Genomic DNA, 111,625 nt, shown 5'->3' on the forward strand with positions numbered 1-111,625 from the left:
CAGGCGGCTTTCCGGCGTCCAGCCGCGGATTTCACGCACGGCCAGGATGTTGACGCCATATTCCTCGCTGCCGACCGTGAAGGTGACGTACTGCTCCTCCGTCCCGTTGGCGCTGGCGCCGGCGGGCTGGAGGTCGGTGCGGGAGTTGACGGTGGCGATTGCGGAGGAACTGCTCATCGCTGGGCCTCAAACCGTTTGGCGTTGACGCTGGTCGAACCTGTCCGCAGGGGCGGGCAGGGATGGGGAAGGCGGGGTGGCGCCGTCAGGGCCGCTGTTTCCATAGCCGCCACCGTGGCGGCTCATTTCGCGCAGGCCGGCGACGTCCAGGATCAGGGCGACCCGGCCGTCGCCCAGGATGGTCGCGGCGGCGACGCCGTCCAGCCGGCGGAAGTTGGCCTCCAGGCTCTTGATGACGACCTGCTGCTGGCCCAGCACCTCGTCGACCACGAGGCCGAGGCGGGAGCCGTCCTCCGTCTCCACCAGCACGACCAGCCCCTTGGTGGCGTCGTCGATGGCTTGGGGGATGCCGAACAGCCGGTGCAGATGGACGAGCCGCACATACTCGCCGCGCGCCATCATCACGTCGCACTTGTTGACCAGCCCATGCAGGTCGGCGGGCTTGGGCCGCAGGCTTTCCACGATGTTGGTCAGCGGCAGGACGAAGCGCTCCTCCCCCACCGAGATCACCATGCCGTCCAGCACCGCCAGCGTCAGCGGCAGCGACAGGACGAAGCGCGAGCCCTCGCCCGGCGTCGAATAGACGCCGATGCGCCCGCCCAGGCTGGAGATGTTCCGCCGCACCACGTCCATGCCGACGCCGCGGCCGGACAGGTTCGATACCTGGTCGGCGGTGGAGAAGCCGGGCAGGAAGATCAGGTGGTCGATCTCCTCGTCGGACATGGTGGCTCCGGGCTGGACCAGCCCCTTCTCGATCGCCTTCGACAGCACCTTGGCGCGGTTGATGCCGCGGCCGTCGTCCGTCACCTCGATCACGATGCGGCCGGACCGGTGAGCGGCGGACAGATGCACGGTGCCGGCGCGCGGCTTGCCGAGGCGTTCGCGCTCCTCCGGCCCTTCCAATCCATGGTCGATGGAGTTGCGGATCATGTGGGTCAGCGGATCGACGAGGTTCTCCACCACCGTCTTGTCGACCTCCGTCGTCTCGCCCGACGTAACCAGCATCACTTCCTTGCCAGTGGCTGCGGCGCATTCGCGCACCAGCCGCGGCATGCGGGAGAAGACGCTGGAGACCGGCTGGGCACGGATCGACATCACGCTCTCGCGCAGCTCGCGGGTATGCTGGGCGAGGCTCTCCAGCCCCTCCAGCAGTTCCTGGAACTGGCCGGGCGGCAGGTCGCGCAGATGCTCCGCGATCATCGCCTGGGTGATGACCATCTCGCCGACCATGTTGACGAGCCGGTCGATCTTGTCGAGGTCGACGCGGATGGTGTGGGTGGTCGGCCCGGAATGGTCGCCGCCGGCACCGCCGCCGTTTCCGCGCTTGGCGCCGTCGGCGGCCTTCGCGGCGCCGGGGGAGCCGGAGGTGGTGGCCGGGGCCGTTGTGGCCGGCGCGGAGGAGGGTACCGCCGGTTCCGGCAGGTTGGCGGCCGTCGCGGTGGCGGCCGGCAGAGGCTCGGCCGCCCGGATGATGGCGGGGGGCGGCGCCTCGGCACCGATGCGGATGTCGCAGTCGTCGGCGACGAACTCGAACACGTCGTCGATCTGGGCGCGGTCGACCAGCGGATCGGCCAGCAGCGTCACCGTCCAGGACAGGTGCAGCAGTTCGGCGTCGAGGTCGCGTAGCGAGGGCAGCTTGTCCAGGTGGCAGACCACCTCCGCGTCGCCAAGACGGCGCAGGGCGCGCAGCATGTAGGTCGGCTCGTTGCCGGACAGCAGCAGTTCGGCCTTCGGGCGGAAGACGATGGTCCAGCGGACCTTACCCTCCGGCACCGGGCCTTCCGAGACCGGACCTGCAAAGGCGGGGGCGGGCTGGTCGTCGCGCGCGGCCTGGATGGCGGCCAGCGCGTCGCCGAAGATGCCGGCCTCGTCATCCTCGTCGTCGGGATAGAGCCTGTCCGCGGGCGATGGGGGCTGCTCCTCCGCCGGTGCCTCGGCTTTGCCCAGGAAATGGCGGAGCGCCGCGACCGTGTCGTCGGTGGTGCCGGCAGGCGCGTCGGTTTCGTCGGCGGCATGGGCCAGCAGGCGGGCCAGCACGTCGTTGGCGCGGATCAGGGTATCGACCAGCCCGGTGGTGACGGGGATTTCGGCGTTGCGCACGCCGTCCATCACCGTTTCGAATTCGTGCGCGAAGGCGACGAGGTCGTTGAAGCCGAAGGCGCCGCCGCCGCCCTTGATCGAATGGACGGCGCGGAAGATCGCGTTCACCTCGTCCATGTCGATCTCGCCGGGGGCGAGGCGCAGCAGCCCGGCCTCGGCGACGGCCAGGAGTTCGGCGCTCTCGTCGAAGTAGGTCTGTTTGAAGCGGCTGAGATCGTCCACGGCTGTACCCCTTCCTTCGCTGACGGCTTGCGGTCAGCCGCAGACCTTCTGCACCACCGACACCAGCTTGTCGGGGTTGAAGGGCTTCACGATCCAGCCGGTCGCTCCGGCGGCCCGGCCCTCCGCCTTCTTGCTCTCGTCCGCTTCGGTGGTCAGCATCAGGATCGGCAGGGTGCGGTGGGCGGGAATGGCGCGCAGCTTGCGGATCAGGGTCAGCCCGTCCATCACCGGCATGTTCAGGTCGGTGATGACCAGATCGACCTTGGTGGTGGCGATGGCGCTCATCGCCTGCTGGCCGTCGGCGGCCTCCACCACGTCGTAGCCGGCGCCCCGCAGGGTGAAGGAGACCATGTCGCGCATGGTCCGCGAATCATCCACCGTCATCACTTTCTTCTTCACGCTCGGCTCCATTGCTTCAGCCAGGCGGCGAGACCCAGATCCTCGCACGCTTCGGACAGGACCTCGGACGGGGCGGCGAGGACGAAGGCGGCCCCGCGGTCGGTTGCGTCGCGGGCGGCGACGACCAGCGCCTGGATGCAGGCGGCGCTGATCCGCTCCACCGCGTCCGCCTGCACCGCGACGTCCGCCGACGCCTTGAAGGCGGCACGCAGGCTGTCGAGCAGAGGTTGCGCCATGGGCAAATCCAGGTCGCTGGGCAGGCCCAGGCGAATCCGCCCGCCATCCTCCTCCGTCCACTTGATCAGCGACACGCCACCCCTCCGTCCACAGCAGACGCACTCTTGCGCATTCCGGTTGCAGCAGCGACGTTGCCAGAAGGCGTCTCAAGGATTCGTTAAGCGGAAGTGGCGGATGGACCGGGCGTCGTCGAGAAGTTGGGGATAACCGCAGTCAAAATTGGGACATGCCGCCGGGATCGGTGCAAGGGTATGTGGGTCAGCCCTTCAGCCCGGCGATCAACGGACGGAATTCCGCCAGGACCGATTCGTAGACCGGACGCTTGAAGGCGACGATCAGGCCCGGCAACTCCTCCGCGTCGATCCATTTCCAGGCATCGAATTCCGGATGGCCGGTGTCGAGCCGGATGTCGGACTCGTCGCCGGTGAAGCGGGCCAGCATCCACGTCTGCTCCTGCCCGCGCCAGCGGCCCTTCCAGACCTTTCCCAGCAGATCGTCGGGCAGATCGTAGCGGTGGGCGGCGGCGGTCATGGCGATGAACTCCGCCTTCGCGGTGCCGATCTCCTCCTCCAGCTCGCGGAAGGCGGCGGTGCGGACGTCCTCGCCCTCGTCGACCCCGCCCTGGGGCATCTGCCAGTCGGCATCCGACCCGCAGCGCTTGGCGACGAACACCTCGCCGCGGTCGTTCAGCAGCATGATCCCGACGCAGGGACGGTAGGGCAGAGTGTTGCGGTCGATGGGGGCGGTCATGCCGGGGAACTCCGTTGGAATCAGGCTTTCGTGACGAAGAAATAGACGGTCATCGCCGCACCCACCAGGATCACCACCTTGCGCAGCACGGGCGGCGGAATGCGGCGGGCGACCGAGGCGCCGGCATAGCCGCCGGCCATGGCGGCCACCAGCATGATCAGCGCCTCCGTCCAATAGACGGCGCCCCCGGCGACGAAGGCCGCCACCGCGACGGCATTCAGGCAACCGGACACCAGCGACTTTAACCCGTTCATCGCATGCAGATCGGTCAGGCCGAAGACGCCCAGCGTCGCCAGGATCAGGATGCCGATGCCGCCGCCGAAATACCCGCCATAGACGGCGATCAGGAACTGCACGGCCAGCACCGTGCCATGGCCGATGGTGCAGTTGCGGCGAATCCAGGCAGACGCCTTCGGCCCGACGGCGAACAGCAGCGTGGCGAACAGCAGAAGCCAGGGGACGATGGCCTCGAAGGTCCGCTGCGGCGTCCATAGCAGCAAAAGCGCGCCCAGCAGCCCGCCGATCAGACTGATGCCGAGGAAGGAGGGCAGGTGGATGTCGCGGATGCGACCCAGTTCCCGCCGATAGCCGTAGGCGCTGGCCAGCGCGCCGGGCGACACGGCGACGGTGCTGGTGGCGTTGGCGTTCAGCGGCGGCACGCCGGCTAGGATCAGCGCCGGGAAGGTCAGGAAGCTGCCGCCTCCGGCCACGGCGTTCAGCACGCCCGCGAAAAAGGCGGAGACGATCAGCAGCAGCGTCAGCATGTCACCTTACCCGAAAACCTTGTCCCGGCGGGGCCGGCGCGTTGCGTTTTGCACACGCCCGCCCATACCGCAACGCCGAAGTCCCACAACCGCGCGGCTTTCGCAACCCCGAACAATTCGTTAAGGTCGTCGTCCCTTCAACGGATAGAGTGTCCGGAGACCTCCATGTCCGCCCTGCTCGATACCACCGACGCCCTGCACGACCAGATGATCGCCCTCGGCCGCGCCGCCCGCGCCGCCGCGGCCGCGCTGGCGACCGTGCCAGGGCCGTCGAAGGACCGGGCGCTGAGGGCGGCGGCGGCGGCCATCCGCGCCCGCGTGTCCGAGATCAAGGCGGCCAACGCCGAGGACATGGCGAACGCCCGCGACCTGTCCGGCCCCATGCGCGAACGGCTGATGCTGGACGACACGCGCATCGAGGGCATGGCCAAGGGTCTGGAGGACATCGCCGACTTCCCCGATCCCATCGGCGGCGTGCTGGCGGACTGGACCCGGCCCAACGGCCTGCGCATCCAGCGCGTCCGCGTGCCGCTGGGCGTCGTCGGCATCATCTATGAAAGCCGGCCCAACGTGACGGCGGATGCCGGCGGCATCTGCCTGAAGTCGGGCAACGCCGCCATCCTGCGCGGCGGGTCGGAGAGCATCCGCTCGTCCCGCGCCATCGCCGACTGCCTGGTCCAGGGCCTGCGCGAGGCCGGACTGCCGGAGGCGGCGATCCAACTGGTGCCGACCACCGACCGCGCCGCCGTCGGCCACATGCTGACCATGCGCGACTATATCGACGTCATCATCCCGCGCGGCGGCAAGTCGCTGATCCAGCGCATCGCCGACGAGAGCCGGGTTCCGGTCATCAAGCATCTGGACGGCAACTGCCACGTCTATGTCGATGCCGGCGCCGACCTGGAAAAGGCGCGCAAGGTGGTACTGAACGCCAAGATGCGCCGCACCTCCATCTGCGGTGCCGCCGAAACGCTGTTGGTCGACCGCGCCATCGCCGACAAGGCCCTGCCGCTGCTGGTGACGGACCTGCTGGACGCCGGCTGCGCCGTGCGCGGCGACGCGGCGGCCCAGGCCGTCGACCCGCGCGTGACCCCGGTGACGCCGGAGGATTGGGACACCGAGTATCTCGACGCCATCATCGCCTGCGGCGTGGTGGACGGGGTGGACGCCGCCATCGACCACATCAACGCCCACAGCTCCCACCATACCGAATCGATCCTGACCGAGGACCCGGCGGCGGCGGAGCGGTTCCTGTCGCGGGTGGACAGCGGAATCGTGCTGTGGAACGCCTCCACCCAGTTCGCCGACGGCGGCGAGTTCGGCATGGGCGCGGAGATCGGCATCTCCACCGACAAGTTCCACGCGCGCGGCCCGGTGGGTGCGGAGCAGCTGACCAGCTACAAGTATGTCGTGCGCGGCGATGGCCAGACGCGGCCTTAAGACCGACGCTCCCCCCACTATTGGAACCCTCTCCCCCCCGGGGAGAGGGCAGGGTGAGGGGGATGCATCGCGAGGATCGTCCGGCAAGCGGATCCCCCTCACCCAACCCTCTCCCCGCTATCAGCGGACCGAAGGTCCGCCTGTCGCGTCAGCGCAAACGAAGTTTGCGCGAGAGCGGGGGGGAAAGGGTAACCGCTCCGGGTTGAAGTCCAAATTTGAGCACGCCCCCCACCTCTATTCCGGGCCGCTCTATGCCGGCCTCACGGTCGGCATCCTCGGCGGGTCGTTCAATCCGGCCCATGCCGGGCACCGGCACATCAGCCTGTTCGCGCTGAAGGCGCTCGGTCTCGACCGGGTCTGGTGGATGGTCAGCCCGCAGAACCCGCTGAAGTCCGCCGCCGGCATGGCCTCTCTGGCCGAAAGGCTGGCGGAGGCGCGGGCGGTGGCCGCCCATCCGCGGATCGAGGTGACGGCGATCGAGACGGCGCTCGGCACCCGCTTCACCGCCGATACGCTGACGAAGCTTCAGCGCCGCTTCCCGAAAACGCGCTTCGTTTGGTTGATGGGAGCGGACAATCTGCGACAAATTCCGCGCTGGAAGCTTTGGACACGAATCTTCGACTCGGTGGCCGTTGCGGTTTTCGCCCGCCCCACCTATTCTCTTAGTGCGCTGAGCGGCAAGGCCGCCCAGCGTTTCACCCGTCGACGGGTGTCCGTGTCGGGGGTAAAAGGGCTCGCGCGCCGCAGGCGGCCGGCCTGGGCGTTCTTACGCAACCCCCTGCATCCGGCCTCGGCGACGGCGATCCGGCAGGCACGGGCCGCCGGGTCGTGAAACCGTTGCAAGAGGTTGGAGCCATCACCACGCACACCGAAACGGCCGCGACCGCTCCGCGGCCAGCCGCCGTTCCCCAGATCCTGGAACCGCAGGACCTGAAGGCGCTCATTCAGGCGTCGCTGGACGCCGATCAGGCGGATGACGTGACCGTCATCGATCTCGCCGGGAAAACCACCTTCGCCGATTACATGATCGTGGCGTCGGGCCGCAACACGCGGCACATCGCCGCCATGGCGATGAAGCTGGCCGAAAAGCTGAAGCAGGCCGGCGTCCGCGGCGTCGAGATGGAAGGCATGACCCAGTGCGACTGGGTTCTGGTCGATGCCGGCGACGTGATCGTCCACCTGTTCAAGCCGGAAGTCCGGACCTTCTACAACATCGAGAAGATGTGGGGTCTGGATCTGCCGACGCCGTCGGGCACGGCACGGCTGAGCGCCTGACGGACCGGAGGCGGAGGGCCGCATCATGCGTTTGTGGCTCGCCGCCGTCGGGCGGTCGCGGGGCGGACCGACCCGCGACCTGTTCGACGAGTATGTCGGCCGGCTCAGCTGGCCCTTCACCCTGAAGGAGGTCGAGGTGAAGAAGCGCCTCTCCTCCGACGAACTCAAACGGCAGGAGGCCGAGCTGCTGCTCGCCGCCGTGCCGGCCGGCGCCATCGTCGTGGCGCTGGACGAACGCGGCAAGGCGCTGCCCAGCGAGAGCTTCGCCGCCAAGATCGGCGACTGGCGCGACCGCGGCGCCGGCGACCTCGCCTTCCTGATCGGCGGTGCCGACGGCCATGGCGACGCGGTGCGCGCGCGGGCCGACTTCCTGCTTGCTTTCGGGCCGATGACCTGGCCCCACATGCTGGTGCGCGGCATGCTTGCGGAGCAACTCTATCGCGCCCAACAAATTCTTGCCGGTCACCCCTATCACAGATCCTGATACCGAACGTCGGGAACCGGCGTTCGCACACGCCGGAGCCTAAAAAGACCGAACCGAAAATTCCGAGACCACAACCTTTCGAGAAAGGTAAGCGCGATGACCGAGACCAACCGACCCCGCCCTGTCGTCCTGTGCATTCTGGACGGCTGGGGCTATCGCGAGGAGCGGTCCGACAACGCTATTGCGCTGGGCGACACCCCGAACTGGGACCGCCTGTGGTCGGCCGAGCCGAAGGCCTTCCTGAACGCCAGCGAGGAAGAGGTCGGCCTGCCCAAGGGGCAGATGGGCAACTCCGAGGTCGGGCACATGAATCTCGGCGCCGGCCGGGTCGTCATGCAGGATCTCGTGATGATCGACCACGCCATCGTCCAGGGCGATCTCGAGCGCAATCAGGCGCTGAACGATCTCGTGAAGACGATGCACAAGACCGGTGGGCGCGTCCACCTGATGGGTCTGCTGTCGCCGGGCGGCGTCCACTCCCACCAGGACCACATCGCGGCGCTGGCCGGCGTCCTGTCGCGCGAAGGCGTGCCGGTGGCCGTCCACGCCTTCACCGACGGCCGCGACGTGCCGCCGCAGAGCGCCAAGGATCAGGTCGCCGAGTTCATGGCCGACGTCTTCGAGCTGCCGGGCGTCGAGGTGGCGACCGTCATCGGCCGCTATTACGCCATGGACCGCGACAAGCGCTGGGACCGGGTCGCCAAGGCCTATGCCGCGATGACCAAGGCGGAGGGCGAGCGCGCCGCCGATCCGATCCAGGCGATCGAACAGAGCTATGCCGCCGACAAGCATGACGAGTTCATCCTGCCGACGGTGATCGGCGACTATGCCGGCATGAAGGACGGCGACGCCATCCTGATGGCGAATTTCCGCGCCGACCGTGCCCGCGAGATCCTGGCCGCCTATGTCGAGAAGGATTTCGACGGATTCCCGGTGGATGGCGCGCCGAAGCTGGCCGCCGTTGTCGGCATGGTCGAATATTCGTCGTCGCTGGCGAAGCTGATGACCACCATCTTTCCGCCGAAATCCCTGACCAAGGTGCTGGGTGAAGTGGTCAGCGAGGCGGGAATGACGCAGCTGCGCATCGCCGAGACGGAGAAGTATCCCCACGTCACCTTCTTCTTCAACGGTGGCGAGGAGCGGGTGTATGAGGGCGAGGATCGCATCCTGGTGCCGTCGCCGAAGGTCGCCACCTACGACCTGCAGCCGGAGATGTCCGCCGCCGAAGTGACCGGCAAGCTGGTCGGCGCCATCGATTCCGGCAAGTACGACCTGATCGTCGTCAATTTCGCCAACCCCGACATGGTCGGCCACAGCGGCATGCTCGACGCCGCCATCAAGGCGGTGCAGGCGGTCGACGGCAGCCTAGGTCAGGTGGAGGCCGCTGTGCGCCGCGCCGGCGGCACCATGCTGGTCACCGCCGATCACGGCAACTGCGAGCTGATGAAGGACCCGGAGACCGGCGGACCGCACACCGCCCACACGCTGGACAAGGTGCCGCTGGTGCTGGTCAACGGCCCGGCCGGCGCCCGCATCGAGAGCGGCCGTCTGGCCGACATCGCCCCGACGCTGCTCGACCTGCTGGGCCTGCCGAAGCCGTCCGAGATGACCGGCCGCAACCTGCTGGTCCGCACCGCCGCCCGCGCGGCGGCGGAGTAACGGATGGCCCCCGTCCCCTTTGCTCTGAATTCCCCCTCTCCCCCCCGGGGAGAGGGTCGGGGTGAGGGGGGTGCGTGGCGTGGAGGTGCGAGAAGTCCGGCGCTTGGCCCTGCAGCTCGATTTACATCCCGTACTGCATCCCCCTCACCCAGCCCTCTCCCCGGGGGGGAGAGGGTATCCGCTGGGGAGAGGGAATCCGGGGTGGGAGAGGGGGTTCTCGCCGGCTTCGTCGTCATTGCCGGGCTGATCCTTGCCCAGCCCGCGAATGCCCAGCCCGCGAATGCCCAGAACGATGCCCCCAAGGACACGCTGAAGCGCGTCGAACAGCAGCTTCAGACCGGCAAGCAGCGCCAGCAGCAGCTGGAGCGCCAATCGCAAGCCCTGCAGTCCGAACTCGACGACCTGCGCGGCCAACTGATCGCGCTGGCCGACCAGGCGCGCGGGCAGGAGCAGGCACTCGACCAGCTGGAAGAAACGCTCACCGCCCTTGAGGCGGAGGAACGCGAGCGGTCCGCCGGGCTCGACAATGAACGTCAGCAGATCGCCACCCTGCTGGCCGCCCTGCAGCGGTTGGCCCGCATTCCGCCGGAAGCGGCGCTGGCCCGGCCCGAAAGTCCGGTCGACACCCTGCGCTCCGCCCTGCTGCTGCGCGACGCGGTTCCGGCCTTGAAGGCGCGGGCCGATGCGCTGGGCCAGGCGCTGACCGCCCTGGCCGACACCCGCGGCAAGCTGGTCGACCAGCGTTCAAAGGCGCTGGCGGCGCGGGTGGCGCTTGCCGAGAAGCAGGGCGAGATGAACCGCCTGATCGCCCGGCGCGAGGAATTGTCGCGCCAGACCGAGGAGGAGCGCCTCCAGGTCGGCCAGCGCATGGCGGAACTGTCCGGTCAGGCCACCGACCTGCGCCAGCTGATGGAGCGGATCGAGGCCGAACGCCGCGCCGCCATCGAGGCCGCTGCCCGCCGCGAAGCCGAACGGCGCGAGGCGGAGCGCCGGGAGGCGGTCAAGCGCGAAGCGGAGAAGCGCGAGGCCGAACGGCGCCTCGCCGCCCAGAAGGAAGCCGAGCGCAAGGAGGCCGAACGCAAGCTGGCCGAGCTGCGTGCCGCCGAGCAGAAGATCGCCGAACAGAAGGCCGCCGAGGAAAAGCGCGCCAAGGATGAGGCTGCGAGGGAAGCGGCGCGCGAGCGCGAATTGGCCGCGAAGGCGCCGGATGGGCCGCCGGCGGTCGCCGGCATGGTTCTGCCCGCCGCCGGCAAGCTGACCACCCGCTTCGGCGAGGCCGACCGCTTTGGTGCCACCAGCCGTGGCGTGACGGTCCAGACCCGCGCCGGGGCCGCCGTGGTGGCGCCCCGCGGCGGCACGATCGTGTTCGCCGGCCCGTTCAAGGGCTATGGCCTTATCTTGATCGTGGAACATGGCAACGGATATCATAGTTTGATTGCGGGTCTGGGCCGGATCGACACGGCTGTCGGGCGTAAGGTGGCCGGCGGGGAACCGCTGGCGGTCATGCCGCCGGACGGCAATCCGGATCTCTATTTCGAGCTGCGACGAAACGGCCAGCCGATCAACCCGCAACGCGGGTTCGGCGCCCCGGAGGGGAAAGGACAAGGGTAGATGAGGATGATCAAGCGCGCCGCCACGGCGGCTGCTCTGGTGTTTCTGGGCGCCGGCGTCGCCACCGTCACCGCTCAGTCCAGCAATTCGTCGGACACCTACCGGCAGCTGAACCTGTTCGGCGACGTCTTCGAGCGCGTCCGCGCCGAATATGTCGAGCAGGTCACCGACGAACAGCTGATCGAATCGGCAATCAACGGGATGCTGACCTCGCTCGACCCGCATTCGAGCTATCTGAACAAGAAAAGCTTCCAAGATATGCAGGTTCAGACCCGCGGCGAGTTCGGCGGGCTGGGCATCGAGGTGACGATGGAGAACGGCCTGGTGAAAGTCGTCTCTCCCATCGACGACACCCCGGCCTTCCGCGCCGGCCTGCAGCCGGGCGACCTGATCGTCCAGCTGAACGGCGAGGCGGTGATGGGCCTCAGCCTGAACGAGGCGGTGGAGAAGATGCGCGGACCTATCGGCAGCGAGCTGAAGGTCACCGTCCGCCGCGGCGAGGCGGGGGAACCCTTCACCGTGTCGCTGACCCGCGCCGTCATCAAGGTGCAGTCGGTCCGCTTCCGCACCGAAGGCGACATCGGCTACATCCGCGTCACCAGCTTCAACGAGCAGACGCAGAGCGGGCTGGAGAAGGCGATCTCCTCCATCCAGCAGCAGTTGGGCGACAAGCTGAAGGGCTTCGTGCTCGACATGCGCAACAATCCCGGCGGTCTGCTCGATCAGGCGGTGTCGGTGTCCGACACCTTCCTGGACAAGGGTGAGATCGTGTCGACCCGCGGCCGGCGCGCGGAGGAGGGCACCCGCTTCAACGCCAAGCCGGGCGACCTGATCAAGAACCTGCCGATGGTGGTGCTGATCAACGGCGGTTCGGCCTCGGCCTCGGAAATCGTCGCCGGCGCGCTGCAGGACCACAAGCGCGCGATCATCATGGGCACCCAGAGCTTCGGCAAGGGATCGGTGCAGACCATCATCCCGCTGCCCGGCCATGGAGCCATGCGGCTGACCACGGCGCGCTACTACACGCCGGCCGGCCGGTCGATCCAGCAGCTGGGCATCACCCCGGACATCGAGGTGCATGTCGCCAAGGTGGAGGATCTGGACAAGAACATCGTCCGCCGCCGCGAAGCCGACCTGAAGGGTGCGTTGGTCAACCCCGACGCCAACAAGGCGCCGCGGCCGGCCACCACCAACCCGGCCGCGCCCGGAACTCCCGCCGCCCCGAATCCGGGCGCGCCGGGCGCCGGTGCGCCCCCGGCCGCTCCGGGGGCTGCTCCAGCTCCCGGTGCCGCTCCGGTACCGGGCGCCGCGCCGACGGACGGCGCGGCGGCGGAGGGGGCCGAGCCGCCCTTCGACTTCCAGCTCGCCCGCGCGCTGGATCTGCTGCGCGGCGTCGCCCTGTTCCAGCAGCGCGCCGCGGCGCGCTGACCGGGGCTGACGACGGTGAAGGCTCCCGCTCTGCTCGGTCGTCTGCGGTTCGATGTCCGGGGCCTGCGCCCCGGGCTCGGCTGGCTGCGCCGCATCCGTGGCGGGGCGGGACCTCGCAAGCCGCTGTCCAAGCCGCTTCTGGGTGCCGTCGCCCTGGTGGCCGTCGCCTATGCCGGACTGGGCGGATGGCTCGCGTTGAACGCCGACGCGACGCGGGAGGCGTGGCAGGCGTCCATACCCTCGACCACGGTGGCGGTCGCTCCACTGCCGCCGCCGCCGAAGCCGGAGCCGAAGGTCGCTGCGCCGGCCGCGCCTTTGCCGACCGACGCCGCGCCGCTGCCCCTGCCGGGCGCCCCGGCGGCGGCGGTGACGCTGGTTCCGGCGCCGGTGCCGGGACTGGTGGAGGACAGCCGCAGCGGTCCGCTGCCGCGCATCGCCCAGGACGGGCGCAAGCCCTGGCAGGTCTATGCGCGGCCTTTCCCGGCGACCGACAAGCGTCCGCGTGTCGCCATCGTCATGTCGGACCTGGGCCTCAGCGGCGTCACCACCGGCAATGCATTGGCGAAGCTGTCGCCCGGCATCACGCTGGCCTTCCTGCCCTATGCCGAGCGGCTGGACGACTGGGTCGAGCGGGCCCGCACCAAGGGGCACGAGGTGATGCTGTCGGTGCCGATGGAGCCGCTGAACTATCCGCGGGACGATCCCGGCCCCAACGCGCTGCTGACCATGCTCGGCCCCGACCGCAATGTGGAGCGGCTGGAATGGTCGCTGGGCAAGGCGGTGGGCTATGTCGGCATCACCAGCACCACCGGCAGCAAGTTCACCGCCAACCCGGCGGCGATGCAGCCGGTGATCGACGCGCTGAAGGCCCGCGGCCTGCTTCTGGTCGATGCCCGTGCAAACCCGAAGAGCGTCGCCGGACCGCTCGCCAATCTGGCCGGCGTGCCGCGGGCGCTGGGCGACCGCATCATCGACCGCGACCTGTCGCGCGGCGCCATCGACGACCAGCTGCGCGAGCTGGAGGAGCTTGCCAAGACCAACGGTGCCGCCGTCGGCTTCGCATCCCCCTATCCGACGACGATCGAGCGCCTCAATCTGTGGCTGACCGCATTGGCCGACCGCGGCATCGCACTGGCCCCGGTTTCGGCGGTCGTCAACATCCAGAAGTAGCGTCTGCGCGCATTTCGGCCGATGCGACAACGCGCATCGGGTGATCGCCCGTGTGCGGCTTGCTTCACTGCGTCCGTTGCGAGAATATCTCCGCCAGATTTCGAATAGACGGAGAGGGCGGATGTATCACCCCGAAGCGCTGGAACCCATCGTCGCCTTCCTGCGCGGCATCGGCATGCAGGTGGAGTACGGCGAGGGCGGGCTTGGCGGCTTCCTGCCCGGCGTGAACATCCATGCCGGGGCGATCCATGTCGATCCCGAGACCCTTAAGGGACCGGGCGACCTGCTGCACGAGGCCGGCCACATCATCGTCATGCCGCGCCATTTCTGGCCGCTGCTGAACCGCAACGTGCAGACGGACATCGACAACATCCTCGCCGACCAGACCGCGCGCGACGGCGTTGCCGACCCGGTCCTGACCCGGGCCGCCCGCCAGGGCGAGTTCATGTCGCAGGCCTGGTCCTATGCGGCGATCCAGCATATGGGCCTGCCGCAGGAATGCCTGTTCTTCCCCGGCTCCTATCAGTACCACGAGTATGAGGGGAAGCACCCGATGCAGGCCTGGATCGAGCAGGGGACCCATTTCGGCCTGATCAATCTGGCGCAGGCCGGCTTCACCGGCTATGCGGGGATGTTCGCCTATATGGGCGACAACGGACTGGCACCGTTCCCGCAAATGGCGAAGTGGACGTTGGACTGAGGGGTCGCTGAAGGGAGCCCCCTCCCCATCCCTCCCCCGCATTCTGCGGGAGAGGGGGCCTGATACTTGCAGAGTTTATGCAAAGGGCAGCGGCAGTCCCCTCACCCGCAAAGCTCTCGCACATAGCTTCGCTTTGTGCTGACGCGGCAGGCGGACCATAGGTCCGCTGAGAGCGGGGGAGGGTTAGGGTGGGGGAAAACCGCAGCCCCTCACCCGCAAAGCGCATCCCAATCCAACGCCGCCGGATCCTCCACCAGATGGTCGACGGTGTCGAACACCACGGCAGGGTGCTGGGGCCAGGCGATGGTCAGCATGCCGGCGGCCTTGGCGCTGCGGGCGCCGGTGGGGCTGTCCTCGATCACCGCGCAGGCCTCCGGGGGCAGGCCCAGCATCTTCGCGGCCAGCAGGTAGGGCTCCGGATGGGGCTTGCCGTTGGCGACGTCCTCGCGGGCGATGCTGAAGCGGAAATGCGGGATCGACATGGCGCGCATGTTGGCGTCGACGATCATGCGCCCGCCGTTCGACACGCAGGCCTGCGCCAGCCCGCGGGCGGCGAAGGCCTCCACCAGGGCGAAGGCGCCCTCGCGCGGGCGGACCTGATGGACGCTGGCGACATACTGGGCGTTGATCTCGTCCGCCCAGGCGTGCAGGTCGATCGGGAAGGGGCGGCGGGCGTGCAGGGCGGCGTAGATCTCGCGAAAGGCGACGCCGTGCATCGACCGGCAATCCTCGTCGCTCAGCTCATGGCCGTAGCCGCGGCAGACCTCGACGGTGATCTGCTGGTGCCACGGCTCGCTGTCCATCAGCGTGCCGTCGATGTCCCACAGGATGGCGCGGATCGGGCTGCGGACCGGGTTGCGGATCATGCCGGTCACCGCACCACCAGATCGTCGCGGTGGATCATCTCGTCGCGCCCCTGATAGCCCAGGATCTCCGGGATCTCGGTGCTCTTGTGACGAAGGATCTTGCGGGCATCGTCGGCGCTGTAGGCGACCAGGCCGCGGGCGACCTCGCGCCCGTCCTGTGTGCGGACGATCACCACGTCGCCGCGGTCGAACTCGCCCTGCACGGCGGCGACGCCGGCCGGCAGCAGGCTGGCGCCGTGGGACAGGGCGCGCATGGCGCCGTCATCGACCACCAGCACGCCGGTGGCGTTGACATGGCCGGCGATCCAGGCCTTGCGCGCGCTGGTGGGTTCGGCCGAGGGCAGGAACCAGGTGCAGAGCGCGCCGCCATCCTCCGGCCGCCGTTCCAGCGCCGCCAGCGGGTTCATGCGCTTGCCCTTGGCGATGACCATGCGGCAGCCGGCCGACAGGGCGACGCGCGCCGCGGCGATCTTGGTCACCATGCCGCCGCTGCTGTAGCCGGGGGGCGGCTCGCCGGCCATGCCCTCGATCTCCGGCGTCAGTTCGCGCACGGTCGGGATGTGGCGGGCGTCCGGGACCTTGCGCGGGTCGGCGGTGTAGAGGCCGTCGATGTCCGACAGCAGCACCAGCGTGTCGGCGCTGACCATCTGCGCCACGCGGGCGGCCAACCGGTCGTTGTCGCCGAAGCGGATTTCGGCGGTGGCCACCGTGTCGTTCTCGTTGATGACGGGAACGGCGCCCAGCTTCAGCAGCGTGTCGATGGTGTTGCGGGCGTTCAGGTGACGCCGGCGCTCTTCCGTGTCCTCCAGCGTCACCAGGACCTGGGCGACGGTGACGTCATGGCGGGCCAGCGTTTCCTGATAGGCGTGGGCAAGGCGGATCTGGCCGGTGGCGGCGGCGGCCTGCTTCTCTTCCAGCTTCAGCGCCCGGCCGACGAGGCCCAGATGCTCCCGCCCGCAGGCCACGGCGCCGGAGGTGACGATCACCACCTCCTGCCCGCGCTTGCGGCAGGCGGCAACGTCGTCGGCCAGCGCGTCGAGCCAGTCCCGGCGGATTTGCCGGGTCTCCCCATCGACCAGAAGGGCCGAACCGATCTTTACAACCAGCCGGCGGGATTCGAGAAGGGTAGGGGCGTCAAGCGCCATGGCGGGAGGTTCCGTCCGTATCGTCGTCCGAGCCGTCCTCTTCGCCCTCCGGCTCCTCTCCGTCAAGGGCTTCGTCCGAGTCGGCATTGAGCTCTTCGCCGTCCAGTTCCTCGCCCTCTTCAAGGCCGCCTTCTTGGAGGTCGTCCTCCTCGAAGTCCTCATCCTCAAGATCGTCGTCCTCGCCGCCGACCCATTCGCCGGTTTCATCGTCCCACTGCATCTCGCCGTCGTCGGGCAGCTTCTGGCCGACCGGCGGGCGCGGGATGGACCGGGTCGCGGGGGCGTGGATGACCTCGGGCTCTTCCGCCTTCGATTCCTTGATGACCGTCAGCAGCCGGTACAGCACCTGCTTCACGCCGTCGCCGGTGGCGCCGGACAGCACCATCACCTCGGCGCCAGAGGCTTCCTCCAGCGCCTTCTTCTTCTCCTCGATCTCCTCGTCCAGCAAGGCGTCGGACTTGTTCAGCCCGATCACCTCCGGCTTGACGGCGAGGTTCCCGCCATAGGCCTCCAACTCGTTCCGGATCGTGCGGTAGGAGGCGACGACGTCGTCTGCCGTGCCGTCGATCAGGTGCAGCAGGATGCGCGAGCGTTCGACATGGCCGAGGAAACGGTCGCCCAGCCCATGGCCCTCATGCGCGCCCTCGATCAGGCCGGGGATGTCGGCGATGACGAACTCTTCGTCACCGGCGCGGACGACGCCCAGGTTGGGAGCCAGGGTGGTGAAAGGGTAATCGGCGATCTTCGGCTTGGCCGCGGTGGTGGCGGCCAGGAAGGTCGACTTGCCGGCATTGGGCAGGCCAAGCAGGCCGGCATCGGCGATCAGCTTCAGCCGCAGCCAGACCCACTGCTCCTGCCCCGGCCAGCCGGGGTGGAACTTGCGCGGCGCCCGGTTGGTCGGCGTCTTGAAGTGCGCGTTGCCGTGCCCGCCGTCGCCGCCGCGCAGGAAGACGCGGCGCTGGCCGGCCTCTGTCAGGTCGCACAGCACGGTTTCCTGGTTCTCGTCCAGGATCTGGGTTCCGACCGGAACGCGCAGGACGACATCCTCGCCGCGCGCGCCGTTGCGGTTGCTGCCCATGCCGTGATGGCCGCGCTGCGCCTTGAAGTGCTGCTTGTAGCGGTAGTCGATCAGCGTGTTCAGGCCGTCCGCCGCCTCGATGATCACGTCCCCGCCCCGTCCGCCGTCGCCGCCGTCGGGACCGCCGAACTCGATGAACTTCTCGCGCCGGAACGCCACGGCGCCGGGACCGCCGTCACCGCTCTTCAGGAAGACCTTGGCTTGATCGAGAAACTTCATCGGAGAACCTTGCCCGTAAACGGAAGGGAAACCGGCAGCGGGACGGTACCGGACTCAAAACGAAAATCGGGGAGCCGGTCGCCCGGTCCCCCGATCTTATCCCACAAGCGTGCAGGCCTGCGACACAGGCCGCGCAACGACCTCAATGGTTACTCGGCCCGATCACTCGGCGGCGACGGCCGGAACCTGGTCGTTGGCCGGAACGACGTTCACGAAAGTGCGGCCGTTCGAGCTGTGCTTGAAGTAAACTTGGCCGTCGGCCATCGCGAACAGGGTGTGGTCGCGGCCGAGACCGACGTTCTCGCCCGGGTGGAACTTCGTGCCACGCTGACGGACGATGATGTTGCCGGAGACGACGTTCTCGCCACCGAAACGCTTCACGCCGAGACGGCGACCGGCGGAGTCACGGCCGTTGCGGGACGAGCCGCCTGCCTTTTTGTGTGCCATGGGGTGTTGCTCCTAAACTGAAGATGCGCCTGAACGCCGGACCGGGAGACCCGGATCAGGCGGCGCCGTTGATGCCGGTGATGCGCAGGACGGTCAGGTCCTGGCGGTGGCCGTTCTTGCGGCGGTAGTTCTGGCGGCGCTTCTTCTTGAAGACGATGATCTTCGGGCCGCGATCCTGGGCGACGACCTCGGCGACGACCGAGGCGCCGGCCACGGTCGGGGTGCCGATGGTGGTGTTGCCTGCGTCGCCGACCATCAGCACGTCATCGAGCGTGATGGAGGCGCCAGCATCGGCCTCGAGCTTCTCAACACGGATCACGTCGCCATTGGCGACCTTGTACTGCTTGCCGCCGGTGCGGATCACTGCAAACATTGTCGTCACTGCCTATGTCAAAACAAACGGCGGGCTTCTCGCCCACCGTTCGATGCGCAAGCCCGTTCATGGGAGCGACGATCTATACTCAGGAGGGGCTCGGAGTCAACAGGGATGCGGCCCAAAAGCTTCGCATTTTTCTGCAAAAAAGGCTTGCACGGCCGCAGGCGTTTATATAGGTTCCGCCCACCCCGCCAAACGGGGCAGCGGATGGGTGGCAGAGCGGTTGAATGCACCGCACTCGAAATGCGGCATACCCTCACGGGTATCGGGAGTTCGAATCTCCCCCCATCCGCCATTCTCTCTCTTCTGAGAGAGGGAAGATAGCGGAAAGCGCCAGCCGGACCGGCTAGGCGCTTTTTTCATGTCCGCGTTCCGGCTTCGTCCGGTCGAGCTTCCCCTTTTTCGCCGCGCGATCGCGATGGCCTTTCCCCCGGCTGGATTGTTGGTCATGTCAACGCCAGCGACCGGAAGGGTGCCGCCGCCATGAACACGCTCAGCCGCCATGATGGGTGCCTGCGGTTTTCCTATGCGGCCGAGGGCGGTCTGCGGGTGGAGGGCATGCATGATCCGGTGGAGCAGGTGCTGATTCTGACGGTGAAGGCCCCGCAGGGGCGGGTGATCCATATGGATGCGATCCCCTGCGACGACCCCCGCGTCATCCTGGCGGCGCTACGCGAGTGGGGCGAGCCGCCGGAGGAGGTGCGCGACGCGCTGCCCGCGTTGGGCGGCAACACGATCCTGCTGGAGACGCGACTCGGCGACTCGGTACGTGCCTCGGTTCGGCGCCATGGCATGAGGGTGGAGGTCGTCTTCATCGATGCCGACGGCCGGCGGGTGGCGGAACTGAGGGCCGGCAGCCTCGAAGCGCTCGACGCCAAGGCAGGGGGGCTGCTGCGCCTGTCGCAGCGGACGCGTGCGGTGCTCAGCGCCTGGCTGTCGGCGGAACCGCTGTGGCTGGCGGCATTCCTGTTGGGCGGTCCGTTCCTGGGGGCTCTGCTGATCGTCTTCGGGGCACAGGTGTCGCCGGAGCAGGTGCTGGTCACCGCCTATGCCGGGGCCGCCGGATTGGTCGCGGCCTTCGAACTGCTGCGCGCCGGCTATGCCGAGTGGGTCCTCGCGCCGCCGGACAGCTTTCCGCGGCAATGACGCCCTGCCGGGTCTTACCCGTAGCCGAGCCGATATGCGGCATTTGATCTGTATCACGGATCTTCCGTTTGACGGAAAAACAAGGCCCGGTGCTGTGGCACCGGCACCGGGAGTCCGACCATCGCCACGCCCATGATCGGGCCAAACGACTGGGAGGACATCACATGACGCAGACTCGATACTGGATTGCCGGCTGCGCGATTTCCCTGCTGTGCGCAGGCACGCTCTCCATGGCATCCGCCGCGGACCCTGCCCTGGAAGGAACTGTGCGCAAGGCAGTCAGCCAGCAGGCCCAGCCCTGGCTGAGCGACCCGGCGGTGGTGGGAGCGGTCAAATCGCAGAACACCAAGAATGCCGGTATCGCCCAGGCGAAGATCGACGAGATGGACACCCAGTGGAAGGCGGCGGCCAAGGCTGGCGGTGCCAATCCAGCCTTCGATGAGGTCTCGTCGAATGCGGTGTCCAAGCAGCTGAAACAGGTCGTCGCCGGCAGCGGCGGCAAGATCGTCGAAATCCTTCTGATGGACGATCACGGACTGAATGTCGCCCAGACCGCGGGAACCTCCGACCTCTGGCAGGGCGACGAGCCGAAATGGCAGAAGGTCTTCACCGGCAATGCCGATCTTTACATGACCGACCCGGAAAAGGACGCCAAGACCGGCGCCATGCTGACCGAAGCCAGCGTTCCGGTGATGGACCCTGCCGGAAAGCAGAAGATCGGCGTGGCGATGATCGTGCTGGACACCGCTAAGCTGGGCCAATAGACGCCGCGAAGACCCGCGGTTCGACAAAGGAAACGGCGCCCCGGACGGTCCGGGGCGCCGTTCTCATGTCCGCGTCATGCACGGACGGACCGCGTCGGTGCGTCAGGCCGCCTGCTGGGTCAGGGCGGGAGCCGGAGCGGGCGCTTCGACCTGCACCGTTTCGCTGCCGGCGGCGGTGACGATCGGAATGCTCCGCGGCTTCATCGCTTCGGGTACCTCGCGTGCCAACTCGATGTGCAGAAGGCCATTCTGAAGAGACGCGCTGGTCACCTTGATGAAGTCGGCGAGCTGAAAGCGGCGCTCGAACGCGCGGCCGGCGATACCCCGGTAGAGGAATTGGCCGGTCGGCTCGTCCTTCTTAGCTTTACCCGTGACGGTCAACGAGTTCTGGTGAGCGGTGATGTTGAGGTCGTCCAGGCCAAAGCCGGCAACGGCCATGGTGATCCGGTACGAATCCTCGCTCAGCTTTTCGATGTTGTAGGGCGGGTAGGATGCCGCCTCGTCACCGGTGGTCGCGGTCTCCAGCAGACGCGACAGGCGGTCGAAACCGACGGTGGAACGGAACAGCGGCGAAAGGTCGTAGCTGCGCATGACATATCCTCCGATAGAGCGATACGGCCGTCGAGGACCACGGCTTCGGTCGGTCCTCATAGGGCTGGGCCAAGGGCCCGGTTGATGGCGGACCCCTGATGGGCATCCGCCGGACGAGCGAGAGATAATCGACGCTCTGTCCTGTTCAAGAGGGCGGCCGCACAAACTCGGGTGAAACCCCGCTTGGGGTTACCGGATACCGCCCAGTCACCAATTGTTAATCAGTTGCGGCAAGGCTCAAGCTAGGGCCGTAAGTCCGCCGGAGGGGGCCGACGACCATGACGCACACCTTCTTCTTCAACGGTCCCTATGACGAGACCATGGCCCTCTTGATCGAGGCGCGGAATTACATTGCCTACCACGACGCGGCCGAACACCGGAAGTTGCCGCCGCAGGTTCGTTTGCAGATCTCCTACGAATCGATGCGGGTGACCAGCCGCCTGACCCAGGTGATGGCCTGGCTGTTGGCGCAGAAGGCCGTGCATGCCGGCGAGATGTCGAAGGAGCAGGCGGCGAGCGAGGATTTCGCGCTGTCCGGCGGCGAAATCTGTTCCGATCCCAGCGGTCCCGACAACGAGGATTTGCCGTCCGGCCTGCGCAGCCTGCTGGAGCGCAGCCACAGCCTGTACATGCGCGTCCATCGGCTCGACGCCATGGTCCGCGCCGACGTGGAGCGCGAGGCCGCGGCGGCGGTGGGGTGACGGTTTCCGCCAGATCATGCACAAACGAAAAGGGCGTCCGAACCGGTCGGACGCCCTTTTCGCATCGGCAGGATAGAAGCGCGAGAACCGCTTACTTCTTGAGGCCGAAGTTCGCGAAGCGCTTGTTGAACTTGGCGATCTGCCCGCCGGTGTCCAGCAGCTTCTGCACGCCGGTCCAGGCCGGGTGCGACTTCGGGTCGATGTCGAGGCGCAGCGTGTCGCCCGGCTTGCCCATGGTGGAGCGGGTCGTGAACGAGCTGCCGTCGGTCATGACCACGGTGATCTCGTGATAGTCGGGATGGATGTCAGTCTTCATGGCCGGGGTTCCTGCAAAGCGAGCGGCGTCTATACCAAAACACCTCCGCCGGCGCAACCCTGGAATCGCCGCTCATTCGAGGCATCCATGCCAGTATCCACGGGCGGTTTCCGGGCGGCTTCGCCCGTCGGTCGCCTTGTTGGGGCCTTTCAACCACGCTATATGGCAGCGATCCGCAGCAATACTCCCAACAGACAAGCGGGAACAGCGTGGCTCGCCAACCCTCCCCCGACCTGATCGCCGCCTCCACCCGCGGCGAGGCGGATGCCCGCCGCCGCGACCTTGGGCCGCTGCGGCGGCTGGTGCCGTTCCTGCTTCCATACAAATTGCGCATCCTGGGCGCGATGGTGGCGCTGACCGTGGCGGCCGGCACCGTGCTGGGGCTGGGGCAGGGGATGCGGGTGCTGATCGACCAGGGCTTCGCCGGCGGCGACACCTCGCTGCTCGACCGGGCGCTGCTGGTGCTGCTCGGGGTGATCGCGCTGATGGCGGCCTCCACCTATGGGCGCTTCTACCTGGTCAGCTGGATCGGCGAGCGGGTGGTCGCCGACATTCGGCGCGCCGTCTACGACCACGTGCTGACCCTGTCGCCGGGCTTCTTCGAGACGACCAAGACCGGCGAGATCCTGTCGCGCCTGACCACCGACACCACGCTTTTGCAGGTGGTGGTCGGATCGTCCGCCTCCATCGCACTCCGCAACGCGCTGCTGTTCCTGGGCGGTACCGGCATGCTGCTGATCACCTCGCCCAAGCTGACCGGGCTGGTGGCCCTGGTGGTTCCGCTGGTGGTGGCGCCCATCGTGTTCTTCGGCCGCCGGGTGCGCAAGCTGTCGCGCGACAGCCAGGACCGCATCGCCGACGTCGGCTCCTTCGTGGAGGAGACGCTGGCCGCCATCCGCACGGTCCAGGCCTACACTCACGAGGCCATCGACCGCGCCCTGTTCGGCAAGCGGGTGGAGGAGGCATTCGACGTCGCCATCCGCCGCGTGCGGGTGCGGGCGCTGATGACGGTGATCGTCATCGTGCTGGTGTTCGGCGCCGTCGGCATCATCCTGTGGATCGGCGGCCATGACGTGGTGGCCGGGCGGCTGACGCCGGGCGAGTTGTCGGCCTTCGTCATCTATTCCGTGGTCGTCGCCGGGTCGGTCGGCGCCATCAGCGAGGTGATCGGCGACCTGCAGCGCGCCGCCGGCGCGACCGAGCGTCTGTTCGGCCTGCTGGCCATCGAGTCGGAAATCCGCGCGCCGGCCGCGCCCAAGCCGCTGCCCACCCCGGCGGCGGGGGCGCTGTCCTTCGACGCCGTCCGCTTCCATTACCCCTCGCGCCCCGACTGGGCGGCGTTGGAGGGCTTCTCGCTGAACGTGAAGCCCGGCGAGCGGGTGGCGCTGGTCGGCCCGTCGGGAGCCGGCAAGTCGACGGTGTTCCAGCTTCTGCTGCGCTATTACGACCCGCAGGCCGGTTCGGTGCGGCTCGACGGCGTCGAACTCCGCGACGCCGATCCGGTGGCTGTGCGCCGCCGGCTGGGCCTCGTCTCGCAGGACCCGGTGGTCTTCTCAGCCAATGCCTGGGAGAACATCCGCTACGGCCGCCCCGACGCCTCGGATGCCGAGGTGCGCGCCGCCGCCGAGGCCGCCCATGCGCTGGACTTCCTCGACGCGCTGCCGGAGGGGCTCGGCACCTTCCTGGGCGAGAAGGGCGTGCGGCTGTCGGGGGGCCAGCGCCAGCGCCTTGCCATCGCCCGCGCCATCCTGCGCGACCCGCCGGTGCTGCTGCTGGACGAGGCGACCAGCGCGCTCGACGCCGAGAGCGAACGGATGGTGCAGGACGCGCTCGACCGGCTGATGCACGGCCGCACGACTCTGATCGTCGCCCACCGGCTGGCGACGGTGCTGAACGCCGACCGCATCGTGGTGATGGACAAGGGCCGCGTGGTGGAGACCGGCACCCATGGCGAACTGGTGGCGCAGGGCGGTCTCTACGCAAGGCTGGCGGCGCTGCAGTTCGACCGGGCGGACGGGGTGGCGTAGGGGCGTCGACGCCTCCATCCAACCGCGCTACCCTCCCTTCACTCCCAACCGGCGAGGCAGTGCGATGGCGCGGATATCGGCGGGCCGGCTGATGGCGGTGATGGTGAAGGAATTCATCCAGATGCGGCGCGACCGGCTGACCTTCGCCATGATGGTGGGGGTGCCGATCCTGCAGCTGATCCTGTTCGGCTTCGCCATCAACTCCGACCCCAAGGCGTTGCCGACGGCAGTCCTGGTCGCCGATTCCAGCCCCTTCGCCCGGACGCTGGTGGCGGCGATGGAGAACTCCCGCTATTTCGCCATCACCCGTGTCGCGACGTCGGAGGCCGAGGTCGACCGGCTGCTGGCGGAGGGGGAGGTGCAGTTCGCCGTCACCATTCCCACCGGCTTCGCCCGCGACCTCCATCGCGGCACCCGCCCGGTGCTGCTGGTGGAGGCCGACGCGACCGACCCGGCGGCAACCAGCAACGCGCTGTCGGCCCTGTCCACCATCGCGCGGCAGGCATTCAACCCGGACCTGACCGGACCGCTGGCGGACTTGCGCGCCGACCCCGATCCGGTGGAACTGCGCATCCATCGCCGCTACAACCCGGAAGGCATCACCCAATACAATGTCGTGCCCGGCCTGATGGGCGTGGTGCTGACCATGACCATGGTGATGATGACGGCATTGGCCGTCACCCGCGAGCGCGAACGCGGGACCATGGAGAACCTGCTGGCCATGCCGGTCCGCCCGTTCGAGGTCATGCTGGGCAAGATCGTTCCCTTCGTCGCCGTCGGCTACGTCCAGGTGCTGCTGATCGTGGTGGCGGCGCGGCTGCTGTTCGACGTGCCCATCGTCGGCAGCCTCGGCCTGCTGTCCGCCGTGCTGATCCTGTTCATCGCCGCCAACCTCGCTGTCGGATTCACCTTTTCCACGCTGGCGCGCAACCAGCTGCAGGCGATGCAGATGTCCTTCTTCTTCTTTCTGCCGTCGATGCTGCTGTCGGGCTTCATGTTTCCGTTCCGCGGCATGCCCGGATGGGCGCAGGCGGTGGGGGAGCTGCTGCCGCTGACCCATTTCCTGCGCATCGTCCGCGGTATCCTGCTGAAAGGAAACGGGCTGGCCGAGATCGCGGCGGAGGTGCTGGCGCTCCTCCTGTTCCTGACGGTGGTGACGGTGGTGGCGCTGAGACGCTACCGCCAGACCCTGGACTGAACACCGTCAGGCAGCCGACAAGTATTTGAACACCGTGCGCCGGCTGTCATAAGCCGTGCCCTTGTCCACGACGAGATCGAGGCCGCCGCCCTGGAACCGCCTGTCCGCGCCGATGAAGGCGGAAACCAGGAATTTCTTGGGCACCGTCAGGTTGAATTGCGCGATGCCGTGCTTGGACGCCGGGTACTGGTCGGCTGGCCCCATCGCCTGGTCATGGCCGATCACCGGGACGATCTTGGCCAAGCGACGTTCTCCCGTCGCGGGGATGTCGCCCGCGATCTTCTGCGCAAGGCCGTTCACCCCGGCAGCCCCGAACTTCTGTTCCAGCGAGCCTTGTACCGTCGGCCGAGCCGCCTCGACCGCGGGATCGTTGCTGGGCAAGCCGTATTTGCCGCCGGACAGGTGGGTGTAGCCAAGAAACTGGAACTCACCGGCAGACAGGGGCTCCTTCAGCAGCAACAAGTAATAGCCACGGCTGAGTCGTCCCCGATGGAAGCCGATCAGATCCTCCAAATGAATAGGATCGCGGTTGATAATATCGATCAATCTGGTCAAGCAGCCGCGAACGCTGACGGTCTCGCCAATACGAAAGCTCATTGTTGGTGGCATTTTATCAAATTCCTTGTTTGCGACAATCTGACGTTTCCATTGCTAATAACGGACTGTCAATATTCGCTGCGGCTAGGCCGCTCGGCCAGGGGGAGTGCTCCGGCAAGACAAGGGACGCCAAGGTCGGAATCATCGGACGCACTCCGGATGGACCGGCACTGCGCCTGACCGTTCGGTTGTGCGGCCCCGATGTGTCCTCCATCATTCCTTAACCACGACTCCGCTATAGCCGTAACAGTGGCGGTGCCGGCGGCGGTGCTGGCGGCGATGCGGGGAACGGATATGGGATTTCGCGCTTTCGGGGGGCGTGCCTTCAGGGTTGTCGCGTGCGTCGGGCTGGCCTTCGCCTTGCTGGTGTCGGCCCTGCTGGCGTCGGGTGGGGCCGATGCCAAGCAGCGGAAGAAGAAGCCGGCGCCGGTCCCGGCCTATGCCACCAGCGTCGCCTGGGGGGCGGTGTCCGGCCCGTCGCTGGGGGCTGCGCAGTCCATCGGCGGCTATGCCGCGGGATGTGTCGCCGGCGCCCGCGCCCTGCCGCCGGAAGGGGTCGGCTATCAGGTCATCCGCCTGTCGCGCCAGCGCAACTTCGGCCACCCGGTTTTGGTCGACATGCTCCGTGATTTCGGCCAGCGGGTGGCGCTCGCCGGGTTGGGCACCGCGCTGATCGGCGACATGGGGCAGGCGCGCGGCGGTCCGATGCCGTCGGGCCATGCCAGCCACCAGATCGGGCTGGACGCCGATGTCTGGCTGCGGCTTGACCTGCCGCCGATGGGGCGCGCCGGTCGCGAGCGTCTGGAGGAGATCAAGTATGTCGATTACGACCGGATGCGCGTGACCGAGGACTGGTCGGATCGGCAGGCGAAGATGGTGCAGATCGCCGCCAGTGACGCGCGGGTGTCCCGCATCTTCGTCAGCCCGGCGATCAAGCTGGCGATGTGCCAGCGCAGCTGGTCCGACCGTGGTTTCCTGAACAAGCTGCGGCCCTGGCACGGCCATGACGGCCACATGCACATCCGCCTGAGCTGTCCGGCCGGCAGCCCGCTGTGCGAGCAGCAGACGGCCCAGCCCGACGGCGACGGCTGCGACGACGAGCTGATGTCCTGGCTGAACAGCGCCTCCCCCGCCATCGAGCGTCCGCCGGGCTACAAGCCGGAACCGCGGGTGGTCCGCAAGATGCCCGCCGCCTGTGCCCCGGTCCTGAACGCAGCGGGTACGCGCATGGCCTCCCTGCCGGAATCGACCCCGGCACCGGCCAAGGCGGCGCGCTGACGCCACGCCCCAAGGGCGGCGTTACAGCAGGGAAATTTTTCCACTTGCATGCAATTAGCGTCAGTCTAACCTGAGGCTGGAAGAATTCTTGCGAGTGGTGTGTTTCAATGTCACGGAACAACCGCAAGGATGATGCGCCGCGCGGCGCCGAACGGGGGATGCCGGCGGCGCCGGAGGCGTCGATCGGCCGATGGGGTGGACGACGGCGATGACGGACAAGGACGAAGCGTCCGGGCACGGACCGAGCCTTAAGACGCGGCTTTACGCCTGGTGGGAAGGCTACGACCTGTCCGGCCTGAAGACCAGGAAGGGCGACGAATCGCAGCAGGCTTCGGCGGAGCCGCAGCCGTCGAATCCCGGTCCCGGTCCCGGCATGAACCGCTGGGGCAAGCCGCTGTGGTCCGCCACCCGCATCGAAGTGGCGGAGAAGATGTGGGGCGAGGGCTTCAACACGCCCGGCGGCGCCGATCACATCCCCTATCTGGTCAAGCCGCTTGGCCTGAACCCGGCGATGAGCGTGCTCGACCTCGCCGCGGGGCTGGGCGGCACCAGCCGTACCATGGCCGGCAAATACGGCTGCTGGGTCACCGGGCTGGAGGCGTCGGACCTTCTGGCGAAGGAAGGGATGGTCCGTTCCTTCAAGCTGGGGCTGGAGAAGAAGGCGCCGATCGAGACCTTCAATCCCGAGCATTTCGGCTATCCCAAGCGCGTCGACGCCATCGTCTACAAGGAAGGCCTGTTCTTCGTCCGCGACAAGGAGCAGATGTTCGACGGGATGGAACTGGCGTTGAAGCCGCGCGGCCATCTGCTGATCACCGACTATATCGCCGAGGAAGAGGTGATGGGTGCCAAGGCGGTGCAGACCTGGTGCGACAAGGAACCGCTGACGCCGAACCTGTGGCCCAAGGACCGCATGGCCAACGCCTTCGCCCAGCGCAACCTCGACCTCCGCATCGCCGAGGACATCACCGATACCCACCGCGGCCTGATCCTGTCCGCCATCCAGGGGCTGGTCGACCATCTGGAGAGATTCCAACTCGACACCCCCACCAAGCTGGCGGTAATGGAGGAGGTCGAGCTCTGGGCCCGCCGCGTCGCCGCCATCGAGGCCGGCGTGCGGGTTTATCGCTTCTACGCGATCAAGCCGGCGGAGTAGGGGTTCCGGGGGAGTTAGACCCCCACCTAACCTCCCCCGCTCTCAGCGGACCTACGGTCCGCCTGCCGCGTCAGCACAAAGCACAGCTTTGTGCGAGAGCTGGGCGGGGAAGGGTTAGGGTGGGGCGTCGTCAGCCTATACCCTAGCTTTACGCACCCCACCCCCAGCCCCCCGAAAAAACTTTTGCGCGATTGCATTTTTCCTCTTGAGCGCGGCGGTCGGTCTGGGTACATAGAGCGCCCCGCGTGACCCCAAGAAACGCGGACGCGCTTGTGGCGGAACTGGTAGACGCGCTAGGTTCAGGTCCTAGTGGCTGAAAGGCCGTGGGGGTTCGACTCCCTCCAAGCGCACCAACACCCAAAGTGTTGGTCAAGTGGAAGAAAAGTATAGTGGGGCCATAGCTCAGCTGGGAGAGCGCTACAATGGCATTGTAGAGGTCAGGAGTTCGATCCTCCTTGGCTCCACCATTTCTTCCCGCCATCGGGGCGGACTGTTCCCGACACCTCCAGATATTTATCGGTACACCGAGTGTGGCTTTCCAGCATCACGGAACCGCAGTCAGGGTGTTACCACCTTGGGGCGCATGGCCGAACGGGTGCCGCGCACGGATAATCTCGCCTGCCGATCCACCGGCATCCGATCCGCACGCCATTCCGTTTTTTCCGGAGCGCCCGCCATGTCCACACGGATGGAACACGGGTTGAGGACGCTTGTCCTCGCCCTTTACGATGAAGCTGCATTGACGGCGGCTGCCAAGGGCCTGACTGGGCTTTTGGCCGAACGGGCGGCCCTGTGCGAGGCGGCGAGCCTCGCCACCGGCCCGGCCCGCCGTGCCGTGTCCGAAGAAGAGGTGCTGCGCGTCGTTCTGGCCGCCCGCCGGCTCCGGCGCCTCGGCAGCAGCGCGCAAGACGACATGCCGGCCCTGGTGCCCGCGCTTGCGGTGGCGGCACCGATCCGGCCGGCGGCGGTGATGAAGCCGCGGCGCGGCCGTCTGGCGCTGTGGGCGATGCGCTCGCTCGCCCACCGTCCCTCGGTGGGTCTGATCTGAGCGCGCTTTTCCGGTCGCCGTTTTGAAGATTCGGCCGTTTTGAAGACCGGGCCGTTTTGAAGACCTGCTTGTGAAGACTGCGGGAATGGACTGCTGCGGCCCTGCGTCGCGGCGGCCCATTCCGTTTCCGCTGCCCGCCCGATCGGGGGGCGCTATCGCGGATGCGCGCTGGCGCGCCGCGGCGGGGCAGGTTACATACGCAAGGCCGTGCTTGCGCCGCAGCGATTGCGTCGCGAGCATCCGCATCTTCCTCGGATTGGCCTCCCCCGGAGTAGAGCGTTGCCCAGTGGACAGTTGACCAGCTTGCCGCCCGTCATCTCATCCATGCGCCGGACCTTCGCCGCCGCGTGCCGTCCGGCTCCCCGGTTCTGATACGCAGGGGATCGGAACAGGCATGCGCAGGACGACGATGAAGCCGCGGGCCGACTGGCGCCCGGGTCTCCGCAAATATCCCTATGGTGTCCGCGCCATGTCGGCCGGGGCCGGCTGGCGGGAGGACACCGTCTATGAGTTCAGCGCCTCGCAGATCGACCTGATCGAAAGCGTCGCGGACGAACTGCACAGCATGATCGCCGTCGCCGTGCGCCATGTGGTGGAGCACAAGCTGTTCGCCGCACTCGGGATCCGCGGCGATCTGGCGCGGATGCTGGAAGCGTCCTGGGCCGATTACTGGGCCGGTGGACGGCGCAACGAGCGGGCCGGCGGGCTCGCCGGGCGGCTGACGCTGGCCTATGACGGGCGCGACAGCATCAAGCTGCTGGGCTGCAATTACGACACCGGCGAGGGGCTGTTCGCCGCCTCCATCATCCAGCGCAACTGGCGCGAGGCGATGGCCCCCGACGCCAACCAGTTCAACGGCCTGCACGAGGCGCTGGTCGAGCGCTGGGAGGAGATGGCGGCGGGGGTGCCCGGCCGTGGGCGCATGCATGCGACCTGCGCCACCCCCGATCCGGTGCGCGAGGGCGAACTGGTCTATCTGGCCGCCACCGCGGCGGAGGCCGGCATCGACAGCCGGCTGCTGCCGCTGCATTCCATCGCCTGGGACGGCCGGCGCTTCCTCGATGACGAGGGGCAGGCGATCTCCTGGCTGGCGAAGCTCTATCCCTGGGACGGACTGGCCGACGACGGGTTCCTGCAGCGGCTGCGCAGCAGCGGCATGAGCGTGCTGTCGCCGCTGTGGTGCTGGCTGTGGTCGAACCACGGCCTGCTGGCGGTGCTGTCGTCCTTGTACCCGCGCCATCCCAATCTGTGCCGCGCGGCACTGGACCCCAGCGGCATCGCCGGGGCGGACATGGTGACGGTGCGGGCCTTCCGCGGGCTGGACGGCGCGCCGACCCGCGTCGTGGATCACGGCGCGGTGGTCGCGGACGATGGGCCGGAGATCGGCGGGGATGTCGCCGCCCATGGGGCCGTATGGCTGGAAACTCCGCCCTGCTTCCGCGAGGAGGATACCCGCGCCGTCCTGCATGCCTGGATCGTCGGCGACAAGTGCCTGGGCATGGGGGTGCGGGAATCGACCGATCCGCGGCTTGGCCTTGGCGGCGGCCCGGATTGGGCGATGGTCCCGCACCTGTTCAGGGGCTGATCGCTCCCTGGGTTCGGCCTGTCAGGGCGCGAAGGGGTTCTTCAGCGCCGGGCCGAAGGTGGCCTTGCGGGCGGCGCGCCAGATGCTCTCGGCCGCCAGATCGTTGCCGCGGTCGGCCATGGCGAGCCCGGCCACGCCCGGCTGGTGGTCGAGCCACTCGCGCAGCATGTCCTCGAAACGGGAAACCTCCCGCGGATCGTCGCTGGCCAAGGTGATCGAGACGGTCAGTTCGGTGGTCATGGTCGGTTCCCTCCTGACGGTTGAACGGGCCGGACCGCGCGGCAGAGCCGCCGGACCGGCACCGTGGACGAGAAGGTGCCTTCTGGAGTTCGGCGATCGGATTCACGCTTCAAATCGAGTTCGATCTTACGCGATCCGATCTATGCACGGCCCCAAGCCTGCGCGCCCGATTCGGCCGGCGCAATGAAAAAGGCGGGGTATGCCCCCGCCTTCCGTGCTGCCAGCCCTCCGGAACCTTGCCGGCCGGTTACTTGACGTCCGTCTTGCCGGGCGGCTTGGCGATGCTGGCGATCTGCTTCTGCAGTTCGTCGATCTGCTTCTGCAACTCGTCGAAGGTGGCGCCGGCCGCCGGAGTGGGAGAAGTCGTGGCGCCCGGCTGTCCGGCCGGACGCTGACCGGCGACGTCGTCCGGGGCGCCGGCGACGCCGAAGGGCGTGAACATCCGCATGGCCCGTTCGAACATCGCCATGTTCTGCTTGCTGACCTCGTCCAGTCGGCCGAACGGGAACATGCCGCCCAGCGTGTTCTGGAAATAGTCGCGCATCTGCTCCTGATTGCGGGAGAACGCCTGCATCGAATATTCCAGATAGCGCGGCACGACCGACTGCATGTTGTCGCCGTAGAAGCCGATCAGCTGGCGCAGGAAGCTGATGGGCAGCAGGTTCTGGCCCTTGCTCTCCTCCTCCACGATGATCTGGGTCAGGACGGAGCGGGTGATGTCCTCCCCCGTCTTGGCGTCATAGACCACGAAGTCCAGCCCGTCCTTCACCATCTGACAGAGATGGTCCAGCGTGACATAGCTGCTGGTGGCGGTGTTGTAGAGCCGCCGGTTGGCGTACTTCTTGATCGTGATCGGAGCGGACTTCTGGTCTTCCTTGTCGGCCATCGCGGACTCTTTCAAGAAGGGACATATTCCAGAACCATCATGTTCCAGAACACGGGGACATTGCGGCGGAAATTGTTCCGTCCTTAGGACTACTCGAAGGGATAGCAATTTGTCCAGCGTTGCGCCGCGGCATACCGCCGCGGTTGCGGTTCGGATTGCCGCACTGACGGAGAAGCGAGACGCACCCGGACAGCCTCCGACGATACCCGAATGGATAGGTGGGGAGCCATGCCGCGCTGGTCAATCCGGCCCCGCCGCCCTTATAATCCGGCCATGGCCGACCCGTCGCAACCAAATCCTCCGCCTGATCCGCCATCCTATGAATCGCTGGCGCGCCGCTACCTGGACCTGTGGCAGGACCAGTGGACGGCGGGTGCCGCCGATCCGGAGACGGCCGACATGATGGCCCGGATGTTTCAGATGATGGGGCAGGGGATGGCGGGCGCGGCACCCTTCGCCTTCGGGCCCGCCGGGTTCGGATTAGGCGGGGGCGGCATGCCCGGCAGCGGTTGGGATCCTCGTCCGGCACCGTTCTCCCACAACGTCTCTCCCCAAAGCGAACGGCCTTTCGATGAGCGAGCGCCCACAGGACAGGAAAGGGGAAAAGGGGAAGCGGGCGGACGGGACGCCGCTTCGCATGGGGCCGCGTCCGCTGGGTCTGCATCTGACGGCGGCGCTCGGCAGCTTGCTCAGCTCCTCGGCCGCATTGCCGCTCTTGAGGAACGGCTCGCTGCCCTGGAATCCGGCCCTGAGGGAACGGGCGGCGGCGCTGAGGGACGAAATGTCGCAGGCCGACCGGCTGCGGGGCAACGCGGGGCCAAGCGCCGACGACCCTCTGAGCCGGGAGGTTGACCGCGAGGTCCGGCGCCGCATCGACGCGGTCCTGACCGGGATCGAGCGTTACCGCCGGCACCCCTACGTCCGCGACCTGCCCGACCCGCCGGTGGTCTGGGCCGAAGGCGGATCGCGCCTGCTTGATTATGGCGAGGAGGCCGGCGGGCGGCCGGTGCTGTTCGTGCCGTCGCTGGTCAACCGGGCCTACATTCTCGATCTATCACGGGACAAGAGCCTGATGCGCTGGCTGGCGGCGCGCGGCTTCCGGCCGCTTCTGCTGGACTGGGGCCGGCCGGGGCCGCTGGAACGTCGCTTCACCCTGACCGACTATATCGCCGGCCGGCTTGAACGTGCGCTGGATGTGGTGGTGGAGGCGGTTGGGCGGCCGGTCCCGGTGGTGGGATACTGCATGGGCGGGCTGCTGGCCGCGGCGCTGGCGCAGCGCCGTCCGCGGTCGCTCGCCGGGCTGGGGCTGATGGCGACGCCCTGGGATTTCCATGCGGAGGATGCGGCCACGGCGCGCCGGGTGGCGGCCTTCATCCAGCCCTGGGGGCCGGCGCTGGAGCGCTGGGGCGAGTTGCCGACGGACGCGCTGCAGGCGCTGTTCGCCCAACTCGACCCGCTGCTGGCGTTGAAGAAATTCGGCAGCTTCGCCCGCATGGCGCCGGAGTCCCGCGCCGCCGCGGCCTTCGTCGCGCTTGAGGACTGGCTGAACGACGGGGTGCCGCTGGTGGCCGGTGTGGCGCGCGATGCGCTGGCCGGCTGGTACGGGCGCAACGACACCGTGGCCGGCGCCTGGATGGTCGCGGGCCTTCCGGTCGACCCGGCCGCCATCCGCGTGCCCACCCTGGCCCTGATCCCGGAGCGCGACCGCATCGTCCCGCCCGCGTCCGCCCTGGCGCTGCCCGCCGCGATCCCCGATGCGCGCATCCTGCGCCCGCCGCTGGGCCATATCGGAATGGTCGTGAGTGCCGGTGCCGAGACCGGAGTGTGGAATCCGCTGGCCGAATGGCTTGCTGCGACAGGTTAGCGCCGCGACCTTCGGCCAGCTTGCACCCGTCACATTGCCCGACTTAAGGTAACAATCACTCCGAGCGTCCCACCAGCGCTATAATAAAACTGTCCTATTTCGAGGAGCGTTCAATGACCGAAGTCGTCATCGCCGGTGCCGCCCGTACGCCCATCGGCAGCTTCAACGGTGCCCTCAGCACCGTTCCCGCCCACGTTCTGGGCGAGGTCGCGATCCGCGAAGCGCTGGCCCGCGCCAAGACCGACGCAGCGGAAGTGGACGAAGTCATCCTGGGCCAGATCCTGACCGCCGGTCAGGGCCAGAACCCGGCCCGCCAGGCCGCCGTCAACGCCGGCATTCCGGTGGAGGCGACCGCCATCGGCATCAATCAGCTCTGCGGTTCCGGCCTGCGCGCAGTCGCGCTGGGCTATCAGGCGATCAGGAACGGCGACGCCGACGTCCTGGTCGTCGGCGGCCAGGAGAGCATGAGCATGGCGCCGCACGTCATGCACCTGCGCAACGGCACCAAGATGGGCTCCGCCGAGCTGCTCGACACCATGCTGCGCGATGGCCTGACCGACGCCTTCCATGGCTATCACATGGGCACCACCGCGGAGAACGTCGCCCAGAAGTGGCAGCTGACCCGCGACGAGCAGGACGCCTTCGCCGCCGCCAGCCAGCAGAAGGCCGAGGCCGCCCAGAAGGCCGGCCGCTTCAAGGACGAGATCGTCCCGGTCACCATCAAGGGCCGCAAGGGCGACGTCGTCGTGTCGGACGACGAGTATCCGAAGCACGGCACCACGCCGGAATCGCTGGCCAAGCTGCGCCCGGCCTTCTCGAAGGACGGCACGGTGACCGCCGGCAACGCCTCGGGCATCAATGACGGCGCTGCCGCCCTGGTTCTGATGTCGGCGGAGAACGCGGCCAAGCGCGGCGTCACCCCGCTGGCCCGCATCGTCTCCTGGGCGACCGCCGGCGTCGATCCGGCGATCATGGGCACCGGTCCGATCCCGGCCTCCCGCAAGGCGCTGGAGAAGGCCGGCTGGACGGTCGACGACCTCGACCTGATCGAGGCGAACGAGGCCTTCGCCGCCCAGGCGCTGTCGGTCAACAAGGACCTCGGCTGGGATACCAGCAAGGTCAACGTCAACGGCGGCGCCATCGCGCTCGGCCACCCGGTCGGCGCTTCCGGCGCCCGCGTACTGACCACGCTGCTGTTTGAAATGCAGAAGCGCGACGCCAAGAAGGGTCTCGCCACCCTGTGCATCGGTGGCGGCATGGGCATCGCCCTCTGCGTCCAGCGCGACTGAGGACCGGACGGGCCGCTTTCCAAAATGGAAGCGGCCCGCTTCGCTTGAAGGCTTGGGGCATCCGCCGGACCTGCGGAGGGAGTCTCATGCCCAAAAACAAAAAATCAAAGAAACCAACCAACCATCACTAAATCTGGGGAGAAGAACTATGGCTCGTGTTGCAGTCGTCACTGGTGGCACCCGCGGCATCGGCGAGGCGGTTGCCGTCGCCCTGAAGAATGCCGGTTACAAGGTCGCCGCCAACTATGCCGGCAACGATCAGGCGGCCGAGGAGTTCACCGCCCGCACCGGTATCCCGACCTACAAGTTCGACGTCGCGGATTTCGACGCCTGCAAGAAGGGGATCGCCGCGATCGAGTCCGATCTCGGCCCGGTCGACGTGCTCATCAACAATGCCGGCATCACCCGTGACGGCGTGATGCACCGCATGACCTACGATCAGTGGGAGAAGGTGATCCACACCAACCTGTCCTCCTGCTTCAACATGTGCCGCAATGTGATCGACGGCATGCGCGAGCGTGGTTTCGGCCGTATCGTCAACATCGGCTCGGTCAACGGCCAGGCCGGCCAGTACGGCCAGGTCAACTATGCCGCGGCGAAGTCCGGCATCCACGGCTTCACCAAGGCGCTGGCGCAGGAGAGCGCGGCCAAGGGCATCACCGTCAACGCCATCGCCCCTGGCTACATCGACACCGACATGGTGCGCGCGGTGCCGGCCAACGTGCTGGAGAAGATCGTCGCGCGCATCCCGGTCGGCCGTCTGGGCCGCGCGTCGGAGATCGCCAAGGCCGTGCTGTACCTCGTCGACGACGACAACGGCTTCATGACCGGCTCGACCCTGTCGGTCAACGGCGGCCAGCACATGTACTGATCCTAGGCCGGGTCTCGCACCCCGGTTCATGAGCTGTGACGAAGCCCCTTTCCCGCTTCCGGCCGGACCTTTGGTCCGCCGGGGGTGGGGGAGGGGTTTTGTTTTTGGAGCGGGGGGAAGCGTCCTGTACGTTTGAGATGGAGGTGGTCATGACGGCTGACACATCGAAGTTACCGGCCGAGGACATGGACGAGCATTCGGAAAGCACGATCGACCTGCTTCGGCGGCTGATTGATCAGCGATTATCCGCGCCGTTCATTGACGCCGAAGAGTTCAGTGCACTGTTGGACGCCAGGCAAAGCCGACATCGTAAGAATGGCTCGGCGAGCTAGGCGCCGACACCGGTCTTTCTCAGCATATCTGACCCCGCCGCACTTGACGGACCGGCCGCCGAGTTGAAGGTTATCGTCCGTTTCGGACGCACCACCCACACACTGGACACCCTGCGATGCCCTACACCTCGTTGCGTGACTTCATCGACCGGCTGGAGAAGGCGGGGCGGCTGGTGGTGGTGAAGGAACCGGTGTCCACCGTGCTGGAGATGACCGAGATCCAGACCCGCCTGCTGGCCGAGAATGGTCCGGCGGTGCTGTTCGAGAATGTCGTCAAGGCCGACGGCACACGGTCGGAGATGCCGGTGCTGGTCAACCTGTTCGGCACGGTCGAGCGGGTCGCCTGGGGCATGGACCGCGAACCGCACCAGCTGCGCGCCGTCGGCGAGACGCTGGCCTTCCTCAAGCAGCCGGAACCGCCGGGCGGCTTCCGCGAGGCGCTGGAGTTGATTCCGCTCGCCAAGACCGTGCTGTCGATGAAGCCGAAGACCGTCGGTTCGGCGCCCTGCCAGGAGGTGGTGCTGACCGGCGACGACATCGACCTCGGCCGCCTGCCGGTGCAGGGCTGCTGGCCGGGCGAGCCGGCGCCGCTGATCACCTGGCCGCTGGTGGTGACCAAGGGGCCGACGGGGAAGCGCGAGGACGACTTCAACCTCGGCATCTACCGCATGCAGGTGCTGGGCAAGAACAAGACCATCATGCGCTGGCTGAAGCACCGCGGCGGCGCCCAGCACCATCACCGCTGGGCCGCGAGTGGGAAGCGCGAGCCGCTGCCCTGCGCCGTCGTGCTGGGGGCCGATCCCGGCACCATCCTGGCCGCGGTGACCCCGGTGCCCGACACCCTGTCGGAATACCAGTTCGCCGGCCTGCTGCGCGGCAAGAAGGTGGAGCTGGTGGAGTGCAAGACGGTGCCGCTGAAGGTGCCGGCCCAGGCGGAGATCGTGCTGGAAGGCCATGTCAGCCTGGACGAATACGCCGACGAGGGGCCCTACGGCGACCACACCGGCTATTACAACTCGGTCGAACCCTTCCCGGTTTTCACCGTCACCGCCATGACGATGCGGCGCAAGCCGATCTATCTGTCCACCTTCACCGGCCGTCCGCCCGACGAGCCGTCGGTGCTGGGCGAGGCGCTGAACGAAGTGTTCATCCCGCTGCTGATCCAGCAATTTCCCGAGATCGTCGATTTCTGGCTGCCGCCGGAAGGATGCTCCTACCGCATCGCGGTGGTCAGCATGAAGAAGGCCTATCCCGGCCATGCCAAGCGCGTGATGATGGGCGTCTGGTCCTTCCTGCGCCAGTTCATGTACACGAAGTGGGTGATCGTCGTGGACGACGACATCGACGCGCGGAACTGGAAGGACGTGATGTGGGCGATGTCCACCCGCATGGACCCGGCCCGCGACATCACGGTGATCGAGGGCACGCCGATCGATTATCTCGACTTCGCCAGCCCGGAATCGGGCCTGGGCGGCAAGGTCGGCCTGGACGCCACCAACAAATGGCCGCCGGAGACCAAGCGCGAATGGGGTGAGAAGCTCCACATGACCGAGGAGGTCGTGGAGAAGGTCAGCCGGAAATGGGACCTCTACGGCCTGCCGGGCAGCGGGAAACCGATCTGGAAGTGATGTGAGGTTCCCTCTCCCAGGGCGGGAGAGGGAACCTCACCCTACCGCCGAGGGTCGCGGCTCAGGCCCTTGGCCTGCAGTTCCTCCAGATACTCGGCCCACAGGGTCTCCTGTTCGGAGCCGATCTCGTAGAGGTATTTCCAGGTGTAGATGCCGCTGTCGTGCAGGTCGTCGAAGACGATGCGGACGGCATAGTTGCCGACCGGCTCGACCCGCATGATGCCGACATGACGGCGGCCGGCGACGGTCTGCTTCTGGCTGGGGTTGTGGCCCTGCACCTCGGCCGATGGGCTGACCACGCGCAGGAACTCCGCCGGGTAGGAGAAGGTCCGGCCATCGTCGAAATCGACCTCCAGCCGCTTCTCCTCCTTCTTCAGGCGGATCTCGGTCGGCCAGTGGACCGTCCCAAACCCTTCCTCGTTCATCGCGACGCCCCCGCCTTGTCCAGGCTGCGGGCCTCGTCGATCAGCATGATCGGGATGCCGTCGCGAATCGGGTAGGCCAGCCCGGCGCGCTCGCTGACCAGTTCGCCGCGTTCGGCGTCGTAGCGCAGGGGGCCCTTGGTCAGCGGACAGACCAGGATTTCCAGCAGCTTCGGGTCGACCCGCGCGCTGGTTTTCGATTCGCTGCTCTTGTCCTCGGGCGTCGCCATGTCGTGTCTCACAGTGTTCAAGGATAAGGATCAATGCTTGGGCGGCGGACCGTCCCCGTCATGGCTGTCGAGAATGGCCATCTCGACCAGCCCGATCAAGAGCTTCCCACGCTCCGCCAGGGTCGGGGCCTCCAGCAGCGCCTGTTTCTCGCCCGGCGTGAATGGGCAGATCATGGCGAGCGAGTTGACCAGCCGTTCGTCCAGCGTCGATTCGATGGACTTCCAGTCGACAGAAAGGCCCTGGACGCGGAAATAGCTCTTCAGCGCGCCGAGCAGCCGGTTGCGGTCGATGTCGCCGCAGGCCTCATGCTCCAGGTCGGTACGGAAGGGGCGCCAGTCGGGAACGATCCGGCGGTAGCCGCGCGCTCCCTCCACCTCCCGCCCGACTTCGAAACGGGCAACGCCGGTCAGGGTGATGAGAAAGCGGCCGTCGTCGGTCTCGGCGAAGCTGGTGATGCGGCCGGCGCAGCCGCAGTCATAGACCGCCGGCTCGCGCTCCCGCCCGGTGGGGTCGAGCGGCTGGACCATGCCGATCATGCGGCCGCTGCCCAGCGCGTCCTCGACCATGGCGAGGTAGCGCGGCTCGAAGATGTTCAGCGGCAGCCTTGCCCGCGGCAGCAGCAGGACGCCGGCCAACGGGAAGATGGGCAGCATCCCCGGCAACTGGCTGAAATCCGGGTCGAAGGAGTTTCTGGTTGGGTTCCTGGTCATGCCAATCAGATAGAACCCCTTCGCCGGTGGAACAGCCGTCCTGCGTCGGGAAAAGCGTCAGCTGAACATCATGGTCGACAGGCGGCGGCGGGTCTTCACCGTCAGCGGGTCGGTCTGGCCGAACGCCTCGAAGAACTTCACAAGCTGCTTGCGGGCGCCGTCCTCGTTCCAGGTCCGGTCGCGCTTGAAGATCTCCAACAGCTCGTCCACCGCGGCTTCGCGCTTGCCGGCGGCGAACAGCGCCATGGCGAGGTCGAAGCGCGAGGCGTGGTCGTTCGGATCGTGGGCGACCTTCTCCATCAGCTCGGGGATCGGACCGGCGTTGGCGGCCTGCTCGGCCACGTCGAGGGCGGCGCGGACGTTGTCCAGCTCCTTGTCCTTGGCGATGGCTTCCGGCGCCTGGGCCAGCATCTGCTTGGCATTCTCCAGGTCGCCGGCGGCGATCAGGCAGCGGATGATGCCGGCATAGGCCTGGGCGTTCTCCGGCTCCGCCTGCATGATCTGGCTGTAGAGGTCGAGCGCGCCCTGCAGGTCGCCGCCCTCCATCAGCTCTTTGGCCTGGGCGAAGGCCTCCTCCAGCAGGTCACCGGCCCCGCCGCCGGCGCCGGCCTGCTTGGCCAGCGCCACCAGCTTGTCGACGAAGGCCTTCACCTGCGATTCGGGCAGGGCGCCCATGAAGCCGTCGACCGGGCGGCCCTGGAAGAAGGCGTAGACCGCCGGAATCGACTGAACACGCAGCTGCGAGGCGATCATCGGGTTGGCGTCGGTGTCGATCTTCACCAGGCGTACCGCACCCTTGGCGGCGCGAACCACCTTCTCGATGATCGGGCCCAGCTGCTTGCAGGGGCCGCACCAGGGCGCCCAGAAATCGACGATCACCGGAACGTCGCGCGAGGCTTCGATCACGTCGGCCATGAAGGCGCGGTCGCTGCTGTCCTTGACGACGTCGGCGGCACTGGGGGCGGCACCGGCGGCGGGAGCGGCGGGCTTGGACCCGTTGGCGGGGGGCATGGAGAACATGGCGTGTTTCGGTCCCGTTGGTGATGCCTGGCCCAGTAGGTCATCCCGGTGGGCCATGGAGTTGCCGGCCCGGCCGTCGCCGGTCCGGATCCTGATCGTTGCCGACATATGTGAGCGCGCAAGGCGGCTCAAGCAAGCATTGCGTGGGCAGGCATTGCGTGGAACCGCCGCCGGAGCCGGTCAATCCCCGGTGCGGCCGAAATCGACGATCGCCGGCTCGTGCCCGCAGGCACGGATGAAGCGCAGCAGGTCGTCGCGCCGGATCGCCGTGGTGCGGTCGTTCAGCAGCGGATGATAGTTCAGCAGGTCATGCTCCATCATCGCCTGTTGCAGGACGACGCGCACCTTGTGCCCGGTGTCGTTGACCAGGGCGAAGGGCGTGACCGACCCCGGCCGGATGCCGAGGACGCGCCACAGCCGGTCGGCCGAGGCGAAGGACAGCCGCGCCGACCCGATCGCCTTGTCCAGCCGATTCAGGTCGATTTGCGCATCCTCCAGCGCCACCACCAGCCAATGCTGATCCTTCTTGTCCTTCAGGAACAGGTTCTTGCAATGGCCGCCGGGCAGTGCGCCGCGCAGGGCCTTGCTCTCTTCCACCGTGTGCAGCGGCGGGTGGCGGTGCGTGGTCGCCTGGATGCCCAGCGCGTCGAGCCGCGCCAGCAGTTGGTCCGGCGAGGTCGGCAGCGGCGCGTCCCCATCTGGAAGGGAGGCGTCCGGAAGGGAGGTCGGTGCTGTGTCCATGACACCCTTGTACCGGTCCCGCAAAAAATCGTCCAGCCGGTCAGAAAAACTGAAACAACGCGCTTGCAATGCGTCGGCCGATGAGTATAGTCCGCCGCACACCGCCGGACGGCACCGACAAGCTGCTGAACGACGGTACGGAGCGCGGGCGTAGCTCAGGGGTAGAGCACAACCTTGCCAAGGTTGGGGTCGAGGGTTCGAATCCCTTCGCCCGCTCCAGTTTTTTCCAGCCTTCCCGCTGGAGCATGCGATCTCAAAAGGCCGGACCTTCGGGTGCCGGCCTTTCGCTTTTTGGCGCTCTCATTTGCCGGCCTGTCATCTTCGGGCGATCCGCCCCGGCCCACCGGCCCACCGGCCCCCGCGTCACGGTTCCTCCGCCTTTTCCTCCGCCTTGTGCGCCCGGCGGCGCCGGTCCGCGTTTGCGGGTTGAATGGCCTATCCAGAGATTGTGCCAAGACGAGCGGTCGGCATCATACAATTGTAGGCGAGTTCCCCAGCTTACACGAGGGTGCGTTTTTCCGATTCTGCTCAATCCCCATTGCCTGCCACGACAGTTGTGAATCGCAGGAGCTTGGCTGGTGACTGTCTTGTAATTTCACGTCCAGAGCGTGTGGTGCTTTGTTATAACCAGCATCAAGAGATGAAATTTCCTATGACGTATTTACAGATTGTAAACCTCCTTGCGTATGACGGCCTATGCGGGTACACTTCAAAATCTAAATAAATGGCGTCTAAAGCTCCGGGGGTTGTGCCGCTCGCAGATGATCCGCGGAAAAGCGCGTCGAAGTCCCGAAGCCTTCCCGCATAAGGACGCCTGGATCGCTTGGCCCGTCCGCCATATCGGGTCGGCCGGTCTCGGGATCGACCGACGCAGGAACCGTCACCGCCCCACGCCCCCTCCGAACCCGATCCAGACACGAAGACCAATCCGAAGAAAGGACCCTGCCATGGCCATGCAACGCTACCTCGTCGACTACCGCCGGCTGTCCACCGACGCCCTCGCCAAATGGTCGTCGGTGCCCAGCAGCGTCGCCTCCGATGCGCTGAACCGCTGCCAGAGCATGGATTCGCGGATCAAGCCGATGGTGCCGGGCATGCGCATCTGCGGTCAGGCCCGCACCGTCGTCACCATGCCCGGCGACAACAGCATGGTTCATCATGCCGTCAGCCTGGCCGAACCGGGCGACGTCGTTGTCGTGGCCGGCGGCGGTCTGGACGACGTGGCGCTGGCCGGCGAATGGGTGGTGCGCTGCTGCAAGCGCCGGGCGCTCGGCGGGCTGGTGGTCGACGGCTCCGTCCGCGACCTGCACGAAATCCGCGGACTCGGCCTGCCGGTATTCGCCAAGGGGGCCGTTGCCCGTGGCCCGCACAAGAATTTCGGCGGCAAGATGGACGTCACCGCGGCCATCGGCGGCGTGCCGGTCAACCCCGGCGACCTGATCCTGGGCGACGAGGACGGCGTGGTGGTCGTGCCGCTGGCTTTCGCCGACGCCGCCCTGACCCAGAGCCTCGCCCTGCTCGAACGCGAGCGCCAGTGGACCGAGCAGATCGAGGCCGGCGCCACCCTGGTGGACGTGCTGGGCGTCCCGCCGCTGGAGATCGTTCCCGCCGAATGAGCGGATCGGTGTAAGGAAAGCCCCCGCATTATCGGCCCGACCGGCCGACCCCGCCCACACGGTGCCGCGTCCATGTCGCTGATTTTCCAGATCGTCCTGCCGATGTTCGGCCTGATCGCCCTTGGCTACTGGGCGGCGCGCTACCGCGGGTTCAGCAATGCGATGGTTCAGGGGCTTTCCCGTTTCCTCGGCATCTATGCGCTGCCGGCGCTGCTGTTCTCCAACATGGCGCGGGCGGACATTCCCGATCCTCTGGAATGGGCGGTGCTGGGGTCCTTCTACATCGCGGCGGTGGCGGTATTCCTGGTGGGCGGGCTGTGGATGCGGATGGCGGGCCGGCGGGAGCAGATCGCACCCATCGGCCTTGCCAGTTCCTTTTCCAACATCGCGCTTCTCGGCTCGCCCATCATCATGGAGGCCTATGGGCCGACGGTGGCGGTGCCGGTGATGCTGCTGATCGTCTTCCAGTCGCCCTTGCTGTTCACCTCCGCCACCATGCTGGCGGAGACCCAGCGGTCGGCGCGCGGCGGCCGGTCCGGGCGTCCGGTGCAGGCGACGCTGGGGGCGGCCAAGGCGACTCTGACCAGCCCGCTGGTGGTGTCGGTCATTCTCGGGCTGACGGCCAACCTGATTCATCTGCCGATTCCGCCCATGGTGATGAAGAGCTTCACCATGATGGCGCAGACGGTGCTTCCTTGCGCCTGCTTCACGCTGGGCGCGTCGCTGGCGCTCAGCCCGGCCTCGGGCGCGGTGCTGCCCGCGACGGTCGTGGCCCTGCTGAAGACCGGGCTGCATCCGCTGCTGACCTGGCTGCTGGCCACCCATGTCTTCGACCTGCCGCCGGTGTGGGTCGCCCCGGCGGTGACCGCCGCGGCCCTGCCCATCGGCATCAACGCCTACGTCTTCGCCGAGCGCTACAACGCCGGGAGGGATGTGGTGTCGATGTCGCTGCTGATCTCCACCCTGCTGTCCCCGGTGTCGATCTCCATCGCCTTCATGGTATCGGCCGCGGGCTGACGCAGGGCCGCTGCGAAGGCGCATTTATTTGGCATATATTTGAAAAGACTGGAAATCGACTGGGGCCACCCGCCGTGCATCCGGCGGGAAGGCGCGCCGGTGCACATGCCGCATGCGGCAGTATGACCGGATTGCTCGCCATTGATGCGCGAGTGAAATCCTGTTAGCCTCTAATTGTATGAATTCCGAAGCAACTTGTCTGCGCAGAGGCTGTCTCTTGTTCTGGAAAAACACGGAAAAGGAGAGTCCGCCGCCAATGCGGCGGTATCCGGCCGGGTCCGATCCGGAAAAGAGAAATCCGGTCTTTTGTGGTGCATATGATAGTATGACCGAGAAGTACATGCGGGGATATGCCGAAAAATCGGCAATCGGTTGTGACAGATCAAAGACTCAGACAAAAGAAGCCTCGTTAATCATTGAAAAAGATTTCCGGGATGAGATGACGCGGTGGCGATCGTGCCGGCGGGACGGCCGCCCCGGATGCGGATTCGGACCCGTAAAGGGATCTCGTTCCAACCACGTATCGCGGAGCGGTGCGGCGATGGCGGAACGCAGGGCGGCGCCGATGGTGCCGCCGGCGTCGTGCGACCGCGGCCCGTTCCTCCGCTCCAAAGCAATGCCGGATGGTTCGCGCCACGGACCGGCGGCCGACGCAGGTGCCCCATGACCCTCCTCAACAACTTCCACATCCCCGTCAAGATGGCCATTCCGGCGACGACGGCGATCATCGGCATGCTGGTGATCGCGTTGCTCGGCTGGTCGGCGATCACCCAGCAGTCGACGCTGCTCGATACCCTGTTCAACCGCTCCTTCACACGCGAGGCGGAGATCCAGGGACTGACCGACACCTTGACGGTGGCCCACGCCGGCATGTACCGAACGGTGATCCTCAGCAGCGCGAACGCCTCGCCCAAGGCGGTGGAAGAGGAGATGAAGGCGCTCAACGCGCAGCTCGACAAGCTGAAGGGACAATCGGAAGCATTGAAGGGCGCCACCGCCGAAACCGACGAGGAAGCGAAGTATTTCGAGCGGTTCGGCAGCGACGCCGCGACCTATCTTGCAAAGGTGGGAAGTTTCCTCGACCTGCTGAAGATGGGCGTCGATCCGCTGGACTTCCTGCAGGAGGTGCAGTCGGCCTACACCCGACTGCAGGCGACCAGCCGCGACTATCTGACCTACAAGCGCAAGGTCTCCACGGACGCCTACACCCTGGTCAACGCGTCGGTCGACAACACGACCCAGGCTTTCATGCTGGTGGCGGGGGGCGCGTTGCTGGTGACGGTCGGCGTTGCCCTGTTCATCGGCATGAACATCGCCCGGCCCATCGTGCGCCTGACCGACGTGATGGAACGGCTGGCCCGCGGCAACCTGGAAGCCGACATTCCCGCCGCGGATCGCGGCGACGAGATCGGCCAGATGGCCCGCACCGTCCAGGTGTTCAAGGAGAACGCCGTCCGGGTGCAGGAACTGTCCCGCGAGCAGGAGGCGATGCGCATCCGCAACGACCAGGAACGGCGTCAGGCGATGTCGGCGCTCGCCAACGACCTGGAGGCGTCGGTCAAGGCGATGATGGGCGAGGTGGTGCGCTCCGCCACGTCGATGCGCAACGAAGCCAATTCGATGCTCGACAACGCCAAGCAGACCAGCCACCACAGCGACAGCGTCGCCCATTCCGTGCAGGAGGCGACCAGCGAGGTCGAGAGCGTGGCTGCCGGCGCCGAGCAGCTCCGCGCCTCGATCGACGAGATCACCCGCTCCATCAGCCAGTCGGCGCAGCTTGCCCGTGGCGCGGTGGACGAGGCCGGCCGCACCGACAGCATCGTCCAGGGGCTGAGCGAGGCCAGCCGCAAGATCGAGGAGGTCGTCGGCCTGATCCAGTCGATCGCCGGCCAGACCAACCTGCTGGCGCTGAACGCGACCATCGAGGCGGCGCGCGCCGGCGAGGCGGGCAAGGGCTTCGCGGTGGTGGCGCAGGAGGTGAAGAGCCTCGCCAACCAGACGGCCAAGGCGACGGAGGAGATCGGCGCGGAAATCGCGGCGGTCCAGGCCGCCACCCATGCTGCGGTCGGCGCCATCCGCGCCATCGTCGGCACCATCCGTCAGGTCGACGAGTCACTCGGCACCGTCGCCGCCGCGGTGGAGGAGCAGGACGCCGCCACCCGCGACATCAGCGCCCGGTCCCAGCGCGCTGCCGTCGACACCATGGCGGTGATGCAGGAAATGCGTCTGGTCCAGCAGGCCGCGGAGACCACCGGCCATTCCGCCGGCTCGGTGCAGAACACCACGGAAGAGCTGTCGCGCAGCTTCAATCGCCTGGACCACGAGATCGAGGCCTTCATCGCCCGCATCACCGCGGCGTGATGGTTGAGACTTGGGGGCGTTAGCCCCCCACCTATCCTCCCCCGCTGGGCGGGGGAGGGACTACCGAAGAACGCCGACAAAGCTCCAATCCCTCCCCCGCTGGGCGGGGGAGGATAGGTGGGGGCAATCGTAAGCCTACGCTTACCCCACCAGCACTCCGCGCCGCGCATCCGCCCATTCGCGCGCGGTCGTCGGGCGACCGTCGGCGTCGATCAGGCCGCGGGTGAACAATTCCTCGGCGTGGCGGATGAAGAAGGCGGCGGTGCTCGGCCGCTCCCAATGCTCCATCCAGTTCTGTTCCAGGAAGGCCAGGATCCCCGGCTGGCCCAGTTCCACCTCCCACAGCACTCCCAGCAGCGAAGTCTGCTGCTCCTCATGCATGCAGTCCTCGAAACACAGGCGCTTGTCGGCGCGGGCCTCCTTGCGGGCGGTGGTCTCCGGGCCGGGGCCCAGGCCGTAATCGATCAGCGTCCGCCGCTCCGGCGCCGCGCACAGCCAATGCGCCACCTCATGCACGATCACCGTCGCCTCGACATCGGTGCGGATCACCTTGCCGTCCCACATGAAGGAGCGGCTGGGCGGCTCGTCCAGCGTGTCGATGCCATGGGCATGGGCCAGCCGCACCGCCTCGGCCCGATGGGCCGGCGTGTCGACGCCACCGCCGGGCTCGTCCTCCGGCCGCACGGGCCAGGTTGCGGCGATCCGGCGGAAGGCGGCCCGCGCTTGGGCATGGCCGTCCAGATGGGCGTCGAAGGCCGCGATGGCCTTCGGCATGTCGTCGATGGCGATGGGGGTCAGGATCATGGCGCCTATGTGCCCAAGGGGGCGCCCAGGCGCAAGGGGAATGTAACCGGGCAAAAGAGCTGGGCCGCCCGGCAGAAGAAGGGCGCCGGCAAGACCCGGTCCGTTCGGGTCGCGCCGACGCCACAAGCGTCACGGCCGCGCTGACGTTCGATACCGTTTCTTACGCAGCCCGCATATCGGTCAGGAAGCGCGACACGAAGCCGCGCAGGTCGGTCGCCTCATGGTTCAATCCGTCGGCGGCGGTCAGCACTTCGCGAGAGGCGTCGCCGGTGAATGCCGCGGCCTCCGACACGCCGGCGATGTTGCCGGACACCTGCTGGGTGCCGCGCGCCGCCTGCTGTACGTTGCGGCTGATTTCCTTGGTGGCTGCACCCTGCTCCTCCACCGCGGCGGCGATGGTGGTGGAGATGTGATTGATCTCGGCGATCACCCGGCCGATCTCGGCGATGGCACCGGCGGCCTGCCGGCTGATCTCCTGGATGCCGGCGATCTGGCTGCCGATCTCCTCCGTCGCCTTTGCGGTCTGGTTGGCGAGGTTCTTGACCTCCGACGCCACCACCGCGAAGCCCTTGCCGGCTTCACCGGCGCGCGCCGCCTCGATGGTGGCGTTCAGCGCCAGAAGATTGGTCTGGTTGGCGATGTCGGTGATCAGCTGCACGACCTCGCCGATGCGCTGGGCGGCGTCGACCAGCCCGCGGACGGTGCCGTCGGTCTTCTCGGCGGTCGCGACCGCCTGGCCGGCGATGCGGGTGCTTTCGGCCACCTGCCGGCCGATCTCGGCGATGGAGGCGGTCAACTCTTCGGTCGCGGATGCCACCGTCTCGACATTGCCGGTCGCTTCATGGGAAGCGCTGGCGACCGCGTCGGCCTGACGGGTGGTCTGCTCGGCGGTGGCGGACATGGTCTGGGCGGTGGCCTGAAGCTGCGTCGCCGCCGCCGACACCCGGCCCAGCGCCGCCAGGACCAGCCGGTCGAACTCCTGGGTCAGCCGGTCGATCCGCTCGCCGCGGCTGCGTCGCGCCTCATGGTCGGCGCGCTGGGCCTCGGCCAGCCGGTCGCTCTCGATCAGGCTGTCCTTGAAGACGTGCAGGGCCCTGGCCATGCCGCCGATCTCGTCGGCGCGCTCCAGGCCGGGGATGTCGACGCTGCGGTCGCCGCCGGCCAGCCGGGTCATGCGGTCGGTGATCGCCACCACCGGGCGCGACAGCCCGCGCCCGATCAGCAGCGCGGTCGCCAGCCCCAGGACCACCGCGACCAGAGAAGCGGCGATCATCACGGTCAGCGCCTTGGTGATGAAGGCGCCGGTCTCTTCGCCCAGCTGCTTCTGATGGTCGACGCTGGCGACGGTCAGCTGCTCGGCCTCGGCAGCGATGGAATCGCCGACGGGAGTCAGCACCTCGGTCACCAGCCGGTCGCGCTCGGTCGTCGCCTTGACCACGGCGTTGAAGCCGGTGGTGTAGACGCGCAGCATCGCGGTATAGGACATCGCCATCTTGCGGCGGTCCAGGTCGGTCAGCTTCGCCATCATCGCACCGCCGCGGCTGGCGGCGTCGGTGAATTGCGAGCGGGTCTGGCTTGCCAGCGCCGGGGAGCCGTCGACGTTGTAGCGCGTGGCCGAGACACGGGCGGACAGCATGTGGCGCAGCGCCATGCCCGCCAGATAGGCGGCGTCGGTGTCGCCGGCGGCGCCGGCGCTGTCCATGATGGTGTCAAGGGCACCCTCCAGCCGGGGTCCGATCTCGTCCAGTTCGGCAATGGCCTTGCTGCGCTGGGCCTGCAGTTCCATCGTCGCGGCGAAGGCCTCCTGATACTGGGCGATCTCCTGCGCCATGTGGTCGACGGTCTGCAGCAGGGCCGGGTCGGCGAACAGGGTGCGGGCCTTGTCGATGGTCTGCGCCGCCTCGCCGGCAAGACGGCGGACGGTGGTGCCGACTTCCGGATCTCCGGTCAGCAGGAAGCGGGTGGATTGCTGGCGCATCTCCAGCATCAGGGCCTGGATGCGCCCGGCCTCGTTGGTCTGCTGGCCGAGCCGCCGGTAGGTCTCCACCGCACCGCCGGCATCGGACAGGGCCACCACGCCGATGCCGCCGATCAGCACCAGGAACACCAGGATGCCGGCGCTGGCCGCCGTGATCTTGGAACCCACGGAAAAGCGATTGAAAAGGCTCATGGTCGAGGCCTCCGTCGGCACAGGGGCGCTGCTCAGCGCTTGGTCAAGGCGACCGGAAAAGGTCAGCCCCTACGACCTGTTTCAGGAAGCATGCCACATGCCCCGGTATGGCCGGGCCGTAGGGGCCGGCAGCGGGAAGAGGCCCGGGTGACGCAGGGGAACGCGATGGGCGGCGGGCGTGGAATAAACGGACGCCTTGCATGTTTGCCCGTTGCGTGGGGTCGCGGGCTGCCGTCCCGCGGGCGCTTTCACGGGCGGAAAGGCCATTTTTTGTGCCGCGGCGGTCACAGGAGAGGCATTTTGAACATCCCCTGGTATCGTGGTATATGCCAAAGGGCGCAGCGGCCGTCCGGGGTCGTCGCCGATCCCTCTTCCTCCCGGTCTCTGACGCTTTGACCCGACGGCTGGCCATGTCCATTCCCGACGCGCCCATTTCCGCGGCCTCTTCGGATGCCCGCACCGCTTCCGCACGCCGTCCCGGCGATGTCCAGCCACCCACCGGCCAGCCATCCACCGGCCGGTCGGGCACCGGCCGGTCGAGTCCAGACCGTTCGGGCCGTCCGCGGCGCGGACGCCTGTCGGTGGTCATCCCCTTCTACAACGAAGGTCCCAACATCGACGCCCTGTTCGCCCGGCTCACCCCGGTGCTGGACGGGCTGGCGATGGATTGGGAGGTGGTCTGCGTCAACGACGGCAGCCGCGACGACACCGTCGACCGGTTGCTGGACGTCCATGACCGCGACCCGCGGGTGAAGGTGGTCGACCTGTCGCGCAACTTCGGCAAGGAGCTGGCGCTGTCCGCCGGGCTCAGCCACACCACCGGCGACGCCGTGGTGCCGATGGACGCCGACCTGCAGCATCCGCCGGAACTGCTGCCGGCCTTCATCGCCAAATGGCGCGAAGGGTTCGACGTGGTCGTCGCCGTACGGCACGCCCGCGTCGGGCAGAGCCTGAAGCACCGGCTGTTCGCCAAGCTGTTCTACTGGGTTTTCGACCATCTGTCGGAGATCAAGCTTCCGCGCGAGGTCGGCGATTTCCGCCTGATGGACCGCCGCGTGGTCGAGGTGATCAACCGGATGCCGGAGCGCACACGCTTCATGAAGGGCATCTTCGCCTGGGTCGGATTCCGGCAGGCCGCCATCCCCTATGAACAGGGGGAGCGCGCCGGGGGCGACACCAAATGGGGCTTCGTCAAGCTTCTGCGCCTGTCCTTCGACGGTCTGACCGCCTTCTCCACCTTCCCCCTGCGGGTTTGGAGCCTGGTGGGCATGGCCGTGTCGGGCGTGGCCTTCGTCTATATCCTGATCCGGCTGGTCCGCACGCTGCTCCACGGCGTCGACGTGCCCGGCTATGAATCGCTGCTGGTCGCGGTGCTGTTCCTGGGCGGTATCCAACTGATCACGCTGGGCATCATCGGTGACTATCTGGGCCGCGTCTTCGCCGAGGTAAAGGGCAGACCGCTGTTCATTGTGCGCTCAGCCCACGGCTTCGGTCCGTCGGATGAGGAGCACGAGCACCAGTTCGATCCGGTCGACAACCCGGCGGGTCAGGAGCGGCAGCGATGAGCATCGAGACCCGCCTGCGCACCGGCGACAAAGATGCCGGTGACGGGATGCCCGCCGCCCGACGCCGTCCCTCCGGAACCGCCCCGCCATCCCCCGCCTCGGGCATCGCCACTGCCGCCGGCCTGGCGCTGCCGCGCGGAGAGGCGGCGCTGTGGGACGGGCTGTCGCGCGCGCTGCTGCTGGGGCTGCTGATCCTGGCCTCGCTGACCTTCCTCAGCTACGGCATCAGCACGGACGAGGAGGTGCAGCACATCTACGGCAAGAAGCTGCTGTCCTACTACACCAGTTTCTTCCAGGACCGTTCTGCTTTCCATTTCAAGGATCTGGCCTATTACGGCGGTCTGTTCGACCTCGTCACCGCCGTGATCGTGCCCTTTTCCCCCTTCGAGGAATACGAGACGCGGCATCTGCTCTGCGCGCTGGTCGGCGTGCTGGGCATTGCCGGGACATGGCGCTACACCCGGCTGCTGGCCGGCCCGCGCGCAGGCTTCATCGCCGCGGCGCTGCTGTCGCTGAGCGGTGTCTATTACGGTGCGATGTTCAACAACACCAAGGACGTGCCGTTCGCGGCCGGAATGGTGTGGACGCTCTATTTCGCCACCCGCATCCTCAAGCAGTTGCCGCGGCCCAACCGCAGCGCGGTGCTGAAGTTCGGGCTGGTGCTGGGCCTGACGCTGGCGATCCGCGTCGGCGGGGTGCTGGCCGGTTTCTATCTCGCGGTCGCCATGGCTCTGCATTTCGCCCTGGTGACGCGGCAGGAGGGGCATCGCTGGGCACTGGTCGATGCACGCGGCGCCTTCCTGTCCCTGTGGCCGGCGATCCCAGTCGCCTATGCGATCATGGCCGTGTTCTGGCCCTGGGTCGTGCAGAGGCCGTTCCGCAATCCCCTGGAGGCGCTGCGCGTCGTCTCGCACTTCCCCATCGACATCCAGACCCTGTTCATGGGCGAACTGGTCCATTCCAACGACCCGCCTGCCCTGTATCTGCCGGTCTATCTGGCGGTGAAGCTGCCGGAAGCGGTGGTGATCGGCGTCGCCGCGGCGGTGGTGCTGGCCGGGATATGGCTGGCCCGCGGCGGCTGGCGGCGGACCGGCGCCTTCACGCTGGTGCGCTACACCCCACTGGCGCTGGCGGGCTTCCTGCCGATCCTGCTGTTCATCCTGATGCGGCCGTCGGTCTACAACGGCATCCGCCATTTTCTGTTCCTGGTGCCGCCCTTCGTGGTGATGGCCGCCATCGCCGCCGACCGGCTGTGGACGCTGTGCCAGCGCGGCGGCCGGGCGCTGGGGCAGGGCTTCGCCGCCGCAATGACCGTGGTCGCGGTGGTGTACGCGTGGCAGCTGGGCGCCATGCATCCGAACCAGTACGTGTACTACAACCAGTTCGTCGGAGGCGTACGGGGCGCCGACGGCAAGTTCGAACTGGATTACTGGGGCAATTCCCTGCACGAAGCGCTGCAGGAACTGATCGAGTATGTCGAGCGCGAGAACGACGGCCGCCCCCCGCCGCGGCAGTATACCCTGACCGTCTGCGGCAACACGCTGGCAGTCCGGTTCGAACTGCCGCCCTGGCTGCGTCTGGTCAACGGGATCGAGCCGGACTGGCGCAAGGCCGACTTCTTCCTGGCCTTCACCCAGGTGAAGCGTTGCCCGTCGCTGCTGGACGGCCATCCGATCCTGGAGATCGCGGCCGACGACGTGCCGCTGTCCATCGTCAAGGACCGCCGTCCGCCAAAGGCTGATGTCCCGACCGAATGACCGCCCCACTGAATGACCGCCCGGCCGAATGCCCGGCTGAAGTGACCGGTTGAGGCAGCGCGGGTGGTTGGGGAGTACCCCCCACCGCTCCGCCGCCGTCTTTCGCCGGATCGCCCTTCGCGGCCCTGTCCGCCCGCCGACCCTCCCCCCACTCTCCGAACCTGCGATTCTGAGGCCGGGCGGAGGCGGGGATGCGGCGCAGGCTGCTCTTGGGCGTTTTATGTCTGCTGCTGTGGAGTGTTCCCCTCGGCCCGACCGAGGCCATCGGACTCGATCGATCCGGTGAGAGGAGCGGCGATCCGCTGGCCGACTTGGTGACCCGCGCGGTGGAGGAGCGCCAACCGCCGGCCGGGGCGGGCAGTCTGGTCGTCGGCGTGATCCGCGATGGCCGGACGCTGGTGGTCGGGCGCGGCGACGCCGGGCGTCCGGACGGCGGACCGGCGGACGGGCGCACGCTGTTCCAGATCGCCTCCCTCACCAAGCCTTTCACCGGCACCATCATGGCGGAATTGGTGCGGGAGGGCCGCCTGTCCCCCAACGATCCGCTGGAACAGCATTTGCGGCGCGTCGGGCCGGTGCAGGTCGCCCATCTGCCGGACCATGACGGCCTGCGCATCCGCCTGCGCGACCTTGCCACCCACACCGCCGGCCTGCCCAGCGTGCCGGAGACCCCGCGGTTTTCCTGGAACCGGCTGGAGGATCCGCGCAATCCCTACAAGCCGCTGTCGCGGGCCGAACTCGGGCTGTGGCTGTCCGGTTATCGGTTGCCGGTGCCGCCGGGCGTGCGCTTCAGCTACTCCAACGCCGGCATGGCGGTGCTGGGGGAGGCGCTGTCCGCCGCGGCCGGCCAGCCTTACGAGATCTTGCTGAAGCGGGTGGTGACCGACCGCTTCGGCCTGCGCGACACCACCCTGCAGCCGACGGCGGAGCAGCGGGCGCGCAAGGCGGCCGGCCATGCCCGCGGCCGGATCGTGCCGGATTGGGAGGCGCCGGCGATGCTGCCGGCCTTCGGCCTCTATTCCTCCGCCGACGACATGCTGCGCTGGCTGTCCGCCAACCTGGGCGACTGTCCCGGCCGCGCCGCCGGACCGGACGGACAGGGTTGCGCCCCCGCGGCATCGGCGACCCTGGCCCTGGCGCAGACGGTGCAGGTCGATGGCCGGGCTCTGGCCGATGCGGGAAGCCTGGGGGCCGGGGCGATGGCGCTCGGCTGGTTCGTTGCCTGGGCGGGGGATGGAACGCCGATCCATTGGCATTCCGGCTCCACCGGCGGCTTCAACGCCTACATCGCCTTTTCGAAGGCGCATCGCTGGGGTGTGGTGGCGCTGACCAACAGCGATCCCGATCAGGTCACCGCCGATCGGGTCGTGATCGACCTCGTCCGCCATCTTGAAACCCGGCCGGAGGTGGCGAGCCTGCCCTGAGCCGGCACCGTCTTCAATGCAGGCGGCGCGGTGCCTTGGCGGGGACCTCCACGTCGGCGCGGGCCTGGGCGATCGGACCGGCCTGATGGTGGGCAAGACGCCAGCTGCCGTTTTCCCGTGCGAACAGGTTGGTGGCGGCCAGCACGGCACCGCCCAGCGTCTCCTCGCAGACCACGAGGGCGGTGTCGCCGTGCAGGGTGACGCGCTCGTTCCGCGCCTCGACGGTGATGCCGCTGGGAGCGCGCAGAACGTCGCGCCAGCTGGTCAGCACGGCGTCGCGGCCGAACAGGGCGGTCCAGCCGGGATGAATGCAGGACACGGGCAGCGTCTCCGCCCACAGCGCTTCCATCGCGGCGGCGTCGCGGTTGGTGAAGGCGCGGTAGAAGGCCTGGTTCAGGGCCAGCAGCGTGTCGCGGTCGGTCATGACTTCTGTCCGGGCGATGGTTCCGGGAACGGGTGAGGCACGGCTGTCCGGCCGGCGTCAGTCCGCTTGTAATGAAGCCATCCGGCATGGGCAAGCGCCGGTCCGGTCGGTTCCGGGCCGGCGCTGTGACAAGTTGGATGCGAAAAAAGCGCCTCAGGCCTTGAGGTCGACGCTCTGCGGCTTCGCGGTCGAGCCCGACGCCGAGGCTGCCGCCGCTTCCTTCACCGCCGCGCCGTCCTTGCCGCCGGACAACCCGGCAACCGGGGCGGACAGGTCGAGCGTCAAATGGGTGACGCCGTCCTTGGAGGTGGTCGGCTTCAGCACCGCCAGCCCCTTCATCCCGTCGCCGCCGGACTTGGAGGCCATGTCGTTCAGCTTGCCGAGGATATCCTTGATCTCGTCCTCGCTGAAGCCTTCGGAACGGACGATCATGCCGGTGGACTTTCCGGTGGCCGTGGTGGTCATGCCCATGGCGCTCAGCTCCATGTCGCCACCCTTGCCCAGGGAGGCCTGGAGCCGCTGGTCGTCGCGGCGGAAGTCCAGGGTCGATTTGGCGAAGGAGATGCGGACGCTGCGGTCGCCGTCCTGGATCTCCAGTTCGATCCCGTGGGATTCGATCGACCATTGCGACTGTGTGGCCTGCATGTCCACCGACATTTGGCTGAGGTCCATGCCGTCCAGCTTGGATTTCAGCTTGTCGCCGAAGCCGCTGACCGCGTCGTCGATGCGGTTCTTCGGAACGCCCAGCATGCTCAGCGTGTCGCCCAGCCCCTGCTTCAGCGCGTCGATGCCCTTGCCGAACATGCCGGCCAGATCGTTGCCGTGGTCCAGCGCCGACTGCATCAGCGACTGCGCCTGTTTGGCGCGGTCGACGCCGCTGTTGCCGGCCGCCAGGGCGCCACCCCCGCCCGCCCCCTGGGCGCCGCCCTTGCCGGTCATGCTGTCCAGCAGCGATTCCATGGACTGGCTGATGGTGTAGGCCGGCGACTGGCTCTTCTTATCCGCCTTGTCGCCATCGACCGATTTCGCGTCCGATTTGGCCAGCGCGTCCTTCGCCGTGCCGGCCGTCTTTGACGAGCCGTTCTGCACAGCCGTGGACAGCACCGACGGTTTGCCGTTCGGGCCGCTGAGCTCCGCGTAATACATGGATGCCCCCGCATCGCGTAGTTTGTGTGCAAGTGGAAGCATGACGGCGGCAACCTTTACCAGTTGTTAATTTCGGACATTTCTTTGAATGATTGAAACAACTTCGTTACCTTACTAATCGTCGAAGTCTTCATATCTTCTCTATCTAAGCTTTCCGCCACTTGTTCCGCCTGCGTGACGACCTGCGACGAGCGGCGGCTTTCGCCCGGCCGGGGGCGCTGCTACCCTGATGGCAAAAGGACCCGCAAGAAGGGAACCAGCCATCATGACCGACCGACTTTCCATCGCGCTCGCCCAGGCCGATCCGGCCGCCGGCAGTCTCGCCGCCAACGCCGACCGCATCCGCGCCGCCCGGGCGGAGGCCGCAGCCCGCGGCGCCGACCTCGTCGTTTGCCCGGCCGGCGCGCTGTCCGGCGTTCCTCTGCTGGATTTGATCGCCCAACCCGCCTTCCTCGACGCCGTGGAGGCGACGGCCCGGGCGCTGGCGGCGGATACCGCCGATGGCGGACCGGCCTTGCTGGTCGGTGCCCCCTGGCGTGACGGCGCCAAGCGGCACAATGCCGCTCTGCTGCTCGACGCGGGCAAGATCGCAGCAGTTCGTTTCCAGGCCGAAATGGGTGGCGGCGAGATCGGCGCACCGGAGGATGACCGTTTCGACATCGGTCCGATGCCGGGACCGGTGAATGTCCGTGGCGTGCGCGTCGGTTTGCTGGTCGGCGGCGATCTTGCGAGCTCCGACGTGACGGAAACGCTGGCCGAGAGCGGCGCCGAATTGCTGGTCGCGCTGCTGGCCAGCCCCTTCGCCCCCGGCCGTGCCGATGATCGGGTGCAAGCCGCCGTCGCGCGGGTGGTGGAGTGCGGCCTGCCCCTGGTCGCGGTGAACGCGGTCGGTGGCGAGGATGAGCGGGTGTTCGACGGCGGCAGCTTCGCCCTCGCGTCCGGCGGCCGGCTGGTTGCCCAGGCCCCGCTGTTCGCCGAGCATCTGCTGTTGTCCCGCTGGGAACGTGGTGACGATGATTCCTGGGACAGTTCCGAAGCCGAAATGATTGCGCCGGTCGAGGGGTCGGAGGCGCTCTACAGCGCGCTGATGCTGGGCCTGCGCGACGCGGTGGCCAAAGGCGGCGCGCCGGGCGTGGTCGTCGGCCTGACCGGCGGGCTGGACTCGGCGCTGACCGCTGCCCTCGCCGTCGATGCGCTTGGGCCGGAGCGGGTGCTGGCCGTCCGCGCGCCGCTGCCAGGCAGCGAGGTCGATGCGCTGGCGGACAGCCTGGACGATGCGGCCGAGATCGTCGAGTTGCTGGGGTGCCGCCTGGACAATGTCGCGCTGGCCCCGGTGCTGAAGGCTGCCGACTCGCTGCTGGCGCCTGCCTTTGCCGGGCGCGAGTCGGCCGGGGCGGCGGACCGGCTGCATGCCCGTCTGCGCGCCGCCACATTGGCGGCGCTGGCGGAGCGGATGGGGGCGCTGCTTTTGTCGACCGCCGACCGCACCGACCGGCTGCTCGGCCTCGTGCCGGAGGAGTCGGGCTGCGGATATGCGGTGCTGGCCGACCTGCCGAAGACTGAGGTGCTGGAATTGGCGCGCTGGCGCAACGCCAACCAGCCGGCGGGATCGCGGGGGCCGGCCGGCCGGGTGGTTCCGGAACGTGTGCTGGCGCGTCGGTTGAAGGCCGCGACGCCGGCCGGATTGCCGCCGGTCGAGGCATTGGAGGATCTGCTGAGCGGCCTTCTCGACGGCGGCCTTTCGCCGGCCGATCTCGTCGGGCGCGGACATGCGGTCGACACGGTGGACTCGGTCTGGCGGATGGTGGTTCAGGCGGAAGCGGACCGCCGCAGGGCGCCGCCGGGGCCGCGGGTCTCGCGCCAAGCCGCCGCGCGGCTGCGGCGCCTTCCCGCCAGCGGGGGTGTCATCGATCTGGCTTGAGCGGATCGAGGCGGGAAGGGGAGCGAACGGCTCCCCTTCGCATTTCCTTTTGCCGGGCCGGGCGTCAGCCGCGGGTCAGCTTGATGATCGTGGCGATCATGCCGAAACTCCACAGCACGGCCGGCAGCACGATCCAGGTCGGATGGAAGATGATCGCCAGCGGCATGATGAAAATCAGCAGCATGGCCGGGAAGACGAGATAGGGAGAGTTGCCCCAGTTGGTCAGCAACCCGGCCGGGTTCTCGTCTTCACCGAAGTAAGCATCGGCGGTAACCGCTTGGTCCGTCATCTCTATCACCCAAAGTTTTTGTGGTTATTCCCTGTCCCGCACTGCAGCAGGACGTCGGTTCATACCCCACGATGCTTTGGGTGACCAGAGCCTGGCCTTGGCCGTTGCTTTCGACTTTGGTCGAAGGCTACGCAGCCTCGGTGAGCGCCAGCTGCGGACGGCGCAGGCTGGACTGGATGGTGAAGGGCGCGCGGACGCCGCCGTTGAACAGCTCGGCGCATTCCAGGGCCTTCAGCACACGCTCCTCCGGCGGCTGCCCGGCGGTGGAGGCAAGAGAGCCCAGCGCATAGTCGGAGCCGCAGCCGATGGCGTGATAGCCGCGCACCGCCTCGCCGACCTGATAATCGGACTGAACGGTAAACAGACGGCCTTCCAGCCCCACCATGAAAGTGCCGCCGGTCTCCACGTCGTTGGAGCGGTGGGCGTATCCGCCATCCTTCAGGCAATTACGCACGGCATCGACGAAGTCCACCACCATGTAGCGGAAGAGATCGGTGTCGCCGTCTCGCGACGGAACCTCCAGCCGGTAATGCAGCAGCTGGCCCATGCGGAAGGAACTGGTGAAGCCGATCAGGCAATCGCCGTTGCGGAACACCTTGGTATCGGCGCGCACCGTGATGTCCAGGCCGTTCACCCCGGCGCTGTCGCCGCCCATCCACACCCGATCGCCTTCCACCAATCCCACAATGCAGGTCATCGCCAGCCCTCGCCCGATAAATACGAAACTGAGGCAAAGGGTGTGGGAAGCCGGTTAATGAATTATTGCCCAGCTTTGTGACATTACGGGTGGAAAAGGGGGTGCGGCTACCCCCTTTGTCGTCCGATTCACTTGATCATTTGGCCAGATCGACCAGAGCCTTGACCGTATTCTCTGCGCCCTCGGCAATCTGGAGCAGATTGGCATCCAGCATGTAGCAGGGCGAGGTGACGATCTTGAGCCCCGGATCGACCACGACCTCGCCATGGGTGGTGGTGCGGTGGATGGCGCCCATCGTCTCCAGCGCGGCGGCGGTGCCGGGGTCGTTGCCGATGGTCAGTTCCACCCCCTGCTGGCCCAGGATCTTGGCGAGAATGGCCGGCGCGATGCACAGCGCGCCGATCGGCTTGCCGGCGGCGCGCATGGCGGCGACGGCGGCCACCACCTGAGGGTTGACCGAGCAGTCGGCACCCTTGAACGCGAAGTCGCTGAGGTTCTTGGCGGCGCCGAAACCGCCTGGGAAGATCAGCGCATCGACGTCGCCGGCCGAGAAGTCGCTGAGCGGGGTGATCTTGCCGCGGGCGATGCGGGCCGATTCGACCAGCACGTTGCGGCTCTCGCCGGTCTCCTGGCCGGTCAGGTGGTTGACGACATGGGCCTGCGGGATGTCGGGGGCATAGCACACCGCCACGGCGCCCACCTTGGCGATGGCCAGCAGGGTGCAGACGGCTTCGTGGATTTCCGCGCCGTCATACACGCCGCAACCCGACAGCACGACGCCGATGCGCAAGCTCTTGTCCGCCATAGGATGTCTCCGAGTTTGGATTTGCCGCCAAGCTAACGCAGGTGGACGGCCGCGCCTACCACGCCAACGGCCGCATCATCCCATCTGTTGCGCGGATGCATCGGTTCCGGACCGCTTTCGGAAGATGCGCCGGCCGTGCTAGGACTGCCCGCCTGTCCCGTCTGCAGATCGAGTCCAGCCATGTCCACCGCCGTCCGTTTCGCCCCCAGCCCGACCGGCCGCATCCATGTCGGCAATGTGCGCCTGGCGCTCGTCAACTGGCTGTTTGCGCGCAAGACCGGTGGCAGCTTCATGTTCCGGCTGGACGACACCGACGAGGAGCGCTCCACCCAGGAGTTCGCCGATGGCATCGCCGCCGACCTGACCTGGCTCGGCCTCACCTGGGATCGTTTCGCCCGCGAAAGCGACCGCTATCCGCGCTATGACGAGGTTGCAGCGGCTCTGAAGGCCGCCGGCCGGCTCTATCCCTGCTACGAGACGCCAGAGGAACTGAACCTCAAGCGCGCCAGTCTGGTGTCGCAGGGCCGTCCGCCGATCTACGACCGTGCCGCGCTGCGCCTGACCGACGAGGACCGCGCCCGGCTGGAAGGGGAGGGGCGCAAAGCCCATTGGCGCTTCAAGCTGAATCCGACTCCGGTGGAATGGACCGACCTCGTCCGTGGGCCGGTGCGGTTCGAAGGCACGGCGCTGAGCGACCCGGTGCTGATCCGCGAGGATGGCCGGCCGCTCTACACCCTGACCAGCGTGGTGGACGACGCCGACTTCGCCATCACCCACATCATCCGCGGCGAGGACCATGTCGCCAACACCGCGGTGCAGATCCAGATCTTCGAGGCGCTCGGTGCCGCCTTTGGTGCCGCCGTGCCGTCCTTCGCGCATCTGCCGCTGCTGACCGATGCCGGCGGGCAGGGGCTGTCGAAGCGGCTGGGCAGCCTGTCGGTCGGCAGCCTGCGCGACGAGGACGGCATCGAGCCGATGGCGGTCAACAGCCTGCTGGCCAAGCTCGGCACCTCCGACCCCATCGAGGCGCGGCAGACGCTGGACGAGCTGGTGGCGGAGTTCGACCTGTCGAAGATCGCCCGCGGCACCCCGAAATTCGACCCGGAGGAACTGGGCCGGCTGAACGCCCGCATCCTGCACCTGACGTCGTTCGAGGCGGTGGCCGACCGGCTGGAGGCGCTGGGCCTGACCGGTGCCGATGCCGCCTTCTGGGAGGCGGTGCGGCCCAATTTGGCGCGGCTGAGCGACGCAGGCGACTGGTGGGCGGTGACCCATGCGCCGGTGACGCCGGTGGTCGAGGATGCCGGCTTCCTGACCCAGGCGGCGGCGCTGCTGCCCGACGAGCCGTGGGACCTCGGCACCTGGGGTGCCTGGACCAACGCGGTGAAGGGGGCGACGGGGCGCAAGGGCAAGGAGCTGTTCCTTCCTCTGCGCCGGGCGCTGACCGGGCGCGACCATGGACCGGAATTGAAGAACCTGCTACCCCTGATCGGACGGGCGCGCAGCCTCCGGCGACTGGCCGGCGAAACCGCCTGAAACCTTCTTATTCCAGGAGTTCGGACCGTGCCGTTGGACCTCTACAACACGCTGACCCGCCGTAAGGAGCGCTTCGAGCCGCTTCGCCCGGACCATGTCGGCATGTATGTCTGTGGTCCGACCGTCTACGACACCGCCCATATCGGCAATGCCCGGCCCGTGGTGGTGTTCGACCTGCTGTTCCGGCTGCTGTCGCGGCTCTATCCGGCGGTGACCTATGTCCGCAACATCACCGATGTGGACGACAAGATCATCGATCGCGCGCGGGACAGCGGCGAGCCGATCGACGCGCTGACCGCGCGCACCACCGACCTGTTCCATGCCGACATGGACGCGCTGAACGCGCTACGCCCGACCATCGAACCGCGGGCGACCCAGCATATCGGCCAGATGATCGCGCTGATCGCCACGCTGATCGAACGCGGCAACGCCTATGCCGCGGAAGGGCATGTGCTGTTCTCCGTGCCGTCGATGCCCAGCTACGGCCAACTGTCCCGCCGCTCGCTGGAGGACATGATCGCCGGCGCGCGGGTGGAGGTGGCGCCTTACAAGCGCGACTCCTCGGACTTCGTGCTGTGGAAACCCAGCACGCCCGACCAGCCCGGCTGGGACAGCCCGTGGGGCCGCGGCCGTCCGGGTTGGCACATCGAATGCTCTGCCATGGCGAAGGAGCATCTGGGCGCCACCTTCGACATCCATGGCGGTGGGCTGGACCTGATCTTCCCGCATCATGAGAACGAGATCGCGCAGAGCTGCTGCGCCAACGGCACCGACCGGCTGGCCCGCACCTGGGTCCACAATGGCTTCGTGACGGTCGAAGGCGAGAAGATGTCGAAGTCTCTCGGCAACTTCTTCACCGTGCACGACCTGCTGGACGAGTTCCCCGGCGAGGCGATCCGCCTGACCCTGCTGAGCGCCCATTACCGCCAGCCGCTGGACTTCACCCGCGAGGGCATCCGGCAGGCCGAGGGCGCGCTCGACCGCTGGTATCAGGCCCTGCGCGGCGAGCCGGTGCCTGCGGTTGGCGAGGTGCCCTTCGACGTTCTGGCGGCGCTGGAGGACGACCTAAACAGCCCGCTCGCCATCGCGCATCTGCACGAGCTGGCCACCGCGGTGAACAAGGCCAAGAGCGATGCGGAGAAGGCCGCGGCCAAGGGCGCGCTGCTGGCCGCCGGTCGGCAGCTCGGCCTGTTGCAGCAGGACCCGGAGGCGTGGTTCCGCTGGGCGCCGACAGGCGGGGCCGAAGGGCTGAGCGACGCCGACGTCGAGCAGCTGATCGCCGATCGCAAGGCCGCCCGCGCGGCGAAGAACTTCGCCGAGGCGGACCGCATCCGCAAGGAACTGGCCGACAAGGGCATCGTTCTTGAGGACGGCCCGCAGGGCACGACCTGGAAGCGGGGGTGAGAAGGGAGGATCCCCTCTCCCCCCTGGGGAGAGGGTTAGGGTGAGGGGGAAGCGTGGCAGGCCTTTACCAAGAATCCTCCCTGTGCGTCCCCCTCACCCCGTCCCTCTCCCCAGGGGGGAGAGGGAGTTGAGGTGGGAGAGGGCACCCGCTGCATTGTTCCTCCACCCACAACAAATCTTCGCCAACTCTGCAGATTATCGCGCGGAACGATCCGGCTAATCTCCTCTTCAGACGAAACGCGGTCCCAACCGACCGCCTGACAGAGGAGACCCTGACCATGATCGACAATCGCACCGCTCCCTATGCCGCCTTCCTGCTGCGCGTCGGCCTCGGCCTGCTGTTCCTGGCCCACGGCTTGGTGCTGAAGGTGATGACCTTCTCCATTCCCGGTACCGTCGGCTATTTCGAGAGCATCGGTTATCCCGGCATTTTCGCCTATCTCGTGATCCTGGGCGAGATCGGCGGCGGACTTCTGCTGATCGCCGGTGTCTATACCCGCTGGATCGCGTTGGCCCTGCTGCCGATCATGATCGGCGCCACGCTGCAGCATGTCGGCAATGGCTGGGTGTTCAGCGCGCAGGGTGGCGGCTGGGAATTTCCGGCCTTCTGGACGGTCCTGCTGGTCGTGCAGTCGCTTCTGGGTGACGGCGCCTTCGCGGTGAAGGTTCCGGCGCTGGGCACCGCCGCTGCCGGCCGGCGTGAACTGGCCTGATCCGGGAACGCGAACGCCACCCGATGACGGGCGAAACAGGGGAGGGGGCACAATGCCGCCTCCCCTTTCTTGTTAAAGCCCCGCCAACGCCCGGCGGATCGCCTCGCGGAAGGCATCCAGCGATGCGATGTCCAGCAGGAACAGCGCATGCCCGCGCGCATCGCCCGCCGCCAGCGCCATGTCGATGCGCACGAACAGCACGGGGTCGGTTGCGGATCCGATGACCGACGCCGGGACGCCGGCGCCATAGCCCGGAACCGCCCCCGACAATTCGCCGCCGATCAGGTTCGACAGGCTGGCGAGGCAGCCGTTCAGGATGATGTTGCCGATCTCGGTCAGCGCGTCCTGCTCCATCTCGCCCGGCGCCTCGGCGGCAGGATCGACGGGGACCAGCCGGCCGACCAGGGCCAGCGTGCCGCGTTCGGGAAAGATCAGCATCGCTTCGCCGGTGAAGGGCCCGGTGAAGGCGCCGCGGACGGCGCAGACCGGCTGGTCGCCCTCCAGGTCGCCGCCGACCTCCCGGGTGATGCGGGCGCGGGTCGACACGGCGAAGGACGGCACCGACAGAAGCACTTCCTCCCCCAGCATGGAGCTGAGGGCAGCGGCCGGTTCGCCCATGCCGATGTTGAACAACTCGGCGATGGCATCGGCCTCGTCGTCGTCCAGGCGCAGGGGATCCCCCGATGCGGGCTCTGCCATCGGCGTCACTGCCCGGCCGCGGCGAGGAAGTCGCGGATCTTGTCCGAGGTGATCGGCTTGGCGATGAAACGGACGCCCAGAGCCTCGGCCTTGCGCCGCAGCGCGTCCTGGACGTTGGCGGTCAGCAGGCCGATGGTGAGGCCGGTGAAGCGTTCCTTCAGCCGCTCGGCGAGCGCCAGACCGTCCATGCCCGGCATGTTATAGTCGACGATGGCGGCGGCCGGCGGCACCTCTCCGACAATCTCCAGGGCCTCTTCGCCGCTCGCGGCCGTGACGATGGTCCAGTCGGGCCGCAGCGAAGCGATGACGCTGGAGACCATGTTGCGCGCCAGTCGGCTGTCGTCGACGACGAGGATGCTGGTCATGCCGATATTTCCGTCCTAAAGATTCCGTTCAGACCTCGCGGGTTTCTTACCGCAAACCGGTCCGCCCCACAACAGAGGCCTCGCCAGGGGCCTGAGTTCTTCAACCTTTACAGCCTTCCGATATATCAATGTTCGCCCAGGACAACACAGTGCCCGAACCGTTTCGTCCGCCGAACCCCACCCCGGTCCGCGCCAAGGTGCGTGCCGTGCTCGATACCAACATCCTGGTGGCCTATGCGCTGCTGGGCGACACCGCAATCCGGCGCCAGGACGCGATCCGCCACTGCGTGGAGCGCGTGCGTGAGGATGGCGGGCTGACCGGCAGCAGAGAAACGCTGGCGGAACTGGAGGAGGTGCTGATGCGCCCGACCTTCGACCGCTACGCCACCGCGGCGGATCGCCGCGCCTTCCTCGACCGCATCAGGGCGGAAACCGTGCTGGTAGAGCCGGCGGCGGTCGGCCGCCTGTGCCGTGATCCGGAGGACGACATGTTCCTGGCCGCTGCCGTCGGCGGGTCAGTGCCCTGGCTGGTGACCGTCGACCGCCAACTGCTGTCGGTGCGCCGGGCCGGGGAGGCAAGGGTTCTGCGGCCCGAACGCTTCCTGGCCGCCCTGGATGCGGAGTGCTGATCGGACAGCCCAACAGAATCCACTCGACAAACGGGACGCTCTTCCTAGAATGAAAAGAGAACACATCGCAAACCGCGAGTGAACGGGAATGGCTGCGGCGACGGTGACGCCGCGCCGATGGTGGAGTGCAGGGGGCATCTGCAGCGATGAGCGTCCAACGGCTTCTGTTCGACGACCTGCCGGAGACGGAACCGGCGCGCAAGCCGCGCCGCAGCCGGACGGCCGGCGCCGCGGCAACCATGGCCGCACAGGTGGCGGTCGACGTGGTGCGGGAGGCTGCCCCCCTGCCCAGGGCCGCGGTGCTCGCGGCCGGCGTGGCGACGCTGCCGCTGGCCCCGCCTGCCCCTCCGCCGCCGCCTGCGTTCGACCCGGCTGCGCTGTCCAATCCGGAGTTGCGGGCGCTGGTGCAGGCGTTGCCCGACCAGCGGTTGGCCCATCTGCTGATCGAGGCCGCGCGGGAACTGAAGCGCCGCGCCGCGCCGGACCGCAGCGATCCGGACGGCGATGACGGCGATATGCCGCAGGAGCCGAACCAGACCCTGCTGCGTGCCGCAAGGCAGGCGGTGGGGGAACTGTCGGGTGACGACTTCTGATCGGTTGGGTGTTCCTGGGGGCACTCCTTAGTCAAGAAAGTTTCCGAGACAAACGACGCGCCTTTATGTCATGATCGTCCTTAGCCCGCGTTTTACATGCCGCATCGCACAATAAAGCGGCCGTCTGACGTCATCGGGCCCGCCGAACCCACAAGCGACGTCTCCCGGAGGGGGCTTTGGACTGGATTACTTGGTTGCAGGAATGGGGGAACGCCTTTTACCCGCTGGCCTTTGTCTGGGCCTTTTTTGAAGGTGAAACATTTGTAATCTTCGGCGGGATGGGTGCAAAGCTCGGGATCATCAATCTATACTGGTTGGTTGGCACCGTCTGGATCGGCAGCTTCATGGGCGATCAGGTCTGGTTCTGGCTCGGCCGCCGCTGGGGCAACAGGGCGCTCGCGCGCTTTCCCTCGGCCGAGGTGCATGCCAGCCGGGTGCTGCGCTGGCTTGAGAAATACGGCGTCGCCTTCATCCTGGTCTTCCGCTTTCTCTACGGCGTGCGGAACATCGCGTCGGTCGCCATCGGCACCTCGCGCATGCCGTGGTCCCGCTTCCTGTTCTGGAACTTCATCGCCGCCGGTATCTGGGCCTGGAGCTTCGCCGGTGCGGGCTACCTGTTCGGCGAAGCCGCTGCCGCCATCGGCGAGGACGGCCCGAAGATCCTGGTGCTGTCCGCTCTGGCCATCGGCGGCCTGTGGCTAACCATCAAGAGCATTCTGTGGGTCCGCCGCCGGGCGCTGGCCGCGACCAATCCGGCGGAGTGAGGCGCCTGACCTGAGAAGGTTGGGAGGCGTCCTCCGGTCCTAAAAAGGCACACGAATCAAAAGGGGCCGCTTCATCCGAAGCAGCCCCTTTTTTGTCTTACAGCTCGGCCGCCATGTAGGTCGGCAGCCAGCTTTCGTTGGCATCGCGCAGGCGCTTCAGCGACACGATGTCGCCGCCGCGACCCGACAGCGCCGTGCCGCGGGTTTCGCCCAGCACGGTGACCGGGACGCCAGCCGCCTTCGCCTTCTCCTGCACCGACGCGGCGACGTCCGCATGGACGGCCAGGACGTAGCGGCCCTGGTCCTCGCCGAACAGCACGCGCGGGCTGGCACCGTCGAAGGCGGTCAGATAGGCGCCGACACCGCCGGCCAACGCCATCTCGGCGATGGTGACGATCAGGCCGCCATCGGCCACGTCATGGCTCGACACCACCAGACCTTCGCGGATCAGGCCACGGACGAAGTCGCCGTTGCGGCGCTCCACCGCCAGATCGACCGGCGGGGGAGCCCCCTCCTCGCGGCCGAGGATCTCGCGCAGGAAGATCGACTGGCCGATGTGGCCTTTCGTGTCGCCCACCGCGAGGATCACGTCGCCCTCACCTCGGAAGGCGATGCCGACCGCGATCATCGCGTCCGGCATGATGCCGACGCCGCCGATGGCCGGGGTCGGCAGGATGGCCTCGCCGTTCGTCTCGTTGTAGAGCGAGACGTTGCCCGACACGACCGGGAAGTCCAGCGCCTTGCAGGCCTCGCCGATGCCCTGAACGGCGCCGACGAACTGGCCCATGATCCGCGGCTTCTCGGGGTTGCCGAAGTTCATGTTGTCGGTGATGGCGAGCGGCAGGGCGCCCACCGCCGACAGGTTGCGCCACGCCTCGGCCACGGCCTGCTTGCCGCCCTCGACCGGGTCGGCCAGGCAGTAGCGCGGGGTGCAGTCGGTGGTGATGGCGACCGCCTTGGTCTGGCCCGGCACGCGGACGACCGCGGCGTCGGCCTGACCCGACATGAAGCGGGTGTCGCCGCCGACGAGGCTGTCATACTGCTCCCAAATCCAGCGCTTGGAAGCGAGGTCGGGGCAGCCGAACAGCTTGGTCAGGGTGTCGCCGAGATCGGCGGAATAACCGGCCAGCGCGCTGTCGTCGACATCCGAAGCCTTCGGCGTCGGCTCCCACGGGCGGCTGTACTCCGGCGCGGCGTTGGACACCGGGGCAATCGGCATGTCGCACCAGGTCTCGCCATACATCTTGATGACGAGGTTGCCGGTGTCGGTCAGGTGGCCGATGACGGCGAAGTCCAGCTCCCACTTGTCGAAGATGGCCTTCGCCACCTCCTCGCGGCCGGGCTTCAGGATGATCAGCATGCGCTCCTGGCTTTCGGAGAGCATGATCTCATAGGGCGTCATCGCCTGTTCGCGCATCGGCAGAGTGTCGAGCGTCAGCTCGATGCCCAGACCGCCCTTGCCGGCCATCTCGACCGAGGAAGAGGTCAGGCCGGCGGCGCCCATGTCCTGGATGGCGACGATGGCGTCCGTCTCCATCAGCTCCAGGCAGGCTTCGATCAGCAGCTTTTCGGTGAAGGGGTCGCCGACCTGCACGGTCGGGCGCTTCTCCTCCGAATCCTCGGTGAACTCGGCCGACGCCATGGTGGCGCCATGGATGCCGTCGCGGCCGGTCTTCGATCCCACATAGACGACCGGATTGCCGATGCCGGCGGCGGCCGAATAGAAGATCTTGTCGGTCTTGGCGACACCCACGGTCATGGCGTTGACCAGGATGTTGCCGTTGAAGGCCGGGTGGAAGTTGGTCTCGCCGCCCACGGTCGGCACGCCGACGCAGTTGCCGTAATGGGCGATGCCGGCGACCACGCCCGACACCAGATGGCGGGTCTTGGAATGGTCGGGCGAGCCGAAACGCAGCGCGTTCATGTTGGCGATGGGTCGGGCGCCCATGGTGAACACGTCGCGCAGGATACCGCCGACGCCCGTCGCCGCGCCCTGGAAGGGCTCGATGTAGGACGGGTGGTTGTGGCTTTCCATCTTGAAGATGACGGCGTCGCCGTCGCCGATGTCGACCACGCCGGCATTCTCGCCGGGGCCGCAGATCACCTGCGGGCCGGTGGTCGGCAGCGTCTTCAGCCACACCTTGGACGACTTGTAGGAGCAGTGCTCCGACCACATGACCGAAATGATGCCCAGTTCGGTGAAGGTCGGGGTGCGGCCCAGGATGTCCAGGGCGTTCCGGTATTCCTCGGCGGACAGGCCGAACTCCTTGGCGAGCTCGACGGTGACCGGACGCTCCTGCGCCTTGGTAGCTTCAGCGCTCACGACAGGGCCTCCACCAGACCTTCGAACATGGGCTTGCCGTCGGTGTTGCCGTGCAGGGCCTCCACCGCGTCCTCGGGATGCGGCATCAGGCCCAGCACGGTGCGCTTGGCGTTGAAGATGCCGGCGATGTCCGTGACCGAACCGTTGGGATTGCCGCGCGGATCGGCGCGGGTCTCGTCGGCGATGTAGCGGAAGGCCACCTGGCCCTCGCCGTCCAGACGCTTCACCGTTTCGGCGTCGGTCCAATAGTTGCCGTCGCCATGGGCGATCGGGTAACGGACGACCTGACCCTTGGCGTATTTCGCCGTGAAGGGGCTGTCGGTGTTCTCCACCCGCAGATGCTGGACGCGGCAAATGAACTTCAGACCGCCGTTGCGCATCAGCGCGCCGGGCAGCAGACCGGCCTCGGTGATGATCTGGAAGCCGTTGCAGATGCCGAGCACCCGCACGCCCTGATCGGCCCGCGCCTTCACCTCGCGCATGATCGGCGAATGCGCCGCCATGGCGCCGGAGCGCAGGTAATCGCCATAGGAGAAGCCGCCGGGCACGACGATCAGGTCGACCTTGGGCAGTTCGGTGTCGCGGTGCCAGACCAGATGCGGCTTGGTCCCGCTGACGGCCTCCAGCGCGGCGACGGCGTCGCGTTCGCGGTTGGAGCCGGGGAAAACGACGATGGCGGCCTTCATGGGGCGGTCAAAATCCGGCGTCGTGAGGGGGAGGAGTTCGCGCCGGACACTAAAGCCGCCGCCCCGGCAAAGCAAGAGTTGGCCAAGGGGCGGCGGCGTTGTGCGGGGCGCATTACATGCCCGGCGCGTCCTCTTCCGGATACGCGGTGATGTGGTGCAACGACAGGTCGGCGCCCTTGTACTCCTGTTCGGGGTCGAGGCGGATGCCGACGGTAACGCGCAGCAGGCCGTAGACCGCCAGACCGGCGGCGAATCCGAAGCCGGCGCCGCCCAACGTGCCGACGATCTGGCTGAGGATCGACACCCCGCCCAGGCCGCCCAGCGCCTCCTGCCCGAAGACGCCGGCCAGCAGGCCGCCGGTCAGGCCGCACAGGCCATGCAGCGGCCAGACGCCCAGCACGTCGTCGATCTTCCAGTCGATCTGGCACTTGTTGAAGGCCCAGACGAACAGCAGGCCGGCGACGCCGCCGGTGATCAGCGCCCCCAGCGGGTGCATGACGTCGGAGCCGGCGCAGACCGCAACCAGACCGGCCAGCGCGCCGTTGTGGACGAAGCCGGGGTCGGTGCGGCTGATGACCAGCGAGGTGACGATGCCGCCGACCATCGCCATCAGCGAGTTCAGGGCAACAAGCCCGCTCACGCCGTCCAGGACCTGCGCGCTCATCACGTTGAAGCCGAACCAGCCCACGCACAGCACCCAGGCGCCCAGCGCCAGGAAGGGGATGTTCGACGGCGGGATGGCGACCAGCGACCCGTTGGCACGGTAGCGGCCACGGCGGTTGCCCAGGTTCAGCACGGCGCCCAGCGCCACCCAGCCGCCGAAGGCATGCACCACCACCGATCCGGCGAAATCATGGAATGGCTGGCCGAAGGTGGCGGCCAGCCAGCTTTGCAGGCCGAAGCGGGTGCCCCACACCGTGCCTTCCATCAGCGGATAGAACAGGGCGATCAGCGCCAGGGTGGCGCCGGCCTGCGGCCAGAAGCGGGCACGCTCGGCGATGCCGCCCGACACGATGGCCGGCACCGCGGCGGCGAAGGTCGCCAGGAAGAAGAACTTCACGAGGTCATAGCCATAGGCCGCGAAGCCGCCGCTGCCCTTGCCGACCAGCGTGTGGGCGTCGGTGAAGAAGTCGATGCCGTACGCGACGGTGTAGCCGATGAAGAAATAGGCGATGGTCGACATGGCGAAGTCCGACAGGATCTTCACCAGCGCATTGACCTGATTCTTGCGCCGGACCGTCCCGACCTCCAGCAGGGCGAAGCCACAGTGCATGGCCAGCACCATCACCGCGCCCATCAGCACGAAAAGAACGTCGCCACCCGTCTTTGCCGCATCCATTTGCACAAGCCTTCAGCAAATAGCCTAAAAAAGCGGCAAATTGCTAACAGATCAGGCAAATACGCGCAAGGGCCTAGCTGACGTTTGGCTAGGCAGCGTGGCGGAAATGCAGCACAAAAAGCGGGCGAACCCGCTTTGGGTTGCCCGCTGTCTGCGCAAGAACGATGCCAAGTGATGAAGAGGCGGGCGGAGACACCCTCCGCCGGCCGATTACATGCCGGCGATGGTCATGCCGTCGATGCGCACGGTCGGCGCATCCATGCCGAAGCGCAGTTCCAGATCGTCGGCGGCTTCCATGTTCAGGAACATGTCCTTGAGGTTGCCGGCGATGGTGATCTCGTTGACCGGATAGGCGAGCTGGCCGTTCTCGATCCAGAAGCCGCCGGCGCCGCGGCTGTAGTCGCCGGTGACGCCGTTGACGCCCATGCCCATCAGGTCGGTGAGGTAGAAGCCGTCCTTGATCTCCGCCAGGATATCGGCGCGGCTGCGCTTGCCGGCCGCCATATAGACGTTGGCCGGGGCCGGGCCGGGCGGGCCGGAGGTGCCGCGCGCGGCGTGGCCGGTGGTCTGCAGGCCGAGCTGCCGGGCGGAGCGCAGGTCGAGCAGCCAGGTGGTCAGCACGCCGTCCTCGATCAGCGTGCGGCGCTTCACCTCGACACCCTCGGCATCGAAGGGGCGGGAGCGCAGGCCGCGCTTCACATGCGGATCGTCGACGATGGTGATGGAGGGGGCAAAGATTTGCTGCCCCATCTTGTCCTTCAGGAAGCTGGTGCCGCGGGCGATGCTGGGGCCGCTGATGGCGCCGGTCAGGTGGCCGAGCAGGCCGCGCGACACCCGCGGGTCGAACACCACCGGCACCTTGCAGCTCTTGACCCGGCGCGGGTTCAGGCGGCGGACCGCGCGCTCGCCGGCCTCGCGGCCGATCTCGGCGGCATCGCGCAGGTCGGCGCCATAGACCTTGCTGTCGTAATCATAGTCGCGCTCCATCCCCGTCCCGGTCCCGACGATGACGGAGGCCGACAGCGACTGGCGCGACACGCCGTAGGTGCCGGCGAAGCCGTTGGACGCGGCGATGGCGATGGTCGAGCGGCTCCAGCCGGCATCTGCGCCTTCGGAATTGGTGACGCCTTGAACCGCCAGCGCTGCCTCTTCGGCGATGCGGGCGCGTTCGATCAGCGTTTCCGAGGACGGTTCCTCACTGTCGCAGATGTCGAGGTCGGGCCAGCTGCGGGCCAGCTGTTCGGGATCGGCGATGCCGGCGAATCCGTCCTCCGGTACGACGCGGGCCATGGCGATGGCGCGCTCCACCAACTCGTCCAGCGCCTTGGTGCTGCGGTCGGTGGAAGAGACGATGGCCTGCCGCTTGCCGACGAACACCCGAAGGCCGAGATCGCCGGATTCGGACCGCTCCAGCTTTTCGGTCTTGCCCAGCCGCTGGGCGAGGGACACGGACGCGCTGTCGAACAGCACGGCGTCGGCGGCATCCGCCCCGGCAGCGCGCGCCTTGGCGATCAGGTCGTCCAGCAGGTTCAGGACCCCGGACGGATCCGTCCGGTGCTGGTCGTTCGGCGAAACGGTCATCAGGCTCTCCGGTTGGTCTCCTGTCTGTCTAGCAAATGGGAGGGCAACGCGGAACGGGGAAGAGGTTAAATGGCCGCCCGCCTGTATCGGCGGTCATGCGATGGGTGCGTTTGGTGGATCAGGGCGCGGGGAGGGGGCGCGAACGCCCCCTCCGGACTCAGCCCTCGATCTTCGAGAAGTCGGCGACCGTGTTCAGGGTCGTGCGGATCTGCGTCAGCAGGCGCAGGCGGTTGGCGCGCAGGTCCTTGTCCTCCGCGTTGACCGTCACCTTGTCGAAGAAGGCATCCCCCGGGCCGCGCAGCTTCGCCAGCGCCGCCATGGTGCCGGTGAAGTCCTCCGCGTCCAGCAGCGGCTTGGCGGTGGCCGAGGCCTCGTTCAGCGCGGCGAACAGCGCCTTTTCCTCGTCCTGGGCCAGACGGGCGGCATCGACCGGCTGGTCGAAACTCGCACCGTCCTTCTTCTCCTCGATGCGGACGATGTTGGAGGCGCGCTTGTAGGCCGCCAGCAGATTGGCGCCCTCGTCGGAGCCGACGAAGGTCTGCAGAGCCTTCACGCGGGCCAGCAGCCGCACCAGATCGTCCTCGCCGCCGAGCGCGAATACCGCATCGACCAGATCATGGCGCACACCCTGCTCGCGCAGCACCACCTTCAGGCGGTCGGCGAAGAAGGACATCAGATCGCCGCCGACACTGCCGGCCGGGGCGAAGCCGCTGACCTTGTAGGCGCCATGGGCGGCCGCGAAAACCTCCGACAGCTTCACCCGCAGCCCGTTCTCCAGCACCAGCCGGATCACGCCCAGCGCGGCACGGCGCAGAGCGTAGGGGTCCTTCGAGCCAGTGGGCTTCTCGTCGATGGCGAAGAAGCCGACCAGCGTGTCGATCTTGTCGGCCAGCGCCACCGCCACCGAAACCGGCGCGGTCGGGCAGCTGTCGGACGGACCCAGCGGCTTGTAATGGTCGGCGATGGCGTTGGCGACGTCGGCGCTCTCGCCCTGGCCCAGCGCATAGTAGCGGCCCATGATCCCCTGGACCTCGGGGAACTCGCCGACCACCTCGGTCACCAGATCGGCCTTGCAGAGCAGGGCGGCACGGCTGGCGGCGTCGCTGTCGGCGCCGATGGCGCGGGCGATCTCGGCGGCCAGCAGTTGCACGCGCGTGACCTTCTCGGCCACCGTGCCCAGCTTGGCGTGGAAGGTGATCTTCTCCAGCGCCGGAACGCGGGCTTCCAGCTTGGTCTTGCGGTCCTGGTCCCAGAAGAACTTGGCGTCGGACAGGCGGGCGCGCAGCACGCGCTCGTTGCCGGCGACCACGGCCTTGCCGCCGTCCAGCGTCTCGGTGTTGGCCACGACGACGAAGCGCGGGGCCATCTTGCCCTCGGCGTCCAGCACGGCGAAATACTTCTGGTGGGTGCGCATGGAGGTGATGAGAACCTCCGACGGCACGTCCATGAAGCTCTCGTCGATGCTGCCCATCAGCACGACCGGCCATTCGACGAGGCCGGCGACCTCCTCCAGCAGCGCGTCGTCGGGCGACAGGGTCAGGCCCTGTGCGGCGGCCAGCGCCTCGGCATCGGCCTTGATCTTGGCCTTGCGCTCCTCGCGGTTGAGCACGACCTTGGCGGCGCGCAGCTTCTCCTTGTAATCGGCGAAGCTTTCCACCGTGAAGGCGTCGGGCGCCAGGAAGCGGTGGCCGCGGGTGCCGTTGCCGAAGGCGATGCGGCCCTGGGTGCCGCCGATGTCATAGCCGCCGTCGAGCACGCGCCCGCCGAACAGGGCGATGATCGAGTGCAGCGGACGGACCCAGCGCACGGTGCCGGTGCCCCAGCGCATCGATTTCGGCCAGGGCAGTTCGGCCATGGCGGCGGGGATGATCTCCGCCAGCACCTCGGCGGTCTCGCGGCCCTTCTTTTCGGTCACCGCGAAATAGAACACGCCCTTACCGGTGTCGCGCTGCTCGCACTGGTCGAGGCTGTCGAGGCCGGCCGACTTCAGGAAGCCGGCGACCGCCTGCTCCGGCGATCCGACGCGCGGACCCTTCTTCTCCTCGCGCACGTCGGCGGTGCGCTCGGCCAAACCATCGACCACCAGCGCCAGACGGCGCGGGGTGGAGTGGGCTTCGGCCTTGGTGAAGGTCAGGCCGTTCGCCGCCAGCTTGTCGGTGACGAGGCGCTTCAGGTCGTCGGCGGCCCGCGCCTGCATGCGGGCGGGGATTTCTTCGGAGAAGAATTCGATCAGGAGTTCGGTCATGGGATTACTTCGCCCCCGTCCAGGCTTCGCAGCAGGCCTTGGCCAGCGCGCGCACGCGGCCGATATAGGCGGCGCGCTCGACAACGCTGATCACGCCGCGGGCGTCCAGCAGGTTGAACAGATGCGACGCCTTGATGCACTGGTCATAGGCGGGCAGCGCGAGGTTCTGCGCGACCAGCGCCTGGCACTCGGCCTCGGCGTCCTTGAAATGCTGGAGCAGCATGTCGGTATTGGCGAACTCGAAATTGTGCTTCGAGTATTCGACCTCGGCGCGCTTGAACACGTCGCCGTACTTCACGCGATCCTTCTCTTCCTTGGCGCCGTTGAAGTCCAGGTCGTAGACGTTCTCGACGCCCTGCACATACATGGCGAGGCGCTCCAGCCCATAGGTCAGCTCGACCGCGACGGGGTCGCATTCGATGCCGCCGACCTGCTGGAAATAGGTGTACTGCGTCACTTCCATGCCGTCGCACCACACTTCCCAGCCCAGGCCCCAGGCGCCCAGCGTCGGGCTTTCCCAGTCGTCCTCGACGAAGCGGATGTCGTGCAGCGCCGGGTCGATGCCGATGGCGCGCAGGCTTTCCAGGTACAGCTCCTGCGCGTTGGCCGGCGAGGGCTTCATGATGACCTGGTACTGGTAATAGTGCTGCAGGCGGTTGGGGTTCTCGCCATAGCGGCCGTCCTTCGGCCGGCGCGACGGCTGGACATAGGCCGCCTTCCAGGGATCGGGACCCAACGCGCGCAGCGTGGTCGCGGGGTGGAAGGTGCCGGCGCCGACCTCCATGTCGTAGGGCTGCAGGATGACGCAACCCTGCTCCGACCAGAACTGGTGGAGCTTGAGGATCAGGGCCTGGAACGACAGGCCGCGGCGGTCGGCGGAATTCCCGCCGTCGGAAGTCCCGATCTGGGAGGCCATGGACGGTCCACAATAGAAATGTTGAAAACGCGCCGCACGATAGGCGGGCGCCACCGTCAAATCAAGCCGCAGCGCGGCGGATCGCGGCGCGCCGGCCTCATGTCGGGGAAGAGGAGAGAGTGCAGTGCGCCGTCAGCGGCCGTAGGGGCAGGCCGGGCGGCCGCAGGACACGGCGGAGCGCGGGGCGACGTAGGCGCCGCATTCCGGGCATTTCTCCATGTCCTCTGCTTCCGCGGCGGCGGAAGTCCGGGCTTCGCGCGGCGACGGACCGGCGGCCGCATCGCGGCGGCCATCCGTCCGGCGGGGAGTGGTGCGGGCGCGGCCGATCGCCTGGACACGGTTGATCCAGCGCCAGCCGAACCACACGACGCCGATCACCAGCGCAAGGAGGAGAATCTTGGACAAGGACATCATCGCCGGCAACCCGTCTGCTCTTGCGCGCATTCAGCCCGCGGCCGACGGGAAGTCAAGGGAATAGGAGAAGGGAAGGGCCGCCGTCCCCGATGGGGCGGCGACCCGTCGGGCACGCCGCTTACTTCGCGGCGACGGCCGGGCGCCAGTTGTAGACCGGCGTGATGCCGTAGGTGCGGGTCATGTCGGCCTGACGCAGGCTGCGCACCAGAACCTCCGCACCGCTGGCGACGCGGACATCGGTGCCCAGCAGGCCGCAATCCTCCGGCAGGATGTTGACGCACTGGGTGGCATCGACACGGCTCAGGACGATGTCGAAGGGCAGGCCGTTGCGGGCATAGACGCCGAGCAGGCCGGGACCGGAGGTCGCCGTGCGCAGGGTGACCACGCCGGCCGGCAGCGCGCGGTCGCTGGCCGCGGTCGGGCGCTGGTTGTGGCTGTCGTCCCAAACGGGCTGGCCCGAGGAATCCAGCTTGGACTGGGCCGCGGCACCGCCGCCGAAGCCGGCGACGGCCAGGGTTGCGCCGCTCACCGCCGCCAGGGCCAGGATCGCCATCCGAAACCGCAACATCGTTGTGCTCCGTACTTGTCTCTGTTCTTTTTGTCCGCCCGGGCACAAGGAAGCGACCGGGTATCGCACCATTATATGGGATGCGATACGCGCCGTCGCCTTAGCCCAGAAAGCCTAGGGTGTTCGGTTAAGGTCGCGCTGCGCAAGGGTGGTGCCGACAGTTCGCTCTGGACGCAGGTTTGATGCTTGTGAATGATATTTCTTCTAGCCGTTGACGGAATTGTTGTCGCCAACATGTTTCGGTTGTGAATGATTTGCCCATATCTTTTTCGCGGGCGATTTTTGAGAGGGTGTTCGCGGCATGGCTGCGCTTTTTGCTGAGGGTCTGGTCGGTGGGATGAAGGCCTCCATGGATGAACCGATGCTGGAAACCGCTCGTCTGATCCTGCGGCCGACCCGGGCTGAGGATTTCGATGGCTGGGCGATGATGATGGCCGATCCGGAGGCGACCGAGTTCATCGGCGGCCTGCAGTCGCGCCCCGTTGCTTGGCGCGGCTTCCTGTCGATGGCCGGCGCCTGGTCGATCCAGGGCTTCGCCATGTTCTCCGTCATCGAGAAGGAGACCGGCCGCTGGGTCGGCCGAGTCGGGCCGTGGGTGCCGGATGGCTGGCCGGGGCCGGAGGTCGGCTGGGCGATCATGCGGGACTGCTGGGGACGCGGCTATGCGGTCGAGAGTGCCGTCGCGGCCATCGACTGGGTGTTCGACCATCTCGGCTGGACCGAGGTCATCCATACCATCCATCCCCGCAACACAGCGTCGCAGGCGGTTGCGCGCAGGCTGGGGGCGGAGGTGCGCGGAACCACCCTGCTGCCCGAACCGGTCAACCCGCCCGAGGCTGACGTCTGGCACCAGACGCGCGAAGAATGGCGGGCGCGGCGGCGGGCAGCCGCACTGGCCGGCTGAGACCGCTTTTCCGTCCGAGTCGCGGCCACTCTTTCCCGGTGTCATTCATACGTGTGCGTTTCAGGCGGAAGCATCGCTCCTGATGACGATCGTGGACTACGATCGGGGCGCTGCTCTGCCTGCTTTTCGCCATTCTGCCGTCTTATGGCCGGGCCAAGCCTGTAACGGACGTTAAATTTCGATGTCAGGCACAGATTCTTATGTGTTTTCACTAGAATTTTTGCGGATTGCCTATGCTATTGGTTTAGCCGTTGCATTCCATTCGCAGCAATCCTATTGGCTGACCGATTGCAGGAGGGGCCCGTAAATGGCCAAGGAACAGGCACTCGCCCTCATAAAGCGCCTCGCCACCGACGGCGAATTCCGTAATCAGCTGAACGCCCTCGATATTCCGGGCAAACAGGCGCTTCTGGCGCAGAGCGGGTTTGGCGGCGTCCTTCCCGACCATGTCCGCAGTGCCGCTGCCGACGCCTTCAATTCCTTGACCGGCAAAGAGAGCGGCTTGGACAGCGACGTGGCGGTCGAATCGATCGCGACGGCTGCTTCCGCTTCGGCCACTTCGGCCTCCGCCACCTCCGCTTCGGCCACTTCGGCGTCCGCGACCTCCGCCTCCGCTACTTCGGCTTCGGCTACCTCCGCGTCCGCCACGTCTGCTTCCGCCACGTCTGCTTCCGCCACCTCGGCTTCGGCTACCTCCGCGTCGGCGTCTCCGGCACCCGCTTTCTCGGCCTCTGCGCAGTCCGCGTCGGCGACTTCGGCGTCCGCGACCTCCGCGGCAGCGCAGTCCGCGTCTGCGGTTCCGACCCCGGTGGCCTTCTCCGCCGTGGCTGCTCCCGCCTCGGCCTTCTCCGCCGCCGCACAGTCGGCGTCCGCTGTCCCCGCCCCGGCGTTCTCGGCGGTGGCTGCCCCGGCTTCGGCCTTCTCGGCTGCGGCACAGTCGGCCTCTGCCGTTCCGGCTCCGGCCTTCTCCGCGGTTGCTGCCCCGGCGTCCGCCTTCTCGGCTGCGGCACAGTCGGCCTCTGCCGTTCCGGCTCCGGCTTTCTCGGCCGTCGCCGCTCCGGCATCCGCCTTCTCGGCTGCGGCGCAGTCGGCGTCCGCTGTCCCCGCTCCGGCTTTCTCGGCGGTTGCTGCTCCGGCATCTGCCTTCTCCGCCGCTGCGCAGTCGGCGTCCGCTGTCCCCGCCCCGGCATTCTCGGCGGTGGCTGCCCCGGCTTCGGCCTTCTCGGCTGCGGCACAGTCCGCGTCCGCTGTTCCGGCCCCTGCCTTCTCGGCGGTGGCTGCTCCGGCGTCCGCCTTCTCGGCCGCCGCACAGTCGGCGTCCGCGGTTCCGGCTCCGGCTTTCTCGGCCGTCGCCGCTCCGGCATCCGCCTTCTCGGCTGCGGCGCAGTCGGCCTCTGCCGTTCCGGCTCCGGCCTTCTCTGCGGTCGCCGCTCCGGCGTCTGCTCACTCCGCGTCGGCGATGTCGGCTTCGGCGACTTCCGCGTCGGCCACCTCCGCTGCTGCGCAGTCCGCTTCGGCGACCTCCGCCGCGGCCGGTCCGGGGGCGTCGGCCTCCGCCTCGCAGGGGCCTGCAGCGGCGAGCGACGATCCCACGACCGAGGCGTGATAGGATCAAGGCCGGCCTTTCCTTTGGGAGACGGCCGGCCCCCTTTGCCTTCCCGCACTCTGCGGGACTGTAATCCATCCTCCCCGAACCGGCCGGAGCCGCGAGTCCTGACCCATCCCATGGCTGACAGCGCATCGCCCGACACCGTCTATCCGGAGTTTCCCGGCATCCGCCTGGGCGACACCGTCCACCGCGCCGCCAAGCGCTTCTTCCTCGGCACCCACCGCACGGCGACGCCGGAAGAGACGCTGGCCCGCATATCGCCCCATTTCGCCCGTTGCGGCATCACCCGGCTGGCCGATGTGACCGGGCTGGACCGCCTGGGCATCCACACGGTCATTGGGCACCGGCCGAACAGTCCGACCCTGTCGGGCAGTGCCGGCAAGGGCTTCAGCCTCGCCGCCGCGACCGTCTCCGCCGCGATGGAGGCGATCGAGTTCCACCATGCCGAGCATCTGCGCCTGCCCCATGTCGAGGCGGCGTGGAACGACCTGCCGGCCGATGGACGCATCCCGCTGGACCGGCTGCCGGGGACCAAGCACGGGGCCTTCCGTTCCGACCGGCCGGAAATCTGGACCTGGGGCTGGGATCTGATGAGCGGCCGTCCGGTCGCCGCACCCTGGACATCGGTCGGGCTGCACAGCATGCCGCCGGGCACCAAGCCGGGCGCGCGCAGCTTCTACGCCATGGGCACCAACGGGCTGGCCAGCGGCAACCATATCCTGGAGGCGATCGCCGCCGGCCTCTATGAGGTGATCGAGCGTGATTCCGTCGCCTGCTGGCGCTATGCCGGCGACCGGCTGAACTGGCCGACGCCGCGGGTCGATCTGGCCAGCATCGACGCGCCGTCCGTGCGCGACCTGCTGCACCGTTTCGATCTGGCCGGCATCCGCCCTTTGCTGTTCGACGTCACCACGGACATGGGCGTGCCGAGCTACATGGCCATCGTCTATGACCGCGAATTGCGCAAGACCGGCATGAACCGCGGTTACGGCAGCCATCTGGAGCCGGCGGTCGCCATGTGCCGCGCCCTGACCGAGGCGGTGCAGTCGCGGCTGGTCCTGATCGCCGGTTCGCGCGACGATTTCTTCCGCCGCGATCTGGTCCGCAACCAGAATGCCGACGGCAGTGCCGAGATCGCGGCGCTGGAAGCGACGCCGATCAACACCGACGGCCGCCGCCACCTGAACCATGCCACCCCGACCTTCGAAGGCGACATCACCATCCTGCTGACCGTGCTGCGCCGTGCCGGGATCGAGCAGGCGTTGGTCTTCGACCTGACCCTGCCGGAAATCGGCATTCCGGTGGTGCGCGTTCTGGTGCCGGGGCTGGAAGGCTACCAGTTCGACTTCTACACTCCGGGGGCCCGGCCGCTGGCTTTCGCGGAGGCGTTGAAAGCGCATGCATCTCAGGCGCAAGTGGGATCGGTCGCATGAAGATCTGTGTGTTCCTGGGGCCCACCATGCCGGTGGAGGATGCCCGCGCCATCCTGCCGGGCGCGGTCTTTCTGCCGCCGGCGGCGCAGGCCGACATCATCAGCGCCATGACCATCCACCGGCCGGACGTGATCGCCCTGATCGACGGGGTGTTCGGCCAGTCGCTGTCGGTCTGGCACAAGGAAATCCTCTATGCCCTGCACAAGGGCGTGGCGGTCTACGGCGCGTCCAGCATGGGCGCCTTGCGGGCGGCCGAATGCCATCCCTTCGGCATGGTGCCGGTCGGCGAGGTGGCCCGCGGCTATGTCGACGGCCGGCTGACCGGCGACGACGAGGTGGCTTTGGCCCATGCCGGGCCGGAGGACGGCTGGTTCCCGCTGTCGGAGCCGCTGGTGAACCTGCGCGCCGGCATGGCCGCGGCGCTGGCCGCCGGTGCGGTGGACCGGAGCCTGCACGACCGGGTGATCGCCGCCGCGAAGGCGCTATATTTCACCGAACGGACCCGCGACCGCATCTTCGCCGAAGCCGGGCTGAGCCGGGAGGAGACGGACCGGCTGGAGCGTTTCCTGGAAACCGGTGCGATCGACCAGAAGCGCCGCGATGCGGAGATTCTGCTGGGCCATCTCGCCAGCCTGATCACGCCGCCGCGGCCGGCGCCTTTCGACTTCAACGCATCCCATTACTTCGACGTGCTGTACGAGCGCGACCGGCGGGTCTGCCATGGCGGCAACACCGTGCCTCTGTCGGAGATCGCGTCCCACGCAGCCCTGCACCGGCCGGACTTCGCCGAGATCAACAATGCCGCACTCGGCCGCCTGCTGATCCGCCAGTTCGCCGAGGTCATGGGCGTCACGGTGGACGAGGCGACGGTGCGGACGGAAACCCAGCGTTTCTGCGCCATGCGCGGCATCAATGGGGCGGAGGCGCTGGCCGACTGGTGCCGCCGCAACGACCTGACCGATGCCGAGTTCTCGGAACTGATGACCGAACTGGCCATCGAACGGGCAATGCGGCTCTGGCTGATCCCACGCCGTTTCCTGGCCCGCACGACCAAGCCGGTGCTGAACGAGTTGCGGCTGCGCGGGCTCTATGAGTCCACCGCCGAGGAGGCGGCGCTGGTCGACCGGGTGATGGAGCTGCATTTCGGCGACGCCAGCCGCCAGCCCAAGGAAACGGTGGAGCAGCTGTTGGCTGAACATGTCGCCGGCACCGCCTGCCGGGTTGATGCGCCGGCCGACGTCTGGTCCTATGAATATGGCTTCAAGGACCTGCTGGACCTGCGCATCGACCTGATGCGGGCCAAGCAGGTGCGCGACCTGTTCCGCCAGTTGGCGGTGGAGGCGGAGGCGGCGCTGGCCCAGGCGGTGCCGCAGGAGCACTTGCCGGAACAGCCCGTGCCGGAAGAGGAGATGCAGACGTGACGACCGCAGAAGTGACCATCCGCGTGCCGACTCCGTTGCGCGGCTTCGTCGGCGGGCGCGATCAGGTGACGGTACCGGGCGCCACGGTGCGCGAGGCGCTGTCGGCGCTGACCGCCGGGCAGGACGTCTTCCGCGACCGGCTGTTCACCGCCGAAGGCGAGCTGCGCCGCTTCGTGAACGTCTATCTCGGCCGTGACGACGTGCGGCGGCTGGGCGGACTGGAAGCGGCCTTGCCGGCCGGCGCCACCCTGACCCTGATGGTCGCCCTGGCGGGCGGTTGAGGAGCGTCTCGTCATGAGCCTGAAGGACCGCCGCCTTGCCGACCTGCGCGCCCGCATCGCGGAAGTGACCGCCGCCGACGCGCTCGCCCTGCAACGGGATGGCGCCCTGCTGGTCGATGTCCGCGAGGACGAGGAGACGGCGACCGGCAGTCCCGCCGGGGCGCTGCGCCTGCCGCGCGGCTTCCTGGAGTTGCGCATCGAAGAGAAGGCGCCCGACCCGGCGCGTCCCGTCCTGCTGATGTGCGCCGGCGGCACCCGGTCGCTGTTCGCGGCGGAGGATTTGCTGCGGCTGGGCTATGAGGATGTGCGGTCGGTCGCTGGCGGTTTCTCCGCCTGGAAGGCCGCAGGTCTGCCGGTGGAGGTGCCGCCGCAGCTCGATGCCGCCCAGCGCGAGCGCTACCGTCGCCACCTGACCATGCCGGAGGTGGGGGAGGCCGGGCAGCACAGGCTGCTGCGCAGCCGCGTCGCGCTGATCGGTGCCGGCGGGCTGGGATCGCCGATCGCGCTCTACCTCGCCGCCGCGGGGGTCGGGCGCCTGACCCTGATCGACGACGACCGGGTGGAGCGCAGCAACCTGCAGCGCCAGATCCTCCATGCCGAAAGCAGGCTGGGCCAGCGCAAGGTTGAAAGCGGCCGGGCCGCGCTGCTCGACCTCAACCCGACCATCGAGGTGGTGTCGCACGACACGAGGCTGGAGGCTGCCAATGTTCTGGACCTGCTGGCCGGCCATGATGTCGTGGTCGACGGGTCCGACAATCTGCCGACGCGCTATCTGGTCAACGACGCCTGCCTGCGGCTGGGCGTACCGAACGTCTATGGCGCGATCTTCCGCTTCGAAGGGCAGGTGTCGGTGTTCGGCGGCGCCTCGCCGGGGCTGCGGCCCTGCTATCGCTGCCTGTTCCCGGAACCGCCGCCGGCCGAATACGCGCCGTCCTGTGCCGAGGCCGGCGTTCTGGGCGTGCTGCCCGGCGTGATCGGCACGATCATGGCGGCCGAGACGATCAAGCTGCTGCTCGGCCTTGGCGAATCGCTCGCCGGCCGCCTGCTGCTCTATGACGGCCTGCGCGGAGAGTTCAACGAGATCGCGGTTCCGGTCGATCCGGACTGCCCGTCCTGCTCGGCGGGCGCGCGGCCGGAGCTGAGCGACATCGCTGCGGTCTGTGCGGGGTGAATGGTGCGGGGGGCGTCCGCCCCCTCTCCCGCCGGGGTAGGCGAGCGCCTGTGTTCAGGCAGCCGTCTTCTGGACGATGACGTTCTGGACCAGCTTCTTCAGCGCGACGAAATCGACCGGCTTGGTCACAAGTTCGGTCGCGCCGATATCCAGCGCCCGGCGCCGGTTCTCGATGTCGCCATAGGCGGTGACCATGATGACCGGTACCTGCGGGGCGTCCGCGCGGAGGCGCTGCAGGAAGTCAAGGCCGCTCATGCCGGGCATATTGATATCGCTCAGGACAAGAACAGCTTCCGGTTGCAGGCCGGTGTTCAAGCTTTCAAGTGCCTCCTCCGCAGAAGAGGCGAAATGAAGGGCCAGTTCTCCACGGCGCAATTCTGCGCGAAAGCGCTGACGGAACAGATCCTCGATATCCGGTTCGTCATCGACGACGAGGATTCCCAGGGTCATGTCTTTCGGCGCTCCCCTAGCGACAATGCCGTCACGGTTCGTGGCAGCGTGATCGTAAACTCGGCATGCTCGTTTTCGATGCTGGATACGTCGAAACGGCCCCTGTGCTGATGTACCACGATGTCATAGCTGAGTGAAAGGCCTAAGCCGGTTCCTTCGCCGGTGGGCTTCGTGGTGAAAAAAGGCGTGAATAGCTTGTCGACCACGGCGGGTGGCATGCCGACGCCATTGTCGTGAATTCTTATGGAAACTTCAGTTCCTCTTGTTTCGGTTGTCACCGTCAGCGTCGGTTCATAAACCATGTCGCCACAGGTCAACTGCCGCTTGCGGACGGCGTAAAAGCTGTTCGTGAACAAATTGACGAGGACACGCGACATATCCTGCGGAACCAGCTTCACCTCACCCACATCCGCGGCGAATCGACGCTCCAGCGTAGCGTTGAAGTTGCGATCCTGGGCGCGCACGGCGTGGTAGGACAGCGACAGAGCCTCCTCCACCAAAGCGTTCAGATCGGTCGTCTGCCATTCGCCGCCGCCGCCGCGCGAATGGGCCAGCATGCTCTTGACGATGTTGTCGGCGCGCCGGCCATGGTCGGCGATCTTGTGCAGGTTGCTCTGCAGGCTGTCGACCAGATCGTCCACGTCGGCGCGGGTCGCGTCGTCCAGATGGTCGTTCAGCGGTTCCAGCAGCGCCAGCATCTCGTCCAGCAGCTCTCCCGACAGTTCGGCGAAGTTGTTGACGAAGTTCAGCGGGTTCTTCAACTCGTGGGCGATGCCCGCGGTGAGCTGGCCGAGCGACGCCATCTTCTCCTGTACGATCAGCTGCTGCTGGGTCTCGCGCAGCTCCTTCAGGATCGCTTCGGCCCGCTCCTTGGCCTCCCGCAATTCATCCTCGATCCGCTTGCGGTCGGTGATGTCGTGCTGGGTGATGACGTAACCGCCGTCCGCGCGCGGGGCGGTGCGGATGTCCAGGATGCGGCCGTTCGTCGGCACCTGGCGTTCGGAATTGATGACGCCCTTGACCAGGAAGCGGGTGCACAGCTCCGCCACCGTCTCCTCGCAGGGGACGTCGCCGTAATCGCCGCGCCGGTGATTGTAATGGAGCGTCTCGGCCACCGGGGTGCCGGGCGGGAACATGCCGGGGGGATAGTCCCACAGCCGGAAATACTCGCTGTTGGCCCCTTCCAGCCGCAGGTCGCGGTCCAGCATCAGCACGCCGTTGGGCATGGCGTCGATGGCGGCCTGCAGCAATTGTCCCTGATGCGGCACCTCGGCATTGGCAGCCTCGGGGCGCATCTGGGTCAGCATCTCCATCACCGCAGGCGCGCCGCCCCAGTCCACCGGCTCCAGCAGCTGGTCGAACCATTGGATGCTGGTGTCGGCGCGGTGGCGCTTGATGCGGCGGGCCAGCGGCTGGGTCGGACCCTGCAGGCAACGGGCATAGGCGTTGCGCTCCGCCAGATGGGCGTCTTCCGGGACCAGCGTCATGACGTCGGGCAGGGCCATCACCTGTTCCGCCGACTCGTAGCCCAGCAGTCGGGCCAGCGTGCCGCTGCAATGGAGGATCACGCCGTCGCGATGGACGATGAGGCCCGGCATCGCGGCGACCAGCTGGTCATGGTAGAGCCGCGCCCGGTCCAGCGAGTGCGCCACCGATTCCTCCGGCGAATAGGACGACAGCGGGGGCAGGGATCGCAGCAGATCGGTCTTGTCGTGCATGGGAAGGATCCCGAAGATGTCGTCCACAGGGCTTCTGCCGCTTACCAGGCAGGATCAGGGGGAGGCAGGATCAGGGAGCATCCAGCGGCAGCCGCAGGACGACGCTGGTTCCGCGGCCGACCTCGCTGTCGATGTCGATCTCGCCGCCGAGCTTGCCGGTGACCAGGTTGAACACGGCGTAGAGCCCCAGCCCCATGCTGCCGGCACCGCGGCGGGTGGTGGTGAAGGGCTGGAACAGCCGCGGCCGGATGTCGGCCGGGATGCCGCGGCCGTTGTCGGACACGCGCAGTTCCACCCGGTCCTCTCCCAGCATCCGCACCGAAACCGTCACTTTGCCGCCGGGGCGGCGGGCGGATGCCGCATCCTCCTGCATCCCGTCCCCGGCACCGGCGCCGATGGCGGCGACCGCCGGCACCTGCTCGAAGGCATGAGCGAAGGCGTTGGTCAGCAGGGCCAGCAGCACCTCGGTCAGCGCGCCGGGGTAGGTGTCCAGCGCCAGCCCGTCCGGGCAGTCCAGAGCCAGCTGGTGCCCCGCCGCCGCCGGCTGCACCTGCACCGCCAGCACGATGTCGGACAGGTAGTCGCGCAGGCCGACGCGGCTGCGCGGCGAGCTGGCCTTGCCCTCAGTCACCAGCTTCAGGCTCTGGATCAGGGCGGCGGCGCGTTCGATGTTGGCGACCAGCAGGGTGGAGACCTCGCTGGCGGTGCCGACATAGTCCTGGAAGTCGCTCTTGCGCAGCTGGCCGCCCTTGAAGGTCATGATGATCGATTCCGACGCCGTCTGCAGGTGGGTGGCGGCGGTCAGCGCGATGCCGACGGGCGTGTTGATCTCGTGTGCGACCGCGGCGATCAGCTGGGCGATCACCGCCATCTTCTCCGCCCGGATCAGGTCGGACTGCATGCGCTCCAGGTCGGCCAGGGCCTGTTCGGCCGAATCCTTGGCGCTGCGCAGCGCCTCCGCCTGTACCTTGCGTTCGGTGATGTCGTAGAGCCAGACGATGAAGACCGGCTGGTTCTCGTAAGTGGTGCGGTCGACGGACATCGCCATCCACACCGTCCGCCCGTCCTCGCGCACGTAATGGATTTCGTCCGCAGCGGGCACGGCCCCGGGCGCCCGGTCCGGCAGCCTTTCCCGAACATGGCGGAACAGGGTGGGCGAGCAGCGCTGGTGCATCGCCTCCGCCGGCACGCCGAACAGGTCGGTGCAGCGCTGGTTGCAGTAGAGCAGCTCGCCGGTCTCGGTGATGATCGACACGCCGATGGGGCTGCCGTCCAGCACCCGGCGCAGGCGGGCGGCCTGTGCGCGCGATGCCGCCTCCGCCGTCCGGGTCTCCTGCAGCGCGTCGCGCAGCCGCCGCACGGCGCGGCAGGCCTCGAGCGTCTTGTGGATGGTCGCTTCCAGGTCGCTGAAATCGATGGGCTTGATAATAAAGTCGAAGGCGCCGCGGTTCATCGCCGCCCGCACGTTTCCAAGGTCGCCATAGGCCGAGACCATCACCGCGCGGATGTCGGCGTTCACCTGCGGCAGATGGTCGAGCAGCGTCAGCCCGTCCATTCCCGGCATGTTGATGTCGCTCAGCACCATATCGATGTCGGGCTGGGCGCGCAGGGTTTCCAGCGCCTCCTGCCCGTCATGGGCGAACAGGAACTCCAGTTCACCGGCGCGGACGGCGCGACGGAAACGCTGCATGATCAGCGTTTCGACGTCCCTCTCGTCGTCGACAACCAGAATCTTTCCCATCCCGCCTTCCTACCGCCAACCCGCCCGACCCGTGCCGCAACCGGATCCGGGCGCCCCACCATAAGCGCGGATCGCCCGGACGGGAAGCACCGTGGCGTACGGTGCCCCATCGGTTGTATGGCACTGTGGCCGCAACCCCGGATCAGGCTGCATGACGGGAATCCCCCAATCGATTATCGCGCGGTCGGCGGGCAGGATAACACGGGATTGCAATGCGGCGAGATGGTTGTGATCGAGACATTGCCGGTCAGCCGGCGGCTCCTTGCGGCGCCTCCGCTTCCGCAAGCGGCAGGGTGAACCAGAAGGCGGCTCCCTTGCCCGATTCGGCGTCCAGCCCGGCGGGGGCGTCCTCCACCCCGATCCGGCCGCCCAGATGCTCGACGATGCGCTTGGCGATGGCGAGGCCCAGGCCGGTGCCGGCCGGCTTGCCCGTCAGCATGTCGCCGGCCTGACGGAATCGTTCGAACACGATGTTGCGGTCCTTCCGCGCCACGCCGGGGCCGCTGTCGATGACCGCGATTCGCAACGTGTCCCCGTCCAGCTTCGCCTCCAGCCGGGTCCGGCCGCCGGTGGGCGTGAATTTCGCTGCGTTGGACAACAGGTTCACCACCACCTGGATCACCCGGTCCTCGTCGCCGCGCACCGGCGGCAGGTTGCCGGGGATGTCCACCGACAGGACGATGCCGCGCTCCAGGAACAGCGCCTCCGTCGCCGCGACCGCCTGGGTCAGCAGAAGGGTCGGGTCGATCGCCTCGATCCGCCAGTCGAGCGCGCCGGCCTCGATCTTCGCCATGTCGAGCACCTGGTTGATCAGGCGGGTCAGCCGCTCGCTCTCCTTGATGATGACGGCCAGGAACTCCTGCCGCTGTTCGGTTTCCAGGTCCGGATCGTCGTGCAGGATCTCGCTGAGGGCGCGAATCGACGTCAGCGGCGTGCGCAACTCGTGCGTCACCGTGGACAGGAAATCGTCCTTCAGCCGGTCCAGCTCGGTCAGCCGGTCGTTGGCGGCGCGGAGCGCGTCGGTGGCGCGCTCCAGCTCCGCCGTCTTCAGCTCCAGCTGGCGGCTGTGGGCGATGACGTCGCTGGTCTCGTCCAGCATGCGCAGAAGCTCCGCCGCCTCCACCGCCCCTGCGGAGACGGAGGAGGCGAGCGCCACCCGTGCCGAAGCTCCGCCGATGGCGCCGGCCAGCAGCCGTTCGGCCAGCCGCAGCCGCTCCGGCCCCGCGGGCTCGTCCGGATCGGCACCGGCGAATGCCTGCTCGGCGCGCTGCGGCCCGAGGAAGCGGGCGACCACGCGGGCAAGGTCGCCGACGCTGGCGGCGTTGCGCCAGTCCGCCGGGGAGGTCGGCGGCATTGCGGCGGAGGCCTGCTCGAACACGCCGACGAAGGCGGCGGCCTGTGCCCGCTCGGCCGCGTTCGGCCGGTCGAACAGCGACAGCCCGACATAGGCGCCGATGTTGGCAAGCGCGCTCCAGAACAGGGCATGGGCCAGCGGGTCCCAGCCCTCCAGCCCGAACAGCGCATAGGGCCGCAGCGCCGCGATGCTCCACGGTCCGTCGGCGATGAAGCTTGCGGGCAGCCAGCCCGACCGCGCGAAGCTGGGCAGCAGAAGCGTGTAGGCCCAGACCAGCGCGCCGGCCGCCACCCCGGCGACGGCGCCGCGCCGGGTCGCCCCGCGCCAGTAGAGCCCGCCGATCAGGGACGGGGCGAACTGCGCCACCGCCGCGAAGGAGATCAGCCCGATCGACACCAGCGCGTAGGCCGATCCCGCCAGCCGGTAATAGGCGTATCCAAACATCAGGATCGCGATGATGGCGGCCCGCCGGACCATCAGCAGCAGCGGCGCCGGATCGGCCGAGCGCGCCAGCGCCGCCGGCCGGAAGCGCAGCAGCACCGGGACCACGAGGTCGTTGCACAGCATGGTGGAGAGCGCGACCGTCTCGACCACGATCATCCCGGCCGCCGCCGACAAACCGCCGAGGAAGGCCAGCAGGGCCAGCCACTCCGCCCCGCCATGCAGGGGCAGGGCGACCACGAACAGGTCGGGGTCCACCCGTCCGCCGAAGGTCAGCAGCCCCGACAGCGCCACCGGCAGGACGAACAGGTTGATCAGCATAAGATAGAGCGGGAACAACCAGACGGCGCGGTCCAATTGGCGTTCGTCCACCGATTCGATGACCATCACCTGGAACTGGCGCGGCAGGCACAGCATCGCCGCCGCCGACAGGATGGTGGTGGTCACCCACACGCCGGAGGCGGCTCCCTCCAACGCAATGTCGCCGCCGAACAGCCGGGCGAGGTCGGGGCGGGCGGCGGCGGCGGCGAACAGGTTGTCCAATCCGCCGTGCAAGCCCCAGACGACGAAAATCCCCACCGCCAGGAAGGCGACCAGCTTAACCAGCGATTCCAGCGCGATTGCCGCGACCATGCCGGGGTGATGCTCCGCCGCGTCGATCTGGCGGGCGCCGAAGACGATGGCGAACAGCGCCATCACCGCGGCGATCAGGAATCCCTGGTCCAGGACGGGGGCCGGGGCCGTCTGCAGTCCACCGCCGGTCAGCGCGTCGAAGCTGACGGCGACCGCCTTCAGTTGCAGGGCGATGTAGGGGGTGACGCCGACGGTGGCGGTCAGCGCCACGAGTCCGCCCAGCAAAGGGCTGTGGCCGTACCGCCTGGACAGGAAATCGGCGATGGAGGTGATGCGCTGCGCCTTGGCGATGCGCAGGATCTTGCGCAGGAGCAGCGGGGCCAGCAGCATCAGCAGGGTGGGGCCGAGATAGACCGGCAGGAATCCGATCCCCAGCGTCGCCGCGCGCCCGACCGAGCCGTAGAAGGTCCAGGTCGTGCAATAGACCGCCAGCGACAGGGCGAAGACGGTGGGCGAGGCGATGACGCTGCGCCCCGCCGCTTCCCGCCGGTCGGCCCAATGGGCGATGGCGAACAGGGCGGACAGGTAGGCCAGCGCTGCGACCAGGACAGTGCCCCAATCGAGCCCGACGCCCATGCGGCCCTCCTACCGCGACCGGCCGGCGAGCGCCGCCAGCAGGATCACCACCGCCCAGACGCCGAAGACACCGGCATAGAGGGCCGGCACCCCAAGAACCGTGCCCTCCACCCCGAACAGGCCGAGCAACGGCGGGCTGAACAGCACGGTGGCCAGCAGGAACAGGCCGGCCATGCGCTCGCGGTGGCGGGGGGCGGGTTGTTCGTCGCGGGCCGGCGCGGTCAAAAGGCGCGTTCCCGGGCGGCGAGTTCGACCAGGATGTTGGCGCCGCGGATGGCGTCGTCCAGCGTCCGCACGTCGCGCTCGCGCAGCATCTCGATCATCCGCAGGAAGACCGCGGCGGTGACCAGGCTGTCGCCCAGTGCGGTGTGGCGGTCGACCACCTCGATGCCCAGCCGCTCGGCGATGCCGTCCAGCGTGTGGTCGCCGTCATTGCCCAGCAGCATGCGCGACAGCAGCATGGTGTCCAGCACCGGGCAATCGAAGGCCACCCCCGCCGCCCGTTCCTTCATCTTCAGGAATTTCAGGTCGAAGGCGGCGTTGTGCGCCACCATCACCGCGCCGGAGACGAAGCCGCGGAACTGCGGCAGTACGGCGTCGATGGTCGGCTTGCCGGCCACCATGCCGTCGGTGATGCCGTGGAAGGGCACCGACTCCGGCGGGATCGGCCGCTTCGGGTCGACCAGCGTGTTGAAGGTCTCCCCTGTCAGGATGCGCCCGCCGACGACGCGGACTGCGGCGATCTGGATGATCTCGTCCCCGGTGCTGGGCGACAGGCCGGTGGTCTCGGTGTCGAACACCACGTAATGCAGCCGGTCGAGCGGCGTGCGGCCAAGCTCGCTGGTCGCCAGCGGCTGGTGCAGCAGCCCGAAGTCGAAGAATTCCGGCCGGGCGCCGGCACGCGGGCGCGGCTGGGCCGAGCGCGGCGACTGCGCCGGAGGCAGCGGCACGCGCAGCCGTGCCCGTGTTGCGGTCCCGTTGGCGGTCGGCAGCGGCTCGCTCCAGGCGGTGCTGCGGTGGTGCTGCAACACGTCGCCGGCGCTGAGGCCCCCCAGCCCGTCCGGCAGGGTCTGGTCCAGCCAGTTGTCCAGCGTGGCGCTGGGCACCGCCGGCCCCTCCCACACCAGATCCAGATAGACCCAGCGGTCGCCGTCCTGCGGCCCGGCGGCCTCCAGGTCGAAGGCGGTGGCGCCGGTCAGGCCGTGCACCTTCTCGATCAGATAGGCGAACAGCAGGACCAGCCCGTGGCTGTCGCCATGCACCCATTGCGGCAGGCCGGTCAGCGTGACCGTGGTGGGGGATGCGGTCCCGACCCGGTGGGCCACGAGGTTGATCAGGTTGTTGGAATGGATGTCGCTCATCGGCCAACTGCCGGTGACGACGTTGCGGTAGGCGGCGGTCACCTGCTCCAGCCGGCGGGACAGGCTGTCGCAGGAGTCCAGCATCGAGCTTTCGAAAGCCGCACGGTCGCCGGGGCCGAGGTCCGGCGCGTCGTACAGGGTCTCCACCGCGGCGCGCAGGTTGGCGATCGGCGCGCGGAATCCCTCCGTCGCCTCGCGCAGCAGGGCGTCGCGCTGGCCCAGCGCCGCCAGTTCGCTGGTGGCGTCGGACAGGGTCAGCACATAGCCGGTGATGGCGGGAGGCCCGTCCGATCCCCGTTCCGGGTCCTGCAGGATGGCGCTCATGCGGCCTTCCAGCAGGATACGGCCGTCTGTGGTGGCGCCGACGAACTGGGCGGTGGTGCCGTGCTCGTGATTGACGTGGCGGCCTTCGCGCACGCGCAAGGTCAGCCGTTCCAGCGTGTGAGTCAGCGGCTCCGCCACCACGAAATGCAGCATCGAGCGGCCGAGCCCCAGCTCCCCCGTCAGGTGCAGGATGTCGAGGGCGGTCTGGTTGTAGAGCAGGATCTGGTGCCGGGTGTTGCAGACCAGGACGCCTTCATGCAGGTCGCGCAGCACGGCGGCGAGCTGGGTCTTCTGCTCCTCCGCCTTGGCTGTCGACTCGGCCACCGTGCGGGCGATGTCGCGGCGGACCTGGGCCAGCTTGTCCGACAGGTCGTTGACCGCGCGGGCGATCGGCTGCAGGTCACCATAGCGCGCCAGCGGCACCCGGCCGCCGACCGCGCCCTCCGCATTGCCGTGGGCGATCAGCCCGGCCTCCCGCCCCAGCGTTTCGGCGGCGCGCAGCAGGTAGCGGTCGACCGCCAGCCACAGCCCCCACACCGCTGCCGCGCAGGCCACCGTCATCACCACGGCATAGGTCAGCAGCGGATCCGCGGCATCCGACCCGCGCACCGCCATCGCCAGCCCGACCGACAACGCCACCAGCCCCAGCCCGGCGGCGCGGAAGGCCAGCGGGACGATCCGCCGGGGCTGGGGGGCAGGGGTGGTCACGGACCCGGTCACGGCGCCGGCTCCACGCTGCCGGCCGCCGGCAGGCCGAGATGGCGGCGGACGGTGGTCAGCAGGTCGCGGGTGGAGAAGGGTTTGGTGACGTAGTCGGTGGCGCCCAGCGCCAGCCCCTTCTGCCGTTCGACGTCGCGGCTGCGCGCCGTCAGCATGATGATGGGCAGGGATTTCCAGGCCGGGTTGGTCCGCAGGGTCTGGCAGACGTCGAAGCCGTCGCGCTTCGGCATCATGGCGTCGAGCAGGATCAGGTCGGGGGTGAAGCTCTCCACCGAGCGCAGCGCCTCGTCCCCGTCACGGGCGATGCGCACGTCGAACCCGGCGCGCTGCATGAGGACCTGGAGCGACAGGACGATGCTGGGTTCGTCGTCGACGACCAGGATGGTCGGCTTCATGGCGGGGCGTCCTCCGGTGCGCCGGTCTGCTGCCGGCTTCCCAAATTTGTGGCCGGGGCAATGCATTCGTGCCCTGGAATGTCCATGGTACGAGCAAAGACAAGCGGCGATCAAGCGGCACTCCCGGCTCCCCCGACCAAAGAATGGGGTGGCCCAGGCAAGAAAAAGCCCGGCCGCGACCAAATGTCGCCGCCGGGCCAACGCTTGTATGACAGGTTGTCGCAGGGAAAGGACCGGTGCCGTGCCTCCGCCGGTCCGGCAGGGGATCAGCGGGCTGTGATCACGACCGGGTTGAGCCCCATCTTCGTTTTCAACTGCTCCGCCTCGCGCCTGGCTGCGGTCTGATCGGCGAATCCGCCGACGCGCACCGCCCGCCAGGACCGGTTGGAGTTGTCGGTCCAGTCCACCGTATAGGCCTGGAAACCGCCGCCCTGCAGACGCTGCGCCAGCGAATCGGCGTTCGCCGTTACCGAGAAGGTGCCGACCTGCACGGTATAGCGCCCGGCCGGCATCGAAGACGGCGGGGTGGCGGCCTTGGCCGGGAGCTTCGCTTCGCCATTGGCGGACGAGGCGACCGGGGGAGCGGGCGGGGCGGCCGGAGTCGCGGCGGGGGCGGCGCTGGCCGGCGGGCGCTTGGCGGCCTCCTTCGGCGGGGCCAGCATCGCCTGGAGGGAGCCGGTGTCGGCAGGCTCGCCAGCGGCCGGATGCTCCGGCTTGGCTGCGTCGGGCTTGGCGGTATCGGGCTTTGAGGCTTCCGGCTTCTGGGCGGCCGGCGGCGGTGCGCTCTCGGCCGGGGCCGTGGCGCGCGGTTTCGGCGCGGCGGCGGGTGCCGTGGCCGGAACGGGCGGCGGTTCCGGCACCTTCAGCACCGGCGGCGGGCTGGCGGGCAGGGCGGCAACCGGCGGCGGCGGTGCGGAGGACGCAGCCGGCGGTGTCGCCGGAGCCGTCTGGTTGGGGGGCGTCTGTGCCGGCGGCGTGACGGCCGCGGCAGGGGTGCCGTTGGTAGACGGTGCCGCACCGGACGGCGTCGCGTTTTGGGGCGCGCGGGTGATGGCCGGGGCCGGCACCATCGGCGAGGAGGTGTTGGCCGCCGTCGTCACCGGCTCCGGATCGCCCGATCCGAGATAGACGATGCCGACGGCGATTCCGCCCGCCGCCAGCAGGGCAAGCGCGATCTTGCCCAGCGGCAGGCTGCGGCTTGCCGGCTCTTCCTCGTCGTCGTCGACCTCGTCCTGCTGATCGGCGTGCAGATCCTCGTTCAAGGCACGAAGCAGCTTGGCGATGTCCTCGTTCTCCGGCGGCGGAGTCTCGGAAGGTTTGCCGTTTGCTTTCATCTCGTCCTTGAACGTCGGTGTCGACAGGGTGGGAGCCTGCCGGGGCGGTGGCTTGAGCGTCACGGTCGACCTGCGCTTGCCCGTCATGGCGGGCCGGCTGGAAACAAGAAGGGGCCTTCCGGCGGCCGTTCCGCGGAACACGGACCGGCTGCGGAAAGCCCCTTCTCTTTATCGTATTTTGCCGCCCCATCAAACCGCCAAGCGGTCGCGCCCGGCAGCCGGGCGATGCAAAGAAGGGGCTGCCGTCCCGGGATGCCGGTCAGCCCTGATGCGGCTTGGCCGGATCGAGCGGGTGCGGCTGGGTGGCGGTGGGAGGCGTCGGGTGGACGGTCGAGGACGCTGCCGGAGGCACCGGAGCCTGCGTGACGGGTTGGGCGGCCGGCTGCGCGGGCGCCGGGTTGATCGCGGCGGGCGGCGTCTGGGCGGCGGTCTGGGCCGGAGCCGCCTGCGTCTCGTTCTCCTCGTCCTTCAGGCCGGACTTGAAGGCCTTCACGCCCTTGGCGATGTCGCCCATCACGTTGGGCAGCTTGCCGGCGCCGAACAGGAGAAGCACGATGACCAGAACGATCAACCAGTGCCAGATGCTGAAACTGCCCATCGATCAATACCTCTGCAAATCGGTCGGAGCGGACGACGTCGCGGTCGCCACCAATGTGAGTGCCCCTTCCGCGCCGCACAAGAGGCGAGCGCCGAAGGAACCCGATAAAGGCGGCGCCGTCAGGCGGCCGGCCCGCTTTCCGCCGGTTCCTCCGGCAGCTGGTGGCGCATGATCAGCGGCGCCTGGAACGCGCTGAACACCAGGGTCAGCGGCATGATGCCGAACACCTTGAAGTTCACCCACATGTCGGTGGAGAAGTTCCGCCACACCACCTCGTTCAGCACCGCCAGGACCAGGAAGAACCAGGCCCAGCGGATGCCCAGCGTGCGCCACCCCTCGTCCGACAGGTTCAGGACGGTGCCCAGCAGCCGCTTCATCACGTTGCGCCGCATCGCATGGGCGACGAACAGCACGGCGGCGAACAGCAGGTTGACCAGCGTCGGCTTGATCTTGATGAACAGATCGTCCTGCAGCCACAGGGTCAGGCCGCCGAACAGCAGCACGAATCCGGCGCCGACCACCGGCATGATCGGGATGCGGCGTTCCAGCCGCCACGACACCGCGACCGCGATGCTGATGGCGACCATGAAGACCGCGGTGCCGGTCATGATGCCGGCCTGGGAATTGGCGACGAAGAAGGCGGCCAGCGGACCGGCCTCGATCGCCAGGCGTGCGAACTGGTTCATTCCCCTGACATAGCCCGAACCGGCCGCCCGTGAAAGGGGCGAATGGTGGCGGGCGGGGCATTCGGATGGATGAGGCCGGCCGCTCAGAACTGCGCCGACAGCCGGAGGGAGCCGTAATTGGTCAGCGACTTCTGCCCGCGGAACTCCGGCGTCTGCAGGGTTTGGGCATAGGTCAGGCCATAGCGGCCGTAGCGCAGCGTCAGGCCGGCCTGCACGCTGCCGACGAAGGGATGCTTGTCGACGGACCGGCTTTCCCGGAAGGTGTTGCCGTCCAGGAAGATGTTGCGCGCAACCGCCCGCCCCTCGGCGCTGGCGTAGACATACCAGGAAAAGCGCCCCGGCCGCTCCGAATAGGGGGAGTCCTGGTAGGGGATGCTGGACGTCGGGCGGGTCACCAGGGCGCCGACCGGCGGCGGCATGTTGCCGCCCAGCCGGACCGTGCTCCCCACCGCGGCGAAGGTCAGCACATTGCCCAGGCTGCCGGCGACATGGGGGCTGAAATCCCATTCCAGCGGCCCCAGCGTGTTCGGCTTCTCGCCGCGCCAGACATGCTCGTAGCTCAGCACCACGCCGGGCTCGTCGCGCAGCTGGTAGTTCCAGCCCTCCGGGTAGGTGGCGCCGCCGACGATCTTGTGGACCGTCTTCTGCGTCTGCTCGGCCAGCGAGGACGGTCCGACCATGCCGAGGTCGAGGTCGATGCGGTCCACCGCCGTCGGCGCCTCGTTCAGCACCGAAATCCGGCCATAGAGCCAGCCGGCATAGGGCCGGTCGGTGGGGTCCGGATTGCGGGCCTTGAGGTTGCTCGGCGTGTAGATGTTCTGGCCGAAGGCGAAGCCGTAGCGCCGCACCCCGCCCGGTTCGATCCAGGGCACGAGGTTCGCCAGCCAGTCGATGCTGCCGTAGGTCGGCCGCGCGCCGGAGAAGTAATAGAATTGGAAGCCGTTCGAGTAGTAGCGGTCGGTCCCGCCGCCGAACAGGTCGTTGTCGATCCAGAAACCGATGGCGGGGCCGGAGGCCGCGGGCGCGTCGCTCGGTGGTGGGGTGGTCTCCTGTGCGTTCGCCGCCGATGCGGTCAGCAGCAGGGTCGCCATTGCTGCGGCCAAGGCAGGGCCGCTGTTCGTCACCATTCCGGCACGCTCCATCCGTTTCGCAGGGTAACGGATGGCGGGGAAGGGTGTTGCGCTGCGGTGCGGCTTCTTTGGGGGTAGGGGAGTGGGAGGGTGTCGGCTGGCGATGCCCCCTCCCCATCCCTCCCCCGCTTCGCGGGAGAGGGGGTAGGACGCTTGTGCGCGTAACGTAATTGCCAAAGCGGCGGCAGTCCCCTCTCCCGCGAAGCGGGGGAGGGTTAGGGAGGGGGCATCCGAAGCCGATACTTCCCCAAAAGTACTCACACCCCGGCTCGCAACCCCTCCACCGCCTCTTCCAGCGTCATGTCGATGCGCCTGATCCCATGCAGCGCCAGGAAGCGCGCTTCGTTCTTCGACAATTCGCCGGGGATCACCGCCCAGTGGCTGTCGGAAGAGCGCTTGGCGATCTGGCGGGCGAAGGTACGCTGGATCTCGTGGTCGAAGCGGCAGCCCAGGAACAGGAAATGACGGCCGGCGCGGCGGTCCTTCACGACGGCGGGGATCGGGGTCTGGATGTCGATCTCCGTCAGGATCTCGACATAATCACTGTCGGAGATCAGGTAGTTGCCGGCCGGCGTCACCGCGCCCGACGGCTTGTACAGCACGGTGTCCCAGCCCTCCGCCGCCTCCGCCGTCGTCTCGGCGCCGTCGGGGGCGTAGTAGCGCACCCATTCGCCGGTCGATTGCGGGTGCGACACGCCCTGGATCTGGCCCCAGGTCCGGTCGGCGGCGGCGCTCAGCAGGCTGTCCAGCACATTGTCATACCAGACGTCGACCAGCAGGGGCGGGGCCGGGATCGTGGCCAGAAGGGCATGCACCGGGGTCGCCGGCACCGTCTGGCGGAAGATCTCGTTGAGGATGGCCTCCAGCGTCTTACGGTGCTTGCGCGTCTCGATGAACTGGGCGACTGCGGTCAGGTTGGAGCGGATGCGGCCGGGGGCGGCGACCTTGGCGTTGAGGCGCTGCACCAGCTCCGCCGAATTGCGCGGGATCGGGCATAGGTCGGGCGGCAGCAGGGCGAAGGCGCCGGGGCCGAGATAGGGCACCACCTGCCTTGCCGCCAGCGCCGCGGCGATGTCGGCCAGCGCCGCCGCGGCGTCCGGAACCGTGACGGACTCGGGATCGGTTGCAAGCGTGGTGACGGTCATGGATGCCTCTTCCCTTTGGGTCTTCACAGATAGATCGCGGCGCCGGCGCCGGTGTTGACGCTCGCGTCCTTCAGCGTTTCCACGATGAAAGCGACCTGATCGCGGGTGATCTTGCGGTGCAGCGGCAGGGCGAGCACGCGGTCAGCCGTCTTGGTGCAGACCGGGCAGGCGCCGCGGCCGGCCCGCTGCTCACCCAACGCCTCGATGTAATATTGCTGGGTGTGCAGCGGCTGGCCGAAGTCGCTGGCGTCGATGTCGTGGGTGTCCAGATCCTCGATGATCGACCGACGCCCGGACGCGGTGAAGCGGGTGCCGAGATGGACGCAATAGACCATCGGGTTGACCACCTCCGCCCCCGGCCCGCGATAGGGCGGCTTGATCCCCTCGAAACTCGCCATCGCCGCGTCGTAATAGGCGATGACCAGATTGCGGCGGGTCAGGATCTCCGGCAGGCGTTTCAACTGCACCAGGGCCAGCGCGGCGTTCAGGTCGCTCATTCCCGCCTGCCAGGGCAGGGTGCGGGTGATCACCACCGTGTTGCGGTGCTCCGTCTCGCGCCGGCGCATGTAGCGCAGCCGGTGGGCGAGGTCGCGGTCGTCGGTGACGATCATGCCGCCTTGCCCGGCCAGCAGGATGCCGGGTTCGGAAAAGTCGAAGACCGCCGCGTCGCCGAAGGTGCCGACCATCTGTCCCTTGTAGGTGGAGCCGATGGCCTCGGTCGAATCCTCCAGCAGGATCAAGCCTTTGGCATCGGCCAGCGCGCGCAGCTCGTCCCAATGGGCGGGGTGGCCGTTGACGTTGGCGGCCAGGATCGCCTTGGTCTTTTCCGTGACCAGCGCCGCCGCCTTTTCCGGGTTGATGGTGTGCTGCCAATAGTCGATGTCGACCAGCACCGGCGTGGCACCGGACAGCGCCACCGCATGCTGGACCTGATGCCAGCCGAAGGGGCTGCACAGCACCTCATCCCCCTCGCCGATGCTATAGCCCTTAAGCATCAGCAGCGTGGCCATGGTGCCGCTGGACACCGCAACCGCATGGTCACGGCCGACATAGGCGGCGAAGGCATCCTCGAACGCCCGCACCATCCGCCCGTCGCTCAAGTCCCCGGAGGACAGCAGGCGGCCGAGCATCTCGACCTCCGCACCGGAGATGTCGGGGTCGGTCAGCGGGATATAGTCGTCAACCTCGTCGTCATCGGCGGAGGAGGGATGTGGAAGGGCTGCGGCGGCCTCGCTCATTCACTCGTCCTCGTCCCGTTGGGCGATCACGACGCCGGTGGCAAGCTCCGGCTTGTCGGTGATGAGCCAGCAGTGGTTGTTGCCGTCCACCAGATGCAGGTCGAAGCCCGCCTCCTCCCGGAAGGGATCCTCCGCCATCACCGCGGCCATGGCGCCGGTGACGGTCTTCAGGTCCGGGTTGGCTTCGCGCACGCCGCGGACCACGGCGTCGAGCGTGCCGCCCCCGGCGAACAACCGGCCGGCCAGCGTGGCGATGCTGTCGATGCGCTCGGGAGACAAGGCCATGGGCGTCACTCCGTTCCGCGCTTCTTGGCGTCTACGGTGATCGGCAGGCGGGTGTCCGCCGGCATCTCCGGCAGGTCGAGCGTCCAGCCGTTGGCGATCTTGATCCAGCCGCCCCACAGGCCCGGATGCTCCATCTCGACGATGGGTTCCTCCAGGTCCTTCTTGGCGACGTAGATCGTGTATTGCTCGGACGCCTTGCGGATCATCACCTTCATCGCGGACACTCCATCCTGTTGTTATATTTTCATTCTTCCGTCAGGCGGCGACCAGCCGGGCATGCAGCGCCGGCAGTTCCGACAGGACGGCGTCCACCTCCGCCGCGGTGGTGTAGCGGCTCAGCGAGAAGCGCAGGCTGGCGGCGGCCTGCGCGCCGCTCAGCCCCATGGCGGTCAGCACATGGCTCGGCTCGTTGCCGCCGGAGGAACAGGCGGCGCCCATCGACACGGCGATGCCGGCCCGGTTGAGCCGCATCAGCAGTTCCTCCGCATCCAGCGGATGGCCGCGGCCGTCGGCGAAGCGGATGTTGCTGGTGTTGGGCAGCCGGGCGGTCCCGGCGCCGTTCACCACCGCACCCGGCCAGCGGGCGAGGATGCCCTGTTCCAGCCGGTCGCGCAGGAAGGCGATCAGGTCCGCCTCGTCCAGCCAGAGGGACGCAAGCGAGGCGGCGGCGCCGAAGCCGACGATGCCCGGCACATTCTCCGTCCCGCCGCGACGGCGGCGTTCCTGATGGCCTTGGATCAGCGCGTGGAAGGGAGCACCCTTGCGGACATAGAGCGCGCCGACGCCCTTCGGCCCGTGCATCTTGTGGGCGGACAGCGTGAGATAGTCGGCGATGCCGCAATCGACCGGCACCCGGCCCGCCGCCTGCACCGCGTCGCTGTGGAACAGCGCGCCATGGGCGTGGGCGATCGCGGAGGCACCTTCCACCGGCATCAGCACGCCGGTCTCGTTGTTGGCCCACATCATGGAGACCAGCGCCGTCGCCTCCGTCACCGCGGCGGCGAGATCGACCAGGGAGGGCAGGCCGTCGCGGTTCACCGGCAGGACGGTGACGCGCCAGCCGCGCTGGCGCAGATCGTCGAACAGGGCGAACGTCGCCGGGTGCTCCACCGCCGTGGTGACGATGTGGTCGCGGCGGTGGTCGGTCTCCTCGATGACGCGGAGCGCGCCGAGAATGGCGGCGTGCGTCGCCTCGGTGGCGCTGCCGGTCATCACCAGATCGGCCGGCTTGGCTCCGATCAGAGCCGCGATCTGGGCCTTGGCCTCGCTGACCGCGCGGCGGGCGGCCATGCCTGCGGAATGCGGGCTGGACGGGTTGGCGAACTCGCCGAACAAGTGCGGCATCATCGCGTCGCGCACTTCCGCAGCCAGGGCCGTGGTGGCGTTGTTGTCGAGGTAGATGGTCATCACATCACCCCCCATCACATCACACCCGGCACGCCGCGCCGCGATCCGTCGGCCGGGACGATCTCCTCCTCCAGGCAGCCGACGACGGTGCCGCCGGGGAACTCCACCAGATAGACCGGCAGGCTGCCTTCCTCGGTGCGGCCGACGCGGACGATCACGCCCGGCGTGCCCTTCGGCGCCAGCAGCGCGCCGTCCGGCACCTGCGGATGGCTGCCGTCGTTGAACAGGTCCTCCAGCACCGTGACCCGCAGGCCCCAGTCGTACAGCGGTTCGCGCGGCGGGATGAAACCGGGCTTGGCGGCGGCTTCGACGTCGGACATCGCGAGGCTCCTTTATCAGGTGGGGACCGGTGGCTATTGCGGGTCGTTGCAGTGGGCGTCGATCACCTCCAGCTCGCGCGCACGCATGCCGACGACGACCCGTTTTTCATAAAAATCAACGGCGTAGATGTAATACATCTGCAGATAGGTCCCGATGGAGATGACGTAGCCGACATCGCCCTCGCGGATCAGGAAATCGCCGATCGGCCGGCCGGGATAGGTCCCGTCGTTGCGCACCTCGCGCAGGGCCTTGACCTTGAAACCCTGTTCCAGCACCGGCGGGCCGACCAGCTCGTTGGCGTCTTCGGCGCTGCGGGCGCGCTCGCGGCGGCCAAGGGCGGAGGATTGGGCGGCTGTCTCTGTCATCGGGCTGCGCTCCGTCGGTTGAGGGGCCGCTACAGGGGCGGAAGGTCGTTGGCGATGGTGAGTCCGGCGGCGCGCTGGCGGGCGATCGCGCGCACCTCCTCCTCCGGGTCGTCGAGCAGGGGGCCGAGTTGCCCGGCGTCGATCCGCCCGGCGACGGCGAGGCGGACCATCCAGTCGGCATCCTGCAGCAGCACATGCAGCTTCGACGCCGACAGCCGTTGCGCCACCACCAGCCGCACCCGCGGGCTGTCGTCCCAGGCGAGGCTGGGCAGCCAGTCCATGGAAAGGCGGCGGGCGATCTCCACCCGAACCTCCGGGTCCTCGTCATGCATCATCGCCGGCAGCATGCCATCGGGGATCCGCCGCACCACGCGCAACCGCACCGAACAGTCGGGGTCGCGCATCAGCGGGGCGAGGTCGGCATCCTCCAGCCGGGTGGCGACGGCGATCCGCACCTCGCGGTCGGGATCGTCGCGCAGCTTCAGCAGCAGCCGGCGCGGCAGCCGCCGGGCCAGGACGGAGCGCACCGTCTCGTCCGGGTCGCCCATCAGCCGGGGAAGCTGGAAGATCGGGGCGAAGCGGGCGGCATTCGCCCGAACCTCGAAATAGGGATGGCCGAGATGGCCGGCGGCGAGGTCCGGATTCCATTCGAAGAAGCGCTGGATGCGCTTGGCGTAGCGATCCTCCACGCAGGCCTTCAGCGGCAGGCAGCGGCCGGGCAGCTTGCCGCCCGCGGGGAGGGCGGCGGTCTCGGGGTCGAGGCGGCGGTCGCGGTGGGTGCAGGCGGTGCAGTCCACCGGTTCGCCGCGCCAATCCAGGGATTCGAAGATGTCGTCGCTCATGCGCCGACCTCCTCACGCTCATGCTGGTCGGCAATGGCGATCAGGCGGGCGGCGCCGAAGCGGTCGTCGGGGTCGAGTTCGCTGACCTTGCCCAGCGCCTCCCGCCCGGCGTCGAGCCGGCCGGTGCGCAGCAGCAGGTAACCGATGGCGACCAGGGCGAACAGGAACAGGCGAGGCGCCGGCTCCAGCCCGCGGAAATCGGCGGTGGCCGGGGAGATGGTGCGCCAGTCGGTGTGGTTGACGCCCAGCGCGGCCATAGCGTGACCGATCATGCGCTCGCCATAGACCAGCGCCCGGTCGAGATTGGCCTTGTAGAAGTGGAACTTGTAATGGCCGAGATCGACGAGGCGATGGCCGGGAGCGACCTCCGCCGCGCGGGCGAGATGGGCGAGCGCCGCCCCGCTGTCGGCATAGCTGGCGGCGGCCAGATGCAGGCAGCGTTCCGCCTCGGGCGGGAGATCCCCGCCGTAGTAGCGGCGGGCGAGCCAGTCCTCATCCACCTCGTCCAGCATGGCGCGGCGCTCCTGGGGTTCCCCCTCTCCCCTGAAGAAGAGGGGATCAGTTCGTCATGCCGGGACGCAGCAGTCGGCCGGGCAGACGGCGGCGCATTGCGGGCTGTCGAACTGGCCCTGGCATTCGGTGCACTTGGCCGGGTCGATGACGTAGGTGCCCTTCTTCATGCTGATGGCGATGTTCGGGCACTCGGCCTCGCAGGCGCCGCAGACGGTGCATTCGGCGGACTTGATCTTGTAGGCCATGGCTCTCTCCTTCGGTGATGGGATGGCTGTGGAAGGGGAAGGGGAAAAGGAGGTCAGGCGCGCCGTGCGGTCAGCGCCCCGGTGCGGATCACCGCATCCTGGCCGGCGCGGGACTGGACGGCGCCCTGGCCCAGCCGCTCGGCATAGTCCTTGAAGTAGGCCAGCGCCGATTCCTCGATGTAGTCGAAGGCGAAGCGGTCGACCGGCTCGATCCCGGCCTCGGACAGCGACTTGGACGGGCAGCCGCCGATCTTGGCGACGAACACCGCGGTGCAGTCGTTGATGGCGGCCAGCACGCCGTCCAGCGTGTCGACGTCGCCGGAACCGCCTTCGCAATACTGGTCGACGCGGCGGTGGCCGACGAACTTGGCGCCGTTGGGGCCGACCTCGTAGATCTGGAATTCCTTGGCGTGGCCGAAATGCTCGTTGATGCGCTCGCCGCCCTTGGTGGCGACGGCGATCAGGATCGGGTCGACCGCGGTGCCGACGCTCTCCCGAACGTCGGCCTGTGCCGCCGCCTTGGAGGCGTGGCGGCCGGCGCGCTCGGCCTCGACATGCTCGCGGTAGCTGCGGCGGGCCTCATCGTCATAATCGATGGCGCCCATCGCCTCGATCTTGTCGGCGGTGAACTCCTCGCCGCGGTCCTCGCCCAGCAGGCCGACGGCGTCGGCGCGGCACTGGCGGCAGTGGCGCATCAACTTGGCGCCGCCCTCGCAGGCGTCCTGCACCACCTTCAGTTCCTGCGCGGTGGGCCCGCGCTGGCCGTTCAGGCCGAAATACGTCCCGTGGGCGGGGTCGGAGATCAGGGGCATGATGTTGTGCAGGAAGGCGCCGCGGCTCTTCACCGCCTTGTTCACCTCCAGCAGGTGTTCGTCGTTGACCCCTGGGATCATGACCGAGTTCACCTTCACCAGGATGCCGCGCGAGGTCAGCATCTCAAGCCCCAGCATCTGCTGTTCATGCAGGATCTTGGCGGCGTCCAGCCCGGTCCAGCGCCTGTGCTTGTGGAAGATCCATGGGTAGATCCGCGCGCCGACCTCCGGATCGACCATGTTGATGGTGATGGTGACGTGGTCGATGTTGTATTGCGCGATGGTGTCCACATGCTCGGGCAGCGCCAACCCGTTGGTGGACAGGCACAGCTTCAGGTCCGGCGCCTTCTTCTGCAGCATTTCGAAGGTGGCGAAGGTGTTCTTGCCGGCGGCCGCCAGACTGTCGCCGGGGCCGGCGATGCCGATCACCGACAATTGCGGGATTTCCTGGGCGACGGCGAGGATCTTCTTGAGCGCCTGATCGGGGGTCAGCTTTTCGGAGACCACGCCCGGCCGGCTCTCGTTCGAGCAATCGTATTTGCGGTTGCAGTAGTTGCACTGGATGTTGCAGGCCGGGGCGACCGCGACATGCATGCGGGCGAAATAGTGATGCGCCTCTTCCGAATAGCAGGGGTGGTTCTTCACCTTCTCCCACACCGCCGGGTCCATGTCGGCCGGACCGTCCGACGATCCGCAGGACGACGACGAACAGCCGGACGCCGCCTCGGGTGCTGCCGGCATCACTGCGGGCGGGGCCAGTTCCCCCAGCCCGAAGATGCTGTCGAGCGAAACCACGTTGCTCATCATCCACTCCTTCCCTGCCGTGCCGGACGACACCGTTGGACGAGGTGGAGAAAAGCAAGTTCGGGGCCAGAGGTGGAAATGCAGGAACTACAAGGGCTTGGCGGGATTTGTCGGCATCGCGGACGCTGTCGTCATTGCGACAATGGCGGGGCCGGCAGGGGGCATTGTCAGGGTGCCGACAAACCGGTCAGGCCAGTTCGCCCCGGAAGGCGACGACATGGTCCTGGCCCTCGTCCAGCGCCTCCGCCCCGAAGCCGATCAGGCCGCTGCCGACCAGCTTGGTCGAATCGCGGCGCAGCACCAGCGGCGGCGATCCGCCGCTGCGGATGAAGGTGCCGTTGGTGGAATGGTCGGTCAGCAGGAAGCTCTCGCGGGTGAAGTCGATCACCGCATGCTGGCGCGAGGTCTGGCGCGAGGCGATGCGCAGGCCGCTGCTGTCCTCCCGCCCGATGGTGACGCGGGGCAACGCGCGGCTCATCGCGATCTCCTGTCCGCGGTAGGACAGATGCAGCGTCACCATGGCATCGCCGGCCTCAGTCACCATGGAGAAGCCGAGCGTGGTGCTTTCGATCGCGTCGTCGGCATCGTCGGCGCTGCGGACCCGGTGGACGCGGATCGGTGCCGTCTTGCCTTTCATGGCGACGTTGTTCAGCGGCTTGGTCCGATCGCGCAGGTCGGGCGACAGGCCGTCCACCAACGCCTGGGTCACCAGGATTTCGCCCTGCCGCGCGATCTGCTGCACCCGCGCGGCGACGTTGCAGGCGTCGCCGTACAGGTCGCCCACCCCTTCGATCACCGCGCCGTGATGGATGCCGATGCGCAGCCGCAGGCCATGCCGGTCCTGTCCGTCGATCATCGCGCAAGCGGCGCTGACACTGTCGTCGCAGGCCGGAAAGGCGGCCAGCAGCCCATCGCCCAGGCTCTTGACGACCCCGCCGCTGTGCTCCTCGACCAGTTGGCGCAGGTGGGCCAGCACCTGCTGCGTCAGCGCCGCGGCGGTGGCGTTGCCGATGCGCTCGTACAACATCGTGCTGTCCGCGATGTCGACGAACATCAGGGCGAGGGGCTTCTCAAGCGAGGGCAAGACGGAAATCCGTTCGATCGGAAAGATGCCATCGAACCGAAGGCGCGGCAGGGTAGCATGAAACCGCGGCGGGGCGCGACGGCAGTGGTCACACCCCGCAGTGTATCGGAGGGGACATCCGTCAGGCGAGCGCCTTAGAACCTCTTGATTTCGATGTTGTACTTGCGGAGCGCGTAGCTGACTTGGCGGGTGGTCATGCCCAGCAGGCGGGCGGCCTTGGCCTGCACCCAGCCGGTGCGTTCCATCGCCCACACCAGGCGGTCGCGCAGGGGGCCCGACTCCGGCTCGTCCAGCGGCAGGTCAGGGGCATCGGCAGGCTGCGGTGCCGGGGCGGAGGGAACAGCGGGGGCGGAAGCTGCCGGCTGGGGAATGGGCAGGGGGGCGATGGCGGTCGGCGGCAGCGGCTTGGACGCGCCGCAGACCGGCGCCGGACCGGCGGAACAGCCCGACGCGCAGGCCGGCCACTGCGTTCCGTTGGGCGCCCCGTTCGCCGGCGCCGGCACGGCCGGCGGCATGCCGGCGTTGGCCGGCGGCTGCGGGCGTCCAAAAGCCGGGTTGGCGCCCGACGGGTTGGTCGGGGTGCCGCTCATCGAAGGGGCCAGCCCGCCGACGGCGGCCCCCATGGTGCGGTACTGGAACAGCACCGAAGAGTTGCAGAGATTCATGCTGCAGGACAGGTCGGGCACCCGGATGGTGCCGTTCCGGCATTGGGTCGCCGCGCGCTCGATGCAGTTTTCCAGCTCGCGCACGTTGCCAGGCCAGGTGCAGCGGTTCAGAACCTCCAGCGCGTCACGGTCGATGTCCAGGGTCAGGCCGTTGTCGCGGGCGAATTTGGCGATGAAATGCTTGGCCAGCATGGCGATGTCGCCGCGCCGTTCGCGCAGCGGCGGCAGGTGGATCGTCACCACGTTGATGCGGAAATACAGATCGGCGCGGAACTTGCCGTGGCCGACCGCCTCCTCCAGGTTCAGGTTGGTGGCGCAGATCAGGCGGACGTCGGTCTTGATCGTCTTCGACCCGCCGACCCGCTCGAACTCCTGCTCTTGCAGCACGCGCAGAAGCTTGGCCTGGAAGTTGGAGGAGATGTCGCCGATCTCGTCCAGGAACAGCGTGCCGCCCGAAGCCAGCTCGAACCGGCCCTTGTGGTCCTTCTGGGCGCCGGTGAAGGACCCCTTCTCGTGGCCGAAAAGCTCCGACTCCAGCAGCGATTCGGGCAGGGCGGCGCAGTTGACGCGGATGAAGGGGGCGTCCTTGCGCGGCGACAGGTTGTGGATGGCCCGCGCGATCAGTTCCTTGCCGGTGCCGCTCTCGCCGCGGATCAGCACGGTGGACTTGAAGGGCGCCACCCGGTGCACCTGGGCCAGCACGTCGACCATGTTGGGGCTGGTGCAGACCACGTCGTTGACCGGCGCCACCACCGGCCGCAGCTCCTTCTGGACGCGGAAGGTCTCGCGCATCATGAAGCGCCGCTCCTCCGCCACCGTGCGGTGCAGGCGCACGGTCTGGCCGATGAGGTTGGCGACCATGGTCAGGAAACGGACGTCGGAGCCGAAATGGCCTTTCGGTCCGTCATCGGAAATGCGGTCGATGGTCAGCACGCCGACGACGGTTCCGGCCGCCTTGATCGGAACCCCGACCAGCGACGCCACCTGTTCGTCAAGGTCGTCGCGCCCGCCGGAGCGGTTGTTGAACAGCGGCTCCTCGGCCAGATTGGGGACGACGGCCGGCATGCCGGTCTTCAGAATGCGGCCGCTGATGCCCTCACCCTGGCCATAGTCGATCTCCTGCGCCGTCGAATCCTTCGGCAGTCCAAGCGCCGCGACCAGGCGCAGCGCATTGTCCTCCCCCTGGAGGTAGACGCGGCCACGGTGCATCTGCAGCTGGTAGGACAAGGCCCGCAGCACTTCGCGCAGGGTCTGTTCCAAATCCAGCGACGACCCGAGGATCTTGCTGACCTCGTAGATCGTCAGCAGCTCGAGGCTGGAAGATGACGCGGACTGGGCAGCACTCGGCATGATCGATCCCCTCGCTCGGCTTGGGACCCGGCCACGCGCCGGACGGAATGATCCGGGCATCGCAATGAATCGGGTCCTGGCGTCAGCGCCTTGATCCGTCCCTCCCGAAAACCGCGGCGACCGTTGGTCCGGCCGCGCTGTTCGTGCCCTGTTTTGTTGGTGCCCGGTTCTCGGTGCCCATTCGGCGGACCGGGCTTGGCTGCGGCCCGTTCGCACGCTGCCAGCCGGTGGAAAGTGTCTGTGACTACTCGCCGAAAGGCAAGACCTTTTGCATAGATTCTGTTGCGTTGCACAATGGGCTTAGCCATTGGTGGCATGACGCTTTCATGTTAATAACTGACCAGTCAGTTATGAAGAGGGCTGCGCCATGCCCGACCGCCTTCCCCGCCCTGAACCGGACGCCCCGCCGCGCTGGCGCCGCCGCAAGGATGACCGCCCTCAGGAGATCGTCGCTGCGGCGATGGATGTCTTCGCCGAACGCGGCTTCGCCGCCGCGAGGCTGGAGGAGGTGGCGGCACGCGCCGGCGTCAGCAAGGGGACGCTCTACCTGTACTTCCCCAGCAAGGACGAGCTGTTCAAGGCGGTGATCCGCGCCGCCATCCTGCCCAATCTGGAGCAGGCCGAAGCCATGGCCGCCACCGCTGTGGGACCATGCTTCCCGGTGCTGGAGCGGCTGCTGCGCATGGTGGCGCATCTGGTCGCGACCACGCGTGCGGCCACCATCCCGCGGCTGGTGATCGCGGAGGCCGGCAATTTCCCGGATCTCGCCGCCTTCTACCACCGCGAGGTGATCCGCCGCGGCTTCGGCATGCTGGCTTCGCTGCTGCAGCGGGGGATCGCGAGCGGGGAGTTCCGTCCGGTGGCCGTCGATCACACCGTCCGCCTGATCGTCGCTCCGCTGCTGATGAGCGCGGTCTGGCGCACCTCCTTCGACGGGCTGGACGGCGAACCGCCGCTGGACGTGCCGGCGCTGGTGGAGACGCACATCGACAGCCTGCGCCGGGTGCTGCTGCGGGATGCGGGGGAGACAACGCCATGAGCGGTATCCTGGCCGGCCTCGTGGATGGACTGGCTGCTTTCGCGCTGGCGCTCGGGATTCCCTTCGGTGCCGACGAGCCGCCGCCGCTCGCCCACGGCTATGCCGAGGGGGAGTATCTGCGCATCGCCGCCCCCAGTGCCGGAACCCTGGAAAGCCTGTCGGTGGTCCGCGGCGCACAGGTGGCGGCAGGGGCGCCTCTGTTCGCCATCGACCGTTCCACGGCCAATGCGGAGCGCGACCGGCTTGCCGCGGTGCTGGCCCAGGCGCGGGCTCAGCGTGCCGACCTCGCCACCGGCAAGCGGCCGCAGGAGGTGGCTGTGCTGACCGCACAAAAGGCACGGGCGGAAGCGGCCCTGCGCTATTCCTCCGCCGAACTGGCCCGCCAGCAGGAACTGGTCGCCCGCAAGGTCACCTCTCCCGACAAGCTCGATCAGGCGCGCGCCGCCTATGACCGCGACCGCGGCCAGTTGGCGGAGGCCGACGCGCAGTTGGCGGTCGCCGCATTGCCCGCCCGGCCCGAGCAATTGCGCGCCGCCGACGAGGCGGTGTCCCAGGCGGAAGCGGCGCTGGCCCAGGCGGAACGGCGGCTGGCCGATCTCGCGCCCGCCGCTCCGGTCGCGGCCCTGGTGGACGACACGCTCTACAACCCGGGCGAATGGGTGCCGGCGGGTTCCCCGGTGGTGTCGCTGCTGCCGCCGGAACGGGTGAAGCTGGTGCTGTTCGTTCCGGAAACCGCCATGGCGGCGGTGGCGCCGGGCACGGTGCTGTCGGTGCGCTGCGACGGCTGCCCGCCCGGCCTTTCGGCGCGGGTCACGCGCATCGCCTCCCAGGCGGAATACACCCCGCCGGTGATCTACAGCGTCGGCAGCCGCGAAAAGCTGGTCTTCCGGGTGGAGGCGGTGCCGGGCCGGCCGCTGAATCCGGGGGTGCCGGTCGATGTATGGCCTGCGGATATCGGGCCTGCGGAGAGGCCGCAATGACGGCGGAGGCCCCACCCGCCATCGACGTGCGCGGGCTGGTGAAGCGGTTCGGCTCCAAGACCGTGGTCGACGATGTGTCGATCCGGGTGGAGACCGGGGAGATCTATGGCTTTCTCGGTCCCAACGGGTCGGGCAAGACCACGACGATCCGCCTGTTGTGCGGGCTGCTGACCGCGGACGCGGGGGAGGGGACCTGCCTCGGCCTCGACATCCGGCGGCAGAGTGCGGAGATCAAGCGGCAGGTCGGCTACATGACCCAGAAGTTCAGCTTCTGGGAGGATCTGAGCATCGCCGAGAATCTGGATTTCGTCGCCCGCATGTACGGCCTGCCCGACCGGCGGCGGCGGGTGGCCGAGGCGCTGGACAGGCTTGGGCTGTCCAACCGCCGCACGCAGTTGGCCGGGGAATTGTCGGGCGGCTGGAAACAGCGCCTCGCGCTGGCCGCCTGCATCCTGCACGAGCCGAAGCTTCTGCTTCTCGACGAACCGACCGCCGGCGTCGATCCCAAGGCGCGTCGGGAGTTCTGGGACGAGATCCACCGGCTGGCCGGCGAAGGGCTGACCGTGCTGGTCAGCACCCACTATATGGATGAGGCGGAGCGTTGCCACCGCATCGCTTACATCGCCTACGGCACGATGATGGCCCACGGCACGGTGGAGCAGGTCATCGCCGATTCGGGCCTGCACACCCGTCTGGTCGCGGGCGAAGGCCTGCACCGCATCGCCGAGACGCTGGACGGTGAGCCGGGGGTGGAGATGGTGGCCGTCTTCGGCAGCCGCCTGCATGTCAGCGGGACCGACGCCGTCGCCCTCGACCGGGCGCTCGCCCCCTGGGCCGAACGGCCGGATCTGCGGATCACCGCGACGGACCCGACGTTGGAAGACGTCTTCATCCACCTGATGAACCGCAGCACCGACAACTTCCGCTGAGAAACTTACTCGGTCTGGGCCGAGGTGACGCCGGTGTTCTTGTTCCACTTCAGCGTCAGCTTGGAGATCTGGCACAGGTTCAGCCCGTCCCAAACCGCCGACTCGCCGTCGTCATAGACGACCTTCATGTCCCACTTGCAGGTCTTCTCGGCCTTGGCGAAAGCGACCTCGAAATACTCGCCGTCGTTCAGGACGTCACGGCCGAGGATGTCTTCGTCCCAGCTGTTGTTGTTGTTCTCGGACACATAGACGTGCTTCAGCGGGTAGCCGGTCTTGTTGACGATCGTGAAGTCCTGCTGGCCGGCGAGTGCCGCGCCGTGCATCAGGAACAGCGAGGACGCAACCAGCAGGGCCTTGGCGGCGATGTTCTTCAAGATGATCTCCGTGGGGAAAACAAGTTTGTGTCGAAGTTTGGGCATTGCAATCGAAGGACGTCAACAGTTGAGTTAATCCGAAAGTTAAGTACGAGACTAAACGACTGTTTATTGCCGTTGCGGGAAAGAAACTGTCGGTGCTCCTTGATTGCATTCCGGTAATGACCGTTAACAACCATTCATTGTTTGCGATAAAAATCTTCAGCGTGTCCGCCGCACCGTCGGGTTGGAAGTGCCATAGGGCAGTTTGCGGGTTGCAAGAGGCCAATGGTCGCAAGCGTTTGGCGCGTCGGGAACTTTGTCGCGGCGCACACGATATGGTACATGATGAAAACCGGCATCGGACGCCGGGCAAGATCATGACCAAGTTCTGGACCGCTGCCGGTCCCGCCGGGGCGGTCCCAATCCAGGGGAAGGAACAACGCATGTCGGGATTCAAGGACGCGCCGCCGGATGACCGGTCGGAGATGACTCCGGAGCAGGAAAGCGCCATCCGCATCGTCGCCAACAACCTGCACCGCCTGAACGACGCCGTCGTCAAGGCGGTCGAGGCCGGCGTGACGGTGGAGCTGATGCGCACCGCCCGTTATCACAACGAAGTCGGCAACTGGGGCGACCAGCTCACCCCGGTGATTCGTCCCGGCAAGTGAGCGCATCCGGCCGGTTTGGCCGGATCCTCGGCGAAAAGGCCCCATCCGTCCAGCGGGTGGCGGCCTTTTTTCGTATGCCGATAAAATTCCACCGATGACGGAAGAAAGGGTGGCCGGCAGCGGCGGCGGGTACAAACTTCCTGGGCATTCCGCTATCGATGCGAGGCCCAGCCATGCCGTCACGCGACCCCGATCGGCGCGCAGCAGCAAGCCGTGAACCCACAAACTCCCCCGACGCCGCGAATGACGCCACCCCGACGCCCGGCGACCTGAACGCGATGTGGAAGCTGCACCGCCTGGAACAGCCGACCTTCGACGACTTCACTCGTGGCCTGTGC

At 67.9% G+C, this 111,625-nt stretch carries 111 protein-coding genes and 4 tRNA genes (2 of these 115 only partly in view); 51 read left to right on the forward strand and 64 right to left on the reverse strand.

The genetic code is table 11. The features are described from left to right. From VD964_RS10850 to VD964_RS10875, 6 genes are all read right to left on the reverse strand, one after another. A protein-coding gene (locus VD964_RS10850) for a chemotaxis protein CheW (RefSeq protein WP_324868445.1) crosses the window boundary here: on the reverse strand, window positions 1-177 show its start. 372 nt of this gene lie to the left of the window's left edge; 177 of the gene's 549 nt are visible here — the first part of the coding sequence; the start codon lies at window positions 175-177; its stop codon lies beyond the left edge, outside the window. Window positions 178-186: 9 nt separating this feature from the next. Further along, window positions 187-2,499 carry a chemotaxis protein CheA gene (locus VD964_RS10855; protein WP_324868447.1) on the reverse strand — a complete coding sequence of 771 codons (2,313 nt, stop codon included), beginning with the start codon at window positions 2,497-2,499 and terminating at the stop codon, window positions 187-189. A 33-nt stretch (window positions 2,500-2,532) separates the two neighbouring features. Beyond that, window positions 2,533-2,910 carry a response regulator gene (locus VD964_RS10860; protein ID WP_324868449.1) on the reverse strand — a complete coding sequence of 126 codons (378 nt, stop codon included), beginning with the start codon at window positions 2,908-2,910 and terminating at the stop codon, window positions 2,533-2,535. Next, window positions 2,895-3,209 (reverse strand): STAS domain-containing protein, encoded by a 315-nt coding sequence (locus VD964_RS10865; RefSeq protein ID WP_149222259.1) that lies wholly within the window; start codon window positions 3,207-3,209, stop codon window positions 2,895-2,897. The genes VD964_RS10860 and VD964_RS10865 overlap by 16 nt, the downstream gene beginning before the upstream one ends. Before the next feature lie 184 nt (window positions 3,210-3,393). After that, a complete protein-coding gene (locus VD964_RS10870; RefSeq protein WP_324868453.1) occupies window positions 3,394-3,885 on the reverse strand; it encodes an RNA pyrophosphohydrolase in 492 nt (163 codons plus the stop codon). Between the two features lie 20 nt (window positions 3,886-3,905). Continuing rightward, entirely contained in the window at window positions 3,906-4,649 is a 744-nt protein-coding gene (locus tag VD964_RS10875; RefSeq protein ID WP_324868455.1) for a sulfite exporter TauE/SafE family protein, read from the reverse strand. A gap of 165 nt (window positions 4,650-4,814) precedes the next feature. Between VD964_RS10875 and VD964_RS10880 the strand changes: the two genes are divergently transcribed. The 9 genes from VD964_RS10880 (at window position 4,815) to VD964_RS10920 (ending at window position 14,416) form a co-directional block, all read left to right on the forward strand. Further along, the gene (locus VD964_RS10880; RefSeq protein ID WP_324868457.1) at window positions 4,815-6,089 is read left to right on the forward strand and encodes a glutamate-5-semialdehyde dehydrogenase; all 1,275 of its coding nucleotides are present in this window, start codon (window positions 4,815-4,817) and stop codon (window positions 6,087-6,089) included. 202 nt (window positions 6,090-6,291) lie between these two features. After that, window positions 6,292-6,921, forward strand: coding sequence for a nicotinate-nucleotide adenylyltransferase (locus tag VD964_RS10885; protein WP_324868459.1), 630 nt, complete (start codon window positions 6,292-6,294; stop codon window positions 6,919-6,921). After that, window positions 6,918-7,364: a ribosome silencing factor gene (gene rsfS, locus VD964_RS10890; protein ID WP_111066995.1), complete on the forward strand. Its 447-nt coding sequence runs from the start codon at window positions 6,918-6,920 to the stop codon at window positions 7,362-7,364. Before VD964_RS10885 ends, rsfS begins: the two co-directional genes overlap by 4 nt. A gap of 25 nt (window positions 7,365-7,389) precedes the next feature. After that, on the forward strand, window positions 7,390-7,848 hold the full coding sequence (rlmH, locus tag VD964_RS10895; RefSeq protein ID WP_149222254.1) for a 23S rRNA (pseudouridine(1915)-N(3))-methyltransferase RlmH: 459 nt from the start codon (window positions 7,390-7,392) through the stop codon (window positions 7,846-7,848). A 96-nt stretch (window positions 7,849-7,944) separates the two neighbouring features. Further along, window positions 7,945-9,507: a 2,3-bisphosphoglycerate-independent phosphoglycerate mutase gene (gene gpmI, locus VD964_RS10900; protein ID WP_324868463.1), complete on the forward strand. Its 1,563-nt coding sequence runs from the start codon at window positions 7,945-7,947 to the stop codon at window positions 9,505-9,507. 201 nt (window positions 9,508-9,708) lie between these two features. Beyond that, window positions 9,709-11,118 (forward strand): murein hydrolase activator EnvC family protein, encoded by a 1,410-nt coding sequence (locus VD964_RS10905; RefSeq protein WP_324868466.1) that lies wholly within the window; start codon window positions 9,709-9,711, stop codon window positions 11,116-11,118. Then, window positions 11,119-12,546: a S41 family peptidase gene (locus tag VD964_RS10910; RefSeq protein ID WP_324868468.1), complete on the forward strand. Its 1,428-nt coding sequence runs from the start codon at window positions 11,119-11,121 to the stop codon at window positions 12,544-12,546. A 15-nt stretch (window positions 12,547-12,561) separates the two neighbouring features. Further along, window positions 12,562-13,716 (forward strand): divergent polysaccharide deacetylase family protein, encoded by a 1,155-nt coding sequence (locus tag VD964_RS10915; RefSeq protein ID WP_324868470.1) that lies wholly within the window; start codon window positions 12,562-12,564, stop codon window positions 13,714-13,716. A 121-nt stretch (window positions 13,717-13,837) separates the two neighbouring features. Further along, window positions 13,838-14,416 carry a hypothetical protein gene (locus VD964_RS10920; RefSeq protein WP_324868472.1) on the forward strand — a complete coding sequence of 193 codons (579 nt, stop codon included), beginning with the start codon at window positions 13,838-13,840 and terminating at the stop codon, window positions 14,414-14,416. Window positions 14,417-14,625: 209 nt separating this feature from the next. Here VD964_RS10920 and VD964_RS10925 read toward each other — a convergent pair whose 3' ends face one another. The 5 genes from VD964_RS10925 to rplU form a co-directional block, all read right to left on the reverse strand. Continuing rightward, window positions 14,626-15,282, reverse strand: a complete 657-nt coding sequence (locus tag VD964_RS10925) for an HAD family phosphatase (protein WP_324868474.1) — start codon at window positions 15,280-15,282, stop codon at window positions 14,626-14,628. Between the two features lie 5 nt (window positions 15,283-15,287). After that, the gene (proB, locus tag VD964_RS10930) at window positions 15,288-16,427 is read right to left on the reverse strand and encodes a glutamate 5-kinase (protein ID WP_324868475.1); all 1,140 of its coding nucleotides are present in this window, start codon (window positions 16,425-16,427) and stop codon (window positions 15,288-15,290) included. After that, window positions 16,417-17,724 (reverse strand): GTPase ObgE, encoded by a 1,308-nt coding sequence (gene obgE / locus VD964_RS10935; RefSeq protein ID WP_324868477.1) that lies wholly within the window; start codon window positions 17,722-17,724, stop codon window positions 16,417-16,419. Before obgE ends, proB begins: the two co-directional genes overlap by 11 nt. 162 nt (window positions 17,725-17,886) lie before the next feature. Continuing rightward, a complete protein-coding gene (gene rpmA, locus VD964_RS10940; protein ID WP_149222246.1) occupies window positions 17,887-18,171 on the reverse strand; it encodes a 50S ribosomal protein L27 in 285 nt (94 codons plus the stop codon). Between the two features lie 55 nt (window positions 18,172-18,226). Then, a complete protein-coding gene (rplU, locus tag VD964_RS10945; RefSeq protein WP_012974890.1) occupies window positions 18,227-18,544 on the reverse strand; it encodes a 50S ribosomal protein L21 in 318 nt (105 codons plus the stop codon). 208 nt (window positions 18,545-18,752) lie between these two features. Here rplU and VD964_RS10950 point away from each other — a divergent pair. From VD964_RS10950 to VD964_RS10960, 3 genes are all read left to right on the forward strand, one after another. Continuing rightward, window positions 18,753-18,842 (forward strand) — tRNA-Ser (locus tag VD964_RS10950). A gap of 188 nt (window positions 18,843-19,030) precedes the next feature. Continuing rightward, window positions 19,031-19,693 (forward strand): hypothetical protein, encoded by a 663-nt coding sequence (locus VD964_RS10955; RefSeq protein ID WP_324868481.1) that lies wholly within the window; start codon window positions 19,031-19,033, stop codon window positions 19,691-19,693. Between the two features lie 164 nt (window positions 19,694-19,857). Next, entirely contained in the window at window positions 19,858-20,457 is a 600-nt protein-coding gene (locus tag VD964_RS10960) for a PDC sensor domain-containing protein (protein ID WP_324868483.1), read from the forward strand. Window positions 20,458-20,559: 102 nt separating this feature from the next. Here VD964_RS10960 and VD964_RS10965 read toward each other — a convergent pair whose 3' ends face one another. Then, complete coding sequence (locus tag VD964_RS10965; protein WP_324868485.1) at window positions 20,560-21,048, reverse strand: Hsp20 family protein; 489 nt, start codon at window positions 21,046-21,048, stop codon at window positions 20,560-20,562. Window positions 21,049-21,326: 278 nt separating this feature from the next. Between VD964_RS10965 and VD964_RS10970 the strand changes: the two genes are divergently transcribed. After that, window positions 21,327-21,749, forward strand: coding sequence for a DUF1465 family protein (locus VD964_RS10970; protein ID WP_324868487.1), 423 nt, complete (start codon window positions 21,327-21,329; stop codon window positions 21,747-21,749). Window positions 21,750-21,840: 91 nt separating this feature from the next. On the opposite strand, the gene rpmE is transcribed toward VD964_RS10970, so the two are convergent. Then, window positions 21,841-22,065 (reverse strand): 50S ribosomal protein L31, encoded by a 225-nt coding sequence (gene rpmE / locus VD964_RS10975; protein ID WP_012974887.1) that lies wholly within the window; start codon window positions 22,063-22,065, stop codon window positions 21,841-21,843. 209 nt (window positions 22,066-22,274) lie between these two features. Here rpmE and VD964_RS10980 point away from each other — a divergent pair, with 209 nt between their 5' ends. After that, the gene (locus VD964_RS10980) at window positions 22,275-24,092 is read left to right on the forward strand and encodes an ABC transporter transmembrane domain-containing protein (protein ID WP_324868491.1); all 1,818 of its coding nucleotides are present in this window, start codon (window positions 22,275-22,277) and stop codon (window positions 24,090-24,092) included. Window positions 24,093-24,156: 64 nt separating this feature from the next. Then, window positions 24,157-25,290 (forward strand): ABC transporter permease, encoded by a 1,134-nt coding sequence (locus tag VD964_RS10985; RefSeq protein ID WP_324868493.1) that lies wholly within the window; start codon window positions 24,157-24,159, stop codon window positions 25,288-25,290. Window positions 25,291-25,296: 6 nt separating this feature from the next. Here VD964_RS10985 and VD964_RS10990 read toward each other — a convergent pair whose 3' ends face one another. Next, window positions 25,297-25,887 (reverse strand): hypothetical protein, encoded by a 591-nt coding sequence (locus tag VD964_RS10990; protein WP_324868495.1) that lies wholly within the window; start codon window positions 25,885-25,887, stop codon window positions 25,297-25,299. 294 nt (window positions 25,888-26,181) lie between these two features. Here VD964_RS10990 and mepA point away from each other — a divergent pair, with 294 nt between their 5' ends. From mepA to VD964_RS11020, 6 genes are all read left to right on the forward strand, one after another. After that, on the forward strand, window positions 26,182-27,165 hold the full coding sequence (gene mepA, locus VD964_RS10995; RefSeq protein WP_324868497.1) for a penicillin-insensitive murein endopeptidase: 984 nt from the start codon (window positions 26,182-26,184) through the stop codon (window positions 27,163-27,165). Between the two features lie 208 nt (window positions 27,166-27,373). Beyond that, window positions 27,374-28,321, forward strand: a complete 948-nt coding sequence (locus tag VD964_RS11000; RefSeq protein WP_324868499.1) for a methyltransferase domain-containing protein — start codon at window positions 27,374-27,376, stop codon at window positions 28,319-28,321. Between the two features lie 266 nt (window positions 28,322-28,587). Beyond that, a tRNA-Leu gene (locus tag VD964_RS11005) sits at window positions 28,588-28,674 on the forward strand. A 38-nt stretch (window positions 28,675-28,712) separates the two neighbouring features. Beyond that, window positions 28,713-28,788 (forward strand) — tRNA-Ala (locus tag VD964_RS11010). A 209-nt stretch (window positions 28,789-28,997) separates the two neighbouring features. Continuing rightward, window positions 28,998-29,369 (forward strand): hypothetical protein, encoded by a 372-nt coding sequence (locus VD964_RS11015; protein ID WP_324868501.1) that lies wholly within the window; start codon window positions 28,998-29,000, stop codon window positions 29,367-29,369. A gap of 394 nt (window positions 29,370-29,763) precedes the next feature. Next, complete coding sequence (locus VD964_RS11020; RefSeq protein WP_324868502.1) at window positions 29,764-30,954, forward strand: glutathionylspermidine synthase family protein; 1,191 nt, start codon at window positions 29,764-29,766, stop codon at window positions 30,952-30,954. A 21-nt stretch (window positions 30,955-30,975) separates the two neighbouring features. Here VD964_RS11020 and VD964_RS11025 read toward each other — a convergent pair whose 3' ends face one another. Beyond that, window positions 30,976-31,194 carry a hypothetical protein gene (locus tag VD964_RS11025; RefSeq protein ID WP_324868504.1) on the reverse strand — a complete coding sequence of 73 codons (219 nt, stop codon included), beginning with the start codon at window positions 31,192-31,194 and terminating at the stop codon, window positions 30,976-30,978. A 247-nt stretch (window positions 31,195-31,441) separates the two neighbouring features. Then, window positions 31,442-32,080, reverse strand: a complete 639-nt coding sequence (gene phaR, locus VD964_RS11030; RefSeq protein ID WP_324868506.1) for a polyhydroxyalkanoate synthesis repressor PhaR — start codon at window positions 32,078-32,080, stop codon at window positions 31,442-31,444. Window positions 32,081-32,717: 637 nt separating this feature from the next. On the opposite strand from phaR, the gene VD964_RS11035 reads away from it, so the two are divergent. The 5 genes from VD964_RS11035 (at window position 32,718) to VD964_RS11055 (ending at window position 38,064) form a co-directional block, all read left to right on the forward strand. After that, complete coding sequence (locus VD964_RS11035) at window positions 32,718-33,944, forward strand: alpha/beta fold hydrolase (protein WP_324868509.1); 1,227 nt, start codon at window positions 32,718-32,720, stop codon at window positions 33,942-33,944. Between the two features lie 113 nt (window positions 33,945-34,057). Next, window positions 34,058-35,233 (forward strand): acetyl-CoA C-acetyltransferase, encoded by a 1,176-nt coding sequence (locus tag VD964_RS11040; RefSeq protein ID WP_324868511.1) that lies wholly within the window; start codon window positions 34,058-34,060, stop codon window positions 35,231-35,233. Between the two features lie 148 nt (window positions 35,234-35,381). Further along, window positions 35,382-36,104, forward strand: coding sequence for an acetoacetyl-CoA reductase (phbB, locus tag VD964_RS11045; protein ID WP_063635164.1), 723 nt, complete (start codon window positions 35,382-35,384; stop codon window positions 36,102-36,104). Window positions 36,105-36,253: 149 nt separating this feature from the next. Then, a complete protein-coding gene (locus VD964_RS11050) occupies window positions 36,254-36,436 on the forward strand; it encodes a hypothetical protein (protein WP_324868514.1) in 183 nt (60 codons plus the stop codon). Window positions 36,437-36,552: 116 nt separating this feature from the next. After that, window positions 36,553-38,064, forward strand: a complete 1,512-nt coding sequence (locus VD964_RS11055; protein WP_324868516.1) for a UbiD family decarboxylase — start codon at window positions 36,553-36,555, stop codon at window positions 38,062-38,064. Window positions 38,065-38,105: 41 nt separating this feature from the next. On the opposite strand, the gene VD964_RS11060 is transcribed toward VD964_RS11055, so the two are convergent. The 5 genes from VD964_RS11060 to VD964_RS11080 form a co-directional block, all read right to left on the reverse strand. After that, window positions 38,106-38,489, reverse strand: coding sequence for a DUF971 domain-containing protein (locus VD964_RS11060; RefSeq protein ID WP_324868519.1), 384 nt, complete (start codon window positions 38,487-38,489; stop codon window positions 38,106-38,108). Further along, window positions 38,486-38,716, reverse strand: a complete 231-nt coding sequence (locus VD964_RS11065; protein ID WP_014248577.1) for a Trm112 family protein — start codon at window positions 38,714-38,716, stop codon at window positions 38,486-38,488. Before VD964_RS11065 ends, VD964_RS11060 begins: the two co-directional genes overlap by 4 nt. Before the next feature lie 30 nt (window positions 38,717-38,746). Next, complete coding sequence (locus tag VD964_RS11070) at window positions 38,747-39,427, reverse strand: LON peptidase substrate-binding domain-containing protein (protein WP_324868521.1); 681 nt, start codon at window positions 39,425-39,427, stop codon at window positions 38,747-38,749. Window positions 39,428-39,484: 57 nt separating this feature from the next. Further along, window positions 39,485-40,447 (reverse strand): co-chaperone YbbN, encoded by a 963-nt coding sequence (locus tag VD964_RS11075; protein ID WP_324868523.1) that lies wholly within the window; start codon window positions 40,445-40,447, stop codon window positions 39,485-39,487. Window positions 40,448-40,627: 180 nt separating this feature from the next. Continuing rightward, entirely contained in the window at window positions 40,628-41,188 is a 561-nt protein-coding gene (locus tag VD964_RS11080; protein WP_324868525.1) for a prolyl-tRNA synthetase associated domain-containing protein, read from the reverse strand. A gap of 144 nt (window positions 41,189-41,332) precedes the next feature. Between VD964_RS11080 and VD964_RS11085 the strand changes: the two genes are divergently transcribed. The 4 genes from VD964_RS11085 to VD964_RS11100 all read left to right on the forward strand — a co-directional run bounded on the left by VD964_RS11085 (window position 41,333) and on the right by VD964_RS11100 (window position 46,182). Further along, a tRNA-Gly gene (locus VD964_RS11085) sits at window positions 41,333-41,407 on the forward strand. 728 nt (window positions 41,408-42,135) lie between these two features. Further along, a complete protein-coding gene (locus VD964_RS11090; protein ID WP_310112313.1) occupies window positions 42,136-42,804 on the forward strand; it encodes an RraA family protein in 669 nt (222 codons plus the stop codon). 72 nt (window positions 42,805-42,876) lie between these two features. Further along, the gene (locus VD964_RS11095) at window positions 42,877-43,821 is read left to right on the forward strand and encodes an AEC family transporter (RefSeq protein WP_324868528.1); all 945 of its coding nucleotides are present in this window, start codon (window positions 42,877-42,879) and stop codon (window positions 43,819-43,821) included. Between the two features lie 663 nt (window positions 43,822-44,484). Continuing rightward, window positions 44,485-46,182, forward strand: coding sequence for a methyl-accepting chemotaxis protein (locus VD964_RS11100; RefSeq protein WP_324868530.1), 1,698 nt, complete (start codon window positions 44,485-44,487; stop codon window positions 46,180-46,182). A gap of 141 nt (window positions 46,183-46,323) precedes the next feature. On the opposite strand, the gene VD964_RS11105 is transcribed toward VD964_RS11100, so the two are convergent. Then, a complete protein-coding gene (locus VD964_RS11105) occupies window positions 46,324-46,986 on the reverse strand; it encodes a hypothetical protein (protein ID WP_324868532.1) in 663 nt (220 codons plus the stop codon). 160 nt (window positions 46,987-47,146) lie between these two features. Next, window positions 47,147-49,156 carry a HAMP domain-containing methyl-accepting chemotaxis protein gene (locus VD964_RS11110; protein WP_324868534.1) on the reverse strand — a complete coding sequence of 670 codons (2,010 nt, stop codon included), beginning with the start codon at window positions 49,154-49,156 and terminating at the stop codon, window positions 47,147-47,149. Between the two features lie 410 nt (window positions 49,157-49,566). Here VD964_RS11110 and VD964_RS11115 point away from each other — a divergent pair, with 410 nt between their 5' ends. The 3 genes from VD964_RS11115 (at window position 49,567) to VD964_RS11125 (ending at window position 53,902) form a co-directional block, all read left to right on the forward strand. Then, a complete protein-coding gene (locus tag VD964_RS11115) occupies window positions 49,567-50,721 on the forward strand; it encodes a glycosyltransferase family 2 protein (protein ID WP_324868536.1) in 1,155 nt (384 codons plus the stop codon). Then, window positions 50,718-52,478, forward strand: coding sequence for an ArnT family glycosyltransferase (locus tag VD964_RS11120; protein WP_324868538.1), 1,761 nt, complete (start codon window positions 50,718-50,720; stop codon window positions 52,476-52,478). The genes VD964_RS11115 and VD964_RS11120 overlap by 4 nt, the downstream gene beginning before the upstream one ends. A 191-nt stretch (window positions 52,479-52,669) precedes the next feature. Further along, complete coding sequence (locus tag VD964_RS11125) at window positions 52,670-53,902, forward strand: serine hydrolase domain-containing protein (RefSeq protein WP_324868540.1); 1,233 nt, start codon at window positions 52,670-52,672, stop codon at window positions 53,900-53,902. A 13-nt stretch (window positions 53,903-53,915) separates the two neighbouring features. On the opposite strand, the gene VD964_RS11130 is transcribed toward VD964_RS11125, so the two are convergent. Together VD964_RS11130 and VD964_RS11135 are read right to left on the reverse strand one after the other, a co-directional pair. Then, window positions 53,916-54,326 (reverse strand): nuclear transport factor 2 family protein, encoded by a 411-nt coding sequence (locus VD964_RS11130; protein WP_324868542.1) that lies wholly within the window; start codon window positions 54,324-54,326, stop codon window positions 53,916-53,918. A 153-nt stretch (window positions 54,327-54,479) separates the two neighbouring features. After that, window positions 54,480-55,472: a hypothetical protein gene (locus VD964_RS11135; protein WP_324868544.1), complete on the reverse strand. Its 993-nt coding sequence runs from the start codon at window positions 55,470-55,472 to the stop codon at window positions 54,480-54,482. 265 nt (window positions 55,473-55,737) lie between these two features. Between VD964_RS11135 and nadE the strand changes: the two genes are divergently transcribed. Continuing rightward, window positions 55,738-57,393 (forward strand): NAD(+) synthase, encoded by a 1,656-nt coding sequence (gene nadE / locus VD964_RS11140; protein ID WP_324868546.1) that lies wholly within the window; start codon window positions 55,738-55,740, stop codon window positions 57,391-57,393. A gap of 64 nt (window positions 57,394-57,457) precedes the next feature. Here the strand turns inward: nadE and VD964_RS11145 are convergent, their stop codons facing one another. The 3 genes from VD964_RS11145 to elbB form a co-directional block, all read right to left on the reverse strand. Next, the gene (locus VD964_RS11145) at window positions 57,458-57,682 is read right to left on the reverse strand and encodes a hypothetical protein (protein WP_310112345.1); all 225 of its coding nucleotides are present in this window, start codon (window positions 57,680-57,682) and stop codon (window positions 57,458-57,460) included. 127 nt (window positions 57,683-57,809) lie between these two features. Further along, complete coding sequence (locus VD964_RS11150) at window positions 57,810-58,379, reverse strand: hypothetical protein (RefSeq protein ID WP_324868549.1); 570 nt, start codon at window positions 58,377-58,379, stop codon at window positions 57,810-57,812. Between the two features lie 136 nt (window positions 58,380-58,515). Next, the gene (elbB, locus tag VD964_RS11155; RefSeq protein ID WP_324868551.1) at window positions 58,516-59,184 is read right to left on the reverse strand and encodes an isoprenoid biosynthesis glyoxalase ElbB; all 669 of its coding nucleotides are present in this window, start codon (window positions 59,182-59,184) and stop codon (window positions 58,516-58,518) included. Between the two features lie 180 nt (window positions 59,185-59,364). Between elbB and gltX the strand changes: the two genes are divergently transcribed. From gltX to VD964_RS11170, 3 genes are all read left to right on the forward strand, one after another. Continuing rightward, window positions 59,365-60,720, forward strand: a complete 1,356-nt coding sequence (gene gltX / locus VD964_RS11160; protein WP_324868553.1) for a glutamate--tRNA ligase — start codon at window positions 59,365-59,367, stop codon at window positions 60,718-60,720. A gap of 27 nt (window positions 60,721-60,747) precedes the next feature. Continuing rightward, window positions 60,748-62,124 carry a cysteine--tRNA ligase gene (cysS, locus tag VD964_RS11165; RefSeq protein ID WP_324868555.1) on the forward strand — a complete coding sequence of 459 codons (1,377 nt, stop codon included), beginning with the start codon at window positions 60,748-60,750 and terminating at the stop codon, window positions 62,122-62,124. A 278-nt stretch (window positions 62,125-62,402) separates the two neighbouring features. After that, a complete protein-coding gene (locus VD964_RS11170; RefSeq protein ID WP_324868557.1) occupies window positions 62,403-62,837 on the forward strand; it encodes a DoxX family protein in 435 nt (144 codons plus the stop codon). A gap of 72 nt (window positions 62,838-62,909) precedes the next feature. On the opposite strand, the gene VD964_RS11175 is transcribed toward VD964_RS11170, so the two are convergent. Further along, window positions 62,910-63,536 carry a chemotaxis protein gene (locus VD964_RS11175; RefSeq protein ID WP_324868559.1) on the reverse strand — a complete coding sequence of 209 codons (627 nt, stop codon included), beginning with the start codon at window positions 63,534-63,536 and terminating at the stop codon, window positions 62,910-62,912. A gap of 5 nt (window positions 63,537-63,541) precedes the next feature. Continuing rightward, on the reverse strand, window positions 63,542-63,901 hold the full coding sequence (locus VD964_RS11180; protein WP_014248551.1) for a response regulator: 360 nt from the start codon (window positions 63,899-63,901) through the stop codon (window positions 63,542-63,544). Window positions 63,902-64,050: 149 nt separating this feature from the next. Between VD964_RS11180 and VD964_RS11185 the strand changes: the two genes are divergently transcribed. The 3 genes from VD964_RS11185 (at window position 64,051) to VD964_RS11195 (ending at window position 65,887) form a co-directional block, all read left to right on the forward strand. Further along, complete coding sequence (locus tag VD964_RS11185) at window positions 64,051-64,530, forward strand: putative toxin-antitoxin system toxin component, PIN family (RefSeq protein ID WP_324868563.1); 480 nt, start codon at window positions 64,051-64,053, stop codon at window positions 64,528-64,530. 146 nt (window positions 64,531-64,676) lie between these two features. Then, window positions 64,677-65,123, forward strand: a complete 447-nt coding sequence (locus VD964_RS11190; protein ID WP_324868565.1) for a hypothetical protein — start codon at window positions 64,677-64,679, stop codon at window positions 65,121-65,123. A gap of 194 nt (window positions 65,124-65,317) precedes the next feature. Then, window positions 65,318-65,887, forward strand: a complete 570-nt coding sequence (locus VD964_RS11195) for a DedA family protein (protein WP_414637129.1) — start codon at window positions 65,318-65,320, stop codon at window positions 65,885-65,887. Between the two features lie 97 nt (window positions 65,888-65,984). Here VD964_RS11195 and purL read toward each other — a convergent pair whose 3' ends face one another. From purL to VD964_RS11235, 8 genes are all read right to left on the reverse strand, one after another. Beyond that, a complete protein-coding gene (gene purL / locus VD964_RS11200) occupies window positions 65,985-68,210 on the reverse strand; it encodes a phosphoribosylformylglycinamidine synthase subunit PurL (protein WP_324868568.1) in 2,226 nt (741 codons plus the stop codon). Beyond that, window positions 68,207-68,896: a phosphoribosylformylglycinamidine synthase subunit PurQ gene (gene purQ, locus VD964_RS11205; RefSeq protein WP_014248546.1), complete on the reverse strand. Its 690-nt coding sequence runs from the start codon at window positions 68,894-68,896 to the stop codon at window positions 68,207-68,209. Before purQ ends, purL begins: the two co-directional genes overlap by 4 nt. A gap of 112 nt (window positions 68,897-69,008) precedes the next feature. Further along, window positions 69,009-70,235 (reverse strand): ammonium transporter, encoded by a 1,227-nt coding sequence (locus VD964_RS11210; protein WP_324868570.1) that lies wholly within the window; start codon window positions 70,233-70,235, stop codon window positions 69,009-69,011. Between the two features lie 210 nt (window positions 70,236-70,445). Further along, window positions 70,446-71,816, reverse strand: a complete 1,371-nt coding sequence (locus VD964_RS11215) for a TldD/PmbA family protein (RefSeq protein WP_324868572.1) — start codon at window positions 71,814-71,816, stop codon at window positions 70,446-70,448. A gap of 157 nt (window positions 71,817-71,973) precedes the next feature. Beyond that, entirely contained in the window at window positions 71,974-74,061 is a 2,088-nt protein-coding gene (gene glyS, locus VD964_RS11220; RefSeq protein ID WP_324868575.1) for a glycine--tRNA ligase subunit beta, read from the reverse strand. 4 nt (window positions 74,062-74,065) lie between these two features. Next, entirely contained in the window at window positions 74,066-74,977 is a 912-nt protein-coding gene (locus VD964_RS11225) for a glycine--tRNA ligase subunit alpha (RefSeq protein ID WP_324868577.1), read from the reverse strand. 132 nt (window positions 74,978-75,109) lie between these two features. Next, a complete protein-coding gene (locus VD964_RS11230; protein WP_324868675.1) occupies window positions 75,110-75,388 on the reverse strand; it encodes a hypothetical protein in 279 nt (92 codons plus the stop codon). 121 nt (window positions 75,389-75,509) lie between these two features. After that, window positions 75,510-75,959: a hypothetical protein gene (locus VD964_RS11235; RefSeq protein ID WP_324868579.1), complete on the reverse strand. Its 450-nt coding sequence runs from the start codon at window positions 75,957-75,959 to the stop codon at window positions 75,510-75,512. A 301-nt stretch (window positions 75,960-76,260) separates the two neighbouring features. On the opposite strand from VD964_RS11235, the gene VD964_RS11240 reads away from it, so the two are divergent. Then, window positions 76,261-76,863 (forward strand): GNAT family N-acetyltransferase, encoded by a 603-nt coding sequence (locus VD964_RS11240; protein ID WP_324868581.1) that lies wholly within the window; start codon window positions 76,261-76,263, stop codon window positions 76,861-76,863. Between the two features lie 369 nt (window positions 76,864-77,232). Here VD964_RS11240 and VD964_RS11245 read toward each other — a convergent pair whose 3' ends face one another. After that, the gene (locus VD964_RS11245; RefSeq protein ID WP_324868583.1) at window positions 77,233-77,526 is read right to left on the reverse strand and encodes a hypothetical protein; all 294 of its coding nucleotides are present in this window, start codon (window positions 77,524-77,526) and stop codon (window positions 77,233-77,235) included. Between the two features lie 145 nt (window positions 77,527-77,671). Here VD964_RS11245 and VD964_RS11250 point away from each other — a divergent pair, with 145 nt between their 5' ends. The 5 genes from VD964_RS11250 to moeB all read left to right on the forward strand — a co-directional run bounded on the left by VD964_RS11250 (window position 77,672) and on the right by moeB (window position 82,778). Continuing rightward, window positions 77,672-78,469, forward strand: coding sequence for a hypothetical protein (locus VD964_RS11250; RefSeq protein WP_324868585.1), 798 nt, complete (start codon window positions 77,672-77,674; stop codon window positions 78,467-78,469). A gap of 119 nt (window positions 78,470-78,588) precedes the next feature. Beyond that, on the forward strand, window positions 78,589-79,905 hold the full coding sequence (locus tag VD964_RS11255) for a YcaO-like family protein (protein ID WP_324868588.1): 1,317 nt from the start codon (window positions 78,589-78,591) through the stop codon (window positions 79,903-79,905). Further along, a complete protein-coding gene (locus tag VD964_RS11260; protein WP_324868590.1) occupies window positions 79,902-81,326 on the forward strand; it encodes a TfuA-like protein in 1,425 nt (474 codons plus the stop codon). The genes VD964_RS11255 and VD964_RS11260 overlap by 4 nt, the downstream gene beginning before the upstream one ends. Next, window positions 81,323-81,607 (forward strand): MoaD/ThiS family protein, encoded by a 285-nt coding sequence (locus VD964_RS11265; protein WP_324868592.1) that lies wholly within the window; start codon window positions 81,323-81,325, stop codon window positions 81,605-81,607. The genes VD964_RS11260 and VD964_RS11265 overlap by 4 nt, the downstream gene beginning before the upstream one ends. 13 nt (window positions 81,608-81,620) lie before the next feature. Further along, entirely contained in the window at window positions 81,621-82,778 is a 1,158-nt protein-coding gene (gene moeB / locus VD964_RS11270; protein ID WP_324868594.1) for a molybdopterin-synthase adenylyltransferase MoeB, read from the forward strand. Window positions 82,779-82,832: 54 nt separating this feature from the next. Here moeB and VD964_RS11275 read toward each other — a convergent pair whose 3' ends face one another. The 24 genes from VD964_RS11275 to nifA form a co-directional block, all read right to left on the reverse strand. After that, window positions 82,833-83,228 (reverse strand): response regulator, encoded by a 396-nt coding sequence (locus tag VD964_RS11275; RefSeq protein WP_149222195.1) that lies wholly within the window; start codon window positions 83,226-83,228, stop codon window positions 82,833-82,835. Next, window positions 83,225-84,946, reverse strand: coding sequence for a PAS-domain containing protein (locus tag VD964_RS11280; protein ID WP_324868597.1), 1,722 nt, complete (start codon window positions 84,944-84,946; stop codon window positions 83,225-83,227). Before VD964_RS11280 ends, VD964_RS11275 begins: the two co-directional genes overlap by 4 nt. A gap of 70 nt (window positions 84,947-85,016) precedes the next feature. Further along, entirely contained in the window at window positions 85,017-86,687 is a 1,671-nt protein-coding gene (locus VD964_RS11285; protein ID WP_324868599.1) for an ATP-binding protein, read from the reverse strand. Window positions 86,688-86,934: 247 nt separating this feature from the next. Beyond that, complete coding sequence (locus VD964_RS11290) at window positions 86,935-89,691, reverse strand: sensor histidine kinase (RefSeq protein WP_324868601.1); 2,757 nt, start codon at window positions 89,689-89,691, stop codon at window positions 86,935-86,937. 9 nt (window positions 89,692-89,700) lie between these two features. Continuing rightward, window positions 89,701-89,916 (reverse strand): hypothetical protein, encoded by a 216-nt coding sequence (locus VD964_RS11295; protein ID WP_324868603.1) that lies wholly within the window; start codon window positions 89,914-89,916, stop codon window positions 89,701-89,703. Continuing rightward, on the reverse strand, window positions 89,913-92,096 hold the full coding sequence (locus VD964_RS11300) for a 3'-5' exonuclease (protein WP_324868605.1): 2,184 nt from the start codon (window positions 92,094-92,096) through the stop codon (window positions 89,913-89,915). The genes VD964_RS11295 and VD964_RS11300 overlap by 4 nt, the downstream gene beginning before the upstream one ends. Further along, on the reverse strand, window positions 92,093-92,491 hold the full coding sequence (locus tag VD964_RS11305) for a response regulator transcription factor (RefSeq protein ID WP_324868607.1): 399 nt from the start codon (window positions 92,489-92,491) through the stop codon (window positions 92,093-92,095). The genes VD964_RS11300 and VD964_RS11305 overlap by 4 nt, the downstream gene beginning before the upstream one ends. A gap of 266 nt (window positions 92,492-92,757) precedes the next feature. Then, window positions 92,758-93,888, reverse strand: coding sequence for an SPOR domain-containing protein (locus tag VD964_RS11310; protein ID WP_324868609.1), 1,131 nt, complete (start codon window positions 93,886-93,888; stop codon window positions 92,758-92,760). Window positions 93,889-94,084: 196 nt separating this feature from the next. After that, a complete protein-coding gene (locus tag VD964_RS11315; RefSeq protein WP_324868611.1) occupies window positions 94,085-94,423 on the reverse strand; it encodes a twin-arginine translocase TatA/TatE family subunit in 339 nt (112 codons plus the stop codon). 119 nt (window positions 94,424-94,542) lie between these two features. Next, window positions 94,543-95,109: a septation protein A gene (locus tag VD964_RS11320; RefSeq protein ID WP_324868613.1), complete on the reverse strand. Its 567-nt coding sequence runs from the start codon at window positions 95,107-95,109 to the stop codon at window positions 94,543-94,545. Between the two features lie 83 nt (window positions 95,110-95,192). Then, window positions 95,193-96,236: a lipid A deacylase LpxR family protein gene (locus VD964_RS11325; protein ID WP_324868615.1), complete on the reverse strand. Its 1,044-nt coding sequence runs from the start codon at window positions 96,234-96,236 to the stop codon at window positions 95,193-95,195. 260 nt (window positions 96,237-96,496) lie between these two features. Beyond that, window positions 96,497-97,384, reverse strand: a complete 888-nt coding sequence (locus tag VD964_RS11330; RefSeq protein WP_324868617.1) for an SIR2 family protein — start codon at window positions 97,382-97,384, stop codon at window positions 96,497-96,499. A gap of 23 nt (window positions 97,385-97,407) precedes the next feature. Then, on the reverse strand, window positions 97,408-98,622 hold the full coding sequence (locus tag VD964_RS11335; RefSeq protein WP_324868619.1) for a DegT/DnrJ/EryC1/StrS family aminotransferase: 1,215 nt from the start codon (window positions 98,620-98,622) through the stop codon (window positions 97,408-97,410). Next, window positions 98,623-98,907 (reverse strand): hypothetical protein, encoded by a 285-nt coding sequence (locus VD964_RS11340; protein WP_149222183.1) that lies wholly within the window; start codon window positions 98,905-98,907, stop codon window positions 98,623-98,625. A 5-nt stretch (window positions 98,908-98,912) separates the two neighbouring features. Then, entirely contained in the window at window positions 98,913-99,122 is a 210-nt protein-coding gene (nifT, locus tag VD964_RS11345; protein WP_324868621.1) for a putative nitrogen fixation protein NifT, read from the reverse strand. Window positions 99,123-99,162: 40 nt separating this feature from the next. Further along, a complete protein-coding gene (locus tag VD964_RS11350; RefSeq protein WP_324868623.1) occupies window positions 99,163-100,314 on the reverse strand; it encodes a cysteine desulfurase family protein in 1,152 nt (383 codons plus the stop codon). A gap of 14 nt (window positions 100,315-100,328) precedes the next feature. Further along, window positions 100,329-100,634 (reverse strand): nitrogen fixation protein NifZ, encoded by a 306-nt coding sequence (locus tag VD964_RS11355; RefSeq protein WP_324868625.1) that lies wholly within the window; start codon window positions 100,632-100,634, stop codon window positions 100,329-100,331. Between the two features lie 33 nt (window positions 100,635-100,667). After that, window positions 100,668-101,000 carry a nitrogen fixation protein NifZ gene (locus tag VD964_RS11360; RefSeq protein WP_324868627.1) on the reverse strand — a complete coding sequence of 111 codons (333 nt, stop codon included), beginning with the start codon at window positions 100,998-101,000 and terminating at the stop codon, window positions 100,668-100,670. A 29-nt stretch (window positions 101,001-101,029) separates the two neighbouring features. Beyond that, window positions 101,030-101,842 carry a 4Fe4S-binding leucine-rich repeat protein gene (locus VD964_RS11365; RefSeq protein ID WP_324868629.1) on the reverse strand — a complete coding sequence of 271 codons (813 nt, stop codon included), beginning with the start codon at window positions 101,840-101,842 and terminating at the stop codon, window positions 101,030-101,032. Continuing rightward, on the reverse strand, window positions 101,839-102,354 hold the full coding sequence (locus VD964_RS11370; protein WP_324868631.1) for a hypothetical protein: 516 nt from the start codon (window positions 102,352-102,354) through the stop codon (window positions 101,839-101,841). Before VD964_RS11370 ends, VD964_RS11365 begins: the two co-directional genes overlap by 4 nt. A 54-nt stretch (window positions 102,355-102,408) precedes the next feature. Next, window positions 102,409-102,600 carry a 4Fe-4S dicluster domain-containing protein gene (locus tag VD964_RS11375; RefSeq protein WP_324868633.1) on the reverse strand — a complete coding sequence of 64 codons (192 nt, stop codon included), beginning with the start codon at window positions 102,598-102,600 and terminating at the stop codon, window positions 102,409-102,411. 53 nt (window positions 102,601-102,653) lie between these two features. After that, complete coding sequence (nifB, locus tag VD964_RS11380) at window positions 102,654-104,219, reverse strand: nitrogenase cofactor biosynthesis protein NifB (protein WP_414637128.1); 1,566 nt, start codon at window positions 104,217-104,219, stop codon at window positions 102,654-102,656. Window positions 104,220-104,403: 184 nt separating this feature from the next. Next, the gene (locus VD964_RS11385) at window positions 104,404-105,300 is read right to left on the reverse strand and encodes an adenylate/guanylate cyclase domain-containing protein (protein ID WP_324868635.1); all 897 of its coding nucleotides are present in this window, start codon (window positions 105,298-105,300) and stop codon (window positions 104,404-104,406) included. A 134-nt stretch (window positions 105,301-105,434) separates the two neighbouring features. Beyond that, a complete protein-coding gene (gene nifA / locus VD964_RS11390; RefSeq protein WP_324868637.1) occupies window positions 105,435-107,315 on the reverse strand; it encodes a nif-specific transcriptional activator NifA in 1,881 nt (626 codons plus the stop codon). A 367-nt stretch (window positions 107,316-107,682) separates the two neighbouring features. On the opposite strand from nifA, the gene VD964_RS11395 reads away from it, so the two are divergent. Genes VD964_RS11395 through VD964_RS11405 form a run of 3 tightly spaced genes read left to right on the forward strand, consistent with a single transcriptional unit; the run spans window position 107,683 to window position 110,263 of the window. Then, the gene (locus VD964_RS11395) at window positions 107,683-108,354 is read left to right on the forward strand and encodes a TetR/AcrR family transcriptional regulator (protein WP_324868639.1); all 672 of its coding nucleotides are present in this window, start codon (window positions 107,683-107,685) and stop codon (window positions 108,352-108,354) included. After that, complete coding sequence (locus VD964_RS11400) at window positions 108,351-109,334, forward strand: HlyD family secretion protein (RefSeq protein ID WP_324868641.1); 984 nt, start codon at window positions 108,351-108,353, stop codon at window positions 109,332-109,334. Before VD964_RS11395 ends, VD964_RS11400 begins: the two co-directional genes overlap by 4 nt. After that, on the forward strand, window positions 109,331-110,263 hold the full coding sequence (locus VD964_RS11405) for an ABC transporter ATP-binding protein (protein ID WP_324868643.1): 933 nt from the start codon (window positions 109,331-109,333) through the stop codon (window positions 110,261-110,263). The genes VD964_RS11400 and VD964_RS11405 overlap by 4 nt, the downstream gene beginning before the upstream one ends. A 5-nt stretch (window positions 110,264-110,268) precedes the next feature. Here VD964_RS11405 and VD964_RS11410 read toward each other — a convergent pair whose 3' ends face one another. Continuing rightward, complete coding sequence (locus tag VD964_RS11410) at window positions 110,269-110,637, reverse strand: hypothetical protein (RefSeq protein ID WP_310112470.1); 369 nt, start codon at window positions 110,635-110,637, stop codon at window positions 110,269-110,271. A 425-nt stretch (window positions 110,638-111,062) separates the two neighbouring features. On the opposite strand from VD964_RS11410, the gene VD964_RS11415 reads away from it, so the two are divergent. Both VD964_RS11415 and VD964_RS11420 read left to right on the forward strand, forming a co-directional pair. After that, a complete protein-coding gene (locus VD964_RS11415) occupies window positions 111,063-111,287 on the forward strand; it encodes a hypothetical protein (protein WP_324868646.1) in 225 nt (74 codons plus the stop codon). Window positions 111,288-111,460: 173 nt separating this feature from the next. Continuing rightward, window positions 111,461-111,625: the 5' portion of a hypothetical protein gene (locus tag VD964_RS11420; protein ID WP_324868647.1), read on the forward strand. 60 nt of this gene lie beyond the right edge of the window; only the first 165 of its 225 coding nucleotides appear in the window; it begins with the start codon at window positions 111,461-111,463; the stop codon falls past the right edge of the window.

Source organism: Azospirillum sp. (assembly GCF_035628975.1).
GTDB lineage: Bacteria > Pseudomonadota > Alphaproteobacteria > Azospirillales > Azospirillaceae > Azospirillum.

Bases quoted from the DNA above. Each gene is read 5' to 3' on its own strand.
- VD964_RS10860 (WP_324868449.1), bottom strand. From the start codon at position 2,910: ATGGAGCCGAGCGTGAAGAAGAAAGTGATGACGGTGGATGATTCGCGG.
- VD964_RS10870 (WP_324868453.1), bottom strand. From the start codon at position 3,885: ATGACCGCCCCCATCGACCGCAACACTCTGCCCTACCGTCCCTGCGTC.
- VD964_RS10875 (WP_324868455.1), bottom strand. From the start codon at position 4,649: ATGCTGACGCTGCTGCTGATCGTCTCCGCCTTTTTCGCGGGCGTGCTG.
- VD964_RS10880 (WP_324868457.1), top strand. From the start codon at position 4,815: ATGTCCGCCCTGCTCGATACCACCGACGCCCTGCACGACCAGATGATC.
- rlmH (WP_149222254.1), top strand. From the start codon at position 7,390: ATGCGTTTGTGGCTCGCCGCCGTCGGGCGGTCGCGGGGCGGACCGACC.
- gpmI (WP_324868463.1), top strand. From the start codon at position 7,945: ATGACCGAGACCAACCGACCCCGCCCTGTCGTCCTGTGCATTCTGGAC.
- VD964_RS10910 (WP_324868468.1), top strand. From the start codon at position 11,119: ATGAGGATGATCAAGCGCGCCGCCACGGCGGCTGCTCTGGTGTTTCTG.
- VD964_RS10920 (WP_324868472.1), top strand. From the start codon at position 13,838: ATGTATCACCCCGAAGCGCTGGAACCCATCGTCGCCTTCCTGCGCGGC.
- VD964_RS10925 (WP_324868474.1), bottom strand. From the start codon at position 15,282: ATGATCCGCAACCCGGTCCGCAGCCCGATCCGCGCCATCCTGTGGGAC.
- proB (WP_324868475.1), bottom strand. From the start codon at position 16,427: ATGGCGCTTGACGCCCCTACCCTTCTCGAATCCCGCCGGCTGGTTGTA.
- obgE (WP_324868477.1), bottom strand. From the start codon at position 17,724: ATGAAGTTTCTCGATCAAGCCAAGGTCTTCCTGAAGAGCGGTGACGGC.
- rpmA (WP_149222246.1), bottom strand. From the start codon at position 18,171: ATGGCACACAAAAAGGCAGGCGGCTCGTCCCGCAACGGCCGTGACTCC.
- rplU (WP_012974890.1), bottom strand. From the start codon at position 18,544: ATGTTTGCAGTGATCCGCACCGGCGGCAAGCAGTACAAGGTCGCCAAT.
- VD964_RS10955 (WP_324868481.1), top strand. From the start codon at position 19,031: ATGAACACGCTCAGCCGCCATGATGGGTGCCTGCGGTTTTCCTATGCG.
- VD964_RS10960 (WP_324868483.1), top strand. From the start codon at position 19,858: ATGACGCAGACTCGATACTGGATTGCCGGCTGCGCGATTTCCCTGCTG.
- VD964_RS10965 (WP_324868485.1), bottom strand. From the start codon at position 21,048: ATGCGCAGCTACGACCTTTCGCCGCTGTTCCGTTCCACCGTCGGTTTC.
- VD964_RS10970 (WP_324868487.1), top strand. From the start codon at position 21,327: ATGACGCACACCTTCTTCTTCAACGGTCCCTATGACGAGACCATGGCC.
- rpmE (WP_012974887.1), bottom strand. From the start codon at position 22,065: ATGAAGACTGACATCCATCCCGACTATCACGAGATCACCGTGGTCATG.
- VD964_RS10985 (WP_324868493.1), top strand. From the start codon at position 24,157: ATGGCGCGGATATCGGCGGGCCGGCTGATGGCGGTGATGGTGAAGGAA.
- VD964_RS10990 (WP_324868495.1), bottom strand. From the start codon at position 25,887: ATGAGCTTTCGTATTGGCGAGACCGTCAGCGTTCGCGGCTGCTTGACC.
- mepA (WP_324868497.1), top strand. From the start codon at position 26,182: ATGGGATTTCGCGCTTTCGGGGGGCGTGCCTTCAGGGTTGTCGCGTGC.
- VD964_RS11000 (WP_324868499.1), top strand. From the start codon at position 27,374: ATGACGGACAAGGACGAAGCGTCCGGGCACGGACCGAGCCTTAAGACG.
- VD964_RS11015 (WP_324868501.1), top strand. From the start codon at position 28,998: ATGTCCACACGGATGGAACACGGGTTGAGGACGCTTGTCCTCGCCCTT.
- VD964_RS11020 (WP_324868502.1), top strand. From the start codon at position 29,764: ATGCGCAGGACGACGATGAAGCCGCGGGCCGACTGGCGCCCGGGTCTC.
- VD964_RS11025 (WP_324868504.1), bottom strand. From the start codon at position 31,194: ATGACCACCGAACTGACCGTCTCGATCACCTTGGCCAGCGACGATCCG.
- phaR (WP_324868506.1), bottom strand. From the start codon at position 32,080: ATGGCCGACAAGGAAGACCAGAAGTCCGCTCCGATCACGATCAAGAAG.
- VD964_RS11035 (WP_324868509.1), top strand. From the start codon at position 32,718: ATGGGGCCGCGTCCGCTGGGTCTGCATCTGACGGCGGCGCTCGGCAGC.
- VD964_RS11040 (WP_324868511.1), top strand. From the start codon at position 34,058: ATGACCGAAGTCGTCATCGCCGGTGCCGCCCGTACGCCCATCGGCAGC.
- phbB (WP_063635164.1), top strand. From the start codon at position 35,382: ATGGCTCGTGTTGCAGTCGTCACTGGTGGCACCCGCGGCATCGGCGAG.
- VD964_RS11050 (WP_324868514.1), top strand. From the start codon at position 36,254: ATGACGGCTGACACATCGAAGTTACCGGCCGAGGACATGGACGAGCAT.
- VD964_RS11055 (WP_324868516.1), top strand. From the start codon at position 36,553: ATGCCCTACACCTCGTTGCGTGACTTCATCGACCGGCTGGAGAAGGCG.
- VD964_RS11060 (WP_324868519.1), bottom strand. From the start codon at position 38,489: ATGAACGAGGAAGGGTTTGGGACGGTCCACTGGCCGACCGAGATCCGC.
- VD964_RS11065 (WP_014248577.1), bottom strand. From the start codon at position 38,716: ATGGCGACGCCCGAGGACAAGAGCAGCGAATCGAAAACCAGCGCGCGG.
- VD964_RS11070 (WP_324868521.1), bottom strand. From the start codon at position 39,427: ATGACCAGGAACCCAACCAGAAACTCCTTCGACCCGGATTTCAGCCAG.
- VD964_RS11075 (WP_324868523.1), bottom strand. From the start codon at position 40,447: ATGTTCTCCATGCCCCCCGCCAACGGGTCCAAGCCCGCCGCTCCCGCC.
- VD964_RS11080 (WP_324868525.1), bottom strand. From the start codon at position 41,188: ATGGACACAGCACCGACCTCCCTTCCGGACGCCTCCCTTCCAGATGGG.
- VD964_RS11090 (WP_310112313.1), top strand. From the start codon at position 42,136: ATGGCCATGCAACGCTACCTCGTCGACTACCGCCGGCTGTCCACCGAC.
- VD964_RS11095 (WP_324868528.1), top strand. From the start codon at position 42,877: ATGTCGCTGATTTTCCAGATCGTCCTGCCGATGTTCGGCCTGATCGCC.
- VD964_RS11100 (WP_324868530.1), top strand. From the start codon at position 44,485: ATGACCCTCCTCAACAACTTCCACATCCCCGTCAAGATGGCCATTCCG.
- VD964_RS11105 (WP_324868532.1), bottom strand. From the start codon at position 46,986: ATGATCCTGACCCCCATCGCCATCGACGACATGCCGAAGGCCATCGCG.
- VD964_RS11110 (WP_324868534.1), bottom strand. From the start codon at position 49,156: ATGAGCCTTTTCAATCGCTTTTCCGTGGGTTCCAAGATCACGGCGGCC.
- VD964_RS11115 (WP_324868536.1), top strand. From the start codon at position 49,567: ATGTCCATTCCCGACGCGCCCATTTCCGCGGCCTCTTCGGATGCCCGC.
- VD964_RS11120 (WP_324868538.1), top strand. From the start codon at position 50,718: ATGAGCATCGAGACCCGCCTGCGCACCGGCGACAAAGATGCCGGTGAC.
- VD964_RS11125 (WP_324868540.1), top strand. From the start codon at position 52,670: ATGCGGCGCAGGCTGCTCTTGGGCGTTTTATGTCTGCTGCTGTGGAGT.
- VD964_RS11130 (WP_324868542.1), bottom strand. From the start codon at position 54,326: ATGACCGACCGCGACACGCTGCTGGCCCTGAACCAGGCCTTCTACCGC.
- VD964_RS11135 (WP_324868544.1), bottom strand. From the start codon at position 55,472: ATGTATTACGCGGAGCTCAGCGGCCCGAACGGCAAACCGTCGGTGCTG.
- nadE (WP_324868546.1), top strand. From the start codon at position 55,738: ATGACCGACCGACTTTCCATCGCGCTCGCCCAGGCCGATCCGGCCGCC.
- VD964_RS11145 (WP_310112345.1), bottom strand. From the start codon at position 57,682: ATGACGGACCAAGCGGTTACCGCCGATGCTTACTTCGGTGAAGACGAG.
- VD964_RS11150 (WP_324868549.1), bottom strand. From the start codon at position 58,379: ATGACCTGCATTGTGGGATTGGTGGAAGGCGATCGGGTGTGGATGGGC.
- elbB (WP_324868551.1), bottom strand. From the start codon at position 59,184: ATGGCGGACAAGAGCTTGCGCATCGGCGTCGTGCTGTCGGGTTGCGGC.
- gltX (WP_324868553.1), top strand. From the start codon at position 59,365: ATGTCCACCGCCGTCCGTTTCGCCCCCAGCCCGACCGGCCGCATCCAT.
- VD964_RS11170 (WP_324868557.1), top strand. From the start codon at position 62,403: ATGATCGACAATCGCACCGCTCCCTATGCCGCCTTCCTGCTGCGCGTC.
- VD964_RS11175 (WP_324868559.1), bottom strand. From the start codon at position 63,536: ATGGCAGAGCCCGCATCGGGGGATCCCCTGCGCCTGGACGACGACGAG.
- VD964_RS11180 (WP_014248551.1), bottom strand. From the start codon at position 63,901: ATGACCAGCATCCTCGTCGTCGACGACAGCCGACTGGCGCGCAACATG.
- VD964_RS11190 (WP_324868565.1), top strand. From the start codon at position 64,677: ATGAGCGTCCAACGGCTTCTGTTCGACGACCTGCCGGAGACGGAACCG.
- purQ (WP_014248546.1), bottom strand. From the start codon at position 68,896: ATGAAGGCCGCCATCGTCGTTTTCCCCGGCTCCAACCGCGAACGCGAC.
- VD964_RS11210 (WP_324868570.1), bottom strand. From the start codon at position 70,235: ATGGATGCGGCAAAGACGGGTGGCGACGTTCTTTTCGTGCTGATGGGC.
- VD964_RS11215 (WP_324868572.1), bottom strand. From the start codon at position 71,816: ATGACCGTTTCGCCGAACGACCAGCACCGGACGGATCCGTCCGGGGTC.
- glyS (WP_324868575.1), bottom strand. From the start codon at position 74,061: ATGACCGAACTCCTGATCGAATTCTTCTCCGAAGAAATCCCCGCCCGC.
- VD964_RS11225 (WP_324868577.1), bottom strand. From the start codon at position 74,977: ATGGCCTCCCAGATCGGGACTTCCGACGGCGGGAATTCCGCCGACCGC.
- VD964_RS11230 (WP_324868675.1), bottom strand. From the start codon at position 75,388: ATGTCCTTGTCCAAGATTCTCCTCCTTGCGCTGGTGATCGGCGTCGTG.
- VD964_RS11235 (WP_324868579.1), bottom strand. From the start codon at position 75,959: ATGTTGCGGTTTCGGATGGCGATCCTGGCCCTGGCGGCGGTGAGCGGC.
- VD964_RS11240 (WP_324868581.1), top strand. From the start codon at position 76,261: ATGGCTGCGCTTTTTGCTGAGGGTCTGGTCGGTGGGATGAAGGCCTCC.
- VD964_RS11255 (WP_324868588.1), top strand. From the start codon at position 78,589: ATGGCTGACAGCGCATCGCCCGACACCGTCTATCCGGAGTTTCCCGGC.
- VD964_RS11260 (WP_324868590.1), top strand. From the start codon at position 79,902: ATGAAGATCTGTGTGTTCCTGGGGCCCACCATGCCGGTGGAGGATGCC.
- moeB (WP_324868594.1), top strand. From the start codon at position 81,621: ATGAGCCTGAAGGACCGCCGCCTTGCCGACCTGCGCGCCCGCATCGCG.
- VD964_RS11275 (WP_149222195.1), bottom strand. From the start codon at position 83,228: ATGACCCTGGGAATCCTCGTCGTCGATGACGAACCGGATATCGAGGAT.
- VD964_RS11280 (WP_324868597.1), bottom strand. From the start codon at position 84,946: ATGCACGACAAGACCGATCTGCTGCGATCCCTGCCCCCGCTGTCGTCC.
- VD964_RS11285 (WP_324868599.1), bottom strand. From the start codon at position 86,687: ATGGGAAAGATTCTGGTTGTCGACGACGAGAGGGACGTCGAAACGCTG.
- VD964_RS11290 (WP_324868601.1), bottom strand. From the start codon at position 89,691: ATGGGCGTCGGGCTCGATTGGGGCACTGTCCTGGTCGCAGCGCTGGCC.
- VD964_RS11305 (WP_324868607.1), bottom strand. From the start codon at position 92,491: ATGAAGCCGACCATCCTGGTCGTCGACGACGAACCCAGCATCGTCCTG.
- VD964_RS11315 (WP_324868611.1), bottom strand. From the start codon at position 94,423: ATGGGCAGTTTCAGCATCTGGCACTGGTTGATCGTTCTGGTCATCGTG.
- VD964_RS11320 (WP_324868613.1), bottom strand. From the start codon at position 95,109: ATGAACCAGTTCGCACGCCTGGCGATCGAGGCCGGTCCGCTGGCCGCC.
- VD964_RS11325 (WP_324868615.1), bottom strand. From the start codon at position 96,236: ATGGTGACGAACAGCGGCCCTGCCTTGGCCGCAGCAATGGCGACCCTG.
- VD964_RS11330 (WP_324868617.1), bottom strand. From the start codon at position 97,384: ATGACCGTCACCACGCTTGCAACCGATCCCGAGTCCGTCACGGTTCCG.
- VD964_RS11335 (WP_324868619.1), bottom strand. From the start codon at position 98,622: ATGAGCGAGGCCGCCGCAGCCCTTCCACATCCCTCCTCCGCCGATGAC.
- VD964_RS11340 (WP_149222183.1), bottom strand. From the start codon at position 98,907: ATGGCCTTGTCTCCCGAGCGCATCGACAGCATCGCCACGCTGGCCGGC.
- nifT (WP_324868621.1), bottom strand. From the start codon at position 99,122: ATGAAGGTGATGATCCGCAAGGCGTCCGAGCAATACACGATCTACGTC.
- VD964_RS11350 (WP_324868623.1), bottom strand. From the start codon at position 100,314: ATGACCATCTACCTCGACAACAACGCCACCACGGCCCTGGCTGCGGAA.
- VD964_RS11355 (WP_324868625.1), bottom strand. From the start codon at position 100,634: ATGTCCGACGTCGAAGCCGCCGCCAAGCCCGGTTTCATCCCGCCGCGC.
- VD964_RS11360 (WP_324868627.1), bottom strand. From the start codon at position 101,000: ATGACAGAGACAGCCGCCCAATCCTCCGCCCTTGGCCGCCGCGAGCGC.
- VD964_RS11365 (WP_324868629.1), bottom strand. From the start codon at position 101,842: ATGAGCGACGACATCTTCGAATCCCTGGATTGGCGCGGCGAACCGGTG.
- VD964_RS11370 (WP_324868631.1), bottom strand. From the start codon at position 102,354: ATGCTGGACGAGGTGGATGAGGACTGGCTCGCCCGCCGCTACTACGGC.
- VD964_RS11375 (WP_324868633.1), bottom strand. From the start codon at position 102,600: ATGGCCTACAAGATCAAGTCCGCCGAATGCACCGTCTGCGGCGCCTGC.
- nifB (WP_414637128.1), bottom strand. From the start codon at position 104,219: ATGATGAGCAACGTGGTTTCGCTCGACAGCATCTTCGGGCTGGGGGAA.
- nifA (WP_324868637.1), bottom strand. From the start codon at position 107,315: ATGCCGAGTGCTGCCCAGTCCGCGTCATCTTCCAGCCTCGAGCTGCTG.
- VD964_RS11395 (WP_324868639.1), top strand. From the start codon at position 107,683: ATGCCCGACCGCCTTCCCCGCCCTGAACCGGACGCCCCGCCGCGCTGG.
- VD964_RS11400 (WP_324868641.1), top strand. From the start codon at position 108,351: ATGAGCGGTATCCTGGCCGGCCTCGTGGATGGACTGGCTGCTTTCGCG.
- VD964_RS11405 (WP_324868643.1), top strand. From the start codon at position 109,331: ATGACGGCGGAGGCCCCACCCGCCATCGACGTGCGCGGGCTGGTGAAG.
- VD964_RS11415 (WP_324868646.1), top strand. From the start codon at position 111,063: ATGTCGGGATTCAAGGACGCGCCGCCGGATGACCGGTCGGAGATGACT.